Below are 111,990 nucleotides of genomic sequence, written 5' to 3'. Positions count from 1 at the left end.
ACGCCTCGGCGCTGGGTGTGGACATCGCGGTCGTGTCGGCGGGCCTGCACCGGCGGGCCCAGCGCCTGGTGGTCATGGACGTGGACTCCACCCTCATCCAGGACGAGGTGATCGAGCTCTTCGCCGCGCACGCCGGATGCGAGGACGAGGTCGCCGAAGTGACCGCGGCCGCGATGCGCGGGGAGCTGGACTTCGAGCAGTCCCTGCACGCGCGCGTGGCGCTGCTGAAGGGGCTGGACGCCTCCGTCGTACAGAAGGTGCACGGTGAGGTGCGGCTGACTCCGGGCGCGCGGACGCTGATCCGTACGCTCAAGCGGCTCGGCTATCAAGTCGGCGTCGTCTCGGGCGGGTTCACCCAGGTCACGGACGATCTGAAGGAGCGCCTCGGGCTTGACTTCGCCCAGGCCAACACGCTGGAGATCGTCGACGGGAAGCTGACGGGCCGGGTGATCGGCGAGATCGTGGACCGGGCGGGCAAGGCGCGGCTGCTGCGCCGGTTCGCCGCGGAGGCGGGCGTCCCCCTGTCCCAGACGGTGGCGATCGGCGACGGTGCGAACGATCTGGACATGCTGAACGCGGCGGGTCTTGGTGTCGCCTTCAACGCCAAGCCGGTCGTCCGCCAGGCCGCGCACACCGCGGTGAACTTCCCCTTCCTGGACACGGTGCTGTATCTGCTGGGCGTCACCCGTGAAGAGGTCGAGGCGGCGGACACGCACGACGAGGACTGAGCCGTCCCGGACGACTGCCGCCCGTGCCGTCACGGGCGGCAGTGCTGTCACGGGTAGCGGGGATCGCGGTCGTACGAGGGTCGCGGCGCGTCAGTCCGTCGGCTCCCAGTAGTCCACCAGAGTGGCGACGCCCGGTTCCACGGCCTTCCACGAGCCCGTGAAGGTCAGGACGGCGTAGGCCGCGGCAGGGAAGCCGCGGAGGTCCATCCGCTCGCGGCTGTCGTCCTCGTCCGAGCCGGAGAGGATGCCGGCCAGGCCGTGCACCCCCGGGTTGTGGCCGATCAGGACCACGTTCTGCGCGTCGTCGGGGACCTCGTTGAGCATGGCGATCAGCTCCCCGGGCGAGGCCTCGTAGATCCGCTCCTCGTATACCGTTTTCGGCCGGTGCGGGAGTTCATGGACGGCGAGTTTCCAGGTCTCGCGGGTACGGGCCGCGGTGGAGCACAGGGCCAGGTCGAAGGGGATGCCGCTGTCGGCCAGCTTGCGTCCTGCGACGGCGGCGTCCATACGGCCCCGCTCGGCCAGCGGCCGCTCGTGGTCGGTCACCTGTGGCCAGTCGGCTTTCGCATGCCGGAAGAGGATGATCCTGCGGGGTTCTGCGACGCTCATGGGTCCCAGCTTCGCATGAAACAGGCCATGGGGCGCAGGGAGTTGACATGCGGTTTCGCCGGTCGCGAGCGCCTTGGCGCTGGTGTGCGATCAACGTCCGCCCGATGTGCGATTCAGCGTGCGATCAGCTGCTGGAGACGCTCGAAGAGCTGGGTGACGGCCGGGTCGCCGGTGGCCGCCTGGGCGTCGGACGGGTTCAGTATCAGCGCTAGCAGAGCGACGAAGGCGAGCGCGGGCAGGGCGAGGGCCCACCAGGGCAACCGGATGTCGACGCCGCCCCGGGTCGCCGGGTGGGGCTGGGTGTGCGTAGGGGCCGACATGATCGCCTCCGCAGGTCTCCGAGTGGTCCGTGGCCCCCCGTCTCACGGCCACACCTCGAAGTTACGGAATCCGCTGCCGTCAACCCATCCGGTGATCCACCCACTTGACCCTGACACTCGCCCCCTAGGGGATGGTGGGGGTAGCCCCACCGCCGGTCGCCGAGGGCGGTGCGGTCAGGGCGAGGCGATCGTCGCGACGATGGCGATGACCACGAAGATGGCGAAGAACGCGCCGAAGACGAGCAGCATCTTCTTCTGGCTGTGCTGGGGGTTCGGATCGAGCACTGGCATGGGGACAGTCTCGCACCCTTCGCCCACACCGCATCGGCCGGGGGCGGCCGCCGGCCGGTGTCAGCGCCTGGCCCGGTCCGGTGTCAGCGCGCGGCCTCGTGCTCCACCGTCCGGTCACGACCTGCCAGGACGCCCACCGCCATCTGCGGGATCATCAGGGCGGCCATGAGGGCGATCGGCAGGCCCCAGCCGCCGCTGTGCTGGTAGAGCACGCCGACCAGCAGCGGTCCCGGGATGGAGATCAGATAGCCGGTGCTCTGCGCGAAGGCGGAGAGCTGGGCGACACCCGCACTGGTCCTGGCCCGCAGCCCGACCATGGTGAGGGCCAGCGGGAAGGCGCAGTTGGAGATGCCGAGCAGCAGGGCCCAGGCCCAGGCGCCGTCGGCCGGGGCGAGGTACAGGCCCGCGTAGCCGACCAGGCCGCTGGCGCCGAGGGCCAGCACGATCGGCCCCTGGTGCGGCAGCCGGGTGGCGAGGCGTGGGATGACGAAGGCGAGCGGCACGCCCATCACCATGGTGACGGCGAGGAGCACTCCGGCCGTGCTCGCGGGGACGCCAGCGTCGCGGAAGATCTGCGGCATCCAGCCCATCGTGATGTAGGCGGCGGTGGCCTGGAGCCCGAAGAAGACCGCGAGCGCCCACGCCGTGCGGCTCCGGGTGATCCGCAGCGGGGCCGGCTGCCGCTCCCCGGCCGCCCGCACGGGTTCCGGGGCAGGTGCCGTACGCCTGTCCCGTACCAGCGGAAGCCATGGCAGTACGGCCGCTGCGGCCAGGCCCGCCCACACTGCGAGCCCCGTTCGCCAACTGCCGCCCAGTGTCTCAGTCATGGGCACGGTCACCGCGGCGGCGGCCGAGGTACCCAGGGCGAGGGCCATCGAGTACAGGCCGGTCATGGAGCCGACCCGGTCCGGGAACCAGCGCTTGACGATGACCGGCATCAGGACGTTGCTGACCGCGATGCCCATGAGGGCGAGCGCGCTGGCGGCCAGGAATCCGGCAGTCGACCCGGTGTACGGCCGTATGAGCAGGCCGGCGGTGATGGCGACCATGCCCGCGCCCACCACGGCGGCCGGTCCGAAGCGGCGGGCGAGGCGGGGTGCCATGACGCCGAAGACGGCGAAGCACAGCGGGGGCACCGAGGTGAGGAGTCCGGCGACGCTGCCGCTCATGCCGAGTCCGTCGCGGACCTCCTCGAGGAGCGCGCCGAGGCTGGTGACGGCGGGGCGGAGGTTCAGCGCGGAGAGCACGATGCCGACGACGACCAGCCGTGTCGCCCACGCGCGTGTGGGGGCGATCGTGGGCTTCGGGGTGGCCTCGGCGGGGGCTGTACCGCGGTCGGCCGTGGACGTCGTGGTCCTGGGGGTCGTCGTCACGGTGGTCGTCGCCTTGAGGGTCGTCGTCCGGGTTTCCTCGCTCGCCATGCCGACCATCATAGAATCATGGGATGATTGGCGGTCCATCCCCGGGTCGCAGGATTCCGGCCTCCGCGTGCGAAGGTGTGCCATGCCCCTGAGCCACCCCCGTCGTTCGGCGCTGTCCGAGCAGGTCATCGCCGAGCTGCGGACCCAGATCACCTCGGGCGAGTGGCCGGTCGGCTTCCGCATCCCGACGGAGCCCGAGCTGGTCGAGCAGCTCGGCGTCGCCCGCAACACGGTCCGCGAGGCCGTCCGCGCGCTCGCGCACAACGGGCTCCTCGACATCCGCCAGGGCTCCGGCACGTACGTCGCGGCGACCAGCGAACTGGCGGGCGTGATGCACCGTCGTTTCGCCGAGACGGACCCGCAGCACATCGCCGAACTGCGTTCCACGCTGGAGGCGGGCGCGGCGAAGCTGGCCGCCGTGCGGCGCACCGAGAAGGACCTCAAGCAGCTCGACGCGCTCCTGGTCCGGCGCGAGGAGGCGTGGGACTCGGGGGACGCGGAGGCCTTCGTGACCGCGGACGCGACGTTCCACCTGGCGGTGGTGGCTGCCTCCCACAACGACGTCATGACCGCGATGCACGCCGACCTGGGCGAGGTGCTGCGGGACTGGCTGCGCGCGGACGTCGGCGACGTCATGACCCCGGAGACGCACATGGACCACGCCCGGCTCGTCGACGCGATCCGCGCCGGCGACACGGAGGCGGCAGCCGCGGAGGCCGCGAGCTACCCGTTCCTGTGCCGTCCGGGTCGCTTCAGCCCGCCTTCTGGTGGCTGACCCACGTCGAACGGACGTCCTTCCAGCAGCGGCCGGCGAGCCGTACGGTCGCCGCGGGCCCGACGTCGACCGGGTCGTCGTCGGTGTCGAGGTCCCACCAACGGTCGCACTCGACGTGCAGGCTGACGCGATCGGTGTCGACATAGGGATTGTGGCAGTACACCACGACATGGGAGCCGTTCACGGTTGTACGGCACTCCGCTCCGAAGAGGCGTGGAGCCGGCTCGTCGTCCGTCACGCGCGCGTGGGAGTGCGCCTCATGCGACAGTGCCTCGTACGGAAGGGCCAACACGAGGACGACGGCTGCGACGGCGGCGGCGGCGACGACGACGGAGGGCGCTGAGGCCAATCTGTGGGACAGGCGCACAAGGGAACCTCCTCGGCCGGGCTGGGGAGGACATTCGCGAGCTGAACTCGTACGGAAACTCGCACTCCAGAGTGCGCTGTTTTCGCACGTCCGCGCCCGGCCGGTGGGCCGAACGGGTGACCCCGACACGGGGCGAGGCCCGTACCCGGAAAGGGGTGCGGGCCTCGCGCGCCGGTGCTGCGCCGGAGGGCGGTGGTCAGGCGCCGATGGCGTGCAGGCCGCCGTCGACGTGGATGATCTCGCCGGTGGTCTTCGGGAACCAGTCGCTCAGCAGGGCGACGATGCCCTTGCCGGCCGGCTCGGGGTCCTTGAGGTCCCACTCCAGGGGCGAGCGGTGGTCCCAGACCGAGGCCAGCTCGGTGAAGCCCGGGATGGACTTGGCGGCCATGGAGCCGAGCGGGCCCGCGGAGACGAGGTTGCAGCGGATGTTCTGCTTGCCCAGGTCACGTGCGAGGTAGCGGCTGGTGGCCTCCAGGGCGGCCTTGGCCGGGCCCATCCAGTCGTACTGCGGCCACGCGAACTGGGCGTCGAAGGTGAGACCGACGACCGAGCCGCCGTTCTGCATCAGCGGCAGGCAGGCCATGGTCAGCGACTTCAGGGAGTACGCCGAGACGTGCATGGCGGTCGCGACGGACTCGAAGGGCGTGTTGAGGAAGTTGCCGCCGAGCGCGTCCTGGGGGGCGAAGCCGATGGAGTGCACGACACCGTCGAGCCCGCCGAGCTCCTCACCGACGAGGTCGGCCAGCCGCCCGAGGTGCTCGTCGTTGGTGACGTCGAGCTCGATGACCTTGGTCGGCTTGGGGAGCTTCTTGGCGATGCGCTCGGTCAGCGTGGGCCGCGGGAACGCGGTGAGGATGATCTCGGCGCCCTGCTCCTGGGCCAGCTTGGCCGCGTGGAAGGCGATGGAGGACTCCGTCAGCACACCCGTGATCAGGATGCGCTTGCCCTCAAGGATTCCACTCATGGTGATCAGTGACCCATTCCCAGTCCGCCGTCAACGGGGATGACGGCTCCAGTGATGTACGAGGCGTCGTCCGAGGCGAGGAACCGCACCGTCGCGGCCACTTCCTCCGGCCGCGCGTAACGGCCCAGCGGCACCTGCGCCATGATGGCCGCGCGCTGCTCGTCGCTCAGCGCCTTGGTCATGTCGGTGTCGACGAAGCCGGGGGCGACGACGTTGAAGGTGATGTTGCGCGAGCCCAGCTCACGGGCGAGGGAGCGCGCGAAGCCGACCAGGCCGGCCTTGGAGGCGGCGTAGTTGGCCTGGCCGGGACCGCCGTACAGACCGACGACCGAGGAGATCAGGACCACGCGGCCCTTCTTCGCGCGCAGCATGGCGCGGTTGGCGCGCTTGACGACGCGGAAGGTGCCGGTGAGGTTGGTGTCGACGACCGAGGTGAAGTCCTCCTCGGACATACGCATCAGGAGCTGGTCCTTGGTGATGCCGGCGTTGGCGACCAGGATCTCGACCGCGCCGTGCTCGGCCTCGATCTCCTTGTAGGCCTGCTCCACCTGCTCGGCGTCGGTGATGTCGCACTTCACGGCAAGGAAGCCTGCCGGCGGCTCCCCCGAGCGGTATGTGATCGCGACCTTGTCGCCGGCGTCGGCGAAAGCGCGGGCGATGGCGAGGCCGATGCCCCGGTTGCCTCCGGTGACGAGAACCGAGCGGCTCAACGGATCACCCTTTCATTAGCGGTCTGGCACATCCGCCCGGACATCCCGGACACCTGGATGACAGGCGGCTTCACCGAAAACCTATCGGTCGCGGCACGTGGACGGGCATTCGGGCACCGACAGTGGCGTGGGCGGGTCGCTGTCGGGTCCCTACAGAAAGTGCCGATGCCGGACCCAAACCTGTGGTCCGCGGGCACTGTCGCGCGACATGATCGGAGCCGACAGGCCACGACAGCAGGGAGACCTCCGTGCCTCATTCCATCGACGAAGCCTTCACGGCGCTTCCCCTACGGGCCCTGGCCGATGCCGCGCTGGCACGCGCGCGTGCGCTCGGGGCCGATCACGCGGACTTCCGGTTCGAGCGGGTGCGCAGTGCGTCCTGGCGGCTCAGGGACGCCAAGCCCGCCGGATCGTCCGACACCACCGACCTCGGGTACGCGGTGCGGGTCGTGCACGGCGGTACCTGGGGCTTCGCGTCCGGGGTGGACCTGAGCCTCGACGCCGCCGCCAAGGTCGCCTCGCAGGCCGTGGCGATGGCGAAGCTCTCCGCCCAGGTGATCAAGGCCGCCGGGTCGGACGAGCGGGTCGAACTCGCCGGCGAGCCGGTGCATACCGAGAAGACATGGGTGTCGTCGTACGAGATCGATCCGTTCAGCGTGCCCGACGAGGAGAAGGCGGCGCTGCTGGCGGACTGGAGCACGCGGCTGCTGGCGGCCGACGGGGTGAGCCATGTCGACGCCTCGCTGCTCACCGTGCACGAGAACAAGTTCTACGCCGACACGGCCGGGACGGTGACCACGCAGCAACGGGTGCGGCTGCATCCCGTGCTGACGGCCGTGTCGGTGGACGAGTCGAGCGGGGAGTTCGACTCCATGCGCACCATCGCGCCGCCCGTCGGGCGCGGCTGGGAGTACCTGACGGGCACCGGCTGGGACTGGGGCTCCGAGCTGGAGCGGATCCCGGAGCTGCTCGCCGAGAAAATGCGGGCGCCGAGCGTCGAGGCGGGGCTGTACGACCTGGTCGTCGACCCGTCCAACCTGTGGCTGACGATCCACGAGTCGATCGGGCACGCCACCGAGCTGGACCGGGCGCTCGGGTACGAGGCCGCCTACGCCGGTACGTCCTTCGCCACCTTCGACCAGCTGGGCAAGCTGAAGTACGGCTCCGAGCTGATGAACGTCACGGGTGACCGCACCGCCGAGCACGGCCTGGCGACCGTCGGGTACGACGACGAGGGCGTCGAGGGTCAGTCCTGGGACCTGGTGAAGGACGGCACGCTCGTCGGATATCAGCTGGACCGCAGGATCGCGAAGCTGACCGGGTTCGAGCGGTCCAACGGGTGCGCGTTCGCCGACTCCCCCGGGCATGTGCCGGTGCAGCGCATGGCCAATGTGTCGCTCCAGCCGGACCCGGCGGGACTGTCCACCGAGGACCTCATCGGGAGCGTCGACCGCGGCATCTATGTCGTCGGCGACCGGTCCTGGTCCATCGACATGCAGCGCTACAACTTCCAGTTCACCGGACAGCGCTTCTTCAAGATCGAGAACGGGCGGATCACCGGTCAGCTGAGGGACGTCGCCTACCAGGCGACGACCACCGACTTCTGGGGTTCCATGGCGGCCGTCGGCGGTCCGCAGACGTACGTCCTGGGCGGCGCCTTCAACTGCGGCAAGGCCCAGCCGGGACAGGTGGCCGCCGTGTCGCACGGGTGCCCCTCCGCCCTCTTCAAGGGCGTCAACATCCTCAACACCACCCAGGAGGCCGGTCGATGAGTGCCCGTTCCAACAAGCCGCACGAGGTCGTCGAACAGGCCCTCGCGCTGTCCCGGGCCGACGGCTGCGTCGTGATCGCCGACGAGCACTCGACCGCCAATCTGCGCTGGGCGGGCAACGCCCTCACCACCAACGGCGTCACACGCGGGCGCACGCTGACCGTCATCGCGACCGTCGACGGGAAGGAGGGCACGGCCTCCGGAGTGGTGTCCCGCTCGGCCGTGACCGCCGACGAGCTGGAGCCGCTGGTGCGGGCCGCCGAGGCCGCCGCGCGCGGCGCCGGGCCCGCGGAGGACGCCCAGCCGCTGGTCACGGGCGTACCGGAGTCGCCGGACTTCACGGACGCGCCCACCGAGACCTCGTCGGCGGTGTTCACCGACTTCGCCCCGGCGCTCGGCGAGGCCTTCGCACGCGCGCGTGCGGGCGGCCGCGAGTTGTACGGCTTCGCCAATCACGAGCTGGTCTCCACCTACATGGGCACCTCGACGGGGCTGCGCCTGAGGCATGACCAACCGACCGGGACGCTGGAGCTGAACGCCAAGTCCCCGGACCGTACGCGCTCGGCCTGGGCGGGCCGCTCCACGCGGGACTTCAAGGATGTCGACCCGGGAGCCATGGACGCCGAACTCGCCGTACGCCTCGGCTGGGCCGAGCGCCGCGTGGAGCTGCCCGCGGGCCGCTACGAGACGCTGCTGCCACCGACCGCGGTCGCGGACCTGCTGATCTACCAGCTGTGGTCGGCGTCGGGCCGGGACGCGGCCGAGGGCCGGACGGTGTTCTCCAAGCCGGGCGGCGGCACACGCGTGGGCGAGAAGCTGACCGACTTGCCGCTGACGCTGCGCAGCGACCCGAACGAGCCGGGCCTGGAGTCGGCGCCCTTCGTGGTCGCACACTCCTCCGGGGGCGACCAGTCGGTGTTCGACAACGGGCTTCCGGTGGGCTCCACCGAGTGGGTCGACCGCGGTGAGCTGAGGCATCTGACCACCACCCGGCACAGCGCGGGCCTGACCGGGCTGCCCGTCGCCCCGGCGCTCGGGAACCTGATCCTGGACGGCGGCGAGGACCGCTCGCTGGAGGAGATGGTCACGGGCACCGAGCGCGGGCTGTTGCTGACCTGCTTGTGGTACATCCGCGAGGTCGATCCGGCGACGCTGCTGCTCACCGGCCTGACCCGCGACGGCGTGTACCTCGTGGAGAACGGCGAGGTGACCGGGCAGGTCAACAACTTCCGGTTCAACGAGTCGCCCGTGGACCTGCTGGGCCGCGCGACGGAGGCCGGGCGGACGGAAAAGACGCTGCCGAGGGAGTGGAGCGACTGGTTCACCAGGGCCGCGATGCCGGCTCTGCGGGTGCCCGACTTCAATATGAGCTCTGTCAGTCAGGGCGTATAACCTCGTAGGCATTCATAGTCGGCTGTCAGCCGACTGCCCGAAGATCACCAAGGAGACACGAGAACCGTGACGGACATCGTCGACGAGCTGACGTGGCGGGGGCTCATCGCCCTCTCCACGGACGAGGACGCATTGCGCAAGGCGTTCGCGGACGGCCCCGTCACGTTCTATTGCGGCTTCGACCCGACCGCGCCCAGCCTGCACCTCGGCAACCTTGTGCAGATCCTGACGATGCGCCGGATCCAGCAGGCGGGCAACCGCCCGCTGGGCCTGGTCGGGGGTGCCACGGGCCTCATCGGCGACCCGAAGCCGACCGCGGAGCGCACGCTGAACGACCCCGAGGTCGTGGCCGGCTGGGTGGCGCGGCTGCGCGGCCAGATCGAGAAGTTCCTCGACTTCGAGGGTCCGCACGCGGCGACCATGGTCAACAACCTGGACTGGACCCAGGGCCTGTCGGCCATCGACTTCCTGCGGGACATCGGCAAGCACTTCCGGGTCAACAAGATGATCTCGAAGGAGGCGGTCGCCCGGCGGCTGCACTCCGACGCGGGCATCAGCTACACCGAGTTCAGCTACCAGATCCTGCAGGGCATGGACTTCCTGGAGCTGTACCGGAGGTACGGCTGCACGCTGCAGACCGGCGGCAGCGACCAGTGGGGCAACCTGACGGCGGGCGCCGACCTGATCCACAAGGTCGAGCCGCATGTCGCGGTGCACGCACTGGCCACGCCGCTGATCACCAAGGCGGACGGCACCAAGTTCGGCAAGACGGAGTCCGGCACGGTCTGGCTCGACCCGGAGCTGACCACGCCGTACGCCTTCTACCAGTTCTGGCTGAACGCCGACGACCGGGACGTCTCCAAGTTCCTGCGCATCTTCAGCTTCAAGTCCCGTGACGAGATCGAGGAGTTGGAGAAGCAGACCGAGGAGCGTCCGCAGGCGCGCGCCGCTCAGCGGGCGCTGGCCGAGGAGCTGACGACGCTGGTGCACGGCGCCGACCAGACGGCCGCCGTGATCGCCGCGTCCAAGGCGCTGTTCGGCCAGGGCGAGCTGGCGGAGCTGGACGAGAAGACGCTGGCGGCGGCCCTCTCCGAGGTGCCGAACATCCAGGTCGCCGAGCTCGGTCCGGTGGTCGATCTGTTCGCCGAGGTCGGCCTGGTGGCGAGCAAGTCCGCCGCGCGGCGCACCGTCAAGGAGGGCGGTGCCTACGTGAACAACGTGAAGGTCGCCGGCGAGGACGCGGTCCCCGTCAAGGAGGAGCTGCTGCACGGTCGCTGGCTGGTACTGCGCCGGGGCAAGAAGAACCTGGCGGCGGTCGAGGTCACGTCCGCCTGAGACGGATCGAAGGGCGGCTCCCGCGAGGAGCCACCCTTCGCCGTGTCCGCCCGTCAGACGCTTCGCTGCTGTTTCCTCTTCCCCAACGTCGCCATGTACGCCATGTCGACGAAGAAGACGATGATGATCGCGGCGACGAGTTGGAACGCGTGCCGGCTCCAGTCGATGCCGCGGGTCTCCGCGACGCCGAGCGCGGCGGCGATGGCGTTGCCCGCGATCGCGCCGAGGATGCCGCAGATGGTGGTCAGCCAGAGGGGGCTGTGCTGCTTGCCCGGGATGACCGCCTTGGCGATGATGCCCAGCACGAATCCCACGATGATCGCCCACAACCAGCCCATGGCTGCCTCCTCGTCCGGCTCGACGTGAGCATTACGAACAGTCTCGGCCGCTCCGCCGTCCGGCGCATGTCGGGTACGGCCGTACGGCTTACCGCGCTACGCACGCCGACGCAGGACGTTCGCCCAGGCGGCGGGTGCCCCGGTCTCGTAGGCGACGCAGGTGCGGCGTAACGTGGAAACAGTCCTGGCCCGGTACCCCGAGCGGGTACGGACCGTGTACGGGCGGGGCGAGTCCGATGCGGGCGGATGGTGGAATGTGATGCGGAAGCAGCGCGGTGGCGGCAACGTCCAGGTGTTCCGGATCACCGGAGCCCGGACCGGTCTGGCCGAGGATGTGCGCGGGCGGCAGCGCCGGTACGTCATCTCGATGACGATCCGCACCGCCGCCGTGATCCTCGCGGCCACGCTGTGGAACGTCGAACGGCACGTCGCCATCGTGGCGTTGGTGCTCGGAGCGCTCCTTCCCTATGTCGCCGTGGTGATCGCCAACGCCGGTCGGGAGCGACCGCCGTCGCTGCCGTCGACCTTCGGGGTCGCGCCGACGCGGCCGATGATCGCGCCTCCGCGCGCGGAGGACACGCATCCGGAGTCCGCACCGGAAGACGTGGGGGGCGACCCGGCTGCCGGAGTGAGAGGTGAACGTCCCGATCCGGTGTGAGCGTTGCGGATGCGAGGGCCTGGGAGCGGTTCCGTAGGGCTTCGCAGGAACCTCAAGAAAAGCTCAGATCAATCATGCAGTTCCAGTGCCGACCGGCGGGTTGCCCATGGCATACTGCGTACGCGCTCCGCATCCCCCGTCGGAGCGACGGACCGACGCCGGGCAGCTCCCCCCGTGGCTGCTCGGCGTCGCCTTGTTTGCGGGGCTTTTTGTGGGACGAAGCAGTGAGTGACGCGATCTGTTCAGCCAAAGGCTGCCGTGCCGACGCCGTATGGGTGCTGGCGTGGAACAACCCGAAGATCCACACGCCGGATCGCCGCAAGACCTGGCTCGCCTGCGAGGAACACCGGGAGCATCTCTCGCAGTTCCTCGGTGTACGGGGGTTTCTCAAGGACGTTGTCCTGCTGACGGAGTGGGAAGCCGCCGACGGCGCCTAGGCCACGCCTAGGCCGCCAACCTAGCCGCCGATCGCCGACATCGGGCGGTCCGGCTGGAGGAACGAGGGGTCGTCCAGGCCCGAGCCCGCCTTCTTGCCCCACATCGCCTGGCGCCAGATGCGGACGATCTCCTCATCGGGGGCGTCGGAGCGCAGGGCCGAGCGGAGGTCCGTCTCCTCCCGCGCGAAAAGGCAGTTGCGTATCTGGCCGTCGGCCGTGAGGCGGGTGCGGTCGCAGGCCGCGCAGAACGGGCGAGTGACCGAGGCGATGACGCCGACGCGCCGCGGGCCGCCGTCGACCAGCCAGCGCTCCGCCGGGGCCGAGCCGCGTTCGTCCGCGCCCTCGGGTGTGAGGTCGAAGCGGGTGCGCAGGGAGGCGAGGATGTCCTCTGCCGTGACCATGCCCTCGCGCTTCCAGCCGTGCTGGGCGTCCAGCGGCATCTGCTCGATGAAGCGCAGTTCGTACTCGTGCTCCAGCGCCCAGGCGAGCAGGTCCGGGGCCTCGTCCTCGTTCAGACCCGGCATCAGGACCGAGTTGACCTTGACCGGGGTGAGGCCTGCTTCGCGGGCGGCGTCGAGGCCGTCGAGGACGTCCTTGTGGCGGTCCCGGCGGCTGAGGGCCTTGAAGACGTCCGGGCGGAGGGTGTCGAGGGAGACGTTGACCCGGTCCAGGCCCGCCGCCTTCAGTGCGGCCGCCGTGCGCTTGAGGCCGATGCCGTTGGTGGTGAGGGACATCTTGGGGCGCGGTTCCAGAGCGGCCACGCGCTCGACGATGCCGACCAGGCCGGGACGCAGCAGCGGCTCGCCGCCCGTGAAGCGGACCTCGGTGATGCCGAGGGAGGTGACCGCGATGTCGATCAGGCGGACGATCTCGTCGTCCGTGAGCAGGTCGGGCTTGGCCAGCCACTGCAGGCCCTCCTCGGGCATGCAGTACGTACAGCGCAGATTGCACCGGTCGGTCAGCGAGACCCTCAAGTCGGTGGCCACTCGGCCGTAGGTGTCGATGAGCACGTGGGCCCCCTCCCTCGTCCGGACAGTTGTTTTCTGTCTCTTGCGAGCCTACGTGACACCACCGACATCGGCCGAGGGTCGTTCCCCACGAGGCAGGACGCGGCCGCGTCGTAGTTCCCTACGACGCGGCCGTCCGTACGAACCTCTCGGTGGCTGTCAGTGTGCTCCGGTGCCGGTCAGCGACCGTACTTCCAGTTCGGCGTACTTACCGGCGTCCGGCTCCTCCTTAGACAGCAGGGTGCCGAGGACGCCGAGGAGGAAACCGACCGGGATCGAGATGATGCCCGGGTTCTCCAGCGGGAACCAGTGGAAGTCGACGTCGGGGAACATCGACGTCTCCTTGCCGGAGACGACCGGCGAGAACAGCACCAGGCCGACCGCGGTGACCAGGCCGCCGTAGATCGACCACAGGGCACCGTTCGTGGTGAACCGCTTCCAGAACAGGCTGTAGAGGATCGTCGGCAGGTTGGCGGAGGCGGCGACCGCGAAGGCCAGGGCGACCAGGCCGGCGACGTTCAGGTCGCGGGAGAGTGCGCCCAGGACGATCGAGACGGCGCCGATGCCGATCGTGGCGTACCGGGCGGCGTTGATCTCCTCCTTCTCGGTGGCCTGTCCCTTCCTGATGACGTTCGCGTAGATGTCGTGTGCGAAGGAGGACGACGAGGCCAGGGTGAGGCCGGCGACGACCGCGAGGATCGTGGCGAAGGCGACGGCCGAGATGGTGGCGAGCAGGATCGCGCCCCAGCTGGAGTCCACCCCGCCCAGGTGCAGGGCGAGCAGCGGCGCCGCCGTGTTGCCCGCCTTGTTGGAGGCGATGATCTCGTCCGGCTTGATCAGCGCGGCGGCGCCGAAGCCGAGGGCGAGGGTCATCAGGTAGAAGGCGCCGATCAGGCCGATGGCCCAGATCACGGACTTACGAGCGGCCTTCGCGGTGGGCACCGTGTAGAAGCGGATCAGGATGTGCGGCAGGCCTGCGGTGCCCAGGACCAGGGCGATGCCGAGCGAGATGAAGTCCAGCTTGGTGGTACCCGTCGCGCCGTACTTCAGGCCGGGCTCGAGGAAGGCGGAACCCTTCCCGCTGTTGCTGGCCGCCGAGCCGAGCAGGTCGGAGAGGTTGAAGTGGAACTTCAGCAGGACGAGGAAGGTCAGCAGCAGGGCGCCGATGATGAGAAGCACCGCCTTGACCATCTGGACCCAGGTGGTGCCCTTCATGCCGCCGATGGTGACGTACACGATCATGAGGACGCCGACCAGGGCGACGATGCCGATCTTGCCGCCGTCGCTGGTGATGCCGAGCAGCAGGGAGACCAGGACGCCCGCGCCGGCCATCTGGGCCAGCAGGTAGAAGATCGACACCACGATCGTGGAGGTGCCGGCTGCCGTACGGACCGGGCGCTGGCGCATCCGGTAGGCCAGCACGTCGCCCATGGTGTAGCGGCCGGAGTTGCGCAGCGGCTCGGCGACGAGGAGCAGGGCGACCAGCCAGGCGACCAGGAAGCCGATGGAGTACAGGAAGCCGTCGTACCCGAACAGGGCGATGGCGCCCGCGATGCCGAGGAAGGACGCGGCGGACATGTAGTCGCCGGAGACCGCGAGGCCGTTCTGGAAACCGGTGAACTGCCGTCCGCCGGCGTAGAAGTCGGCGGCGTCCTTGGTCTGGCGGCCCGCCCAGACGGTGATGACGAGGGTCGCGGCGACGAAGATTGCGAACAGGGTGATGATCAGCGGCCGGTGGTCACTGGCCTCGCCTGCGGCCAGGGTGATCGCGGGGCTCATGCGCCGCCCTCCATCCGGGACTTGATGGCCTCTGCCTTGGGGTCGAGCTTGGCGGCGGCGTGCCGCGCGTACCACCAGGCGATGAGGAACGTGGTGAGGAACTGGGCGAGGCCCAGGACGAGGGCGACGTTGATGTTGCCGAACAGCTTGGTGCCCATGAATCCGCCCGCGTAGTTCGAGAGCAGGACGTACAGCAGGTACCAGGCGATGAAGGCGACGGTCAGCGGGAAGGCGAAGGAGCGGTAGGAGTGGCGCAGTTCACCGAACTCCGCGCTCTCCTGCACCGCGACGAACTCCTCGGTGGGAGGGAGTTGGGGGTCGGCTTTCGAGGGGGGCGGTGTCTCGGTTGCCACGGAGTCTCCTCGTGTTACGGGTGATTTGCGGGTGTTTGCGGCGGGGGCTCGATCGTGCTCGTGCTCCCTGTCGAAGGTCCACGGCGCCACGCGAGGTCCGGTTCAAGTCCTATGAGTTCTTTCAGAAGTCATCTCGAGAAGTCATTGCTGGCCAGCGAGAGGGGGAGATAGCTTCGCCCTGCACCACCCGTCATGCACCTGCCCGAGCGCCACCTGTGTCTCGGGCGGTTTCGTTTCCGGATGATGTGGAGATCCCATGCCTCATCTGCGCTCCAGACGCAGGCTCGCTCTCGCCGTGCCGGTCGTGCTGTCGCTGACCGCCTCGCTGGGCTTCCTGCCCGCGGCGGCGTCGGCGGTCCCGTTGGCGGCCCCGGCCTCCCGGACGGCGGACGGCCCCAACCTGGCGTACGTCGTCAACACCCGTACGGATCACGGCACGATCGCGTCGGTGCAGCGGGCGATCGCCGCGAACGGCGGCAGCATCGTCGCGACGTACGACACGATCGGCGTGATCGTCGTCCACTCCGCGAACCCCGACTTCGGCAAGCGAATACGCGCCGTGCGCGGCGTGCAGTCGGCGGGTGCCACGCGCACCGCGCCGCTCACCCCGGCGGGGACCACGGACGAGGGCGCCGTGCAGGTCCTGTCGAAGGCCGAGGCGGCGAAGGTCGCGCAGAGTTCAGCGACGGGCGAGGAGCCCCTCGAAGCCGACCAGTGGGACCTGCGGGCGATCGACGCCGACAAGGCCGCGAAGATCGACCCCGGCAGCAGGAAGGTGACCGTCGGCATCATCGACACCGGCGTCGACGACACCCACCCCGACATCGCCCCGAACTTCTCCCCCTCGCAGTCCGCGAACTGCGTGAGCGGCAAGGCGGACACGACGTACGGCGCCTGGCGTCCGGTGGACGCCGACCACTACCACGGCACGCATGTGGCGGGCGAGATAGCCGCGGCCCGCAACGGCATCGGCGTCGCGGGCGTGGCCCCCGGTGTGAAGGTCGCGAGCATCACCGTCGCCCAGCCGGACGCGGGCCAGCTGTTCTACCCGGAGAGCGTCGTCTGCGCCTTCGTGTTCGCCGCCGACCACGGCATCGAGGTCACCAACAACAGCTACTACGTTGATCCCTGGCTGTACAACTGCCTTGACGACCCCGATCAACGTGCCATCGTCGACGCGGTCAACAGGGCCCAGCTGTACGCACAGAGCAAGGGCACGCTCAATGTCGCCTCGGCGGGCAACTCCAACGACGACCTCGACTCGGACGCACTGGTCGACGAATCCAGCCCGGACGACTCGACGGCGGTGACCCGTACGGTCGACCCGCACGAGTGCTTCGACGTGCCGACCCAGCTGCCCGGTGTGGTCACGGTCAGCGCGACCGGCGTCAAGGGCGCCAAGTCGTACTACTCCAGCTATGGCAAGGGCGTCGTCGACGTCGCGGCGCCGGGCGGCGACAAGTTCCAGATCCCGGACACGCCGTCGCAGAACGGCCGCATCCTGTCGACGCTGCCGAACAACCAGTACGGCTTCCTGCAGGGCACGTCGATGGCGTCCCCGCACGTGGCCGCGGTGGCCGCGCTCCTGAAGTCCACCCACCCGCACGCGACCCCGGCCCAGCTCCAGGCGCTGCTCAAGGCCGAGGCGGACAACCCCGGCTGCCCGACCACCCCGTACGACGGGGACGGCGACGGTGTCGTGGACGCGACCTGCGTCGGCGGCAAGCGCGTCAACGGCTTCTACGGGTCAGGCATCGTCAACGCGCTGCGCGCGGTCAAGTAAGGCCCGGTTTCCCGGACTTCCCGATACCCGGACTTCCCGCACGGCCCGCTCGTACCGCGAACGAACTGGAGACACAGACATATGACAGCGCCCCAGCCACGCCTGCGCCGCGCCATGGCGATCCCGGTCGGAATGGCCATGGCGACGGCTCTCGCGTTCCTGCCGAACGCCACGGCGTCCGCCGCGGACGCCCCGGCCACGGCGGCCAGTGACGCGACCTCGCTCAGCTACGTCGTCAACGTCCCTCCGGGACACGGCGTTTCCGCGCACGTGAAGAAGGCCATCGCCGACGCGGGCGGCACGGTCGTGATCGCGTACGACCAGATCGGCGTGATCGTCGTCCACTCGTCGAACCCGGACTTCGCCAAGACCATCCGCACGGTGCACGGGGTGGACTCGGCCGGCAACACGCGCAACGCGCCGCTGCCCGCCCAGTCGACCACCGACGTCGGCACCCCGAAGGTGCTCAGCTCCGAGGAGGTCGCGGACGCGGACGCCCAGGCGGCGGGCGGACAGGACCCGTTGGAGCCGCTGCAGTGGGACCTGCCCGCCATCAAGGCGGACAAGGCGCACGAGAAGACGCTCGGCAGCTCGAAGGTCACCGTCGCCGTCATCGACACCGGCGTCGACGACACCCACCCGGACATCGCGCCCAACTTCGACCGGAACGCCTCGGCCAACTGTGTGACGGGCAAGCCGGACACGACCGAAGGCTCCTGGCGCCCCAGCGCGGCGGAGAGCCCGCACGGCACGCACGTGGCCGGTGAGATCGCGGGTGCCAAGAACGGCGTCGGCATCACCGGTGTCGCGCCCGGGGTGAAGGTCGCCGGCATCAAGGTGGCGACCACCGCGGGCTACTTCTACACGGAGGCCGTGGTCTGCGGCTTCGTGTGGGCGGCCGAGCACGGCGTCGACGTGACCAACAACAGCTATTACACCGACCCGTGGTACTTCAACTGCAAGGACGACCCTGACCAGAAGGCGCTCGTGGACGCCATCACGCGGGCCACGCGGTACGCGGAGAAGAAGGGCACGGTCAACGTCGCGGCGGCGGGCAACGAGAGCTACGACCTGGCGTCCGACTCGATCACCGACCCGGTCTCGCCGAACGACGGCACCCCGTCGGACCGGGTGATCGACCCGTCCAAGTGCTATGACATACCGACCCAGTTGCCGGGTGTCGTCACGGTGGCGGCGACCGGCGCCAAGGGCCTCAAGTCCTCCTTCTCCAACTACGGCCTCGGGGTCATCGACATCGCCGCGCCCGGCGGCGACTCGACGGCCTTCCAGAGGCCGGCGCCCCCGGCGACCAGCGGTCTGATCCTCGGCCCGCTGCCCGGCGGCAGGTGGGGCTACATGGCCGGTACGTCTATGGCGACCCCGCACGTCGTGGGTGTGGCCGCGTTGATCAAGTCAACGCATCCGCACGCCCCCGCCGCCCTGGTGAAGGCGCTCCTGTACGCCGAGGCCGACGCCACGCCGTGCACGGATCCGTACGACATCAACAGCGACGGCAAGATCGACGCGGTGTGCGAGGGCTCGAAGAACTACAACGGCTTCTACGGCTGGGGCACGGCGGACGCGCTGGCTGCTGTGACAAAGTAGGGCGTCGGCCGAGTAGGACGTTGACGAGGTTGAGCGGGCTGGACATCTGTCCGGCCCGCTCACCCCGTCACTGGACGACACGCCCGAAAGGTTGATTGAATCAATACTGCATAGTGCAGTCATGACCGAAATCAAGTTCGCTTGGGAAGCGGTGGGCGGCGATCCCGCTCTCGCGTCGCGGGTGTCCACCGTGGTACGCCGGGGAGCGCTCGACGCGCGGCTTCCCGTGCGCGAGCTCGCGCGCGGGTGTGTGGCCGCGTGTGCGCTGGCCGCGGCCGAGCTGGGGGCGCGGCGGGCCGGGCTCGCCCAGGTGCCGGAGGTGCGGGTCGACGACGGGGCCGTGGCGACCGCGTTCCGCAGTGAGCGGCACCTGCTCGTCGAAGGGCGGGCGCCGGTCTCTTTCGCGCCCTTGTCGCGGTTCTGGCGCACGGCGGACGGCTGGGTGCGCACGCACGCCAACTATCCGCATCACCGGGCACGGCTGCTGGGTGCGTTGGGCCTGCCCGAGGACGCCACGCCGGAGCTCGTCGCCGGGCACCTCGCCGAGCGGCCGGCCCTGGAGGTGGAGGACTCCGTCCACGCCGCCGGTGGTCTCGCGGTGGTGCTGCGCTCCCCAGAGGAGTGGGCAGCGCACGGGCAGTACGCCGCACTGGTCGAGCGGCCCCTGGTGGAGCGCGGCCGCCTGGACACGGCCCACGCGCGCGTGCTCGCGCCGATCGAGGGCACTCCCCTCCTCCCTGCCGCCGGCCTGCGCGTCCTCGACCTGACCCGGGTCCTCGCCGGCCCCGTCGCCACCCGCACGCTCGCGCTGCTCGGCGCGGACGTGCTGCGCCTGGACGCGCCGTGGCTGCCCGAACTGCCCGACCAGCACGCCGACACGGGCGTCGGCAAGCGGTCGGCGACGCTGGACCTCACGACGGACGCGAAGGCCTTCGAGGAACTGCTGTCCGCGGCGGACGTCGTCGTCACCGGCTACCGGCCGGGCGCCCTGGACCAGTTCGGGCTCTCTCCGCAGGCGCTGGCCGAGCGGCGGCCGGGACTGGTCGTGGCGCAGGTGTCGGCGTGGGGCGCGTACGGTCCGTGGAGCGGGCGGCGTGGCTTCGACAGCCTGGTGCAGGCGGCCTGCGGCATCGCGGCCCTCGAGGGCTCGGCCGGGCAGCCGGGCGCGCTGCCCGCGCAGGCCCTGGACCACGGCACCGGCTATCTGCTGGCAGCCGCGGTGCTGCGGGCGCTGACGGAGCGGTCGTACGACGGTGAAGGGCGGTTCGTACGGCTGGCGTTGGCGCGGACGGCGGCCTGGCTGACGGACCGGATCCACAGCGGCCCGGAGGGCGAGGTGCCGTACGAGGGCGCGGACGCGTGGCTCGCCGACCGGGACAGCGCGCTCGGGCGGCTGCGGTACGCGCTGCCGCCGGTGTCCTTCACCGGCGGACCCGCCGACTGGGCGCGGCCTCCGGCACCGTGGGGGACGGACGCGCCGGGGTGGGACTGAGCGGAAGGTCGGCCGGAAACGTATCGGGGGACGGAGTTCCCATCTCCCCATTCCTTTACGGCACTTGCCCCGATTTGCCGTGACTGGTGAAGATCCGGGGGTGACAGTGACCCGACCGACCACTGGCGCCGTCGGCCCGGCCGAGGCGTGCCGGGCCGTCGCCGTCCTCGCTCTGGTGGCTCTGGCCGCGCTGATCCCGCTGCTGGGGCCGTCCGCCGCGCTGCACGGCACCGGGGAGGCCGCCGCCCCGGGTGTGGGTGGCATCGCCCTGCTGCGCACCGTGCTCTTCGCGGCCCTGTGCGTCCCGGTGGGCGAGCTGTTCGTGAACCGGCTGGCCCGTAGGCTGCCCGGCGCCCCGACCGGCACCCCGCGCAGCTGGGCAGCGTACGCCGCCACCGCTGGTTTCCTCGCCGCGCTCGCCCTCGCCTCGGTCGTGGCGACCGGCAACCGGGTACCGCACAGTGTCTCCGAGCTCTCCCGGATCGACATCGGCGGGCTGTACGGCACCCGTGACGGCGTGCTGGCGCTGCTCGAGGTCAACGCGTTCGTGGTGGCGGGGCTGTGCGCCCTCTCCCGAAGGCCCGCCCACCAGGCCTGGCCGCTGGCCGCGGTCGTCGTCGCCGAGGCCCTGCGTGCACATCCCCCCACGGAGCACGGCCCGTTGACCGGCTCGGGCCTCACGCTCGTCCATCTGACGTGCGCGGCGCTGTGGGTGGGCGCCCTGTCGCACACATTGCGGACGCTACGACTCTGGCGCGCGGGCGGCAGCGGCGGCGAGGCGGGCGCCGCGCTGCTGGGGCTCTACGCGCGCGTAGCCGTCGTGCTCCTGGCGGCGATCACCGCCACGGGCGTGTGCAGCACCCTGCGCCGGATGCCGGCGGACACAGTGCTGCACCAGCTCACGGAGACCTCCTACGGGCGAGCCGTACTCGCCAAGGTGATCCTCGCGGCCGCCGTCGCCCTGCTCGCCCTGTGGGCACGCATCCGGCTGAGCCGGGCGCCCGACCCGATGAGCGCGTGCGTGCCCGCGCGCGTGGAGGTGCTCCTCCTCGCGGCGGTGGTCGCCCTGTCGGGGCTGCTGACGGCGCTGCCGCTGCCGATCAGATGGTGAACCTCAGTTGGTCACCAGCACCTTGAGCGCGGTGCGCTCGTCCATCGCCTTGTAGCCGTCCGGCACACCCTCCAGACCGACCGTCATGTCGAAGACGGGCGAGGGGTCGATGCTGCCGTCGAGGACGTCGGGCAGCAGCTCCGGGATGTACGCGCGCACCGGTGCGACGCCGCCGCGCAGCGCGATGTTCCGGTCGAACATGACGCCGAGGTCGAGGCCGGTGCCGCTGCCGTGCGGGACCCCGACGAAGCCGATGGCGCCGCCGTCCCGGGTGATGTTGACGGCCGTACGCATCGACTGCTCGGTGCCGACCGCCTCGACGACGGCGTGCGCGCCCTGCCCGCGGGTGAGTTCCCGGACGGCCTCGACGGCCGCGTCCCCGCGCTCGGCGACGACGTCGGTGGCGCCGAAGCGGCGCGCGATGTCCGTACGGACCTCGTGGCGGCCCAGCGCGATGATCCGCTCGGCGCCGAGGCGCTTGGCGGCGAGTACGGCGCACAGACCGACGGCGCCGTCCCCGACGACGGCGAGGGTGGCGCCGGGGCGGGCGCCCGCGCCGAGGGCCGCGTGGTAGCCGGTGCCGAGGACGTCGGAGAGGGTCAGCAGTGCGGACAGCAGATGGTCGTCGGAGGCCGCCTCCTTGGGGAGTTGGACGAGAGTGCCGTCGGCGAACGGCACCCGCACGGCCTCGCCCTGGCCGCCGTCGTAGCCGACGGAGCCCCAGAAGCCGCCGTGCTCGCAGGAGGTGGTCAGCCCCTCGCGGCAGTAGTCGCAGACGCCGTCGGACCACATGAACGGTGCCACCACGAGGTCGCCGCGGCGGACGGTGTCCACCTCGGAGCCGGTCTCCTCGACGACACCGAGGAACTCGTGCCCGATCCGCTGCCCCGGCTGCCGTGCCGCCTCGCCGCGGTACGCCCACAGGTCGCTGCCGCAGATGCAGGCGCGCAGCACCCGTACGACCGCGTCGGTCGGCAGCTGCACGACGGGCTCGGGCACGTTCTCCACGCGCATGTCGTACGGGGCGTGGATGGTGGTGGCGCGCATGGCGAGGGTCCTTCTCGTGCGGTGTGCGGTGCGATGCGCTCAGGGGGTGGTCGAGCGCACCTCACCGTACGCCGTCACCGGTGCGGGTCGCGCGCCGAGGGCACCCCGGACCAGCAGGAACTGTGCCACGACATAGGTGAGCATGGTCCACAGGTCGGGGCGCGGCAGCTGCGGCCAGCCCGCGAGGCCGGTCGCGAGGAGGCTGTCGGAGAGCAGGAAGAGCGCGCCGCCGAGCCCGGCGGTGCGGCCGAGGCGGGTGGCCGCGCCGTATGCCATGGCGGTGAGCAGGGTGCTGTAGCAGGCGACGGGGACGCGGAGGCCGGCGGGCAGGCCGGGCCACAGGAGGACGACGAGGGTGAGGGCGACGAGGCCGTAGGCCGGGGCGAGGAGAGCGGCACGCGGGCGTGGAGGGCCGTAGGAGCGGAAGAGGACCAGGTAGCAGACGTGTCCGGCCGCGAAGCAGGCCATTCCGGCCAGGAAGGCGAGGTCGGCGCCGGACATGAGCAGGACGTCGCCGCCCCAGCCGCACAGGAGGGCGGCGACGAGGAGCCGTGGGGCGCCGGCGCGGGCGGCGTACGCGGCCAGCAGAAGCATCAGGAGGGGCTTGGCCACCGTGTGCCCGGCGTGCGGACCGACCGCGAGAGAGACGAGGTCGACGGCGGTGGCGAGGGCGAAGGCGGCGAGGAGGGCGCGGGAGGCTCTCACGCGGTCAGGGTCTCCTCGGCCGGTTCCGGCGTGCCTGCCACGGGCTGCCAGCCCGGCCCGCGGAACATGCGTCCCGCGCGCTCGCGCCAACTGCCCGCCGCCTTGACGTCCTTGACGATGGAGACGTACTCGTGCGTGGCGACCTTGATCGGGTTGAACGTGTTGATGTTCTTGGTCAACCCGTACACGGGCCGCTCCACCTCGGGCGTGAACGACCCGAAGAGGCGGTCCCAGACGATCAGGATCCCGCCGAAGTTGCGGTCCAGGTAGCCGCCCTGGGAGGCGTGGTGCACCCGGTGGTGCGACGGGGTGTTGAGGGTGAACTCGAACCAGCGGGGCAGCTTGTCGATGCGCTCGGTGTGGATCCAGAACTGGTAGACGAGGCTGACGGAGGAGCAGAAGGCGAGGGCGGCCGGGTGCACGCCCAGGGCGATCAGCGGGAGGTAGAACGGCCAGGACGTCAGGGACGTCCAGGGCTGGCGCAGCGCGGTCGTGAGGTTGAACTTCCGGCTGGAGTGGTGGACGACGTGGCAGGCCCACAGGATGCGGATGACGTGGTGGCCGCGGTGGGACCAGTAGTAGAAGAAGTCCTGGGCGAGCAGCATCAGCAGTACCGTCCACCACAGCACCGGCACGCGCAGGGGCGTGAGCGTGTAGACGGCGTCGTAGATCAGGACGATCGGGATCTTCCACATCGCGTCGAAGAACAGACTGCCGAGCCCCATGGAGACGCTTGCCGCGGCGTCCTTGGTCTCGTATCCGGCCGCGTCGTCGTCCGGATGGACGCGGACACTGATCATCTCGATGACGGCGAGCAGCACGAAGGCCGGGATCGACCAGACCACGACGTCGGGGAGGTTCGGCATGCGTGCACCGTAGAGCCGCCGGACCGCCGCCGCTAGATGTTGTTACCCACAAGTATGGGCGAAGGTCGCTAGACGCCGGCCGCGCCGAGCAGCGAACCCGCGGCATAGGTGACCCCCATGGCCAGGGCCCCGCCGACGACGTTGCGCAGCACCGCCTGCCGGGGCTCCGCCGCACCCAGCCGAGCGCTGCTCCAGCCGGTGAGGACGAGTGCGGCCAGGACGGACACCACGGTCACCGGCAGGCGCCACTGGGCCGGCGGCAGCACGATCGCGAGCAGCGGCAGCAGGGCGCCCACCGTGAACGCGAAGAAGCTCGCCCATGCCGCGTGCAGGGGGTTGGTGAGCGCGTCCGGGTCGATGCCGAGCTCCACGCGCGCGTGGGTGCGCAGGGCGTCCCGTTCCGTGAACTGGACTGCCGCCTCGTGGGCCACCTCCCGGCTCAGGCCGCGCTGCTCCAACAGCCCGGTCAGCTCCTCCAGTTCGGCCTCGGGCTGCTCCGTCAGCTCCCGCGTCTCGACGGCCAGGGCGGCCTTCTCCGAGTCGCGCTGGGTGGACACCGACACGTACTCCCCCGCCGCCATCGACATCGACCCGGCGAGCAGCCCGGCGAGGCCGGCGGTGAGCAGTGCGGCCCGCTCGCCGGTCGCCCCGGCCACGCCGACGACGAGTCCGGCGGTGGACACGATGCCGTCGTTGGCGCCGAGGACCGCGGCCCGCAGCCAGTTGAGCCGGGATCCGAGCGCGCCGCCGTGGTTCTCGGTGTGGTTGGGTTCCGTCACAGCAGGGAGGATCTCACCCGGGCGGGCCCGCCGCATCAGCGACTCGGCGAGCGGCCGGCGGCGGGGTACGCCCCCGGGAGCCGGAACCGTCCACCAGGGGAAGGAACTTGACGGGGAGCCGGTATGTCACCGGCCTCGTGGACCGGGCTGTCAGTCCTGAGTCGTATCCTCAATGACCATGCTCGAAGACCGTACGACCGCAGTGCCCTCCCCCACCGGATGGCCGACCGCGTATCCGCAGGGGTACGCGGTCGTCGACGTCGAGACCACCGGACTGGCCCGGGACGACCGGATAATCTCCGCTGCTGTCTACCGTCTGGACGCGCGCGGCGAGGTCGAGGATCACTGGTACACGCTGGTCAACCCGGAGCGCGACCCGGGCCCCGTGTGGATCCACGGTCTGACGAGCGAGGTGCTGGAGGGCGCGCCCCTCTTCGAGGAGATCGCCGAGGAGTTCTCGGCGCGGCTGGCGGACCGGGTGCTGGTCGCGCACAACGCGGTGTTCGACTGGCAGATGATCGCCCGTGAGTACGCGCGCGCGGAGCGCGAGGCGCCGGTGCGGCAGCGGCTGTGCACCATCGCGCTGTCCAAGGAGCTCGGCCTGCCTCTGCCCAACCACAAGCTGGGGTCCCTGGCGGCCCACTTCGGCGTCGTCCAGCGGAACGCGCACCACGCGCTGGACGACGCGCGCGTGCTCGCGGAGGCGTTCCGGCCCAGTCTGCGGGCCGCGGCGTCGGGTGGTGTACGGCTGCCGCTGCTGGAGTGCCGGCCGCTGACGGAGTGGACGGACCGGCCGGTGCCACGCCAGCAGTCGGGAGGCTACGGCGGCTACCGGCCCTCCAGCTGGCGCCCGTCCCGCAAGCGGCCGGTGTGTCCCTACCCCAACCCGGGGCGGTACGAAGAGGGCAAACCGCTCAGGCAGGGCATGCGCGTCGCCTTCTCCGGGGACACGTCGGTCGACCGCGAGCTGCTGGAGGACCGGGCGGCCGAGGCCGGGCTGCACGTCGCGACGAGCCTGTCCCGGCTGACCAGCCTGCTGGTCACCAACGACCCCGACTCGGGCACGTCGAAGACGGTCAGGGCGCGGCAGTACGGGACGCCGGTGATCGACGAGGCGGCGTTCGGACAACTTCTCAGGGACGTCGAGCCCGCATCGCAGCAGTGACCGTACGGACGGGTGATTGACGCGCGACTCGCCCGGCGGCCGCTCGCCCGGGCCGCGCTCACCGCTCACCCTGTGGCGCATGGCGAAATGCGAAGTCTGCGGCAATGACTACGGAATGTCCTTCGAGGTGCACGCGCAGGGCGCGGTGCACGTCTTCGACTGCTTCACCTGTGCCATCCACCGCATGGCCCCGGTCTGCGAGCACTGCAAGGTGTCGATCATCGGCCAGGGCGTGGAGGCCGGCGGCCACTTCTACTGCGGCGCCCACTGCGCCCGCGAAGAGGGGAAGGTGGGCATCGTCGACCGCGTGTGAGCAATCCGCGTGACGTTCACGGCCACGCGGTCATTGGAACTCGTGCCGGGTCCGACCCATGGATTCCCCGCAGCCGCGGAGATGGTCCCCGGTAGACGCCACGACCGTACAAGTCGGTGGTGTGCTCCCCGCCTCCGCGGGGTCGGCGGCCCGCCTCGGGACCCTCCCGCAGCGGGCCGCCACGTCCGAGGTACGGTCGTGGGGTGTACCGCTTCCTGTTGACCCGGCAGTGGGTGATCCTCACCCTGATCTGCCTGCTTCTCATCCCCACGATGATCGAGCTTGGCTTCTGGCAGAAGCACCGGTACGAGGAGCGCAGCGCCCGCAACCAGCTCGTCACCGACGCGCTGACCGCCGAGCCGGTCCCCGTCGAGCGGCTGACCTCCCCCGGGCACGCCGTGACCCGCGCCGAGCGGTACCACAGCGTCACCGCGACGGGCACCTTCGACACGTCCCGGGAGGTCGTGGTCCGGCGCCGCATCAACTCCGACGACGAGGTCGGTTTCCACGTCCTCACCCCGTTCCGGCTGACGGACGGCAAGGTGCTCCTGGTCAACCGCGGCTGGATCCCGGCGAACGGGGCGCAGACCGCCTTCCCGAAGATCCCCGCACCGCCTACCGGCCGGACCACCGTCACCGGCCGTCTCATGGCCGACGAGACGACCGCCGCGAGCGGCATCAAGAACATCGCGGGACTGCCCCACCGGCAGGTCATGCTGATCAACAGCGAGCAGGAGGCGCGCCGGCTCGGCGCCCAGGTGCTCGGCGGCTACATCGAGCAGACGGCGCCCGAGCCGAAGGGCGACACCCCGCAGCAGATCTCCGACCCGGGCAAGGAAGACGCCCCGCTGAACTACGCGTACATGATCCAGTGGTGGCTGTTCGCCGCGGCCGTCCCCGTCGGCTGGGTCGTCCTGGTCCGCCGCGAGACCCGGGACCGGGCCGCCGCGGCGCCCGGGGAGCAGGCCGCGGAGGCGGAACCCGCCTCGGTGTGACCCGCCCGCGCGCCATCCGACCGGCGCGCGCGTCACCCGCCTGGGCGCCTCGCTGATTGTCCGCTCCGCCCACCGGGAACCCCGAACTGCGTGCACCCCCGCATCGAGGACTACGCCCTCATCGGCGACGAACAGACGGCGGCTCTGGTCGGCAGGGACGGCTCCATCGACTGGCTGTGCCTGCCCCGCTTCGACTCCGGCGCCTGTTTCGCGAGGCTCCTGGGCGACGAGAACAACGGCAACTGGAGAATCGCGCCGCTCGGCGCGGACACCTGCACACGCCGCGCCTACCGCCCCGACACCCTCGTCCTCGACACCGAGTGGCAGACCCCCGACGGGACGGCCCGGGTCACCGACCTGATGCCGCAGCGCGAGCGCGCGCCCGACGTCGTCCGCATCGTGGAGGGCGTCAGCGGCCGGGTCACCGTGCACAGCACGCTCCGCCTCCGCTTCGACTACGGCACGATCATCCCGTGGATGCGCAAGTCCGGCGGCCACCGCGTCGCCGTCGCCGGACCCGACTCGGTGTGGCTGCGCAGCGAACCCGCCGTGCGGACCTGGGGCCAGGACTTCAGCACGCACTCCGAGTTCACCGTCGAGCAGGGAGAGCGGGTCGCGTTCGTCCTCACCTGGCACCCCTCGCACGAGCCGCGTCCGCCGCTGGTCGACCCGTACGACGCCTTGCGCGTCAGCGTCACGGACTGGCAGCGCTGGGCGGCCCGCTGCCGCTACCAGGGGCCGTACCGGGACGCGGTCGTCCGCTCCCTGATCACCCTCAAGGCCCTCACCTACCGGCCGACCGGCGGCATCGTCGCCGCGGCCACCACCTCGCTGCCCGAGGAACTCGGCGGCGTACGCAACTGGGACTACCGGTACTGCTGGCTGCGCGACGCCACCCTCACCCTCAGCGCCCTGGTCAATGCGGGGTACCACAACGAGGCCGAGGCCTGGCGCGACTGGCTGCTGCGCGCGGTCGCGGGCGACCCGGCCGACCTGCAGATCATGTACGGCGTGGCGGGCGAGCGCCGACTGCCCGAGTTCGAACTGCCCTGGCTGGCCGGCTTCGCCGGATCGGCGCCCGTCCGCATCGGCAACAGCGCCGTGAACCAGCTCCAACTGGACGTGTACGGCGAGGTCATGGACTCCCTGTGGCTGGCCCGGCGCACGGGCCTTTCGCCCAAGCCGCACATGTGGTCGCTGCAGGCCGTTTTACTGGAGTGGCTGCGCGCGCAGTGGCGGCAGCCGGACGAGGGCTTGTGGGAGGTGCGCGGAGGCCGCCGGCACTTTGTGCACTCGAAGGTGATGGTGTGGGTGGCCGCCGACCGGGCGGTGCGCACGCTGGAGGAACACCCCGAGATGCCCGGGGACCTGGAGGGCTGGCGGGCGCTGCGCGACGACGTGCACCAGGACGTGTGTGAGAAGGGCTACGACCCGGAGCGCAACACCTTCACCCAGTCCTACGGCTCGCGCGAACTGGACGCCGCGCTGCTGCTCATCCCCCGCGCCGGTTTCCTGCCGCCCGACGACCCGCGCGTGATCGGCACGGTGGACGCGGTCCGCACGGAACTGGGCCACGACGGTTTCCTGCGCCGGTACGACACCTCGGGCGCGGCGGTCGACGGGCTGCCGGGTGACGAGGGCGCCTTCCTGGCCTGCTCGTTCTGGCTCGCCGACGCACTGCATCTGACGGGCCGTACCGAGGAGGCGAAGGAGCTGTTCGACCGGCTGGTGGGCCTCACCAACGACGTGGGCCTGTTGTCCGAGGAGTACGACCCGGTTGCCGGCCGCCAGCTCGGCAACTTCCCGCAGGCCTTCAGCCACATCGGCCTGGTGAACACCGCCCTCGCCCTGTTCGGGACGGACGCGGCAGGATAGGGGCCATGGATCTTGAATTGAAGGACCGGGTGTACGTCGTCACCGGGGCCACGCGCGGACTCGGCAACGCCGCCGCGCGCGAGCTCGTCGCCGACGGGGCGAAGGTGGTCATCACGGGGCGGGACGCGGAGCGGGTCGCCGCGGCGGCGGCCGATCTGGGCCCCAACGCGGCAGGAGTCGCCGTCGACAACGCCGACCCCGAGACCGCGGCACGGCTGATCGCCACCGCGCGCGAGAAATTCGGCGGCTTCGACGGTGTCCTCATCAGTGTCGGTGGCCCGCCGCCGGGCTTCCTCGCCGACAACACGGACGACCAGTGGGACGCGGCGTTCGAGTCGGTGTTCCTGGGCGCGGTACGGGTCGCTCGTGCGGCGGCGGCCGAGCTGGAGGCGGGCGGTGTCATCGGGTTCGTGCTGTCCGGGTCGGTGTACGAGCCGATCCCCGGGCTGACGATCTCCAACGGGCTGCGACCGGGTCTCGCCGGGTTCGCCAAGTCGATCGCGGACGAGTTGGGGCCGCGGGGGATTCGGGTCGTGGGACTGCTTCCGGCGCGCATCGACACGGATCGCGTGCGCGAGCTGGACGAGATGTCCGCGGATCCGGAGGCTGCTCGGGCGGGGAATGAGGCGCGGATTCCGTTGCGGCGGTATGGGACGCCTTCGGAATTCGGGCGGGTTGCGGCGTTCTTGCTTTCTCCGGCCGCTTCCTATTTGACCGGGATCATGGTGCCGGTTGACGGCGGGTTCCGGCACGGGTTCTGACGCTTGTTCTTTGAGGTCTCTGCCCGATCTCATCGAAGGCTGATCGTTGTCGCCGAGGACAGATGACCAGTACGTTCGTCTCTCCAAAGGTTGGGGCGTTGGGGGCGTCTAGTGCTGGACACGCTGGTGACGACGGCCACTGGGGCTCTTTCGGCCACGGTGGGAGTACTGGTCGGCGGTATCGTCACGCGTCGCGCTCAGGATCGTCAGTGGCTCCGTGACCAGCAGCTTGTCGCCTATCAGGAGCTGTTCAGCCACTACGCCAAGTTCACGATAGAACTCAGGCGGGCGCACGGTGACCAACGTGGCTGGGATTACGACTGGGGCGAGTGGAGCGCGGCATTGATGCGCGTGAGCATGGTCGCCCCTCCGGAAGTGGCGACCGAGATCGATAATTTCGGCCGCGCCATCAACTCCTTCCTGGACCAAGTGGCGCGGGGGCGCGACCCTCTGCGTGACCCGGTGAGTCCGGAGGAGTTCGAGCAGGCCAGGCAGGCACCTGCCGAGGCCCAGGTAAGGCTGGTCAACGCCATACGAAGGTCACTGAGTAATGATCAAAAAGGACTGTCCTTCGGAATCGGTGGATAGGGCGTCGGCGCTCGGACTGCCGATGGGCGTGTTCCGACTTCGACGAGATAGGGCGGCCTGGTCTCGAGCGATGCCCCGAACATGATCGCCCGTACGGGGATTCCCCGGACGTGAACACGGCCTTCGCCTGATCCTGTGCTCCGACCAAAGACGCACCTGATCAGCACGAAGGCCGTGGGGAATGAGTCTGCTGCATCACGATGCCCAGCGGGAGCCGTTCGCTGTGGCGTCACACTTCCGGGACGACTTCTACGAGTGTCTGACCGCCCGGCGTGACGAACTGTTCGAGCTGACGGACGCCTCGCTCTGTGCCGACGGGCCGGTGAGGACGCCGGTGGACCTGACGCTGCTGGCCGAGCACCGCCGCGGGCACGGCGCGCTGTACGACGCCCTCAACCGTGACCGGATCGACGCCGGGCGGCTGCGGCAGACTCTGGCCTCACTGCCGCAACCCAAGGCGGCCTGCCCGGCACGCGCGCACCGAAACCCACACGACCAGGTCCCGGCAGACCCCTCGGCTCCAAGAACCGACGGCCCGCCACCCGCTACGACGTGGGCAAAACCGAGAAGCGTCCCGAGACCATCATCGAACGCGACCAGGCCAGACCTTGAACAACAAGCTGAGGGTGCCGTTGTCGAGTGCCGTTTTGTGGCGGCTGGTCGCGCCCACGCGGCGGAGCCGCATATCGATACAGCCCCGCGCCCCTGAGTCGGCTGCCCTTAGCGAGTTGTCAACTCACCCTTTCTGCCCGATGTTTGACCGCCCTCAGTCGTACTTCCGCCGGAAGGTTCGCCAAGCCCGCTGAATCGCGGGCGTGGGTCAGGGATTCGGCGGTCAGGGTCTGCAGTGCCTCTCCCGGGTCCACTTCCGGCTCCAGTTGGAGCCAAACGTGGGCCCGGGGGGCGTTGCGGCGGCCCGTCAGGGTTGCGTGGGCGTGGGACACGCCGGTCTGGGCCGCCGCGTCCGCCGCCAGGACGGACTCCAGGGCACGGCCCCGCAGGAGTGCGCCCTCGCCGTCACCGGTGTCGACCAGGACCTCGGTGAGGCGGCGTCGGCGGAGGATCGCGGTCAGCCACCAGAGCGCCAGCAGAACGAGGACGGCGAGTCCCGCGATGACCGTGGGCCACCACCAGCCCGCATCCCGCCAGCGTGTTCGCTCGGCTTCGCTGAGCAGGACGTCGTGTCTGCCGTCGTGGATCCACCAGGACGGAGGCCGTACGCCCAGGCCCACGGCGAGCACCGAGCCGCCCAGGGCCACGAGCAGCAGGCCGACGCCCCCGATCAGTACGCGGTTGACGGTCCTCAGCACCGTCCTCACCCCTTCCGTCCCGGCCGGGTCACGTGCACCGCCAGCGCGGGCGGCCGGCACAGGCCGAGGCCCCGGATCGCTTCGGCGAGCGTCGTGTCGAGGTCGGCGCGTACGTCGTCCAGGTCCCGGAAGTGGGAAATGGCGCGCACGTCGGCCTTCTTGCGCCGCAGCCGCACCCGGACCGACCGCACGCCCGAGATCTCCATCGCCCGGTCGCGCAGCACCTGGGCGGCCGCGGCGCGTTGGAGCCCGGCCCGGACGTCGGCATGGGTGCGTCGCATCGGCAGCAGGTCCCGCAGGCCGGGCGTGACAGCGAGCACGATCAGCCACAGGCCGAGGGCCGTGGCGACGCCGGCGCCGACCAGCACCCAGGTGTTGTCGAGGGGGCGCTCGGCGAGCTGCCGGGCCAGAGTGCGGCGCCATTGCATGGCGGGGCGGTGGGCCCGTACGGCGGCGATGTCGTACAGGAACACGCCCGCGCCGAGCAGGAGGAGCAGCGCGACGACGGCCGCGGGGATGCGGCGCGCGGACCAGAAGCGGCCGTCGCCGCCGCTCTCGCCCGCGAGGGCGGGAGGCGGGTCGTAGGCCGCGGCCGACGCGGACTGATCGAGTTCGGGGCCCGCCCGCTTCTCCATGACCGGCCCCGGTCTTGTGGTGGTCTCGGTGCCCTGGGACTCGCTCATCGCGCCCTCCCGTCTGCCGCGCCGTGCACGGATGCCGGATGCAGCCGCTCCACCTCGACGGCGACCTCCCGCACTTCCATGCCCACCAACGCGCTTACCCGCTCGACGACATGACGACGCACGGCGGCGCAACGGGCGCCGATGTCGCTCGGGTAGTCGAGTTCGAGGTGGACCCGGACGCGGGCCGTGTCATGGTGCGTGACGACGGTCGCGTGCGGGGGCGCGGCCTCCTCGGGCAGGGGGCCCAGGACTTCCCGTGCCGCCTGCGCGGCGACCTTCGCGACGACCCGGTCGGCGATCCGCGTGGCGCCGCGCTCGCCGGGCGGGACGACCGTAAGGGGTGTGCGCGCCGCACCGGCCGCGCCGCTCACGGGCGTCACCGCCGCCGGTCGCGCTTGTCGTCGCGGGTACGGAAGAAGTCGCCCAGCTCCAGATCCCCCTCCAGGAAACGGCCCACGAAGAACCCGACGGCGCCCAGCGCCGCCACCAGCAAGAAGGCGCCGAACCCCCCGAAATACCCGGCGAAGCCCAGCGCCATGCCGGCGATCATGCCGACCACGGCCATGCTCATGCCGCCCTCCTCAGCTCCTCAGCCGTGCGTTGTCAGGTCGCCGGGCCTCACTGGATCCGGGGCTCCAGCTCTTCTTCCTCTTCCTCGGGAAGCTTGACATCACTCACTGCGATGTTGACCTCGACGACCTCGAGACCGGTCATCCGCTCCACGGCCGCGACCACGTTCTCCCGCACGGCCCTGGCGACATCGGAGATCGATACGCCGTAGTCGACGACGATCTCCAGGTCGAGCGCGGTCTGCACCTCGCCGACCTCGGCCTTCACACCGCGGCTGGCCGACTTCGAACCGCCCGGCACCCGGTCGCGCACGGCTCCGAAGGTCCGCGCCAGCCCGCTGCCCATGGCGTGCACGCCGACCACGTCCCGCGCGGCCAGGCCGGCGATCTTCTCCACGACGCCGTCCGCGATCGTCGTCCGCCCCCGGGTCGCCGGATCCCCGCCGCCGCGCCGGGTGGCCTTGCGGGTCTGTAGCGGCTCACCGTCGCCCTCGGGGGTCGCCGTCCCCGTCCGCTCCGTCATCTCGCTCATCGCCGTACGTCCCTTTCGGTCGTCGCCCTGTGACCAACGGTATGTGCGGTTGCCCCGTCGTGCGCAGGGGATGCGGCAGGCTGGAGCAATGACGGCGGAAAGTTGGACGCAGGCTGTACGGCAGCACGTGGGGCTGGGCAGGCTGCTTCCGCTCGGCGGACCACGGGACGGTGCGTGGATCACGGAGGCGGCGGCCGGGGCGGTGCTGCGGCGGGCGGCGGCGGAGGTACCGGGGGTGTGGGTGGGCGCGCTGCGGATCGGGCTCGCGGACCCGGAGGACGTGCACGAACCCGCCGTACCGCCGCCTCCGGGCGCGCTGCCGCCGGGGCCGTTGCGGGTGACGGCGGACTTCGCGGCGACGACCGGGGAGCCACTGCCGACAAGGACGGCGCGACTGCGGTCGGCCCTCGCGACGACCGCGACGGAGCGGCTCGGGCTGGAGGTCGCGGAGGTCGACCTGCGGGTGACCGGGCTACTGGACGAGGAACCGGAGGTCGAACCGGTGGCTCCCCCACGACCGCCGCAGTCCCGCGGGACCACCGACCCCGACGAGTCCCGCGTCGTCGCCGCGGCACTCTCCGTCCTGGGCGCGGCGCATCTGACCGGCGGCCTGGGCAGGGCGGTACACATCGAGGAACGCCGGGACGGCACAGCCCTGCCACACCGCCACGCGCGCGTGGAGGTGGCGGTGGACGGCTCCCGCCGCACCCTGGACGTGGCCCGGCAGGTACGCGCGGCGGTAGGGGAGGCCCTGCCGGATCACCCCACGGTGACAGTGCTGGTCACGGCGGTCAGCTGACGGCAACCCTTGCGGGTGCCCACCCGGCGAACGGCTCAATCGCCCACGCCCGCCAGATCCCGCAGCCGCCGCCCCTGCGCGGCCCGTTCCGCGGCACGCTGCTCGTCATACGTACGACCACGCACCCCGCGCAACAACGCCTTGGTCTCGACAACCGCATCTCGCGGCGCAGCCAACAACGCCCCCGCCAAATCCCGCACCGCACCGTCGAGTTCACCGGTCGGCACAGCAAGGTTGGCCAGGCCGGAAGCGACCGCCTCGTCGGCCTGGACGAAGCGGCCGGTCACGCAGATCTCCAGCGCGCGTGCGTAGCCGACCAGCTCGACCAGGGGGTGCGTCCCGGTCAGGTCGGGCACGATTCCGAGGGCGGTCTCGCGCATGGCGAACTGTACGTCGTCCGCGACGACGCGCAGGTCACAGGCGAGCGCCAGCTGGAAACCGGCCCCGATGGCATGCCCCTGGACGGCGGCGATGGACACGATGTCGTTGCGTCGCCACCAGGTGAAGCCCTCCTGGAAGGAGGCGATGGCCGCGTCCAGCCCGGCGTCGTCAAGGCGCGCGAGATCGGTGAAGGTCGGCTCGCCCGGAATGCCCTCCGGGGTGAACATCTGCCGGTCGAGACCGGCGGAGAAGGACTTGCCCTCGCCGCGCAGCACGACGACCCGGACGGAACCGGGCAGTATCCGCCCAGCCTCGGCCAACGCCCGCCACAGCGCAGGGCTCTGGGCGTTGCGCTTGGCCGGGTTGGTGAGCGTCACCGTGGCGAGCGTGTCGTCGACGGTGAGCCGTACCCCGTCCTTGTCGAGTACGGGAGCGAGGTCCTGGTCGGGCGAAGCCATGGGGCGCCTCCGATGAGTGCGGTCATCACACATTGCCATACGGCATGCTAAGTGACTGCACAGTAACCACCCGGCCGATCACCTGACCGACCGGGTGGCCACCATCGAAGCCGAGGGGCCGCCCGGGGTCAGGCCGTTGCGGCCTTCTTGCCCCGGGTCGCTCCGCCACGCCCACGAAGCGTGACGCCCGACTCACTGAGCATCCGGTGTACGAAGCCATACGAGCGGCCGGTTTCCTCGGCCAGTGCCCGGATGCTCGCACCGGAGTCGTACTTCTTTTTCAGGTCTGCCGCGAGCTTGTCGCGCGCGGCGCCGGTCACCCGGCTGCCCTTCTTCAGAGTCTCGGCCACCCGTGCCTCCTCATGGGAAGTGCGCTCTGGTCCCCTCATGATCACCCCTCCGGGGCGCGATGGCCACCCATTCGGCAAGGTCCGTGAGACACGGTTTTGACGACAGGAGCACACCCCCACAAGCGGAATCAAGTCTTCCGGGCGGCGATGTCCATACGGCTGAACGGGTTGTTCCGTGAAATGCCAGGTCAGGGACGCACAACGGCCGACCCCTTGTCGACAAAGGGATCGGCCGTCAGATCGATGTAGGACACACCCCGATACGAGAAGATCTCACACAGATGATGGATCACGAATAAGCCGAATGATCCATACGCTGTGGATCACCCTGGATCACGTATTCGATCAAGCCAGGGCGACGAGATCCGCGTAGTCCGCGCCCCACAGGTCCTCGACGCCGTCGGGCAGCAGGATGATGCGCTCCGGCTGGAGAGCCTCCACCGCGCCCTCGTCGTGGGTGACGAGGACGACCGCGCCCTTGTAGGTGCGCAGCGCGCCGAGGATCTCCTCGCGGCTGGCGGGGTCGAGGTTGTTGGTCGGCTCGTCGAGCAGCAGGACGTTCGCGGAGGAGACCACGAGGGTCGCGAGGGCGAGCCGGGTCTTCTCACCGCCGGAGAGGACTCCGGCCGGCTTGTCGACGTCGTCGCCGGAGAAGAGGAAGGAGCCCAGCACCTTGCGGACCTCGACGAGGTCCATGTCGGGGGCGGCCGAGCGCATGTTCTCCAGGACCGTGCGGTCGGCGTCGAGGGTCTCGTGCTCCTGCGCGTAGTAGCCGAGCTTGAGCCCGTGACCGGGGACGACCTCACCGGTGTCGGGCGTCTCGACTCCGCCGAGGAGGCGCAGCAGGGTCGTCTTGCCGGCGCCGTTGAGGCCGAGGATGACGACCCGGGAGCCCTTGTCGATGGCGAGGTCGACGTCGGTGAAGATCTCCAGCGAGCCGTACGACTTCGACAGTCCCTCGGCCATCAGCGGGGTCCTGCCGCAGGGCGCCGGCTCCGGGAAGCGGAGCTTGGCGACCTTGTCGGACTGGCGGACCGACTCCAGGCCGGACAGCAGCTTGTCCGCGCGGCGGGCCATGTTCTGCGCGGCGACCGTCTTGGTGGCCTTGGCCCGCATCTTGTCGGCCTGCGCGTTGAGCGCGGCGGCCTTCTTCTCCGCGTTGGCGCGCTCCCGCCTGCGGCGCTTCTCGTCGGCCTCGCGCTGCTGCTGGTAGAGCTTCCAGCCCATGTTGTAGATGTCGATCTGGGCGCGGTTGGCGTCCAGGTAGAACACCTTGTTGACGACCGTGTCCACCAGGTCGACGTCGTGGGAGATGACGATGAAGCCGCCGCGGTACGTCTTCAGGTAGTCGCGCAGCCAGATGATCGAGTCGGCGTCGAGGTGGTTGGTCGGCTCGTCGAGCAGCAGCGTGTCCGCGTCGGAGAACAGGATCCGGGCCAGCTCGATACGGCGACGCTGACCGCCGGAGAGCGTGTGGAGCGGCTGGCCGAGGACCCGGTCGGGCAGGTTGAGCGCGGCGGCGATGGTGGCGGCCTCGGCCTCGGCGGCGTACCCGCCCTTGGTGAGGAACTCCGTCTCCTGGCGCTCGTACTGCTTGAGCGCCTTCTCCCGGGTGGCGCCCTGTCCGTTGGCGATGCGCTGCTCGTTCTCGCGCATTTTGCGGATCAGTACGTCGAGGCCGCGCGCGGAGAGGACGCGGTCGCGGGCGAGGACGTCGAGGTCGCCGGTGCGGGGGTCCTGCGGGAGGTAACCGACCTCGCCGGAGCGGGTGACGGTGCCCGCGGCGGGGATGCCCTCGCCGGCCAGGACCTTGGTGAGAGTGGTCTTGCCGGCGCCGTTACGGCCGACGAGACCGATGCGGTCGCCCTTGGCGACACGGAAGGAGGCACTCTCGATGAGGACACGGGCACCGGCGCGCAGCTCGATGCCGGAGGCGGAGATCACGGACAGACTCCAGAGCGGGTTGGGTGGCGGGTGGGCGGCTGAGGACGTTCCCGCCGTCTAATGCGCGAGGAGAATGGCCATAGGCCAAGTCTAACGGGGCGATGCAAGCGCTTTTTCTGCGTCCTGGTGTTCGATCTTCGCGCGCGGGACGCCGTTTCCGAGGGGCGCGCGGTGCGGGACGATCCGGCCCAGGTCGTCGACGGCGACGACCTGCGCGGTCCAGGCGCCGGTGGCACAGGGCTGGGCGACGAGCAGCGCCACGCCGTGATGTACGGCACGTTCGGGGCGGAACGCGCAGCCCTCGCGCGCGGGCAGTACCCAGCGCAGGTCGCCGTCGGCGGTGCGGTACGCGGCGATGCGGCGCGGAGTGACGACGGCGAGGATGCCGCGGGGCAGGGAGCGCAGGACGCCCGTGCCGCCCCGGGCGCCGAGCCAGTCGGCGGCGTCGGGCAGGGCGCGGTGCCAGCGGACGGTGCGGCCGTCGGTGCCCGTGACGAGGCCGTCGTCCCAGAGCGCGATCGCATCCCCGCGCGCGGGGAGCGCGCTGAGGGGGCGGTGACCGTCGCGCGCGTAGCGCCAGCGGGGCTCGCCGCTGGTCCGGTCGTACGCCTCGACGGCCTCGCCGCGGGTGCGGAGGGCCGGTGGGCCGTACCCGTCGATGGTGAGAGCGGTGAGGCGGTCGCCGTAGGGGGCGGGCCTGATGTGGTGGGCCGCCGCGAGGAGCAGGGCCATGAGGACCAGGGCGAGCGCCAGGGTGCGGGGCGCGGTGCCGGTCCTGTCCCGCCCGGCGGCCGCGCGCCTTCGCCTGAACGGTGCTCCGTACCCCGTCAGTACGACCACCACGCTCCCTTCGGCATCGCTTCGGTGCTCGATCCCCACTGACCAGGCGCAGAGCGTAGCCACGCGCGCGTGGGGCGGTGGGACCTCCGGTGCTGACACGACCGGACCGTGGCGGGGGTCCCCCGTTCGGCCCATCGCCCGTGACCATGGGAGAGGTACCGGGCGAGGATGGCGCAAGGAAGACGCACCTGGGAGAGAACGGTGGGCCCATGCAGTTCGACGACGACGCGAACCTGGACACCTCCGAGGTACAGGATGTGCGCGGGAGTCGGATTCCGGGCGGGAAGGCGACCATCGGTGGTGGCATCGGGGCGCTGATCGCGCTGCTGCTCGGGCTGTTCTTCGGCGTGGGTCCGGACGAGCTCGGGCTCTCCTCGGGCGGCGACCAGGCCGCGCCCACCTCCTCGTCGCTGGCACAGGTCCAGCAGACCTGCCGTACCGGGGCGGACGCGAACACCAAGGAGGACTGCCGCATCGTGGCGGTGGTCAACAGCGTGCAGGATTACTGGACTCAGGAGTTCCGGCGGCGCGGCGGGACGTACACGCAGTCTCCGACCGTCTTCTTCGGCGGGCAGGTCGGCACGGCGTGCGGGACGGCGACCTCCGCGGTGGGCCCGTTCTACTGCCGGGGCGACCGGAAGGTCTATCTGGACCTGGGCTTCTTCGACGACCTGCGGTCGAAGTTCGGCGCGAGCGGCGGGCCCTTCGCGCAGGCGTACGTGGTGGCGCACGAGTACGGGCACCACGTCCAGGACCTGATGGGCACGCTGGGGCGCGCGCAGAACGGGCAGGCGGGTGCGAACAGCAATTCCGTGCGGGTGGAGCTGCAGGCCGACTGCTATGCCGGGGTGTGGGCGCACCACGCGACCACGACGAAGGACCCGCAGACCGGCCGGCCGCTGATCACCAGCCTCACCGGCGCCGACATCCGGGACGGCCTGGACGCGGCGGCGGCCGTGGGCGACGACCGGATCCAGGAGCGGTTCCAGGGGAGGGTGACGCCGGAGACCTGGACGCACGGGTCGGCGCAGCAGCGGCAGCAGTGGTTCTACCAGGGGTACCGGACCGGCGACATGGGGCAGTGCAACACGTTCCGCTGAGGCGCGAGTTGGCGTCGCGGGGGCATTGTCAGTGGTGGGTGCGAGACTGAGCAGCAGGCCGGATTCCGGGTGATTCCGGCGGCTTCTCCGGCACTGGTGGGACACCGTTTCACAAGGGAGTGATCGGCATGGCAGGTACGGGCGGCGGGCGGCCGAGCATCTGTCCGACGTTGTTGTACGCGGACGCCAAGGCGGCGATCAAGCAGCTCACGGAGGCCTTCGGGTTCACGGAGCTGTCGGTGTACGAGGGCGAGGACGGTTCGGTGCTGCACGCCGAGCTGGTGCAGGGCAACGGCGCGGTGATGCTGGGTTCCAAGGGCCGTGGTGGTGTCTTCGACGCGGCGATGAAGGGCGCGGGCCCGGCGGGGGTGTACGTGGTCGTGGACGACGTCGACGCGCACCACCAGCGGGCACTGGATCACGGCGCGGAGATCCTGATGCCCCCGACGGACCAGGACTACGGTTCGCGGGACTACATGGCCCGGGACGCCGAGGGCAACATCTGGAGCTTCGGCACGTACGCCCCGGAAATAGGGACCTGAGGCGCCGGTCTCGGGCGGCTATCCGCCGGTGTGCACCTGGAACGCGGCCCGGCGCACGGCCTTGGCCAGGGCGGGGTCCGGGTGCGCGGCGGCGAGCGCGACCAGCACCTGCACGGTGCGGGGGTGGCCCACGGCACGGACCTCGTCGAGCAGTTGGGGGACGGTGGGCTGTACCGCGGACTCGAGGTGTCTGACGAGCAGCGGCGCCTCTCCGTGGTCGGCGACGGCGGCCGCCGTGTCCACCCACAGCCAGGTGGCCTCGTCCCGGGTGAGGACCTCGTGGGCGTCCTCGGCGTCGACCCCGTCGTGCTCGGCCAGCCACAGCAGGGCGTACGGCCGCAGGGTCGGCTCGTCCAGTACGGCGCGGACGTCGGGCTCGGCGGGGGCGCCGACGACACGCAGCGCCTCGAAGGCGAGGCCGCGCAGCAGGGCGTCCTCGCCGCGGGCGGCGCCCACGAGTTCGGTGACGGCGCTGCCGACGGTGCGGGCGGCGAGCCAGGCGCGGTATTCGGCGCGGGCGGCGTTGGGGCGCAGCTGGGCGCAGCCGCGGAGCATGTCCTCGGCCGACTGCTCGATGTTCCCGGCGGGGCTCTGCGCGGCGACGCAGATCTGCTCCAGCTTGACCCACACCGCCCAGCTGCCGAGCGGGGTGAGCGTGGCCTGGCCGTCGCCGCAGGTGAGGGCGCCGACGGAGGCGAGGGCGTGCAGGGCCCAGTCGAGGAGGGGGGCGAGCGGGGTGTCCTCGTCGGCCGGCGGCTGCCGGATGGGTTCGGGCTGGGGGCCGTACGGGATCTCGCAGCGCTCGGTGCGCAGTTCGGTGACCCGCTGCTGGAGCAGGTCGAGGAGCTGCTCGACGGGGACGGGGCCGGCGGAGAGCTGGAGGAAGGAGAGCACCTGGGGCATGGCCGAGACGACCTCGGCGACGGCGGAGGGCTCGTGTTCCGCGGGTTCCGGATGGGCGAGCGACCAGGCGTCGAAGAGGGCGACCCAGCCGCGCAGCACGGCGCTCTCATCGCGGTCCCAGGCGCGCAGCCGCCAGCTGGGGCGGGCGCTGTCGCCGTGCACCTCGACGAGGCCGGCGAGACGGGCGATGTCCCAGTCGGCGCGGACCTGGGCCACGGTCAGACCGAGATCGCCGGCGGCGCGTGCGGCGGTCGCGTCGGAGAGGGTGGCCTTGCCTTCGTCGGTCGCGCCATCGCGGCCGGGGCCGAGGGCGGCGTCGGCCCAGTGGGCGAGGCGGGCGGCGTCCGCGAGGCCGGAGCGCGCCATTCTGGCCAGTTCGGCGGGGGCGGGGGTGCCCTCCGGCGGCCGGGGTGCGGGGCGGTGCGAGCGCTGCTGGTTCATCGCTCGGGGGGCGGCGGCCAGGGGTCGCGGTCGGACGAGTCGGAGCCTTGAGTCGCGCGGGATACGGGACGTCACGGGGGCAGTCTTCCTGTTGACGGTCCGAAAACCCAAACGGAATGTCACGGCGGGCGACGGGGCTGGCCAACGCACACGGTCTTGAGGGGGCCGAAGAGGCGCGATCCAGCCAGTCGTACGGCCTTAAACGGAATGAGTGGAACCGGTTGCTGTCGGGCGCGGGCACGGTGGGCCGGGCGGGCCGGGGGGCGTCACATCAGCGGGGTCAGGAAGCGGCGCAGCCGTTCCTCGTACTCCTCGGGGTCGGCGTTCCACATCGCCCCGTGCGGGGCGTCCGGCACGGTGTGCAGGGCGACCCGGTCGGGGCGGAGGGCGGCGAGACGGCGCGAGAGGCCCCAGGGGGCGACCGTGTCGCCCGGGCCGTGGACGATCAGGGTGGGCACGTCGAGAAGGGAGGGGTCGGCGCTCTCGGCGAGGCGTTCGGCGTGCAGACCGGTGCGGCCCTGGGCGGCCCGCACGGCCAGCGGCAGCACGGGGTCCGGGGTGTGACGGGCCGCGGCGAGGGCGCGCAGCGTGGTCTCCCAGCTGAGCACCGGCGAGTCCAGGACGAGGCCGGACACCCGGTCGCGCACGGGGGAGTGCGTTGCGGCGCGCAGGGCCATGGTGGCGCCGATGGACCAGCCGAGGAGGACGACGCGGCGGGCGCCGTAGCGGACGGCGTAGCGGATCGCCGCGTCCACGTCGCGCCACTCGGTCTCGCCGAGGTGGTTCAGGCCGTCCGGCGGCCGGGGCGCGCCGAGGTCGCCGCGGTAGGCGAGGGCGAGCACGGGGAGGCGCCGGTTGTGGAGGAACCGCATCAGGTTCATGGCGTGCTCGCGGGTGGTGCCCAGGCCGTGCACCGCGATCACCCAGGTGTCCCGGTAGCCGGGCACGAACCAGGCAGGCAGGGAGCCGAGTTCGCCGGGTACGTCGATGTCGGCGTAGTCGAGGCCCAGGGCGGCGCTCGGGTTGCCGACGTACACGTTCGGGGTGAGCCAGACCTTGTCGCCGGGCTCGAGGGTGCCGTGCGTGACGCGTTCCAGACGGCGTACGACCGTGTCGGCGGTGTGCTGGGCGGCCCCCAGGACCGGGCCGACCACGGCGTGGGAGCCGTCACCCGCGAGGCCGTAGATGCCGGGGCGCAGGGAGGCCAGGTCGCGGGTGATCGTGATCTGGCCGGCCGCGGTGCCGTGCACGGTGAGCCGGGGTTCGGTGGGCAGGGGCCGCCCCGCGGGCGCCTTCAGCGCGGCGTCGCTGGCCATCCGCCCGGCGGCCACGCTCGCCGCTCCGGCTGCCAGGACCGCGGTGACGGCAGCGGCCGTCGCAGTGACTGTGCGCACGGGTCCAGTGTCCTGTTGGTCCCGGTCATCGGCCAGCGGGAAGTGGGAAGCGGGGGACGGTTCACGAAAAAAGGCCGTCGCTATTGCCGTTGCCCATAGCCCCGCAGTCGGTCCGTCACCTCTGTCAGTTGGGGTTCCGTCAGGAGGGTAGGGGTTCGGCCCGGTACCGATGTCGCTGTCAGCCATACGTGGCACATCCACTCCAGTTGGGCCGTGCGGTCGTAGGCCTGGTCGAGGGTCGTGCCGTAGGTGATCGTGCCGTGGTTCTGGAGGAGGCAGCCGGAGCGGTCGGTCAGGGCGTGGAGCATGTTCTCGGCCAACTCGGCGGTGCCGTACGTCGCATAGGGGGCGACCCGGACCGGGCCCCCGAGGGCGGCGCACATGTAGTGGATCGTCGGGAGTTCGGAGACGAGCGTCGAGACGGCCGTCGCGTGCACGGCGTGGGTGTGGACGACCGCGCCGGCGTCCGTTGTGCGGTAGATCGCCAGATGCATGGGCAGCTCGCTGGTCGGGACCAGCGTGCCGAGCACCTGACGGCCGTCGAGGTCCACCCCGGTGATGTCCCCGGGTGTCAGGCGGTCGTACGGCACGCCCGACGGCGTGACCAGCACGATGTCCCCGACGCGCACCGACACGTTGCCGGAGGTGCCGACGACCAGCCCGTCCCGCACCGTCCGGCGGGCCGTTTCGACGAGCGACAACCAGGCCCGGACCTCCGCGTCGAGCGCATCCCTCCTCCGCACCTCAGGCACACCCTGTGCGCCCTCCCGGCCATCCCCCGTGTCCCGCCGCTGTTCAGCCATGCCCGCGATCCTGCCAGCCGACGCGCGGCAGCCTGCCGGGTGACCAGAATCTCTTCAGCGGGTCGCCGGGCCGGCTGAAGACGTTCAACCAGGGCCACCGGCCAACGGGCGTCCGGGTCGCCGCGCCCGAGCGGGCAGCAATCCCCGATTTGCGACACCGCCAAGCCTGCTTGAGTTCATCTTCCGTTCATCCAGGTTTCCTACGGTCAACCGGCCGATGACCTCAAAAGATTGCCTGGGTAAATGGAAAGCTTCTCGCTGATCCTCGCGATTGTGGTGGTAACCGCACTCGCGTTTGATTTCACGAACGGTTTCCACGACACCGCCAACGCGATGGCCACGACCATCTCGACCGGTGCGCTCAGACCCAAGGTCGCGGTGGCCATGTCCGCCGCACTCAACCTCGTGGGAGCTTTCCTCTCCGTGGAGGTCGCCAACACGATCTCCAAAGGTCTCGTCGACGAGACCGGCATCCGTCCCGAGGTCATCTTCGCCGCACTGGTCGGCGCGATCCTCTGGAACCTGGTGACCTGGCTGGTGGGCCTGCCCTCCAGCTCCTCGCACGCCCTGATGGGCGGTCTGGTCGGCGCCACCATCGCCTCCGCCGGCCTCGGCGCCGTCCACGGCGACGCGCTCGTCACCAAGGTCCTTCTGCCGGCGCTCGCGGCCCCGCTCGTCGCGGGCCTGGCGGCGATGTTCGCGACCCGGTTCTCGTACGCCATCAGCAAGAACGCCGACGGCGAGGCCACCCGCAAGGGCTACCGCGCCGGCCAGATCGCCTCCGCCGGCCTGGTCTCCCTCGCGCACGGCACGAACGACGCACAGAAGACGATGGGCATCATCACCCTCGCGCTGATCGCCGGCGGTGCCGTCGCCCCCGGCTCGAACCCTCCCACCTGGGTGATCCTCTCCGCCGGTCTCGCGATCGCGCTCGGCACCTACATCGGTGGCTGGCGCATCATCCGCACGATGGGCAAGGGTCTGACCGACCTTCAGCCGCAGCAGGGCTTCGCCGCCCAGACCAGCGCGGCCACGGCCATCCTGGCCTCCTCCCACCTCGGCTTCTCGCTCTCCACCACGCACGTCGTCTCGGGCTCCGTGATGGGCGCCGGCCTCGGCCGCAAGGGCGGCGCGGTCCGCTGGTCCACCGCGACCCGCATGATCGTCGCCTGGGCGCTGACTCTGCCGGCCGCCGCGCTGGTCGGCGCGCTCGCGGAAAGCGTGACGGACCTGGGCGACTGGGCCACCGCCGTCGTCGCCGTCTTCCTGGTCGCCGCGAGCGCCGCGATCTGGAAGCTCTCCCGCCGCGAGGTGGTCGACCACAGCAACGTCAACGACGCCGAGGAGCCGGCCGGTGTGGTGACCACGGCCATCGTCGCAGTGACGCCGCCCCCGGCGGGCACGGTGACCGAGGAACTGACGGCCACGATCCCCTCGCCCGCCCCGGCCCCGGCCACCGCCGACCCGGCCGCCCCGCCGGCCGCCGCCGTCTGAGCCCGCCCACCCGGTAATCGAAGGAAGCATCACCATGAAGATCGACTGGTCGGCCATCGGCTCCGTCTTCGGCGTCAGCCTCGTGGCCACCGTGGGCCTCGTGGCTCTCTTCACCCTCGGCGTGGCGGGTCTGTCGCGCCGCGAACGGGCCGCAGCCCAGGGCAACCCCGCGGCGCTCGCGGTGACCGGTGCGTACGTCTGCTTCGCTGCGTGCGCGGGGGCAGTGGCGTACGGCATCTACTTGATCATGGCCAAGGCCTGACGCCGGTCACGGCCGAGACCTGAACTCGGTCCCGGCGGCGTCCGCCGGGCGTGCACGGCTCCTTCCCGACCTGTTCGGGCAGGAGCCTTTCGCATGCCGTCACCCGGCGTGCGCCGGCGCCGATATGAGCCTCGGCACACTCTCCCCACGCAGGTCAACAGCAAGTTGACGGCCCTTCCGAGGGCGTGGTGGACTTCCTGAGCCATGTACGGCGGCAAGAGAGGAAGCCGGTGCGAATCCGGCGCGGTCCCGCCACTGTCACCGGGGAAGAACTCCCCGGGAGCCAGGAACTCTCACCGCCGGTCTCGTCGAACCAGGGCGTGGACACCCTGAGTGAGGACATATCGCCATGCGCGGCTGCGGATTGAGGTACGGCACCAGGTCGCTTCCCGACCCCTCGGCCGGCTGAGCCGATGCGTGCCGATCGCGTCTTCGCGTACGGCGCCACCGTCGGCCTCCTCGGCGACCTGCTCCTGGGCGATCCGCGCCGCGGGCATCCCGTGGCCGCGTTCGGCCGGGTCGCCGGCGCCGTCGAGCAGGTGCTGTGGCGGGACCACCGGGGACGGGGCGCGCTGCACACCGCCGTGTGCGTCGGGGGTGCCGTCGCGCTCGGGGCGGTGGCCGAGAAGGCCGTACGCACCTCCCCCGCCGCTTCCGTCGCACTGACCGCGGTTGCCACCTGGGCCGTCGTGGGCGGGACTTCACTGGCCCGGGAGGCGCGGACCGTCGGGCGGGCCCTGGAGGCGGGGGCCGTGGCCGCGGCGCGGGCGCGACTTCCGCATCTGTGCGGGCGGGATCCCCAGGCCCTGGATGCCGACGGGATCGCGCGGGCCGTCGTCGAGTCCGTCGCCGAGAACACCTCCGACGCCGTCGTGGGGGCACTGGTGTGGGGAGCCGTGGGCGGTGTGCCCGGGCTGCTCGGATTTCGTGCCGTCAACACCCTGGACGCGATGGTCGGGCACAAGTCGCCCAAGTACCGGCGGTACGGGTGGGCTTCGGCGCGGCTGGACGACGTGGCGGGGTGGCCCGGGGCGCGACTGACTGCCGTCCTGGCCGCGGTCGCCGGGGGTGACCCTCTGGGGGCCGTACGCGTCTGGCGTGCCGATGCCGCGAAGCACCCGAGTCCCAACGCGGGGCCCGTGGAAGCGTCGTTCGCGGGGGCGCTGGGGGTGCGGCTGGGCGGAACGCTGTCGTACGCAGGGCGGGTTGAACATCGGCCGGTACTGAACGAGGAGGGGCGTTCTGTGGAAGTCGGGGACATCGAGCGGGCGGTTCGGCTCTCGAAGCGCGTCGGTCTGCTCGCGCTCGGCGTCAGTGTCGCCGCGGGTCTCGTCATGAAGGGACGTACGCCATGAACGGTGGTCTCCTCGTCGCCGGTACCACCTCCGATGCCGGGAAGAGTGTCGTGACCGCCGGGATCTGTCGGTGGCTTGTGCGGCAGGGGGTCAAGGTGGCGCCGTTCAAGGCGCAGAACATGTCCCTCAACTCGTTCGTGACGCGTGAGGGTGCGGAGATCGGGCGGGCGCAGGCCATGCAGGCACAGGCGTGCCGCGTCGAGCCGACCGCGCTGATGAATCCCGTGCTGCTCAAGCCGGGCGGCGAGCAGAGCAGTCAAGTCGTGCTGCTCGGAAAGCCGGTGGGCGAGCTGAGCGCTCGCGGGTATCACGGCGGGCGGCAACAGGCGCTCCTCGGCACTGTGTTGGAGTCTCTGGAGGAGTTGCGGGGCACGTATGACGCGGTGATCTGTGAGGGGGCCGGTTCGCCCGCCGAGATCAATCTGCGGCGGACCGACATCGTGAACATGGGGATCGCCCGGAACGCGCGGCTGCCCGTGCTCGTCGTCGGCGACATCGACCGCGGGGGTGTCTTCGCCTCCTTCTTCGGGACGGTCGCACTGCTGTCGCCGGAGGACCAGGAGCTGGTCGCCGGGTTCCTCGTCAACAAGTTCCGGGGGGACATCAGCCTCCTCGAGCCGGGGCTCGACATGCTGCACGGACTGACCGGGCGGCGGACGTACGGCGTCCTGCCGTTCCGGCACGGGCTCGGGATCGACGAGGAGGACGGGCTGCGGATCTCCCTGCGGGGTGCCGTACGGGAGTCGGCCGTCGCCGCGCCGGTAGGCGAGGATGTGCTGCGCGTCGCCGTCTGCGCGGTTCCCCTCATGTCGAACTTCACGGACGTGGACGCCCTGGCCGCCGAACCGGGCGTCGTCGTACGGTTCGTGGACCGGCCGGAGGAGCTGGCCGACGCGGATCTCGTCGTCGTTCCGGGGACGCGCGGGACGGTGCGGGCCCTCGAGTGGCTGCGGGAGCGGGGGCTGGCGGAGGCGTTGCGGCGCAGGGCCGCCGACGGCCGACCCGTGCTCGGCATCTGCGGTGGCTTCCAGATGCTCGGCGAGCACATCGAGGACGACGTCGAAAGCCGCCGGGGGGACGTGGCCGGGCTCGGCATCCTGCCCGTGCGGGTGCGGTTCGCGCGGGAGAAGACCTTGGCCCGGCCCGTCGGTGAGGCACTCGGTGAGCGCGTCGAGGGGTACGAGATCCATCACGGGGTCGCCGAAGTGACCGGCGGCGAGGCCTTCTTGGACGGCTGCCGGGTCGGGCGGACCTGGGGCACGCACTGGCACGGCTCCCTGGAGTCGGACGGTTTCCGGCGGGCCTTCCTGCGCGAGGTGGCCGCCGCCGCGGGCCGCCGCTTCGTGCCCGCCCCCGACACCTCCTTCGCCGCGCTGCGCGAGGAGCAGCTGGACCGGCTCGGCGACCTGATCGAACAGCACGCGGACACCGACGCGCTCCGGCGGCTCATCGAGTCGGGCGCGCCGCAAGGACTGCCCTTCATCCCACCGGGAGCGCCCGCATGAGCACAGTGTTGTTGTTGTCGACCGCCGACACCGATCTGCTGGCGGCCCGCGCCTCCGGCGCGCCCTATCTGATCGGCAACCCGACCCGGATCGACGTCGTGGAGGAGTTGCCGTCCCTCGTCGAGGGCGCCGACCTCGCGGTCGTACGACTGCTCGGCGGCAAGCGTGCCTGGGAGGACGGGCTCGCCGCCCTCAAGGCCGCCGGGATACCCACCGTCCTGCTGGGCGGGGAGTCCGTGCCCGACGCCGAGTTGATGGCCGAGTCGTCCGTGCCGGCCGGTGTCGTGGCGGAGGCGCTGCGCTATCTGGTGGAGGGCGGGCCCGCCAACCTCACCGAACTCGCCCGGTTCCTGTCCGACACGGTGCTGCTGACCGGTGAGGGGTTCGACGAGCCGTTGCGGATGCCCGAGTACGGCGTCCACGGCGAGCGGGTGTTCCTGAGCAACCGTCCGACCGTCGGCGTGCTCTTCTACCGCGCCCATGAACTCAGCGGCAACACCGCCTTCGTCGACACATTGTGCGACGCGATCGAGGCACGCGGCGCCAACGCCCTTCCCGTGTACTGCGGTTCGCTACGCGGTGCCGACACCGGGCTGTACGAGACCCTGGCCGGCGCCGACGCCCTCGTGGCCACGGTGCTCGCGGCGGGCGGCACGCATGCCTCGCAGGCCTCGGCCGGGGGTGACGAGGAGGCCTGGGACATCGGGGCGCTCGCCGATCTCAACGTCCCTGTGCTGCAGGGCCTTTGCCTCACCTCCTCGCGAGCCGCCTGGGACGCCTCCGACGCCGCCCTCTCCCCCATGGATGCGGCGATGCAGGTCGCGATCCCGGAGTTCGACGGGCGTCTCATCACCGTGCCGTTCTCCTTCAAGGAGCAGGGCCCGGACGACGTACCGGTGTACGTCGCCGACCCCGAGCGGGCCGGACGCGTGGCCGGGATCGCTGTACGACACGCGGAGTTGAGGCACAAGGCGAACGCCGACAAAAAGGTCGCGCTCGTCTTCACCGCCTACCCGACCAAGCACTCGCGGGTCGGCAACGCGGTGGGCCTCGACACCCCCGCTTCCGCCGTACGGGTGCTGGACGCGCTGCGGAACGCCGACTACTCGCTGACCGAATACCCCGCGGGCGGTGACGAGTTGATCCACCGGCTCATCGCAGCCGGTGGCCATGATGTCGAGTGGCTCACGGAGGAGCAGCTGGCCGCCGCGCCCGCGCGCGTGCCGCTGGCCGATTACCGGGCGTGGTTCGACAAGCTCGACCCGGAGCTGCGGGCCGCGATGCTGGAGGCGTGGGGCGAGCCGCCGGGCGGACTGTACGTGGACGGTGACGACATCGTGCTCGCGTCTCTCCGGTTCGGGAACGTGGTGGTGATGATCCAGCCGCCGCGCGGCTTCGGCGAGAACCCGATCGCGATCTACCACGACCCCGACATGCCGCCGTCGCACCACTACCTGGCGGCGTACCGCTGGCTGGAGAACAGTTTCGGCGCCGACGCGGTCGTCCACATGGGCAAGCACGGCACGATGGAGTGGCTGCCGGGCAAGGGCCTCGGGCTCGGCCGCGGGTGCGCGCCGGACGCCGTGCTCGGCGATCTCCCCCTGATCTACCCGTTCATCGTCAACGACCCGGGCGAGGGCACCCAAGCCAAGCGCCGCGGGCACGCCACGGTCGTCGACCATCTGGTGCCGCCGATGGCCCGTGCCGACACCTACGGCGACCTGGCCAAGCTGGAGCAACTGCTCGACGAGTACGCGCTCGTGTCCGACCTGGACCCGGCGAAGGCACCGGCCGTCCGCGCGCAGATCTGGACGCTGGTGAAGGCGGCCGAGCTGCACCACGACCTGCAGGTGGCCGAGCAGCCGGAGGACGGCGACTTCGACGAGTTCGTCATGCACATCGACGGCTATCTCTGCGAGATCAAGGACGTGCAGATCAGGGACGGTCTGCACATCCTGGGCGGCGGGCCGGTCGGCGAGCCGCGGGTCAATCTGGTCCTGGCCGTGCTGCGCTCCTCGCAGGTGTGGGGCGGGCAGGCGAACGCGCTGCCGGGGCTCAGGGCCTCTCTGGCGGCTTATTTCGGGCTGGTCGAGAAGGAGTTGCTGGCCGAGCCGGGCGCGCCCGTGAAGGTGCCGGTCGAGCTGACGGATCTGGTCGAGGGCCCGTCCCGTACGGCCGCCGACGCGATCGACCTGCTGGAGCAGCTGTGCCGGCGGTTCGCGGAGGGGATGGAGGGGCGCGGCTGGGACGTCACCACCGTCCCGGCCCTCGTCGGTGACGTTCTCGGCTTCGAACTCCCTGATGCTGTCGCGGTGTTGGAGTTCGCCTGCAATGAGGTCGTGCCCCGCCTCGCCCGCACCACGGACGAGATCGGCCACATCCTCAAGGCGCTTGACGGCGGGTACGTTCCCGCCGGCCCGTCCGGCTCCCCCACCCGCGGTCTGGTCAACGTGCTGCCGACCGGCCGGAACTTCTACTCCGTCGACCCCAAGGCCATTCCCTCCCGACTGAGTTGGGAGGTCGGCCAGTCGCTCGCCGACTCCCTCGTACAGCGGTATCTGCAGGACACCGGCGCGTATCCGAAGTCCGTCGGTCTGACGGTGTGGGGCACCTCGGCCATGCGCACCCAGGGCGACGACATCGCCGAGATCCTGGCGCTGCTGGGCTGCCGGCCGGTCTGGGACGACGCCTCGCGCCGGGTAACCGGTTTCGAGATCGTGCCGCTCACCGAACTCGGCCGCCCGCGCATCGACGTCACGGTCCGCATCTCCGGTTTCTTCCGGGACGCGTTCCCGCACGTGGTCGGGCTGATCGACGACGCGGTGCGAGCGGTGGCCGAGCTGGACGAGCCCGCGGAGGCCAACCACGTGCGGGCGCATGTGGAGGACGACACCGCGGAGCACGGGGATCGGCGGCGGGCGACGGCACGTATCTTCGGGTCGAAGCCGGGCGCGTACGGAGCCGGTCTGCTGCCGCTGATCGACGCCCGCAACTGGCGCTCGGACGCCGACCTCGCCGAGGTGTACGCGGTGTGGGGCGGCTACGCCTACGGACGCGGGCTCGACGGGCGGGCGGCGCGCGGGGACATGGAGACGGCGTTCAAGCGGATCGCGGTGGCGGCGAAGAACGTCGACACCCGCGAGCACGACCTCGTCGACGCCGACGACTACTTCCAGTACCACGGCGGCATGGTGGCGATGGTCCGGCATCTCACCGGCGCCTCCCCCGAGGCGTACGTCGGCGACTCCGCCGTACCGGACCAGGTGAAGACCCGCACGCTGGGCGAGGAGACGCACCGGGTCTTCCGCGCCCGCGTGGTCAACCCACGCTGGATGGCGGCGATGCGCCGGCACGGGTACAAGGGCGCCTTCGAGATGGCGGCGACCGTGGACTACCTCTTCGGCTACGACGCGACGGCGGGCGTGGTCGACGACTGGATGTACGAGAAGCTCAGCGCGGAGTACGTCTTCGACGCCGAGAACCGGGACTTCATGAAGAAGTCCAACCCCTGGGCCCTGCGCGGGATCACGGAGCGGCTCATGGAAGCCGCCGACCGCGGGCTGTGGGCCGAGCCGGACGCGGACACCCTGGAGCGGCTGCGGGCCACTTACCTGGAGCTGGAGGGCGACTTGGAGGGTGACGAGAAGTGAGTACCCCGTTTCCGTTCACGGCCGTCGTCGGCCAGGACGATCTGCGGCTCGCGCTGCTGCTGAACGCCGTGTCCCCGGCAGTCGGCGGTGTACTGGTGCGCGGCGAGAAGGGCACCGCCAAGTCGACGGCCGTGCGCGCCCTTTCGGCGTTGTTGCCGGAGGTGGACGTCGTCTCCGGCTGCCGGTTCTCCTGCGACCCCGGAGCGCCCGATCCGGCGTGCCCGGACGGGCCCCACGCCCCGGGCGCCTTCGAGTCCCGTCCCGCGCGGATGGTCGAACTGCCCGTCGGTGCCTCCGAGGACCGGCTGGTCGGCGCCCTCGACATCGAACGGGCGCTCGCGGAGGGCGTGAAGGCCTTCGAACCCGGACTGCTGGCCGACGCGCACCGCGGGATCCTGTACGTCGACGAGGTGAACCTCCTCCACGACCACCTCGTCGACCTGCTCCTGGACGCCGCCGCGATGGGCGCCTCGTACGTCGAGCGCGAGGGTGTGTCGGTACGGCACGCCGCCCGCTTCCTGCTCGTCGGCACCATGAACCCCGAAGAGGGTGAGCTGCGGCCCCAACTCCTCGATCGTTTCGGGCTGACCGTGGAGGTCGCGGCCTCGCGGGAACCGGACCAGCGCGTGGAGGTAGTACGGCGGCGGCTCGCGTACGACGACGATCCCGACGGCTTCGCCACGCGGTGGGCCGACGAGGAGACCGCCGTACGGCAACGGATCTTCGCGGCACGGGAGTTGTTGCCGTCGGTGCGGCTGGGCGACGCGGCGCTCAGGCAGATCGCGGCGACCTGCGCCGCGTTCGAGGTGGACGGCATGCGCGCCGACATCGTGATGGCGCGCACGGCGACCGCGCTGGCGGCCTGGGCCAGTCGGACCGATGTGCTCGCCGAGGACGTACGGCAGGCGGCGCTGCTCGCGCTTCCTCACCGGCGCCGGCGCAACCCGTTCGACGCGCCGGGACTCGACGAGGACAAGCTGGACGAGACCCTGGAGGAGTTCAGCGAAGGACAGGGTGACGAGGATCCGGATCCGGACGGTCCTGGTGGCGGCGGGCAGCCCGCCCCCGATGCCGGGCCGCAGGGTGGTGACTCCGGCGCTCGGCCCGAGGCCGGTGAAAGTGGCGAGCCGCAGGCCTCCGGCGCCGGTGAGCAGTCCGCCGTACGGGCGTCCGAGCCCTTCCGCACCAAGGTGCTGAGCGTGCCCGGCATCGGTGAGGGCGCCGCCGGGCGGCGTTCACGGGCGCGGACCGAGCACGGGCGGACCACCGGGGCGCGTCGGCCCCAGGGGGCCCTGACCAAGCTGCACTTGGCGGCCACCGTTTGGGCGGCCGCGCCGCATCAGCGGGCACGGGGGCGGTCCGGGCCCGGCCTTGTCGTGCGCCGGGACGATCTGCGGCAGGCGACGCGTGAGGGGCGTGAGGGCAACCTCGTGCTGTTCGTCGTCGACGCCTCGGGGTCGATGGCAGCGCGGCAGCGGATGAGTGCCGTGAAAGGGGCCGTGCTGTCCCTGCTGCTCGACGCCTACCAGCGGCGGGACAAGGTGGGGCTGGTGACCTTCCGGGGGTCGGCCGCCGATGTCGCGCTGCCGCCGACCTCGTCGGTGGACGCCGCGGCTGCCCGTCTGGAGTCGCTGCCGACGGGCGGGCGTACGCCGCTCGCGGCCGGGCTACTCAAGGCGCACGACGTGCTGCGGATCGAGCGGCTCCGGGACCCGGCGCGGCGCGCGCTGGTGGTCGTGGTGACCGACGGGAGGGCCACCGGGGGCCCGGAACCGGTCGCGCTGGCCGGACGGGCGGCTCGGCTGTTCGCGGCGGAGGGTGTCGCCTCCGTGGTCGTGGACTGCGAGTCGGGGCCGGTGCGGTTGGGGCTGGCCGGGCAACTCGCGGGTGAACTGGGTGGTGCGGCGGTGACGTTGGACGAGTTGCGGGCCGACTCGATCGCCGGTCTGGTCAGGGACGTTCAGGGCAACAGGAGGGCCGCGTAATGCCGAAGGGGCAGCCGAATGCCGTACCCGACGACGGACTGACGACGCGGCAGCGGCGCAACCGGCCGCTCGTCGTCGTGCACACGGGCATCGGGAAGGGCAAGTCCACCGCCGCGTTCGGGCTCGCGCTGCGCGCCTGGAACCAGGGGTGGGCGATCGGGGTGTTCCAGTTCGTCAAGTCGGCGAAGTGGAAGGTCGGCGAGGAGAACGCGCTGCGGGTGCTCGGGGCGTCCGGTGAGGGCGGCACCGTCGACTGGCACAAGATGGGCGAGGGCTGGAGCTGGGTCCAGCGGGACGCGCAGCTGGACAACGAGGAGAAGGCTCGGGAGGGCTGGGAGCAGGTCAAGCGTGACCTGGCCGCCGAGACGTACAAGCTGTACGTGCTCGACGAGTTCGCGTACCCGATGCACTGGGGCTGGGTCGACACCGACGAGGTCGTGGCCGTGCTGCGCGACCGGCCGGGCACCCAGCACGTGGTGATCACCGGGCGGAACGCGCCGGACGAACTCGTCGACCTCGCGGACCTGGTCACCGACATGTCCAAGGTCAAGCACCCCATGGACGTGGGCCAGAAGGGCCAGAGGGGCATCGAGTGGTGATGTCGTCGTCCGTGCCCCGGCTGGTCATCGCCGCGCCGTCCTCCGGCACCGGCAAGACCACCGTCGCCACCGGGCTGATGGCCGCGCTGGCGGGGCGGGGGCTCGCCGTGTCCCCGCACAAGGTCGGGCCGGACTACATCGATCCCGGGTACCACGCCCTCGCGACCGGGCGGGTGGGGCGCAACCTCGACGCGTACCTGTGCGGGCCGGAGTTGATCGCGCCGCTGTTCCTTCATGGGGCACGCGGGTGCGACATCGCCGTCGTCGAGGGGGTGATGGGGCTGTACGACGGGGCCGCCGGGGAGGGTGAACTGGCATCCACCGCGCAGGTGGCAAAGGTGCTCCGGGCGCCGGTGGTGCTCGTCGTCGACGCGTCGTCGCAGTCGCGGTCGGTGGCGGCACTGGTGCACGGGTTCGTGTCCTGGGATCCCGGGGTGCGGGTCGGGGGCGTGATCCTGAACAAGGTCGCGTCGGATCGGCATGAGGAGTTGCTGCGGGAGGCGTTGGACTCCGTCGGGGTGCCGGTGTTGGGGGTGTTGCGGCGGGCCGCCCCGGTGGAGACGCCGTCGCGGCATCTGGGGTTGGTGCCGGTCGCCGAGCGGCGGACCGAGGCCGTGGAGGCCGTTGCGGCGATGGCCGCGCAGGTCGAGCAAGGGTGTGATCTCGAAGCGCTGTTGCAGTTGGCGCGTGGCACTGGAGCGTTGTCGGGTGCGGCCTGGGACGCGGCTGAGGTCCTGGCTTCTTCGCCCCCTCCGCCCCTCACCGTCCCGACCGTGGGGGCTGCGCCCCCAGACCCCCGCTTCCGGCCTGAACGGCCTCGTCCTCAAACGCCGGTCAGGCTGGTGGTCGCCGTTGCCGGTGGTCCCGCCTTCACCTTCTCCTATGCCGAACACTCCGAGCTGCTCGTCGCCGCCGGTGCGGAGGTCGTGGTCTTCGATCCCCTCCGTGACGAGCAACTCCCCGACAACACAGTCGGCTTGGTCATCGGCGGCGGTTTCCCCGAGGTGTACGCCGCCGAGCTGTCCGCCAACGAACCGCTCCGCAAAGCCGTCGCCGCCCTCGCGGATACCGGTGCTCCCGTCGCCGCCGAATGTGCCGGACTGCTCTATCTGTGCCGGGAGTTGGACGGTCGGCCGATGTGCGGGGTGCTGGATGCCACTGCCCGGATGAATGAGCGGCTGACTCTCGGGTACCGGGACGCCGTGGCCGTCGGGGACAGTTCACTCGCCGTCGCGGGGACCCGGATGCGGGGGCACGAGTTCCACCGGACGGTCGTCGAGCCCGGCTCGGGGGCGGCTCCCGCCTGGGGCGTCCGTGCTCCGGTACGGCGGGTCGAAGGTTTCGTGCAACAGGGCGTGCACGCGAGTTATCTGCACACGCACTGGGCGTCCGAGCCCGGTGTGGCCCGTCGGTTCGTGGAGAGGTGCCGGACGTCATGAGCAGCAGGCTGATCGGAGTCGGGGTCGGGCCGGGTGACCCAGAGCTGGTGACCGTCAAGGGGGTCAACGCCCTGCGTGCCGCCGATGTCGTCGTCGTACCCGTGATGGACACGGGTGAGCGCGGGCGTGCCGAGGCGACCGTGCTGCACTATGTGCCCGGGGAGAAGGTCGTCCGGGTCGTGTTCGCGCTCAACGAGCGGACGGACCGGGCGCGCCGGGAGGCGGCCTGGGACGCGGCCGGGGAGCGCGTCGCCGAGTTGCTCGAACAGCACCGCTCCGTGGCGTTCGCGACCATCGGCGACCCGAACGTGTACTCCACCTTCACCTATCTCGCCCAGACCATCGCGGAGCTGGTGCCGGGGGTCATGGTGGAGACCGTGCCCGGGATCACCGCCATGCAGGACCTGGCGGCGCGCTCGGGAGCCGTGCTGACCGAGGGGACCGAGCCGCTCACGCTGGTGCCGGTGACCGCCGGGGCGGCCGTGCTCAAGGAAGCGCTGAACGGGCCCGGGACGGTCGTGGCGTACAAATTCGGCCGCCAGGCCGGCGAGGTCGCCGAGGCGCTGCGGGAGACCGGGCGGATCGAGGACGCGGTGTGGGGGTCTGCGCTCGGGCTGGCCGGTGAGTCCATCCGGCCGGCGGCCGAGCTCGACGGGGCTCCGCTGCCGTACCTCTCCACCCTCATCGCGCCCGCGCCGCGCGAGGGCGGCCGGGGCGGCAAGCTGTGAGTGCCTCAGCCGGCGCCGGACAGGCCCACCACCAGCCAGATGAACGCCGCTCCGGCGACCGTGCACAGCAGGGTCACCGGAGCGGGGTGTTCGTGGTGGGCCTCGGGCAGGATCTCGGCCGCGGCGAGATAGAGCAGCACGCCGCCGAAGAGGCCGAGATAGCCGCCGAGCACCTGCTCCGGGATGGTGAAGAACGCCGTCGACAGCGCGCCCGCCACCGGGGCGCAGGCGTCGGCGACGAGCATCGCGATGGCCTTGCGGCGGGCGTTGCCGTACAGGCTCGTGATGGTGAACGTGTTGAAGCCGTCCGCGAAGTCGTGGGCGATCACGGCGAGTGCGACCGCGGTGCCCATGCCACCGCCCACCTGGAAGGCCGCGCCGATCGCCACGCCGTCCATGGCACTGTGGCCGACCATCGCGGCTGCCGCCGTGAGCCCCACCTCGGGTGCCCGGTGATTGTGTTCGTCGCCGCCGTGCGCGGCCTGGCGGGCGGCCAGCAGGCGTTCCACCAGGTGCGCCAGCAGGAAACCGGCCACGAACAGCAGCAGGGCCGCCGGTACGCCGAACACCTCGCGGCCCGCCGCCCGAAGGGCCTCCGGGAGCAGGTCGAGGCCGACCACGCCCAGCATCAGGCCGCCGGCCAGGCCCAGGACCAGGTGGCGGCGGTCGGTCACGCGCTGTGCCGTCCAGCCGCCGGCCAACGTCATCAGGAACGCGCCGAGCGCGACGAACACCGCCATGCGCCCTTGCTATCCGATCGGACCCCGTTCGCGCACATCCGGCCATGCCTGAATCCCTACACACCATGATATTTCGTACGAGAGGATCTCTCCCCATGGCCGTTGCCCCCACCGGCAAGGTGACCTTCGTCGGTGCCGGCCCGGGCGCCGCCGACCTGCTGACGTTCCGCGCCGCACGCGCGATCGCGGGGGCCGACGTCGTGATCTGGGCGGCCAGCCTGGTCCAGGAGGAGGTGCTCCAGCACGCGCGCGAGGGCGCAGAGATCCTCGACTCGGCGGCCATGTCGCTCGAAGACGTCGTGGCCGTGTACGAGCGGGCCCGTACCCAGGATCTGAAGGTGGCGCGCATCCACTCCGGCGACCCCGCGCTGTGGGGCGGCACGCAGGAGCAGCTCGACCGGTGTGCGGAGCTCGGCATCGAGACGGAGGTCGTGCCCGGCGTCTCCGCCTTCTCCGCCGTCGCCGCGCTCGCCCGGCGGGAGCTGACCATCCCCGAGGTCGCGCAGTCCGTCGTCCTCACCCGGCTCGGCGGCGGCAAGACGCCGATGCCGCCCGGTGAGGAGGTGCGTGAGTTCGCCCGCCACGGCACGACCATGGCGATCTTCCTGTCGGCGGCCCGCAGCGGCCAGCTGGTGCGGGAGCTGCTGGAGGGCGGCTATCCGACCAGTACGCCGGTCGTCGTCGCCTACCAGGCGACCTGGCCGGAGGAGCTGGTGGTGCGCTGCACCATCGAGACGCTGGAGGAGACCGTCAAGGAGCACAAGCTCTGGAAGCACACGCTCTTCCTGGTCGGCCCGGCGCTCGACGCGCACGGCACCCGCTCGCACCTTTACCACCCCGGCCACTTCCACGGCTTCCGCAAGGCGGACCCGGAGGCGCGCAGGGCGCTGCGTGAGCGGGGGGCGAGCACATGATCACCGTCGTCGGGGCGGGCACAGGGGCGCCGGTCCCACCCGAGGTGCTGGCCGCGGCCGAGCTGGTCGTGGGCGGGCGTCGGCATCTGGACGCCGTACGGCTGCCGGAGACGGCCGAGCGGATCGTCCTCGGGCCGCTGCCGCCCGCCCTCGACGCGATCGAGGAGTACGTCGGCAAGGAGGGGAAGGTCGTCGTGCTGGCCTCCGGGGATCCCGGGTTCTTCGGGATCGTGCGGGCGCTGGCGGAGCGTTTCGGGCCCGCGCTGCTCGACGTACGGCCCGGTGTCTCGTCCGTCGCCACTGCCTTCGCGCGGCTGGGGCTGCCGTGGGACGACGCCGTGGTCGTGAGCGCGCACGGGCGGGATCTGCGGACGGCGGTCAACGCGTGCCGGGCGCATCCCAAGGTCGCCGTGCTGACCGGGCCGGGTGCTGGTCCCGCCGAGCTGGGGGCCGCCGTCCCGGCGAACCGGGTGCTCGTCGTGGCGAGCGCGCTGGGCGATCCCTCGCGCGAGCGCGTCGAACGCGTCACACCCGCCGAGGCCGCGATCCGGGATTGGGGTACAGCGGTGAGCGTGGTGCTGTGTCTCGACGAGACCCGGACGCTGGGCGCCGTAAAGACGCTGGCGGGAGGGCGTGAGCAGCCCGCCGGATGGGCCTTGGACGAGGCCGAGTTCACGCACCGCGACTCGATGATCACCAAGTTCGAGGTGCGGGCGCTGGCCCTCGCCCGGCTCGGGCCCCGGCCCGGCGACCTGGTGTGGGACGTCGGTGCGGGCTCCGGGTCCGTGGCCGTGGAGTGCGCGCGGCTCGGCGCCGCTGTCGTCGCCGTCGAGAAGACGGCCGACGGGGTCGAGCGGATCCGCGCCAACGCCGCCGGGCACGGCATCGACGTGCATGTGGTGCACGGGGCGGCGCCGACCGTGCTGTCCGGCCTCGACGATCCCGACGCGGTGTTCGTCGGCGGCGGGGGGCACGAACTCCCCGCTGTCGTCACCGCGTGCGCGCGGCGCGCCCGGCGCGCGGTCGTGGTCGCCCTGGCCGCCCTCGACCGGGTGCCCGCGGCCCGTGCCGCGCTCATCGGTGCCGGGTTGACCTGCGACGGGGTGCTGCTGCAGTCGTCGCGGCTCGCCCCGCTGCCGGGGGACGTGACCCGGCTCGCGGCCACCAATCCGGTCTTTCTGCTGTGGGGCGTGAGGCCTCAGGTCCGTACCGAAGGAGTAGTTGAGTGATCGGCCTGATTTCCGCCACCGCGGCGGGGGCGGCGGCGCGGGACCGGCTTGCGGCCGCATGGCCGGAGCGGACGCGGGTGTACGAGGGTCCCGTCGGGGACGCCGTACGGCGGGCGTTCGCCGAGTGCGAGCAGCTCGTGTGCTTCCTGGCGACCGGCGCGGTCGTCCGGCTGGTCGCGCCGCTGCTCGGCGACAAGGCGGCCGACCCGGGCGTGGTGTGCGTCGACGAGGGCGGGCGGTTCGCCGTGTCGCTGGTCGGCGGGCACGGCGGCGGGGCCAATGAACTCGCCCGTGAAGTGGGCGGGTTGCTCGGTGCCGAGCCCGTGGTGACGACGGCGACCGACTCCGTGGGGCTGCCGGGACTCGACACGCTCGGGTTCCCCTTCGAGGGTGCCGTCGCGACCGTCTCGCGGGCCCTGCTGGACGGCGAACCCGTCGCTCTGGAGACCGAGTTGCCGTGGCCGCTGCCGCCGCTACCGACGGCGCCGCAGGGGTCGTACACGATCAGGCTGACCGATCGGGACATAGCACCCGGCGACCGCGAGGTGCTGTTGCGTCCGCCGTCCCTGGTCGTCGGCGTCGGCTCGTCCAAGGGTGCGCCGGTGGACGAGGTGCTCGGGCTGGTCGAGGACGCACTGCGGGACGCCGGTCTTTCGGTGCGGTCCGTCGCCGAACTGGCCACCGTGGACGCCAAGTCGGCGGAGCCCGGCATCGTGGGTGCCGCCGAGCGGCTGGGGGTGCCGCTGGTGACGTACTCCGCCGAGGAGTTGGCGGGGGTCGAGGTGCCGAATCCCTCCGTGGCGCCGCTCGCCGCGGTCGGCACGCCGTCCGTGGCCGAGGCCGCGGCGCTGGTGGGCGGAGGTGAACTCCTCGTGCCCAAGCGGAAGTCGGGGGCGCGTCCGGCGATGGCGACCTGTGCCGTCGTACGGCGGTCCGGGCGCGGGCGGCTCGCGGTGGTCGGGCTCGGACCCGGCGCCCGCGATCTGCTCACCCCGCGCGCGCGGGCGGAGCTGCGGCGGGCCTCCGTGCTCGTCGGCCTGGACCAGTACGTCGACCAGATCCGCGATCTGCTGCGGCCCGGCACCCGCATCCTGGAGTCCGGACTGGGCGCCGAGGAGGAGCGGGCCCGGACGGCGGTCGCCGAGGCCCGCGCGGGTCACGCGGTCGCGCTGATCGGCAGCGGGGACGCGGGCGTGTACGCCATGGCCTCGCCGGCGCTCGCCGAGGCGTCCGACGACATCGACGTGGTCGGGGTGCCGGGGGTGACGGCGGCGCTCGCGGCCGGGGCGATCCTGGGCGCGCCGCTCGGGCACGACCATGTGTCGATCAGCCTCTCCGACCTGCACACTCCGTGGGAGATCATCCAGCATCGGGTGCGAGCGGCGGCCGAGGCGGACCTCGTGGTCACGTTCTACAACCCCCGTTCGCGCGGCCGTGACTGGCAGTTGCCGAAGGCCCTGGCGATCCTCGCGGAGCACCGGGAGCCGACGACGCCCGTCGGGGTCGTACGCAACGCCTCGCGGCCGGACGAGTCGAGCCGGCTGACGACCCTGGCCGCGCTCGACCCGGCGACGGTCGACATGATGACGGTCGTGACGGTGGGCAACACGGCGACCCGGAACATCGCGGGGCGCATGGTGACGCCGCGCGGATACCGCTGGCAGGAGGGCGATCGGTGAACCGTGTGGTGCACCCCATCGAGCAGGAGTCCTTCCGGCGGCTGCGCGCCCGCCTGGACACCTCGCACTTCCCGCCGCTGACCCGGGCCGTGGTGGAGCGGGTCATCCACTCCGCCGCCGACCTGGAGTACGCGGGCGACCTCGTCCTGGACGAGAGAGACCTGGTGCGGGCGCACACCGCGCTGCACGCCGGGGCGCCCGTCGTCGTGGACGTCGAGATGGTCGCCGCCGGGATCACCCGTCGCGACACCGTGTGCCGGCTCAAGGACGCCAAGTCGGGGCCGGGGATGACCCGTTCGGCACACGCCGTACGGCTCGCCTACGAGCAGGTCGGCACCGGCGCCCTGTGGGTGATCGGCTGTGCGCCGACCGCCCTGGAGGAGCTGCTGAAGCTGGATGCCGATCCGGCGCTCGTCATCGGACTGCCCGTCGGTTTCGTCGGCGCGGCCGAGTCCAAGGCCGCGTTGCGCGAGAGCGGGCTGCCCGCCGTCAGCAACGTGTCCGAGAAGGGCGGTTCGGCGGTCGCCGCCGCCGCGCTCAACGCCCTGCTGTACCACCCCGTTTCCGCAGAGGAGAAACCGTGACGACCCCGCCGCCCGCCCTGCTCATCGCCGGCCATGGCACCCGGGACGAGGCCGGAGCCGAGGCGTTCCGCGACTTCGTACGGGAGTTGGGGCGCCGCCACCCCGACCTGCCCGTCGCGGGCGGCTTCATCGAGCTGTCCCGGCCGCCGCTCGGCGACGCCGTGACCGAGCTGGTGGAGCAGGGGGTACGGCGGTTCGCGGCCGTACCGCTGATGCTGGTGTCCGCCGGGCACGCCAAGGGCGACATCCCGGCGGCGCTGGCCCGCGAACGGGAACGGCACCCGGGGATCTCGTACACCTACGGCCGTCCGCTGGGCCCGCACCCCGCCCTGCTGAGCGTGCTGGAGCGGCGGCTCGACGAGGCGCTCGGTGGCACCGTGCGGAGTCCGTACGACCGGGGCGACGTGACCGTGCTGCTGGTCGGCCGGGGTTCGACCGACCCCGACGCCAACGCCGAGGTGTTCAAGGCGGCCCGGCTGCTGTGGGAGGGGCGCGGGTACGCGGGCGTGGAGACCGCGTTCGTGTCGCTGGCGGCGCCGGACGTGCCGAGCGGTCTGGACCGGTGCGTGCGGCTGGGCGCCCGGCGGATCGTCGTGCTGCCGTACTTCCTGTTCACCGGCGTCCTCCCGGAGCGGGTGCGGCAGCAGACCGAGGGTTGGGCGGCCGCGCACCCGGAGGTCGAGGTGCGGTCGGCCGACGTGATCGGGCCGGAGCCGGAGCTGCTCGACCTGGTGATGGAGCGGTACGCGGAGGCCGTCGGGGGCGATCTGCGGATGAACTGCGACTCGTGCGTGTACCGCGTCGCGCTGCCGGGCTTCGAGGACAAGGTGGGGCTGCCGCAGCAGCCGCACTTCCACCCGAACGACGACGGCCACCACCACGGGCACGGGCACCAGCACGGCGGACACGCGCATGCACACTGAGGGCGCTGAGGGCGGCCACGACCTGAGACATCACGGTGACGCCGAAGTGCGGGACGACGGAGCGAAGTTGGTCGACCTGGCGGTCAACGTCCGGGCCGGCACGCCTCCGAAGTGGCTGCGGGAACGGATCGCCGAGTCGCTGACCGGCCTCGCGGCCTACCCGGACGGGCGGGACGCGCGAGCGACGGTGGCCGCGCGGCACGGGGTTCCGGTGGAACGGGTGCTGCTGACGGCGGGTGCGGCCGAGGCGTTCGTGCTGCTGGCGCGCGCCCTGAAGGTACGTCGGCCGGTCGTCGTGCACCCGCAGTTCACGGAGCCCGAGGCGGCGCTGCGGGACGCGGGGCACTCGGTGGACCGGGTGCTGCTGCGGGAGGAGGACGGCTTCCGTCTCGACCCGGCGGCCGTTCCCGACGGTGCCGACCTGGTGGTGATCGGAAACCCGACGAACCCCACGTCGGTACTCCACCCGGCCCCGGCCATCGCCCGACTCGCCCGGCCGGGGCGGACGTTGGTGGTCGACGAGGCGTTCATGGACGCGGTGCCGGGTGAGCGGGAGACGCTGGCCGGGCGGACGGACGTACCCGGGCTCGTGGTCCTGCGCAGCCTGACCAAGACGTGGGGGCTGGCCGGGCTGCGGATCGGGTACCTGCTGGCGGCGCCGGAAACGGTCGCGGAGCTGTCTCGGGCGCAGCCGCTGTGGCCGGTGTCCACGCCGGCGCTGACCGCGGCGCGGGAGTGCATGGACCGGGACGCCCTCGCGGAGGCGGCACACGCGGCGCACCGCATCACGGCCGACCGGGATCGTCTGGTCGCGGGACTCGAGGAGTTCGCCCCGCTGGGCGTGCGGGTGGTGGGACCGGCCGCCGGACCCTTCGTGCTGGCCCGGGTACCGGACGGCGCGGCCGTACGACGCCGCCTGCGCGACCTCGGCTACGCCGTCCGGCGCGGGGACACGTTTCCGGGGCTGGACGGGGAGTGGGTCAGGGTGGCAGTACGGGACAGGGCCACGTCGGACGGGTTCCTGCGCGCTCTGCGACGGGTACTGCCACCTGACCGGGTCGGTTGACGGGTCGCCCTCAGTTCTTCCGGCGCGCCACCACCAGCGCTCCCCCGCCCACCACGACCAGCGCCAGCGCGCCGCCCGCGATGTACGGCGTCGTCGAGTTGCCGCCCGTTTCCGCCAGGTCAGCCTTCGCGGGGGCGCCCTGGGGCTTCACGTCCGAACCCGGGGTGGCGGCAGGGGCCGAAGGCTCGGCCGGTGTCGGCGGGGTTTCGCACGTCGACTTCGCCAGTGTCACCGTCCCCTCGACGTCCGCCACGTTGAGCTTCAACGGGTTGACGGAGACCGTGAGTTCGAGGGCCGTGGCTGCTGCCGTGCGGGACGTGGTCTCGGTCCTGGACAGGTCCAGGCGGACCTCGCCGACGCCGGGTACCCGCACGTTCGTGGGACCGCCGGGCGTCAGCGTCACGCGCTTGCCGAGCACCGTCACCGCGCCGAGGACGTTCGCGGCGGCGGTGGGTTGTTTGCCCGCCTCGCACGTCGCCTTCGAGGTGACCGTGTCGAGCTCGACCAGGGAGAGGAGGGGCAGGCCGGGGACGTGGAGTTTGGCGTGGGCCAGGCGGACGGAGCCCTCGGCCCGGTCGGCGGTCACCGTGGCCTTCGCCGAGGCGACGTCCGCGCCGAGGACGGTGAACGGTTTGCCGCCGTCCACCCCGTCGAGCCGGGCGGTCAGCGCGGTCTTCTCGGCGCTCTGCGGTGCCTGGACCTCGTTGAGGGAGACCGCGAGCGGGACGTTCACGGTCTTGTTGAGCAGGGACACGTCGAGTCCGGTGCGCAGGACCACGGCGCTCGCGCGACCGTGGTCAGCGGTCGCGTGCGCGGCGTGCGCGCCGGCCAGGGCCGCGGGACCGGCGGCCAGGGCCGTGGCCGTCGCGATGGTCGCGAGACGGCGTGCGGGCATACGGAAGTTGTTGCTGTTCAAGGTGGTGGGACCCCCAGAAGAAACGTGCTCGGGACCCGAGAAGGATCGCGTGCCGACGGTGATCAGTCAGATCTTCTGAGTTACTTCACTCAATCGTGGACTTTCCGTCCTTTTATTCGAATCACTGGGTACGGGCGTTCCAAACCTGCACGTTCACTCGACGACCTGCCCGTTCAGCACCACCCGTCGCGGCGCCACCAGCACCCGTACGTCCGCCCGCGGATCCTCGTCGTACACCACCAGGTCGGCCGGCGCGCCCTCTTCCAACCCCGGCCGCCCGAGCCACGCCCGCGCGCCCCAACTGCCCGCCGACACCGCGTCGACCGGCGGAATCCCGGCGGCGACCAGTTCGGCGACCTCGGCGCCGACGAGCCCGTGCGCCAGCGAACCGCCGGCGTCGGTGCCGACGTACACCGGGATTCCGGCGTCGTAGGCGCCACGCACGGTGTCGTAGCGCCGCTCGTACAGGCGCCGCATATGGGCGGACCAGCGCGGGAACCTGGTGTCGCCGCCCGCCGCGAGCTGCGGAAAAGTGGCGATGTTGACGAGGGTCGGGACGATCGCGACGCCGCGTTCGGCGAAGAGCGGGATCAGTTCGTCGGTGAGGCCGGTGGCGTGCTCGATGCAGTCGATGCCCGCCTCGACCAGGTCACGGAGCGAGCTTTCGGCGAAGCAGTGCGCGGTAACACGGGCGCCCAGGCGGTGCGCCTCGGCGATGGCCGCGTCGATGGCCTCGCGCGGCCAGCAGGCGGAGAGGTCGCCCAGGTCGCGGTCGATCCAGTCGCCGACCAGCTTGACCCAGCCGTCACCGCGCCGGGCCTCCTGGGCGACGTACGCGACGAGTTCGTCCGGCTCGATCTCATGGGCGAAGTCACGGATGTAGCGGCGGGTGCGCGCGATGTGCCGTCCCGCGCGGATGATCTTCGGCAGGTCCGGGCGGTCGTCGATCCAGCGGGTGTCGGTGGGCGCGCCCGCGTCGCGGATCAGCAGCGTGCCCGCCTCACGGTCGGTCATCGCCTGCTTCTCCGCCACGTCCGCGTCGACCGGACCGTGGGTACCGAGGCCGACGTGACAGTGGGCGTCGACGAGACCGGGCAGCGCCCAGCCCTCCACGGTCCGTACGTCACGGGCGCCGGCCGGACGGTCGTAGGAGACCCGCCCGCCGACGATCCACACCTCGTCGCGCACCTCGTCGGGACCGACGAGGATCCGCCCCTTCACCCGCAGCACCGCGTGATCGCTCATACCGGCACCTTAATGAAGGGGCGTGTCGCCCTTCCAACCCTGCTCCGAAGTCTCCTCCTCCACCTCGGCCATGGCGGGCTCGACGAGGCGCTGGGCGTCTGGCGGCGGGAGATCGCGTGCGGGCAGGAGCTGTGCGCCGGGCGGTCGCTGGACGACACGGGGGTGATCCCCGACGGGCCCATGGCGGGGCTCGAGGTCAGCCTGCGCTGGGTACTGCTGCACATGGTCGAGGAATACGCCCGGCACAACGGACACGCGGACATTCTCCGGGAGCGCATCGACGGGGCAACCGGGGCCTGAATTCTAGGTAATTCGTGAATTCTTTTGGGCGATAGCTTTCCCGAGTTCTTCTGCCCCGTATCCCCCGACCTAAACACAGGGAATTTCGAGCAGGTTACGTCGGTGTGACGCACTGCACAGCGATTCCAATTTGTACCTGTTCGACCTGGTGCAAACCTCGCATATCACCCAGCGAAGGGGGGTGGCTCACCCGCCCCAGCCCGCCCCGCCCTGCATTTTTTAATTTCTCTCGCTAAATTCGGTCCGCATGACTGCCGCACAAGCAGACCTGCTCATCGACCGCCCTGCGGTGACGGACGGGGCCGCGCTCTGGCGCATCGCCAAAAACTCCGGAACCCTCGATCTGAACTCCTCGTACAGCTATCTCCTGTGGTGCCGCGACTTCGCCGGCACGTCGGCGGTGGCGCGCGGGGCGGACGGCGAGCCCGTCGGTTTCGTCACGGGGTACGTGCGGCCCGAGCGGCCGCACACCCTGCTCGTCTGGCAGGTGGCGGTCGACGCGGCGTACCGCGGACGCGGCGTCGCGGCGGCCCTGCTCGACGCACTGACCGCGCGGATCGGCGCCGAACGCGGGATCACCGACGTCGAGACGACCATCACGCCCGACAACACCGCGTCCGAGCGCCTGTTCACCTCGTACGCCACCCGCCACGGCGTATCCGTCAGCCGCGAGACGCTGTTCGACGCGGGCCTGTTCCCGGACGGCCCCCACGAACCCGAAGTCCTGTTCCGGATCGGCCCGTTGACCCCCCACCAGTCGCACTGAGGAGCGATTCACCGTGACCATCACCCAGCCCGACCTCAGCGTCTTCGAAACCCTGGAGTCCGAGGTGCGCAGCTACTGCCGCGGCTGGCCCACCGTCTTCGACACCGCGCGTGGCAGCGTGATGTACGACGAGGACGGGCACCGGTACCTCGACTTCTTCGCCGGCGCCGGCTCACTCAACTACGGCCACAACAACCCCGTCCTGAAACGGGCGTTGGTGGACTATCTGCTGCGCGACGGGGTCACCCACGGCCTCGACATGTCCACCACGGCCAAGCGGTCCTTCCTGCGGGCCTTCCAGGACCTGGTGCTCAGGCCGCGCGACCTGCCGTACAAGGTCATGTTCCCGGGGCCGACCGGCACGAACGCCGTGGAGTCCGCGCTGAAGCTGGCGCGGAAGGTGAAGGGGCGCGAGGCGATCGTGTCGTTCACCAACGCCTTCCACGGGATGTCCCTGGGCTCCCTCGCCGTGACCGGCAACGCCTTCAAGCGCGCCGGTGCGGGGATTCCGCTGGTGCACGGCACGCCGATGCCGTTCGACAACTACTTCGACGGCACGGTCCCCGACTTCCTGTGGTTCGAGCGGCTGTTGGAGGACCAGGGGTCCGGGCTCAACAAGCCGGCCGCCGTGATCGTGGAGAGCGTGCAGGGCGAGGGCGGCATCAACGTCGCGCGTCCGGAGTGGCTGCGGGCACTCGCCGAGCTGTGCGAGCGCCAGGACATGCTGCTGATCGTCGACGACATCCAGATGGGCTGCGGCCGTACCGGCGCGTTCTTCTCCTTCGAGGAGGCCGGGATCGTGCCCGACATCGTCACGGTGTCGAAGTCCATCAGCGGCTACGGACTGCCCATGTCGCTGTGCCTGTTCAAGCCCGAGCTGGACATCTGGGAGCCGGGCGAGCACAACGGCACCTTCCGCGGCAACAACCCCGCGTTCGTGACGGCCACCGCCGCCCTGGAGACGTACTGGGCCGACGGCTCCGCCATGGAGAAGCAGACCCGGGCGCGCGGCGAGCAGGTCGAGCAGGAGCTGATCGCCGTCACCGAGGAGAACCTGGCCGACGTCAAGGAGTACCGGGGGCGGGGGCTCGTGTGGGGCCTGGAGTTCCACGACAAGGCGCGGGCCGGGCGGATCGCGCGGCGCGCCTTCGAACTCGGGCTGCTCATCGAGACGTCGGGCCCGGAGGGCGAGGTCGTCAAGCTGCTGCCCGCCCTCACCATCACCCCGGACGAACTGGACGAGGGGCTGAGCATCGTCGCCCGCGCCGTCCGGGAAACCATCTGATCCATCCAGCCAGGAGGAAGTGCACCACCGTGATCGTCCGTTCGTTCAAGGAGATCGAAGGCACCGACCGGCACATCAAGTCGGCGTCCGGCACCTGGGAGAGCAAGCGCATCGTCCTCGCCAAGGAGCGGGTCGGCTTCTCCCTCCACGAGACCGTCCTGTACGCCGGGACGGAGACGTCGATGTGGTACGCCAACCACATCGAGGCGGTCGTCTGCGTGGAGGGGGCGGCCGAACTCACCGACCACGAGACCGGGAAGACGTACACGATCACTCCCGGGACCATGTACCTCCTCGACGGGCACGAGCGGCACACACTGCGCGTCCAGGAGGACTTCCGCTGCGTCTGCGTGTTCAACCCGCCCGTGACCGGGCGGGAGGACCACGACGAGAACGGCGTCTATCCGCTGCTGACCGAGCCCGAGGGAGTGTGACCACCGTGACTGTCACCGATCTCTACCCCAGCCGCGGCCCCGTCGAGGTGTCCGTCCCGCGCAAGGACCCGGTCGTCTGGGGCTCCCCGGACACCCCCGGCCCGATCCCGACGGCGGACCTCCAGACGTACGAGCGTGACGGCTTCCTCGCCATCGAGCAGCTGATCGCGGACGACGAAGTCGCCGTCTACCGGCAGGAGTTGGAGCGGCTGGTCGGCGATCCGGCGATCCGCGCCGACGCACGCTCCATCGTCGAGCCGAAGTCGAAGGAGATCCGCTCCGTCTTCGAGGTGCACCGGATCAGCGAGGTGTTCGCGAACCTGGTGCGCGACGAGCGGGTCGTCGGGCGGGCCCGGCAGATCCTCGGCTCGGACGTGTATGTCCACCAGTCCCGGATCAACGTCAAGCCGGGTTTCGGGGCGAGCGGCTTCTACTGGCACTCGGACTTCGAGACCTGGCATGCCGAGGACGGGCTGCCGAACATGCGGGCCGTGTCGGTGTCGATCGCGCTGACCGAGAACTTCGACACCAACGGCGGGCTCATGATCATGCCGGGCTCGCACCGCACGTTCCTCGGGTGCGCGGGAGCCACGCCCGAGGACAACTACAAGAAGTCGCTGCAGATGCAGGACGCGGGCACGCCGTCCGACGAGGCGCTCACGACGATGGCGAACGAGTACGGCATCAAGCTGTTCACCGGGAAGGCCGGTTCGGCGACCTGGTTCGACTGCAACTGCATGCACGGCTCCGGCGACAACATCACGCCGTTCCCGCGCAGCAACGTGTTCATCGTGTTCAACAGCGTGGAGAACGCGGCGGTGGAACCGTTCGCGGCGCCGGTGCGGCGGCCGGAGTTCATCGGGGCGCGGGACTTCACGCCTGTCAGGTGAGAACGGCTACAGCCACGCGAGTGACGCCGCGCGCTCCAGTACGTTCCGTACGGCGCCGGCGTCGCCGGATTCGCCCCGCGGCACCTCGCGGGGCGAGTAGCGGCCACCGACGAGCAGGCAGAAGTCGACCGGATCCAGGGCGAGTTCGGCCCGCACCGGTTCGTCCTCGGAGCCCAGGACCCATTCGTCGCCGCCGGTCACCGCGAGGAGGACCGGCGGCTCGGTGGGTCCGAGGGCCGCGCCGAGGATACGGACGGCGAGGCGGACCTGCTGCCAGAGGTGTTCCTCGGGCGGTGGCGACACGGACAGGCCCAGGGCGCGGCCGATGTCGTCGGTGTGGATCCACGTCTCGAAGGCGCGCACGACGAAGTGGTCGGCGACCGGCAGCCGCGCGCCCATCACCGTCTCGGCGCGGGCCGCGAGCACGGGATCGCGGGCCTCGGGCGTGCCGAGCAGCGCATGCGCCTGCGCGGACCACGCGGCGACGGTCTCCCGCGGGCTGCGTCCGTGCTCGTGGGCGATCACATCGGCGGTCCGCAGGTTCCAGGCGGCCACCCAGTCCGCGCCCTCCGTGCGGGACGGCGGCACCCGGCTGTCCAGGCCGAGCAGCAGGGCCAGGTGCTCGTCGGCGGCGAGGAGGTGGGCAACAGTGGCCTGTACGTCCCAGTCGTGCACGACGGGTGTGCCCCACCGCCCCTCGGCCTCGACCAGAAGGGCGGTCAGCCCGGAGACGGCCGCGGCGTAGGGAGCGGCATGCGCGGCGACGTGCGGCACGGCGGGCCGGCGCGCGGTGAGGGCGGCCGACAGCACGGAGGTGCCGGACGTCACGCCACCGTTCGGCTCCGGTGCGTCCGGTGCCGCCCCGTCGAGGAGCCGTACCGTCTCCCGCAGCAGTTCCGCCTCCGCCGCGCAGGTCTCGCAGTCCGCAAGGTGGGGTGGGATCTTCTTGCGTTCGTCGGGCGGGAGCGCACCGAAGGCCCAGGCGGCCAGCAGGTCCCGTACGTCGTCGTGTTCAGCGGTCACCGGACGCCTCCTTCCCATTTCATCATGCGCCCCTTTCCAGTGCCGGGTCCGGCGGGTCGGCCAAAGTCTCGGCCAAGGTGCGCAGCGCCGTGCGCAGCCGGGTCTTGGCGGTGCCCTCCGGAATGCCCAGCTCCACCGCGGCCTGCCGGTAGGTGCGGCCCGCGAAGTAGGCGAGATGGACCACCTCCCGCTGGGGCTCGGGGAGTTCGGCGAGGGCGGTGTGCAGCAGGAGAGAGCGTTCGCGGTCGACGACGGTCTCGTCCGGGCCGGGGCCGGGCTCCGGGATGGCGTGCAGCACGTCGTCGTCGGCGCGGACGTCCTTGCGGTGCCGCGCCTCACGGCGCACCCAGTCCACGGCCCGACGGTGGGCGAGCATGGACAGCCAGGTGCGCAGCGAGCCACGGCGCGCGTCGTAGGCGTACGGCCTGCCCCACAGGTGGGCGAAGACCTCCTGTGCCACGTCCTCGGCGGCGGCCGGGCTGCGGGTGACGCGCAGGGCGACCCGGCGCACCAGCTCGCCGTACTCCGCGTACGCCTCGGCCAGCGCGCGCTCGTCGCCGTACACCAGCCGCCGGTGCAGACCGGCGTCGGCGGACGACGACTTGTCCGTCTCGTGTACGGGTTCCGTCACCGGGAAAACCACCCCCGGTGACTTTCCTAGCGTCCCGGGCGGGCCCGCGCCAGTGGGTTCAGCCGGAAAGCACGTCCAGCAGGCGGTCGACGTCGGCCGGCGTGTTGTAGAGGTGGAAGGAGGCGCGCAGGTTGCCCGCGCGGTTGGACACCTCGATGCCCGCCCGGCCCAACTCGGGCTGCCGGTGGCCGAGCCCGGGCACGGAGACGATCGCGGAGCCGGGTGCGGGCAGGGCCTGGTGGCCGAGCGTGCCGAGTCCGGCGCGGAAGCGGTCGGCGAGGGCCAGATCGTGGGCGTGGACGGCGGCCACGCCGAGTTCCTCGATCAGCGCGAGGGAGCGGCGCAGCCCGGCGTAGGTGAACAGGGCGGGACTGACGTCGAACCGGCGGGCGGAGTGGGCGAGTTCCTGGACGGGGCCGTAACAGCTGTCCCAGGGTTTCTCCGCACCGACCCAGGTCGCGAGCAGCGGCGTCAGCCCGCCGAAGTCCTCCGGTACGACGAGGAAGGCGGCCCCGTGCGGGCCGAGCAGCCACTTGAAGGTGGTGGAGACCGTGAAGTCGTACGCCCCGGCGTCCATCGGGAGCCAGCCCGCGGCCTGGGAGAAGTCGATGTAGGTGCGCGCCCCGTGGGTCTGCGCCGCCTCGCGCAGCGCGGGCAGGTCGGCGATCCGCCCGTCGGCGGACTGGGCGGCGCTCACGGCGACGAGTGCGGTGCCGGGGCGGACGGACTCGGCCAGCCGCTCCAGCGGTACGGCGCGCACCTTGAGGTCGCCGCGGACGTAGAAGGGGTTCACCACGGAGGTGAATTCGTCCTCGGCGGTGAGGACTTCGGCGCCCGGCGGCAGCGCGGCCGCGACCAGTCCGGTCTGGGCTGCGACCGAAGGGCCCGCGGCCACCCGGGCGACGGGGACGCCGGCCAGCCGGGCGAAGGAGGCGCGGGCGAGTTCGACGTCCTCCCACAGCGGGTCCAGCGGCCTGCCCTCAGCCCGGAGCACCACGGCCTCCTGCAGGGCGGCGACGGTGCGGGCCGGGAGCAGTCCGCTGCTCGCGGTGTTCAGAAAGGTGTTCTTCGGGGCGAACTCGGCGCGGACGAGGCTCTCGAAGGTCTCCATGGGACCACTCTGCGGCCCGGGGAAGTCCCCGTCCATTGCGGATTTCTACGTGGATCCGCCAAGGAACGCTTATATGTACGCGCCGATCAGCGCTTTCTCAGTGCTGCGGGACCGCGCACCCGTCCGGGCCACAGGCCTCGGCGTCACCCTGGTCGACGATCTTCAGCGGGGAGTGCTCGCCCCACGCCTGGGTGAGCGCCTGCGTGAAGACCTCGGCGGGCTGGGCGCCGGAGACGCCGTACTTCCGGTCGAGGACGAAGAACGGCACACCGTTCGCGCCGAGTTGGGCGGCCTCGCGCTCGTCGGCGCGGACCTCGTCGGCGTAGGCGGCCGGGTCGGCGAGGACCTTGCGGGCGGCGTCGGCGTCCAGGCCGGCTTCGACGGCGAGCGCCACGAGCCGCTCGTCGCCCTCGCTGAAGACGGACCGTTCCTCGGCGAAGTTCGCCCGGTACAGGATCTGGATCAGCTCGTCCTGCCTGCCCTGCTCCTTGGCGAAGTGCAGCAGGCGGTGCATGTCGAAGGTGTTGCCGTGGTCGCGATCGCGCGTGCGGTAGTCGAGGCCCTCGGCCGCGGCCTGCGCGCCCAGGTTCTCCTCGCCGGCCCGGGCCTGCGCCTCGCTCATGCCGTACTTCTTGGTGAGCATCGTCAGCACGGGCTGGACGTCGCCCTTGGCGCGCCCGGGGTCCAGCTCGAAGGAACGGTGGACCACCTCGACCTGCTCACGGTGCGGGAAGGCCGCGAGCGCCTTCTCGAAGCGGGCCTTGCCCACATAGCACCATGGGCAGGCGATGTCGCTCCAGATCTCGACGCGCATGTCTTCGGCTCTCTCCAGGTCGAACGGGGACGGAGACATTCCCCGTCGACTGAGTGAGCGTTCACATGGCTCGTTTCATTCCCCGGTCACCGTGTACCGCAGATACCGGTGGTGGTCGTCCGGGGCGGGCGGCTGCTCGGGGTCCGGGATCCAGCCCTGGCGGGCGTAGAAGGCCTGGGCGCGCTCGTTGTCCACGTGCACGTCGAGCACGGCGGTCCGCTTGCCGTCGGCCCGCCACTCCTCGACGCAGGCCGTGTGCAGGGCCGTACCGATGCCGGAGCGCCAATGGTCGGGGTCGACGTGGAACTGGTACAGCTTGATCGTTTCCGCGGAGGCGCCCTCCGGGGTGCGGAAGGAGGCGAGCGCGACGATCCGGCCCTGTTCGACCACGCACAGCACATGTCCGTCGGGCCGCTCGATGGCGCCCCGCCAGGCGGCGGACCAGTCGGATCCGTCGTCGGGGAGGCCGTTCGGGTAGTACGTCGACCGGGCTCGCGCATGCAGTGCGGCGACGGTCTCCGCCTCGGCGGACAGGACGGTGCGGATCACGCGGTGTCCGGTGAGTCGGTCACTGATCATGAAACGGAGGACGTGAGAGGCGCCGTTCCGGTTCCCGGCCGGTGGCCCTCTCGCCTCAACTTCCGTCCCGCAGGTCGCTCGGCCAGGCGGGCCTGAACTCGATGTGGTCGTACGTCACGACGCAGCCCGCCCCCATCGGCGACTGCGTCAGAAAACCGACCAGCGCCGCGTCCGTCTCCTTCTCCGTGCCCAGTGTGAACAGCCGTACGAAGGTCCAGCGTGCCCCGTCCCGGGAGGCGTGGAAGGCGAAGGCCCGACCGGTGCGGCTGATCCGCAGCCACACGGAACTGCCGTCCACGGTGAAGGAGTTGGCGTCGTCGGAGTGACCCCGGGTGACCACCGTGCAGACGGTCGGTACGTCCGGGGAGTACTCCAGACAGAGCTTGGCCCAGGCCCGGTCACCGACATGGACGTACAGCACCCCCGCGTCGAAGGCGGCGGCGAACCCGACGGTGACCTGGGCGATCAGCTGAAAGTCACCCTCGGGCGCCCCGAGCAGCCGGGGCGCGTCGGAGGCCGGGTCGAGGGCCTCCCCAGTGGGCGACACGAACCGATCCTGCCGGGCCCCGGCCCACCCGGTGAGCACACCGCCCTCGTAGGACCAGTTGCCGTTGGGGCCGTAGGTACGGAGGGGGAAAGGCAGTTCGGGAAGTTCGAGGTCCATGGACAGATGCTCTCAGGCCGGCATCGACGCGCCCCGAAGGGGCGCGGGGAACTGCGCGATCAACCACAACGAACCCGCACCGCGCGCACCACCGCACCCCCTAGGGTGCTACCGCTCCAGAACCCCATTGAACCGACGAGGAAGCCCCAGCGGGTTGTCGTCCTGCAGTTCCGGCGGAAGAAGAGCGACCGGCGCCCCCTGATACGTCACGGGCCGCAGCCACCGCTCGATCGCCGTACCTCCCACGGACGTCGACGTCGAGGTGGTCGCCGGATACGGCCCACCGTGGTGCTGGGCCGGGGCGACCGCAACCCCCGTCGGCCACCCGTTCACGAGCACACGACCGGCAAGCGGCGTCAGCTCCGCCAGAATCTCACGGCCACGCCCCTCCCCCGCCGCCTCCTCGGCAGAGAGATGCACCGTCGCCGTGAGGTTCCCCGGCAGCCGCGACAGCACAGCCGTCGCCTCGCTCTCGTCCTCGTAACGCACGACGACCGTCACCGGCCCGAAGCACTCCTCGAGAAGCAGGTCGTACGCCCCCGCCTGCGCCAGCCTGCTCGCCGGCACCGTCAGGAATCCCGGGCTCACCGTGTGCTCGCTGCCCGCGCCCGGCGTCACCGGGGACTCCACGCCGTCCAGGCCGACGCGCTCGGCGACCCCGGCGATGAAGTTGTCCCGCATGCGGTGGTCGAGGAGGACCCCGGCGTCGGTGTCGCTGACGGCGTCGGTCAGGGACTTCACCAGCTGGTCACCGGCCGCGCCGGAGGGCGCGAGGACCAGGCCCGGCTTCACGCAGAACTGGCCGACGCCCAGCGTCATCGACCCGGCGAGCCCGGCACCGATGGCCTCCGCGCGCTCGGCCGCGGCCGCCTCGGTCACCACGACGGGGTTCAGCGACCCCAGCTCACCGTGGAACGGGATCGGCACCGGCCGCGCGGCCGCCGCGTCGAAGAGGGCACGCCCGCCCCGCACGGAACCGGTGAACCCGGCCGCCGCGACCAGCGGGTGCTTGATCAGCTCGATGCCTGCCTGGAAGCCGTGGACCAGGCCGACGACGCCCTCGGGGATGCCGTGCTCGGCGGCGGCCCGGCGCATCACCTTGGCGACCAGCTCGGACAGCGCCGGGTGGTCGGGGTGGGCCTTGACGACCACCGGGTTGCCGGCGGCCAGCGCGCTCGCGGTGTCGCCGCCGGCGACCGAGAAGGCGAAGGGGAAGTTGGACGCCGAGTAGACGGCGACGACGCCCAGGGGCACCTTGTAGCGGCGCAGGTCCGGGATCGGCGGGGTCGCGGTGGCGTCGGGGTGGTTGATGATGACGTCGAGGAAGGCGCCCTCGTCGACTATGTCGGCGAAGGCCCGCAACTGGTAGGTCGTGCGGGCGAGTTCTCCCGTCAGCCGGACCGGGCCCAGGGCGGTCTCCGCGTCGGCGGCCTCGACCAGCTGCTCCTTGGCCGCGTCCAGGCCCGCCGCGGCGGAGCGCAGGAAGGCCGAGCGGACCGTGCGGTCGGTGAGGGAGCGACGGGCGGCGTGGGCCGCGCGGACGTTGGCGTCCACCTCCTCGGCCGTGGCCTCCACCGCAACCTGTTCCCGCTGCTTCCCGGTACGCGGGTCGACACTCCAGACTGGTGCTGCTGCCACCGCGAGTCCCTTCACATGTATTGCCGGCTCTTGCCGCAGTATCTGGGTCACTCACCAGGGTCGTTCGATATACTGAACGCTGTCTCTGATGATGAATACGCTCTCGGAGACTATATCTTCAGGTTCTCGTCGAACGAAGGGGTCAAGGGCGATGTCGGCAGGCGAGACAGGCGGCGGAGCGCAGGTCAAGTCCGCGGTGCGGACCGTTGAGTTGCTCGAGTACTTCGCCGGCCGTCCCGGTATGCACTCCCTCGCGGCGGTCCAGGAGGCCGTCGGGTACCCCAAGTCCAGCCTCTACATGCTGCTGCGCACCCTCGTGGAGCTGGGCTGGGTGGAGACGGACGCAACGGGCACGCGGTACGGCATCGGGGTGCGGGCACTGCTCGTGGGCACCTCGTACATCGACGGCGACGAGGTCGTGGCGGCGGCCCGCCCGACCCTGGACCGCCTCTCCGACGACACCACGGAGACCATCCACCTCGCCCGTCTCGACGGCACGAACGTGGTCTACCTCGCCACCCGCCAGTCGCAGCACTACCTGCGCCCCTTCACCCGCGTCGGCCGCCGACTGCCCGCCCACTCCACGTCGCTGGGCAAGGCGCTGCTCGCCACCCACACCGACGAACAGGTCCGCAAACTGCTGCCGGAGACGCTGCCCGCGCTGACCGAGCACACGATCACCGACCGGGAGAAGCTCATCGAGGAGCTGCACCAGGTGCGGGAGCAGGGTTTCGCCGTCGACCGCGAGGAGAACACGCTGGGGCTGCGCTGCTTCGGTGTCGCGATCCCGTATCGCACCCCGGCCCGTGACGCGATCAGCTGCTCGGTGCCGGTGGCCCGGCTGACCCCCGCCCACGAACAGATGATCAAGGACGCGCTGTTCGACGCGCGGGACCGGCTGACGCTGGCCACCCGGAGGCTGTGAGCGGCACGGGTTTTTTGAACGCCGGATGAGAAGACGGGGCGTACGGGAACGATTGCCCCCTGCAGCTCGTCTTCTCGTTCGGGATGAACAAGACGATCAGGCGGGCATCCGTCTTCGCGCTGCTGCTCGTGCTCGCTCTGCTGGTCAGGGCGACTTGGGTGCAGTTCTACGACGGCAAGGCCCTCGCGGACGACACGGACAACCGGCGCAACGCGATCGAGACGTACGCGGGACCGCTCGGGAACATCGTCGTGGCCGGGGATTCGATCACCGGCTCGGCGCGGACGACGGGCGGCGACCTCGCGTACAAGCGCACGTACACCGACGGCAGGCTGTACGCGGCGGTGACGGGCTATGCCTCGCAGAGCTACGCCCCGACCCAGCTCGAAGGCATCTACCAGGACCTGCTCAACGGCACGGACAGCCGGCTGAAGACGGTCATGGACACGGTCACCGGTGAGCGCGCCGACCCGGGTGACGTGGTCACGACGATCGACCCGGCCGTGCAGAAGGCGGCGTACGACGCGCTCGGCGGCAAGAAGGGCGGCGCCGTCGCCATCGACCCGAAGACCGGCAGGATCCTCGCGGCCGTGTCGACCCCGTCGTACGACCCGTCCTCGCTGACCGACGCCAACACGGCCGGGGCGGCCTGGAAGCGGCTCAACGCGGACTCCGACAAACCGCTGACCAACCGTGCGCTGCGACAGCCACTGCCGCCGGGCTCGACGTTCAAGCTGGTCGTGGCGGCGGCCGCCCTGGAGGACGGGCTGTACGGGAACGTGGACGAACACACCGTGAGCCCCGACCCGTACACACTGCCGGGCTCGACCAAGGTCCTGGCGAACGAGAACCGGTCCGCACCCTGCGAGAACGCCACGATCCGCGTCGCCCTTCGGTACTCCTGCAACAACGTCTTCGCGAAGATGGCCGTCGACCTGGGCCAGGACAAGGTGCGGGCGATGGCCGAGAAGTTCGGCTTCGACGACGACAAGCTGGACGTGCCGGTGCGGGCCTACACCAGCGTCTACCCCTCGGACATGGACAAGGCCCAGACCGCCCTGAGCGGCATCGGCCAGTTCGACGTCACCGCGACCCCGCTCCAGATGGCCATGGTGTCGGCCGCCATAGCCAACGGCGGCAAGCTGGTCTCGCCGCACATGGTCGCGCAGATCACCGACAGCGGCGGCGACGTGCTGAAGAACTACGACGACAGCACGGACACCAAGGAGATCGTCAGCTCCTCCACCGCCGAGCAGCTGCGCTCGGCGATGGAGACGGTCGTCAATGACGGCACGGGTACGAATGCCCGGATCGCCGGCGTCACGGTGGGCGGCAAGACGGGCACGGCCCAGCACGGCGAGAACAACAGCAAGACGCCGTACGCCTGGTTCACGTCGTACGGCAAGTCGGACTCGACGGGCAAAGAGGTCGCGGTGGCGGTGATGGTGGAACAGTCGGACGCGGCGAGGTCGGAGGTCAGCGGCAACGGCCTGGCGGCGCCGGTGGCGAGGGCGATGATGAAAGCGGCGCTCACCTAAGCGCCCCGAAAGGGGCGCGGGGCTGTATCGATATGCGGCTCCGCCGCGCGGGCGCGACCAGCCACAACGAACCGGCAGCCGGTCGCGCGGCGCACGTCACTTCACCCCAAGAATCTGCTCCACAGGATCAATGGCGAAGTACACCAGGAACAAGGCAGAAACCACCCACAACAGCCAGCTGACCTGCTTCGCCTTCCCGAGCACCGCCTTGATCACCACGTAGGAAAGAAAACCCGCCCCGATCCCGTCAGTGATCGAGTACGTGAACGGCATCGCGGCGATAGTAAGAAACGCCGGGATCGCGATCTCGAACCGGTCCCAGTCGATGTGCTTGACGTGCGTCATCATCAGGAACCCCACGGCGATCAGAGCGGGCGCCGCCGCCTGCAACGGCACGATGGTCAGCAGCGGCGTCAGGAACAGGGCAAGCCCGAACAGCCCGCCGGTGATCAGATTCGCGAACCCGGTCCGCGCCCCCTCGCCGACCCCCGCCGCCGACTCGATGTACGCGGTGTTGGAGGACGCGGAACCCACACCACCGGCCACCGCCGCCGCGCCGTCGATGAACAGCACACGCCCGATGTTCGGCACCTGGCCCTTGTCGTCGAGCAGCCCCGCCTCCGCACTGATGCCGACGATCGTGCCCATGGCGTCGAAGAAGTCCGACAGGATCAGGGTGAAGACGAGCAGCACGGCGGTGAGCACACCCGCCTCGGCGAAGCCGCCGAACAGGCTGAAGTGACCGAAGAGTCCGAAGTCCGGGGTGTCCACGACCTTGTCGGGCACCTTCGGGGTGGTCAGGCCCCAGCTCTTGATGTCGGCGACGGCGTCGATGACGATGGCGACGACGGTCATCGTGATGATGCTGATGAGGATCGCGCCCTTCACCTTGCGTGCGAGCAGCGCGATGGTCAGCAGCACACCGAGACAGAACACGAGGACGGGCCATCCGGTGAGCCGTCCCACGGCACCGAGTTGCACGGGCACGGTGGTGTTGGCGGCGTCGGGGATACGGCTGACGAACCCTGCGTCGACGAAACCGATGAACGCGATGAACAGGCCGATGCCGACGCCGATCGCCTGCTTCAGCTGCTGTGGGATCGCGTTCATGATCGCTTCGCGGAGCCCGGTGAGGACCAGCACACAGATCACGACGCCCTCGATGACGACGAGACCCATGGCGTCGTCCCAGCTCATCAGCGGCGCCAACTGGAAGGCCACGACGGCGTTGAGGCCGAGGCCGGCGGCGATGGCGAGCGGGAGGTTGCCGCCGACGCCCATGATGACGGTCATCACACAGGCCACCAGGGCGGTGGCGGTGACCAGTTGACCGGTGTCGAGCTGATGGCCGAACTTGTCCTTGGCGCTGCCCAGGATGATCGGATTCAGGACAAGGATGTACGCCATCGTGAAGAACGTGGCGAAGCCGCCGCGTATCTCGCGGCCGAAGGTGGAGCCCCGTTCGGAGATCCTGAAGTACCGGTCGACGCTGTTCGACCCGGGTGGCGGGGCACTTGGCCGGCCGGCCACCGTCTGCGTCTCGGACATGGTCGTACTCCTCGTTGCCTGAGTGATCGGTGCGCGGATGCTGGCTGGATTGTGCCCGCGTCGCACCTGTTTCAGGTTTTCCCCGTGTTACGGAATCGGGCTCAGCCCGCGTACGGGTCCGCGACCTTGCCCGGCCGGGCCAGGAACGCGAAATCGCAGCCGGTGTCGGCCTGGGTGATCTGTTCGGTGTAGAGCGCGCCGTAGCCGCGCTCGTAGCGCTCGGGCGGCGGCGTCCACGCCGCCGTGCGCCGCGCCAACTCCTCGTCGTTCACGTTAAGTTGGAGCAGCCGTGCGGCGACATCGAGGGTGATGGAGTCGCCCGTGCGCACCAGGGCCAGCGGTCCCCCGACGTACGACTCGGGTGCCACGTGCAGGACGCAGGTGCCGTAACTCGTCCCGCTCATGCGGGCGTCGGAGATCCGCACCATGTCCCGCACGCCCTGCTTGAGCAGGTGGTCGGGGATCGGCAGCATGCCGTACTCGGGCATGCCGGGACCGCCCTTGGGTCCGGCGTTGCGCAGCACGAGCACGCTGTCGGCGGTGATCCCGAGGTCGGGGTCGTTGATGGTCCGCTGCATCGCCTTGTAGTCGTCGAAGACGACGGCCGGGCCGGTGTGTTCGAGCAGCTGCGGTTCGGCGGCGATGTGCTTGATGACGGCGCCGTCCGGGCAGAGGTTGCCGCGCAGCACGGCGACCCCGCCCTCGCTCGCGACCGGGTTGCCGCGGGGCCGTATGACGTCGTCGTCGTGCACGCGGGCGCCGGTGAGCTGTTCGCGCAGGGTGTCGTGCGAGACCGTCGGGCGGTCCAGGTGCAACAGGTCCGCGATGCGGGAGAGGAACCCGGGCAGGCCCCCCGCGAAGTGGAAGTGCTCCATGAGGTACGTCTGTCCGCCGGGCCGTACGTTGGCGAGTACCGGGACCGTGCGGGCGATGCGGTCGAAGTCGTCCAGCGTGAGCCGCACGCCGGCCCGGCCCGCCATGGCGATCAGATGGATCACCGCGTTGGTCGAACCGCCGAGGCCGAGCACGGTGGTGACCGCGTCCTCGAACGCCTCGCGGGTGAGGATGTCGGACAACTTCCGGTCCCGGTGCACCAGTTCGACGATGCGCAGACCGGACGCGGCGGCCATCCGGTCGTGCCCCGAGTCCACGGCCGGGATGCTGGACGCGCCCGGCACGGTCACACCGAGGGCCTCGGCTGCTGCGGTGAGCGTGGAGGCCGTGCCCATGGTCATGCAGTGGCCGGGCGAACGGGCCAGACCGCTCTCCAGCTCCGTCATCTCGCAGTCGCCGATGAGTCCGGCGCGCCTGTCGTCCCAGTACTTCCACATGTCGGTGCCGGAGCCCAGGACTTCTGAGCGCCAGTGGCCGGGCAGCATGGGCCCGGCGGGCACGAACACCGTCGGCAGGTCGACGCTCGCGGCACCCATGAGCAGGGCGGGGGTCGACTTGTCGCAGCCGCCGAGCAGCACGGCGCCGTCGACGGGGTAGGACCGCAGCAGTTCCTCGGTCTCCATGGCGAGGAGGTTGCGGTAGAGCATCGGGGTCGGCTTCTGGAAGGTCTCGCTGAGGGTGGAGACCGGGAACTCCAGCGGGAAGCCGCCCGCCTGCCACACCCCGCGCTTCACGGCCTGGGCGCGGTCGCGCAGATGGACGTGGCAGGGGTTGATGTCGGACCAGGTGTTGAGGACGGCGATCACCGGCTTGCCCAGGTGTTCCTCGGGCAGATAGCCGAGCTGGCGGGTGCGGGCCCGGTGGCTGAAGGAGCGCAACCCGTCGGTGCCGTACCACTGATGGCTTCTGAGCTCTTCCGGCGACTTCATATCGGCCATCCGGCGGCGATGGCGGCGACCTCGGCGCGTGCTTCCTGAGGGAGCACGCGGCTCGGCGGGCGGACGTCGCGGCGGCACAGGCCGAGGGAGGCGAGGGCCTCCTTGACGACGGTGACGTTGTCGGCGGAGCCGTTCGCGGCGCGCAGTTCCTCGAAGCGGCGGATCTGCTCCCAGACCTTCATGGCGGCCGGGTAGTCGCCGGATCGAAGCGCTTCGATCATGTTCAGCGAGACGGCGGGGGCGACGTTCACGAGTCCGGAGGTGAAGCCGGTGGCGCCCGCGGAGAAGTACGAGGGGGCGTACGGCTCGGCGAGACCGGCGACCCAGACGAACCGGTCGAGTCCCGCGTCCCGGGAGAACGCCGCGAACCTGGCGGCGTCCGGGACGGCGTACTTGACGCCGATGACGTTCGGGCAGGCGTCGGCGAGTTCGGCGAGGCGGGCGCCGGTCAGCTGGGCGTTGCGGAGGTAGGGGACGACGCCCAGTTCGGGGACTGCCTCGGCGATGGCGCGGTGGTAGTCGACCCAGCCGCTCTGCGAGACGTAGGGGTGGACGGGCTGGTGGATCATCACCATGCCGGCGCCGAGCGTACGGGCGTGGCGGGCGGCGGCGACGGCGGTGGGGATGTCGTGTCCGACGCCGACGAGGACAGCCGCTCGGCCCCCGACCTCGTCGACGGTCAGCTCGGTGACGAGGCGACGCTCCTCGGGGGTGAGGGCGTAGAACTCGCCGGTGTTGCCGTTGGGGGTCAGGGTGGTGATCCCGCCGTCGAGGAGCCGGCGCAGCAGGGCGCGGTGGGCGTCCTGGTCGACGCCGCCGTCCTCGGCGAACGGGGTCACCGGGATAGCCACCACGTCGGCCAGGGCCGCCCGCTGGGTCTCGAACGCCGCACCGCTCATGCCCGGCCCTCCCGCGCCTCGGGGAACGCGCGCTGCACGAAGGACGCGATGTGGGCGTGGAGTGCGCTCGCGGCGCCCTCCGCGTCGCCCTCCAGGGCGAGCCGCAGGATCTCGCGGTGCTCGTCGGCCTCCCGCTGCCAGGAGGGGTCGGCGGACCATGCGACGGTGGAGACGAGCGCGGCCTGGTCACGGACCTCGTCGAGCACCCGGCCGAGCAGCGGGTTGCCGCACGGCAGGTAGAGGGCGCGGTGGAACTCGCGGTTGGCGAGGGAGCGTTCGGCGGTGTCGTCGGCTTGGTCGGCGCGGGTCAGCGCGTCGCGGGCGGCGTCGAGGGAGGCTCCGCGCCGGACGGTGCGCCGCAGCGCCTCGGGTTCGAGGAGCAGGCGTACGTCGTAGACCTCGCGCGCCATGTCCGCGTCCACCATGCGCACGGTGACGCCCTTGTACTGGCTCATCACGACCAGTCCGGTCCCGGCCAGGGTCTTGAGCGCCTCGCGCACCGGGGTCTTGGACACCCCGTACTGCGCGGCGAGTTCGGTCTCGACCAGGGCCTGACCCGACGTCAGCTGCCCGGTGAGGATGCGGTGTTTGATCGCGTCCAGCACGTATTGCGTGCGGGACGGGATCGAGGTGGGCACAGAGGTCATGCGCGCCTCTCGGATATCACGTCTCATATATGACGTACGAAGTACGACGCGATGAAGGTAGGAGGGCGCCAGGGGTTCGTCAATGCTTCTGACAAAGGGAGTTGGTGCACCGGACGCGAGGGTCCGGGCGAGGTCACGGCCTCCAGTCCGGGTCGCGGCCGCTCAGGCCGACCGCGCGGTCCAGGAGTGGTGCTTCGTCCGGGACGGGGACGATCGGGCCGAAGATGCCGCCGCCCCGGCTGGGGTCGTCGGCCGCGGCGCGAAGGAAGGCGTACGACGCCTCCAGGGCGGCCGGGTCGGGCTCGTAGGGCTGGCCGGTGGCGCGGGCCAGGTCCCACCCGTGGATCACCAGTTCGTCGGCGGCGACGGCGGCCGCGACCGCGCCGGGCAGGTTCACGCCACCCGCGCGGGTCATGCCGGTCCAGGCGTCCGGGTCGCGCCACGCCTCGGCGAGTGCGTCGAGGGCCCGGGGCAGCTCCTCGCGCCAGCCGGGGCCGATGTCCGGCGCCGCGGCGTCGGGAGCGCTGTTGGTCGTGACGCCGAGGTCCTTGCGGCCGGCGTCACGGAAGGCCACCGACAGCCCTGTCAGATGCCCCAGCATGTTGCGCACCGCGCAGTCCGGACACGCCGTCGCCACCGCGAGCTGTTCGTCGGTCACGCCCTCGGCGAGCCGCGCGACGACACGGGCCTGCGGGCCGAGGTCGAACATCGTGCCAGTACTCATGACAGCCTCCTCCAGGATTCGGGTCCCCTTCAGGAGGTAGACCGGCAGCTGCCGGGAAACTCATCGGTACGGAAAGGTCCGCACGAACGGTCGTCACGCGAGCTGTCCCAGCGCTCGCGTCCGAGGCACCTGCCCCATGCGGGGCCGTACGCCTTAGCCGCACGATGACCGGGCATGACGACTTCCTGGACGGTGACGCGCGTGCTGCGGGACCGCAACGCGGCGCTGTATCTCACGGGCGTGGTGGTGTCCGGCTTCGGGACCTCCTCGCTGTGGCTGGCGTCGGGCGTGTGGGTCAAGGACCTCACCGGCTCGAACGGCCTGGCCGCGCTGTGCCTGCTCGCGATGTGGGCGCCGACCCTGGCCGGCCCGGCGCTGGGCACGCTCGCGGACCGCGTCCGCCGAAGGCCGCTGCTCATCGCCGTGAACCTGGGCCTGGCCGCCCTCCTGCCGACCCTCTTCGCCGTCGACTCGCCGGACGGTCTGTGGCTGCTGTTCACCGTCCTGTTCGCGTACGGCGCGGCCGGCGTCGTGAGCGAGGCGGCCGAGTCGGCCCTGCTCGCCGCCGCCGTCGGCCCGGACCTCCTCGGTGACCTCAACGGCCTGCGCACGTCCGCCACCGAGGGCATGAAGCTGGTCGCCCCGCTGACGGGGGCGGGCCTCTACGCGGCGTACGGCGGCGCGAGCGTCGCCCTCCTGGACGCCGTCACCTTCGTTCTGGCAGCAGGGCTGTGCGCGCTCCTCCGCATCCACGAGGAGCGGCCCCGGCCGTCCGCGGGCGGCTGGCGGGAGCAGACCCGGGAGGGCGTACGGCACCTGTGGGCGCACCCCGTGCTGCGCCCCTTGGTGCGGGCGGCCGGTACGACGATGTTCTTCGCCGCCCTGAACGGCACGACGACCTACGCCGTCGTGGACGCCCTCGGCCGCTCCCCCGCGTACGCGGGTGTGCTGTACGCCGTCCAGGGCGCCGGCTCGGTAGCGGTCGGACTGGTCTCCGGGCCCGCGCTGCGGCGGCTCGGCGCGCGGCGGTTCGCGGCGTACGGCATCGCCCTCACGGCGCTGGCGGTGGCCGCGCGGGCGGTCCCGTCCGAGCCGGTGGCACTGGCGTGCGGCGCGGCGAGCGGCCTGGGGCTGCCCTGCGCGCTGATCGCCGCGTTCACCGCCGTACAGCGCGAGACACCGGCTGACCTGCTGGGCCGTACGGCCGCCACCGCGAGCACGCTGGTCTTCGCCCCGAACGTGATCGGGCTGACCGCGGGTGCCGGTCTGGTCGAACTGGTCGGCCTCCGGCTGCTGCTGGTCCTGTACGGGCTCGGCCTGCTGACGACGGCCGCCATGCTCGCTCAGAGCCGCGCCAGCGCCTCCCGCACCGCCGCCAGGTCCCCGTCCGATGCCAACCCGGCGTGATACATCCGCAGTTCGGTCGCCCCGATCTCCCGGGCCATGGCCGCTTCCGTCGCCAGGGTGCCGGGGCTGCCGCCCATCCCGGAGACCACCGTGAAGTTGGCGGCCAGCACGGTGTTCTCCCGTGCCTGTTCGGCGAAGGGTGCCAGCAGGGTCGTACCGCCCGTGCAGGGCACGACCACGCCGTCCGCGACGGACAGGATGTGCGCGGGATCGACACCCGCGTTGGCGCCGCAGTGGTACGGCACCGGGTCCGCGTGCAGCAGCACCTGGAAGCCGTCCGGCGCCGCCGCGCGGACCGCGGCGACGGCCGCCTCCTGGAGCGTACGGGCGGTCGTGTCGCGCCATGCGCGCGTGGCGGCGGCCGACGCCTCGCCGAGCAGCTTCTGCACGCCCGGCCAGCCCCCGTCGTCGGGCGCGCCCCGCCACAGCGGCTCCAGGGCGGCGCGCACGGAAGCGGCCAACTCGTCCGGGTCCAGGCCATGTTCCGCGTACCCCGCCCGGCAGTGCGGGCAGAAGCACAGGGACATCAGATACTGCCCGGCGTCCCCGAGGCCGACCCCGCCGGTCTTGTCGTGGGCGTGCAGATGCGCCAGTCCGTACCAGCCGAGGGACTCCAGTTCCGTGCCCCGCGCGCCCGGTCGTACGGCGGCCTCGGCGGCCAGGTCGACCAGGTACGCGCGCGTGGCGGGCTGGGCGATGCAGGGCGCCCAGGGGTAGCGGTCGCCGTAGGCGTTGACGACGGAGGTGCCCGGATGTTCGGCGCCCAGGCGGGAGTTGTGCGCCAGGACGACCCAGGTGTGCACTTCCAGTCCGGCGCGCGCCAGCGCCTCGGCCGCCTCGCCGTACGCGTCGCCGGGCGCCCAGTCCCCCGCCGGGTACGGGCGTATCGCGCGGCCCGTCCAGTGGTCGCCGGCGGGGTAGAGCACGGCCGCGTGCTCGGCGGTGACGATGCGGTGGCGGGGGTGGCGCGGGGTCAACGCGCGCGTGGAGTGGTAGGCGGCGGCGAGGGTCACCTGGGCGGTGCCGAGTTCGGCGATCCGGGCCGGTGCCTGCGGGTCGCCGCACACGTCCCAGGGGTAGACGAACGCCGACGCCTTCACGCGTCCTCCTCGAGCAGCGCGTACCCGCGCTCGATGATCTGGGCGAGCTGCTTGACGTGGTCCTCGCTCGGCTCGTGCAGCGGCGGCCGGACCTCGCCGACGTCCAGACCGCGCAGCCGTACACCCGCCTTGACGAGGGCGACGGCGTAGCCGCGGCCCTGGGCGCGCAGTTCGACGAACGGGCGGTAGAAGCCGTCCAGGAGGCGGTGCGCGGTGGACTCGTCACCCTCGCGCAGGGCCCGGTGGAAGGCGAGGGCGATCTCGGGGGCGAAGCAGAACACGGCGGAGGAGTAGAGGGTGATGCCGAGGGCGCGGTAGGCGAGCTGGGTCTGCTCGGCGGTGGGCAGGCCGTTGAAGTACATGAAGTCGCCCGGGAATTCGGTGCGTACGGCGCTGACGATCCGCTGCATCAGGTCGAGGTCGCCGAGTCCGTCCTTGAAGCCGATGATCCCGTCGGTGCGGGCGAGTTCGACCACCGTCGGCGGGGTGAACGCCGCGTTGTCGCGCTGGTAGACGATCACGGGCAGGTCGGTGGCCGCGGCGATCTCCTGGTAGTGCCGCAGCAGGCCCTCCTGGCCGGCGACCACGAGATAGGGCGGCATGGCGAGCAGGCCGTCGGCGCCAGCCGCCTGCGCGAGGCGCGCGTAGCGGACGGCGAGCGCGGTGCCGTACCCGGCGCCCGCGACGACCGGCACCCGTCCCTCGGTCGCCTCCACGGCCGCGCGGACGCAGGCCTCGAACTCCTCGGGCAGAAGCGCGTGGAACTCCCCGGTGCCGCAGCAGGCGAACACGGCGGCGGCGCCCGCCTCCACCCCGCGGCGCACATGTGCGCGGTGGACGTCGAGGTCCACGGAGCCGTCGGGGCCGTAGGCGGTGACGGGGAAGAACAGCGGCCCGCTGGGGTTGCGGAGTCGAGCGGCGAGAGGGGCTGACGTCACGGGCGCTCCCTGTCGGTGCACGTTCATGATTGGCGTCTATATTTCTGAACGCCGCCACGCTACGTGGCGCACTCGGGACGGGTCAAGCAGACAATGCACCAATCACGCGAGCGGATTCCCCCACTCCACGCGACACTTGACTAGCCGCGCCACCGCTCCTTAGCGTGTCCATGGATGTGAATAGCGTCCGCGTATGCGGCCGCTGACTCAAGGAGACCGAGGATGACCGCTCCCCGCACCGTTCTGCTCACCGGCGCCGCCGGCGGGCTCGGCACCCTGATGCGGTCCCTGCTCCCGGAGTACGGCTACACACTGCGCCTGTTCGACGTGCGCCCCATCGAGGGCGAACCGGACGCGATCACCGCGGACCTCTCGGACCGGGACGCGCTGCGCGAGTCCGTGCGGGGCGTCGACGCGGTCCTCCATCTCGCGGGCATCTCCCTCGAGGCACCCTTCGAGAAGATCCTCAGGGCGAACATCGAGGGCACCTACAACCTCTACGAGGCGGCCCGCGAGGAGGGCGTGCCCCGGATCGTCTTCGCCTCCTCCAACCACGCGGTCGGCTTCACCCCGGCCCCCCGCGGCGACGACCCGCTGATCCCCATCGACGCTCCGCGCCGCCCGGACACCTTCTACGGCCTGTCCAAGTCCTTCGGCGAGGACCTCGCCCAGCTCTACTGGGACAAGCACGGCGTGGAGACCGTCTCTGTGCGCATCGGCTCCTGCTTCGCCGCGCCCACCAGCGTGCGTATGCTCTCGGTGTGGATGAGCCCGGCCGACGGAGCCCGCCTCTTCCACGCGGCCCTGACCGCCGAGCACGTCGGCCACACCGTCGTCTACGGCTCCTCCGCCAACACACGCCTGTGGTGGGACCTGACGACCGCGCGGGCGCTCGGGTACGAGCCGCAGGACGACTCCGAGCCGTACGCCGACAAGCTCATCGCCGAGCAGGGCGAACTGGACCCGGAGAACCCCGCCCACAGCCATCTGGGCGGCCACTTCGTGAACGACCCGCCGATCTGGCCGTACTGAGCGACGCCGCCGTTCGGCGGAAAACGATCGCCCAAGAGGCGGGCGGGCACCGATCGGGCCCGCCCGCCCTCTCATTCGGGCAAGAAGGCTGCCCGCTCCCGCCTCCCGTGGCACAGCCACGCAGGTCCGAGGCGGGCACTCCGCTCGGTGAACGGGCACATACGGGCAGCATCGGGCCCGCAACAGACCTGGTCAGCCCCGCACGCCCGCTGTAGAACTTCCCCCAAGAGTCCCATCGGGCCCGAACGGGCAGTCCTGCGGGGAGGCGGGTGACCGAGATGAACACCAGGACGGCGGAAGAACGCCGGCGGGAGATCGTGCGGGCCGCGCGCGCCACCGGCGCGGTCGACGTCAGCGCGCTCGCCGCCGAGCTGGGCGTGGCCAAGGAGACCATCCGGCGCGATCTGCGCGCCCTGGAGGACCACGGCCTGGTGCGCCGCACCCACGGGGGCGCGCATCCCGTGGAGAGCGCCGGGTTCGAGACGACGCTGGAGTTCCGGGCCACCAGCCATGTGCCGGAGAAGCGCCGGATCGCGGCCGCGGCGGCCGAACTGCTCGGGGACGCCGAGACGGTCTTCGTCGACGAGGGCTTCACCCCCCAGCTCATCGCCGAGTCCCTGCCCGCGGACCGTCCACTGACCGTGCTCACCGCATCCCTGCCGGTCGCGGGCGCCCTCGCCGAGGCCGAGAACGTCTCGGTGCTGCTCCTGGGCGGTCGGGTCCGCCCCGGCACCCTGGCCACCGTCGACCACTGGACGACGAAGATGCTCGCCGGCTTCGTCGTCGACCTCGCCTACATCGGCGCCAACGGCATCTCCCGCGAACACGGCCTGACCACTCCGGATCCCGCGGTCAGCGAGGTCAAGGCGCAGGCCATCCGGGCCGCCCGGCGCACCGTGTTCGCGGGCGTGCACACCAAGTTCGGCGCGGTCAGCTTCTGCCGGTTCGCCGAGATCGGCGCACTGGAGACGATCGTGACGAGCACGCTGCTTCCGGCGACCGAGGCCCACCGCTACTCGCTGCTGGGGCCACAGGTCATCCGGGTTTGAATTCCCGACGCTGCACACCATCCGAACTTCCAACTGAACTGTTCACAGGGGCTTTCCATACGGAAGAACGCCCCTTATCCCCCCATATATCCAGGAGCGATCAATGCGCACCCAGAGCCGACGGAGGCCGCGAGTCACGCTCGCCATGGCCGCCGCAGGGACGCTGCTCGCCCCGTTGCTCTCCGGCTGCTGGGTCGGAGCGGGCGGGTCCGGTTCCGGCGGTGACTCCATCAATGTGCTGATGGTCAACAACCCCCAGATGACCGAGTTGCAGAAGCTGACCGCCGCCCACTTCACCAAGGACACCGGCATCAAGGTCAACTTCACGGTCCTGCCCGAGAACGACGTCCGCGACAAGATCAGCCAGGACTTCGCCAACCAGGCCGGCCAGTACGACGTGGCGACGCTCTCCAACTACGAGATCCCGATCTACGCCCGCAACGGCTGGCTGCACGACATGGACCCCTACGTCGCCCGGGACCCGGCGTACGACGAACAGGACGTCCTGAAGCCGATGCGCCAGTCCCTGACCGGCGACGACGGCAAACTCTACGGCCAGCCCTTCTACGGCGAGTCGTCCTTCCTGATGTACCGCAAGGACGTGCTCGCCAAGAAGGGCCTGACGATGCCCGCCCACCCGACCTGGACCCAGGTCGCCGACATCGCTGCGCAGGCCGACGGCGCCGAGCCGGGCATGAAGGGCATCTGCCTGCGCGGACTGCCCGGCTGGGGCGAGTCGATGGCGCCCCTGACCACGGTCGTGAACACCTTCGGCGGCACCTGGTTCGACAAGGACTGGAAGGCCCAGCTGAACTCCCCCGAGTTCGAGAAGGCGACGAAGTTCTATGTCGACCTGGTGCGTAAGCACGGCGAGTCCGGCGCCGCCCAGTCCGGCTTCGCCGAGTGCCTCAACAACATGACCCAGGGCAAGGTCGCCATGTGGTACGACGCGACGAGCGCCGCCGGCCTGCTGGAGGCCGCCAAGTCCCCGGTCAAGGGCAAGCTCGGCTACGCCCCCGCGCCCGTCGAGAAGACCGACTCCTCGGGCTGGCTCTACACCTGGGCCTGGGGCATCCAGAAGGCCTCCCGCAATCCCGACAAGGCCTGGAAGTTCGTCTCCTGGGCGTCCAGCAAGCAGTACGAGCAGCTGGTCGGCGACACGAGCGGCTGGTCCAACGTCCCGGCGGGCAAGCGCGCGTCGACGTACACGAACGCCGCCTACCGCGCGGAGGCCGCCGCCTTCCAGGACATGACCAAGGAGGCCATCGAGAACGCACGGCCCAACGACCCCGGGGTGCAGCCCCGCCCCGCGCCCGGCATCCAGTTCGTCGGCATCCCGGAGTTCACCGACCTCGGCACCAAGGTCTCCCAGGAGATCAGCGCGGCCATCGCCGGACGCCAGTCCGTCGACTCGGCCCTGAAGAAGTCCCAGCAGCTGGCCGAGAAGATCTCCAAGGAGTACGAGGGACGATGACCGCCACGACGACCGCACCGATAGCCACCACCCCCGTACGCGCCATGCGACAGCCCTCCGGCCGACTGCGCGCCTGGGCCACCCGCGCCCCGCTGCTGCCCGCCCTCGTCTTCATGATCGCCGTGACCCAACTCCCGTTCGTGGCCACGCTGGTGATCTCCTTCTTCGACTGGAACGCCCTCTACCCCAAGGCCCGCCACTTCACCGGCGTCGACAACTACCGGCAGGTCCTGACCGACGCGGACCTGCGGCACTCGGTGTGGACGACCGTGCTCCTCACGGTGGCCGTGGTCCTGGCCAGCCTCGTCCTGGGCCTCGTCCTCGCCCTGCTGCTGGACCGGAAGTTCCGCGGCCGGGGCGTGGTCCGCACCCTCCTGATCGCCCCCTTCCTGGTCGTCCCCGTGGCCGCCGCACTGCTCTGGAAGCATGTGCTCTACAACCCTGAATACGGACTGTTCAACGGGTTGTTGCACTATGTGGGCGGCCCACAGCCGGACTGGATCTCGGGCACCCCGCTGCTCGCGGTCGAGGCCTCCCTGGTCTGGCAGTGGACGCCGTTCATGATGCTGATCCTGCTCGCCGGCCTGCAGAGCCGTGACCAGCAGCAGATCGAGGCCGCGCGGGTGGACGGCGCGAGCGACTGGCAGATCTTCGTCCATCTGACGCTCCCGCACCTGCGCCGCTACCTCGAACTCGGCGCCCTGCTGGGCTCGATCTACATCGTCCAGAACTTCGACGCGGTCTTCACGATCACGTCCGGCGGCCTGGGCACCGCCAACCTCCCCTACACCGTCTACCAGAGCTTCTACCAGGCCCACGAGAACGGCCTCGCCTCGGCCGCGGGCGTCCTGGTGGTCATCGGCTCGATCATCATCGCGACCTTCGCCCTGCGCGTGGTGTCGTCCCTGTTCCGCGAGGAGGTGTCCCGCGCATGAGTGCCACGGCCGTACGCGTCCCCCACAAGACCAACCGCAAGGGCGCCGGTCTGGGCCTGGTGGCCTGGCTGCTCGGCATCCTGTTCTTCCTGCCCATCGCGTGGATGGCGCTGACGTCCTTCCACTCGGAGGCCGACGCGGCGACCAACCCGCCGTCCTTCGCCGCCTCCCTCACCCTCGACGGATACCGCGAGTTCTTCGGCACCGGCGGCGGGGCCAGCCCATGGCCGGCGCTGATCAACTCGGTGGTGGCGTCCGTGGCGTCGACCCTGGTCGTCCTGCTCCTCGCCCTCCCGGCGGCGTACGCCCTGTCGATCCGCCCGGTGAAGAAGTGGACCGACGTCCTGTTCTTCTTCCTGTCCACGAAGATGCTGCCGGCGGTGGCCGGCCTGCTGCCGATCTACCTGTTCGCGAAGAACGCCGGGATGCTCGACAACATCTGGCTCCTGGTCATCCTCTACACCGCCATGAACCTGCCGATCGCGGTGTGGATGATGCAGTCGTTCCTCGCCGAGGTCCCGGTCGCCGTGATCGAGGCGGCGAGGGTGGACGGCGCCCGCCTCCCTACCGTCCTGACCCGCGTCGTCGCCCCCATCGCCCTGCCCGGAATCGCGGCAACGGCCTTGATCTGCTTCATCTTCAGCTGGAACGAACTTCTGTTCGCCCGGGTCCTCACGGGCGTGGTCGCCGAGACCGCCCCCGTCTTCCTGACCGGCTTCATCACCAGCCAGGGCCTGTTCCTGGCCAAGGTGTGCGCCGCGTCGCTCGTCATCTCCCTGCCGGTGCTCGCCGCGGGGTTCGCCGCCCAGGACAAGCTGGTCCAGGGCCTGTCGCTGGGAGCCGTGAAATGAAGGCCGCCGTCATCGAGTCCGTGGGCCGCGCCGTCGTCACCGAGGTCCCCGACCCGACGCCAGGACCCCGCGAGGTCGTCGTCGAGGTCGCGGCGTGCGGGCTGTGCGGCACCGATCTGCACATCCTCCAGGGCGAGTTCGCGCCGAAGCTGCCGATCGTTCCGGGGCACGAGTTCGCGGGCGAGGTGGTCGGCGTGGGAACGCAGGTCACGGAGGTGGCGGTGGGCGACCAGGTGGCGGTGGACCCCTCCCTCTACTGCTACGAGTGCCGTTACTGCCGTACCGGACACAACAACCTCTGCGAGCGGTGGGCCGCGATCGGCGTGACGACGGCGGGCGGGGCCGCACAGTACGCGGTGGCGCCGGTGGCGAACTGCGTGAAGCTCCCGGAGCACGTTCGTACCCAGGACGCAGCGCTGGTGGAGCCCCTGTCCTGCGCGGTCCGCGGCTACGACGTGCTCCAGTCCCGTCTCGGCTCCCATGTGCTGATCTACGGCTCCGGGACGATGGGCCTGATGATGCTGGAGCTGGCCAAGCGCACCGGCGCCGCCAGCGTGGACATGGTGGACGTGAACCCGGCCCGCCTGGAGACCGCCCGCCGGCTGGGCGTCACGGCCTCCGCGGCCAACGCGGACGAACTGGAGCGCCCCCAGGGCTGGGACGTCGTGGTCGACGCGACGGGCAACGCGGCCGCGATCCAGGACGGCCTGGACCGGGTGGCCAAGGCGGGCACGTTCCTGCAGTTCGGCGTCGCCGACTACGCGACCCGCGTGACCATCGACCCGTACCGCATCTACAACCAGGAGATCACCATCACCGGCTCCATGGCGGTGCTCCACAGCTTCGAGCGCGCGGCGGAACTCTTCGCGAACGGCGTCCTCGACCCCGAGGTGTTCATCAGCGACCGCATCCCGCTGGAGCGCTACCCGGAGGCGCTGGAGCAGTTCGCGGCGGGGGTGGGGCGGAAGATCGTGGTGGTGCCCTGAGCCGATCGGGGGTCGTGGCGTCGGTAAGGGAACGGCAAAGTGATGTCGTTCGTTCACCCGGCATGACAGCTATGACCCCCGGCTCGAACATCCCTCTGTCCGCCGCCCGCGTGACGGTGGACGTCGCCGCCCCGGTGCGGCTCGACGTATCGGGCCTGCTGCTCACCGCCGACGGCAAGGTGCGCTCCGACGACGACTTCATCTTCTACAACCAGCCGAGCGGCCCGGGCGTGACGTATCGCTCGGGCGGCGGTGCCGCGCCGGACGCGATCACGGTGGACACCGCCGCCGTCCCGCCGGGCATCGAGAAGATCGTCGTGACGGCGAGCCCGGACGCCGCGGGCCAGACCTTCCAGGGCATCGAACCGACGGCCACGATCCGCAACGGCGACGACCACAGCGTCCTGGCCACGTTCACGCCCCCGCAGCTCGGCGCGGAGACGGCGCTGGTGATCGTGGAGATCTATCTGAGGAACGGCGCATGGAAGGCCCGCGCGGTCGGCCAGGGGTATGCGAACGGGCTGGCGGGCATCGCGACCGACTTCGGCGTGACGGTGGAGGAACCGGCCGCACCGGCCGCTCCCGCCCCGGCCGCCGCCCAGCCGGTGACCCCGCCGCCGCCCGCCCAGCCGCCGGTCACGGCACCCACGCCCGCCGCACCCCCGGCCCCGCCCGCCGCACCCGCGCCCGGCACCGGGAAGATCAACCTGGACAAGGGCCGGGTCAGCCTCCAGAAGAACCAGACCGTGTCCCTCGTCAAGGGCGGCCGCCCGCTGCTGTCCACGGTGCGGATGGGCCTCGGCTGGGAGCCCGCGTACCGCGGCAAGGACATCGACCTGGACGCCTCGGTCATCGCCTACGGCCCGCAGCGCAACCACATCGACAGCTGCTACTTCGGCAAGCTGACCATCCTGAACGGCGCGGTCAAGCACTCCGGCGACAACCTCACCGGCGAGGGCGGGGGCGACGACGAGGTCATCGCGGTCGACCTCGGCCGTATCCCGCAGGACGTCACGGGCCTGGTCTTCACCGTGAACTCCTTCTCCGGCCAGAAGTTCACGGAGGTCGCCAAGGCCTACTGCCGCCTCCTGGACGGCACGACCGGCGAGGAACTGGTCCGCTTCGACCTCACCAGCGCCGAGGCGCAGACGGGCGTGCTGATGGCCAAGCTGATCCGTCAGTTCTCCGGCGAGTGGGAGATGACGGCGCTGGGCGACTTCGTGAAGGCGCGCACCGTACGGAACATGGTGAAGCCGGGCGCCGAGGCGCTGTAGCCAGTCGTACGAGCCTCAGGGCGCCCCCGACGAAGGGGGCGCCCGGCGCGCACCCTGGCGCGGTCTACGGCCTCAACCCCTCCGTCAGCAGCGCCAGATAGCGGTCGATCTGCTCGCCGCGCCCGTTCGCCAGTTCCGAGGCCGTCGCCACGCCGTGGGCCAGGCGCAGGACCTCGATCGGTTCGATGTCCGCGCGCAGCGCGCCCTCCGCCTGTGCCGCCGCCACCAGTCGGGTCGCCGCGCCCTTGACCGAGGTCGCGCACGCCGTCAGCGCGACGGTGCTGCCGTCCGTGACGGCCGAACCCAGCAGCGTCTTCATCCCGCGGACCTGGATCGTGCCGACGCACAGCTCGCGCAGCCACGCCGCCAGTGCCTCGCCCGGCGGCAGTTCCTCGGCCAGCTCGTCGGCGCGAACCGCCATCGCCTCGATCCGGTCCACGTACGCGGCCTCCAACAGCGCCTGGCGCGTGGGGAAATGCCGGTACAGCGTGCCCGATCCGACACCGGCCCGCTTGGCGATGTCGTCGAGCGACGCGTTCTCCCCATGCTCGGCGAAGGCCTCGGCCGCCACCTCGAGCAACCGCTCATAGTTGCGCCGAGCGTCCGCACGCATGGGCCTGACCTGCGTCATCCAGCTACTCCTTGCAAACCGGGGACCCTCTCCGTATCTTATCGAGAACTAAACGGAGACAGTCCCCGCTTACCGTCGCATGCTCCGTGGGCAGCTCCGCCCTGCCCTTTTCACGCCTCGACCGGGGACGCCACAACGGGAGAACCTCATGTCCACCCCGTCCGCACCGTCCACCGCCCACGACGCGCTCTCCGCACCACCGCAGCCCGCCAGGCTCGGCACCGTCCTCCTCGTCATCGTCACCGCCTACCTGATGGTCGGCGTCGACTCCACCGTCGTCAACGTCGCGCTCCCCGGCATCCAGCAGGATCTCGGCTTCTCCCCCACCGGACTGTCCTGGGTGCTCAACGCCTACACCCTCACCTTCGGCGGCCTGCTGCTGCTCGGCGGGCGCATCGGCGACATCGCCGGCCGCCGCCGTACCCTCACCACCGGCGTTCTCGTCTTCGCGCTGTCCTCCCTCCTCGGCGGTCTCGCCACCGACAGTGCCTGGCTGCTGGCCGCCCGCGCGCTCCAGGGCGCGGGCGCCGCCCTCGTCGCACCCAGCACGCTCGCCCTGATCGCCACCAGCTTCCCGGAGGGCCCGCGCCGCCACCACGCGCTCGGCGTCTACGGGTCCATGGTTGGCATCGGCGCCTCCGTCGGCCTGGTCCTCGGCGGCATGCTCACTTCCTGGGCCTCCTGGCGCTGGGCGCTGCTGATCAACGTACCCATCGGCGTGGGTGTGGCCGCCGCGCTGCCCCGCTTCGTCACCGAGACCCCGCGCCACCCGGGCCGGTTCGACGCGGCGGGCGCGCTCACCGGCACGGCCGGCACGACCTCGCTGGTGTACGGGTTCATCCGGGTCTCGGAGGCGGGCTGGAGCGACACCCAGGCGCTGCTCGGCTTCAGTACGGCGGCGGCGCTGCTCGTCGGCTTCGCCCTGATCGAGTCCCGGACGGACCGGCCGATCATGCCGCTGCGCCTGTTCGCCGACCGCGACCGGGCCGGCGGCTACGCGGGGGTCCTGCTGCTGCCCGCGGGCATGTTCGGCGCGTTCTACTTCCTCACCCTGATCACCCAACAGGCCCTGGGCTACGGCCCGTTGCGCGCGGGGGTCGCCTTCCTGCCGATGACCATGGTGATGTTCACGACCGTACGGTTCGCGCCGCGTCTGCTCCAGCGGTTCGGTGCCAAGCCGGTGCTGCTCACCGGTATGACCTTGCTCGTCGCGGCCTCCGCATGGCTGTGGCGGCTGGAGCCCGGGGACGGCTACCCGGACGGGCTGCTCGGCCCGCTGCTGCTGGTGGGTGTGGGCGTGGGCCTGAGCTTCATGCCGCTCAACGCGACGATCCTCGCGGCGGTCGAGCCGCGCGACGCGGGCGCCGCCTCCGGCCTTCTGCAGACCCTGCAGTGGCTCGGCGGCACCCTCGGACTCTCCGTCCTGGTCACGGTGTTCGGGACCGCGACCCGGCACGCGAGCGGCACCCCGGCCGAGATCCTCACCCACGGCGCGTCCCGCGCGTTCGGCGTCGGCGCACTGATCGCACTCGCCGCCCTTCTGGTGTCGGCGTTCGTGATCACGGGCCGGAAGCCGAAGGCCGCCCGGCCCGCCATCCCGTGACGAAGCGCGGCCCGCACCCCCGTGGAGGTGCGGGCCGTGCTTCCTGTCTCACGCCGCCCAGGGCCAGTCCGCGTCCCGCGCCGACTCCAGCAGCGGAACCATCCGGAACGCCGCGTCCGACATGCCCGCGAACGTGTGCCGGTTCCCCTTCCCCGACGGACCGTGGCCGGGGCGGTACCCGGCGAGGTTCCAGGTGTAGACGGGCACCTGCGACGGGACCTGTTCGGTCGGGTCGCCGTGCCGGCTGTACGCGTACTGCTCGTCCGTGACGATCAGCACCCGGTCGTGCTTCCTGTAGTGCGCACGCACCGCACCGGTCGTGTCGGTGCCGCCCAGGTCGCCGAAGCGGTCCAGGATCTTCAGCACCGACTGGCCCTTGCGGTACCGCACCTTGCGGCTGTCGGTGCCGAACTCGACGAGGTCCGCGTCCGCCGCCCGCAGCGCGAGCGCCGCGCCGAAGACCGCCGCCGCGTCGGCCCGGTTGAGCTCCGAGCGGTCCGAGAGGCGGGAGTAGAACATCGAGCCCGAGCGGTCGACGAGCACCAGCGTGCGGCCGGGCAGCGCAGGCACGTTGGCCAGCGAGTGGCCGAGCGCCTGCTCCAGCGGGTACGACCAGCGCAGCGAGGGCGCGTGGCGGTACGCGGCCAGGTAGCGGAACGGGAACTGCCGCGAGCGTGCCACCTCCGCCGGGTCGCTGATCTTCGCCGCGACCCGCCCCGCCACCTCGTCGGAGACTCCCGCCTCGTCGAAGTTCCGCAGATTGCGGACCAGCGCCATCGAACCCATTGACGGGATCACGGCCTCCCAGGCCGCCTTGTCCATCGGCCCCTGGACCCACCCGGCCAGCGCCTCCCAGGTGATCCCGGCCGCGGCCAGCCGCTCGGCACCGTCCGGTGCGGTGACGACCGCCCGGCGCTCCTCGACCGGCAGCGCCATCAGCTCGCGGTGCGCGGTCAGGACACGGTTCGAGGCGGGCGGCACGGCAGTGTCCGGGTTGTGCCGACGGTCGAGCGCGAACTGGAACAGCTCGCCCTGCCACGGCTTGTCCGGGTCCGGCGCCGCGTGCACGAGGTTGAGGATGTCGCCGAAGCGGTAGCCCTTGGACGCGGTGTCGTACTTCAGCAGCGACGTGCCGCTGTAGAGGTGCCGTACGGCGTCGGCGATGCCGCGCTTGACCGGCTTGGGGACGGCACGGCCGTACACCGCGGTCCAGTACGCGAGCAGTTCGCCGGGCTCGTCCGGGCGCCGGAGCACGGAAGCCACGACCTGGCGGTTCGACGGACCGCCGGTGGCTCCCGCGTCGAGGCGCGCCTTCACGTACTCCGCGGCGCCCACGATCGACGCCGTGCGCATGTTGCCCTCGCCGCGCAGCCAGCCGAGCAGGCCGGCGGTCCAGGACGGATCGGCGACGGCGAGTTCCCGTACGAGCTTCGCGAACCGGTCGTCGCGGTCGGCGCCGGACTCGTAGAAGGTCTGCTGGGACACGAAGTTGGACACGGCGAGCAGGAACAGCTCGGAGCGTGCGTCCCGCTCGTGGCCCCGGCCGCCCTCGTACGTGCGCAGTACACGGCCCGTCGAGGTGACCCTCGAGACCGGCTGCGCCTTGGCGGCCCTGGTGTTGAATCGCGCCATGGTGAATTCCCCCGAATTCAGTTCCGTTTCGGTTCCGTCGGAGGAAGGCGCAGCAATAGGTGGGTGCCCGAGTTCAGGAGTCGGCGACGGACTTTGCCAGATGCTCTTCCGATTGAGCTACACCGACCCGAAGTCGATGACGGGACTCGAACCCGCAACCGTCCGATCCAATGAAGTAACCGTTGCCTGCGCACCGGGCACCCACCATGAGCTGCGCCTCCCGAGATCAAGTCGGCCGCGGCATCGGATTCTTTTACGAGAAGAAGTAGCCGCTGCCATCGCACCGGGAGGTGCGTGACGTCATGATCTCACTGTAGGAGGCGCAGCGTTGGCGGTGCGAGTGAATTACCGCGGGCCGAAGGTCAGCCGCGCTTCTGCCGCTTCCACGGACCCGTGATGGCGAGCATGATGCCCGGGGTCTGGATGTTGGCGTACAGGGTCTTTCCGTCGGGCGAGAAGGTGACGCCGGTGAACTCGCTGTACTCCGGCTTCTCGGCGGTGCCGATGTTCAGTTCGTTGCGGGCGATCGGGTAGGTGCGGCCGCTGTCGGTCGCGCCGAACAGGTGCTGGATGCCCTCGCCGTCCTCGGCGATGACGAGGCCGCCGTACGGGGAGACGGTGATGTTGTCCGGGCCGTCGAACGCGCCGTCGACGGACGGGTCCGGGTTGACGCCGATCAGGACCTTCAGCGTCAGGGTGCGGCGCTTGGGGTCGTAGAACCAGACGGCACCGTCGTGCGCCTGGCCGGGGCTCTCCGTACGGGCGTACGAGGAGACGATGTAGACGCCGCCGTCGCCCCACCACATGCCCTCGAGCTTGCGGGCGCGGGTGATCTGGCCGGTGGTGAACTGCTTGCGCGTCGAGGTCGTCTTCGCGTCGCGGTCCGGGACGTCGATCCAGTCGACGCCGTACACCGTGCCGATCTTGGTGGCGCGGGAGAGGTCGTCGACGAACTGGCCGCCGGAGTCGAAGCACTTGAAGGCCTGGAGGACACCCGCGTCGTCGGCGAGCGTGCGCAGCTTGCCGCGGCCGTGGTGGAAGTGCTCGGGCGCGGTCCAGCGGTACAGCAGACCGTTGGGGTTGGACGCGTCCTCGGTCAGGTACAGGTGACCGCGCTTGGGGTCGACGACGACGGCCTCGTGGGCGTAACGGCCCAGCGCCTTGATGGGCTTGGGGTCGCGGTTGGCGCGGCGGTCCTCGGGGTCGACCTCGAAGACGTAGCCGTGGTCCTTGGTGAAGCCGTTCGTGCCGGCCTTCTCCTCGGTCTCCTCGCAGGTGAGCCAGGTGCCCCAAGGAGTGTTGCCGCCCGCGCAGTTGGTGGCGGTGCCGGCGACGCCGACCCACTCGGCGACGTGGTCGCGGCGGACCTCGACCACCGTGCAGCCGCCGGCGGCGGCCGGGTCGTAGACGAGACCCTCGGTGAGCGGCACCGGGTAGGGCCAGTTGGCACGGGGGCCGGCCAGCTCGTGGTTGTTGACGAGGAGGGTGGCGCCGCGGGGGCCCTCGAAGGTGGACGTGCCGTCGTGGTTGGACGGCGTGAACTCGCCGGATTCCAGCTTGGTCTTGCCGCTGTAGGTGATGACGCGGTACTTGAAGCCGGCGGGCAGCGCGAGGAGGCCGTCCGGGTCGGGGAGCAGCGGCCCGTAGCCGACGCCGTGGTGTCCGGCCGCCGACTCCTCGCCGACGCTCTCGGTGTCCGTGGACGCCAGGGCGTTCGGGGCGCTGGCGAGGGCGCCGACGCTACCCGCGAGCGCGACACCGGCACCGGTGATCGCGGATTTTCTGGCGAAGTCCCTGCGGCTGAGCGACATGGTGTCTCCTGTGACGGTGGGAGTGCCGTGGAGGGTGGCGGACGTCGATTCGGCGAAACAGTCCCGCTCGACCCTGAACGGGAGTTGAACACCGGGCGTCTTCATCGGACCCTCTTCCATGAATCCGTATGCACTTTCCCAGGAGACGCAAAAAACACTCTGGTTCGAGTAATGGTCGGACGATGCCGCCGCCCTTGCCGACCGGTCTCACCCCCCGTGCTGCGACCGCGCCTTGAACGCCGCCTTCCTGGCCTCCTTGGCGACTTTCTTGTCCGGATGCAGTCGCCCCATCGCCTCCAGGACGTCCGCGGTGGCCGGGTGCTCCACCCGCCACGCCGCCGTGAAGAACCCGCTGTGCTGGGCCGCCAGCCCCTCCACGAGGGCCTGGAGTTCCTCCGAGTTGCCCTCGGCCGCCAACTGCGCGGCCACCGTGTCGACGGTCAGCCAGAACACCAGGTCCTGGGACGGCGCCGGTACGTCGGACGCGCCCCGTTCGCTCAGCCACACCCGGGCAAGACCGCCCAACTCGGGGTCGTCCAGCACCTCGCGGAGCGCGGGTTCCGCCTCCGCGCCGACCAGGGACAGGGCCTGCTGGCAGCGCAGCCGCCGCAGCGGCCCCCCGGCGTCGCCGCCGCGTGCCGCGGCCAGCAACTCCCGTGCGGCGGCGAGGGTTTCGCGGCGCGTGAGCCACTGTTCGGTCTCGGCCTGGGCCGCCGCCGGCGGGAAGGCGGACGTGCCGTCGAGGAGGGCGTCCGCGCCCTTGTCCACGAGTTCGCCGACCGCGGGCGCCTCGAAGCCGGCCTCCAGCAGCCGCGCCCGCAGCCCGTAGGCGCCGAGCGGGGTGAGCCGGACCATGCCGTAGCGGGTGACGTCGGTGTCGTCGACCGGCGCCGCGGGCTCCTCCTCGGGGTCGGCCATCAGCGCCTCGTCAACGGGTTCGTACTCCACGAGCCCGACCGGTTCGAGCAGCCGGAACTGGTCGTCGAGGCGCATCATCGCGTCGGAGATCTGCTCCAGGACGTCGTTGGTCGGCTCGCCCATGTCGCTGGGCACGATCATCGAGGCGGCGAGGGCGGGCAGCGGGACGGTGCCGTCGCCGGGGGTGTCCTCGTTGACGGTGAGCAGATACAGGTTGCCGAGGACGCCGTCGAGGAACTCGGCCTCCGCCTCCGGGTCCCAGCCGAGTGACGAGAAGTCGACCTCGCCGCCCTCGTCCAGGGCGTCCACAAGTCCGTCCAGATCGGGCACGCTCGCGTCGGCGAGCACGGTGTCCAGGGCGGTCAGCCACACGGCGAGCACATCGTGCGGCGAGCCGCCGGTGAGCAGGGCCAGCTCCTCCCCCGCTGTCACGGTCCCGGCCTCCTCGTCGACGATCTCGACCAGGCCGGTGTCCACGGCGACCCGCCAGGCCTCGCTCGTGTACGCGGCGGCGTCGACCCCGGTCAGGTCGAGCGCCTCGGCCGCGGCCGGGAGCTGCTCCTCGACCAGGCCGCCGCCGGCGTCGACGCGGGTGTCCGGCCCGGCCCAGCGGGCGAGGCGGGCGGCGCGGGAGAGCAGCGGCGTGGACAGTGCGGCGCGGGCCAGCTCCGCTTCGGGATGCAGCCGCACCGGCGGCAGGGGGGAGCTGTCTGACATCGGCTGGTTCTCCTCGGGCCTGGACAGGACTCAGCCGCTCAGCCTAGACGGATTTCCACCCATGCCGCCCGGTTCATCTCCCGGTCGACCCCAGTACATGGCCGAAACCTTGACAACTCCCGTGCACAGGCAGGAGATTGACGCGCGTAGAAATCGAGGCGACAACTGTTCACTCGGTTTCTACGCGCGTTGCCCCGACCAAGCACGCGCCCGACGTTCCGCCCTCGTCACGGCGCTCACGTTCGTCCCCGGAGGGATCCCTTGCCGAGCAGGTCTTCCGCGCGTCTCGCCGCGCTCACCGTCGCCGCCGTCTGCAGCGCGGCGTCGTCCGTCGTGCTCACCTCGCCCGCCCACGCGGACACGGTCCGTATCCACGACATCCAGGGCACGACCCGGATATCCCCGTACGCCGGCCAGAAGGTGACGGACGTGCCCGGCATCGTCACCGGCACGCGCACCTACGGCTCCTCCAGGGGCTTCTGGATCCAGGACGCGACCCCGGACGACAATCCGGCGACCAGCGAGGGCGTCTTCGTCTTCACCAGCTCCACGCCGAAGGTCGCCGTCGGTGACTCCGTCACGGTCACCGGCACGGTCTCCGAGTACGTCCCCGGCGGCGCCTCGACCGGCAACCAGTCGCTGACGGAGATCACCAAGCCGGCGATCACCGCGCTCTCCACGGGCAACGCCGTCCCGGCGCCCACGGTGATCGACGCCAAGTCGGTGCCGGACGAGTACACCCCGGAAGGCGACACCGCCGCGGGCGGCTCGGTCAACGGTCTGGCCCTGGCCCCGTCGACGTACGCCCTGGACTACTACGAGTCCCTGGAGGGCATGAACGTCCAGGTCGCCGACGCCCGTGTGGTCACGGCCACCGACCCGTACACCGAGCTGTGGGTGACGGTGAAGCCGCACGAGCACCGCAACCGCCGCGGCGGCACGGTGTACGGCTCCTACGACGCGCAGAACACCGGCCGCCTGCAGATCCAGACGCTGGGCTCGACCGCCGACTTTCCGACGGCGAACGTCGGCGACACCCTGGAGGGCCCGACCACCGGCCCCCTGGACTTCAACCAGTACGGCGGCTACACGCTGGTCGCGAGCGAGCTCGGCACGCTGAAGAGCGGCGGCCTGGAGCGGGAGACGACGCGGAAGCAGTCGGGCCGCGAGCTGGCGGTGGCGACGTACAACGTCGAGAACCTCGACCCGTCCGACGCCACGTTCGAGGAGCACGCTTCCGCAATCGTGAACAACCTCCAGTCGCCCGACATCGTGTCCCTGGAGGAGATCCAGGACAACAACGGCGCCACGGACGACGGCACGGTCGCGGCCGACGTGACGGTGAACAAGCTGATCGACGCGATCGTCGCGGCCGGTGGCCCGAAGTACGACTGGCGCTCGATCGACCCGGTCAACGACCGGGACGGCGGCGAGCCGGGCGGCAACATCCGCCAGGTGTTCCTGTTCAACCCTGAGCAGGTGTCCTTCACGGACCGCGCGGGCGGCGACTCCACCACCGCGGTCGGAGTCACCAAGGTGCACGGCAAGGCGGCCCTGACGGTCTCGCCGGGCCGTATCGACCCGGCGAACACCGCCTGGACGACCAGCCGCAAGCCGCTGGTGGGCGAGTTCGTCTTCCGCGGCAAGGCCGTGTTCGTGATCGCCAACCACTTCGCCTCGAAGGGCGGCGACCAGGGCCTGACCGCGCAGTACCAGCCGCCGGTGCGCAGCTCGGAGACCCAGCGACACGCGCAGGCGACGGCGGAGCACGCCTTCGTCGAGGACCTCCTCAAGGTCCAGAAGAACGCGGACGTGATCGCGCTCGGCGACCTGAACGACTTCGAGTTCTCCGACACCACCCGGATCCTCGAGGGTGACGGCGAGCTGTGGTCGGCGATCAAGTCGCTGCCCAAGAGCGAGCGTTACACCTACGACTACCAGGGCAACTCGCAGGTCCTCGACCAGATCCTGATCAGCCCGGCGATCCGGCGCGACTGCGGCTTCGAGTACGACAGCGTGCACATCAACTCGGAGTTCAACGACCAGGTCAGCGACCACGACCCGCAGGTGCTGCGGTTCCGCCCGTAACAGCCCTTCCCTGGTTCAGGACTGGCTGAACGCCCCCTTCAGCCAGCCCTGCCAGGCGAGTTCGTCCGCCTTGGCGTCGGCGTCCGGGGCGAAGTCGTGCACGGAGATGCCGACCGGCGCGCCCCAGTGGTTGCGGCCGAAGAACCGGATGAGCGCGTTGTCGGTACGCAGCCCGATGAAGTACGGGTTGCGGAAGTCGACCACGGCGTCGATGAGTTGACCCTCGGGGCCACGTGCATGGACGCGCGTGCCCTGGGCGGTGTCGTCCGCGAGGCCGAGCGCACGGCCCACGGCGGTGAAGGCGTCGGCGGCCATGGACGCCTCGGGGCCGTCGAAGGTCGCGAAGGCGACCGGCCGGGGCGCGAAGTGGACCAGATACTCGCGCAGGGTGTGCATGTAGAAGTCGGTGTGCTTGGCGGCGCCGTCGTACTGGTTGTCCCAGTCGTCGACGAAGATGCCGCTGTGCACGTACCGCACCCAGGCGCGCCGGCCCTCGTCGCGGGGCTCGACCTCGTAATCGAGCTGGTTGAGGGTTTGTTGGGAGATGCCGTCGACGTTCTCGACGCGGTTGGTGTAGCGGTGCGGCGGGTCCCAGGCGGTGATCGTGGACCCGAAGGGCCCCCCGCCGCCGACACGCGGCTCCGGCGGCTCCATCGGCCACAGATATCCGCCGGTGCCGTTCGTGATCGCCTCCCACACCTGCTCCGGCGTGGCGTCGACCTCGAACTCGCGGACGATCTCGAATTCCTTGGACATGGTTCAGGGCTCCTGCTGATTCGGTGCGGGATCGATTGCCGGGGTCTGCTGGTCCTCGACCGTGGTTGAGGGCTGGTCCTTGACCGTGGGATGGACGGCGACGACGATCCGGTGGTCCCGGCCGCCCTCCGTGTCGGGGGCGTCGTACTTGCGGATCAGGGCGCTCACGCCCGCCGTCAGTTCCTGGACGAAGGCGGCCCGGTCGGCGGCCGAGGCGAAGCGGACCTCGCCGTCGAGCGCGTATGTCGCCAGCCGTTTGCGGGCCTTGGTCGCGCCGGTGATCAGGGTGCCGACGTCCCGCACGAGCCGCGCGCCGAGCGCGAGCAGCCAGCGGGCGGACAGCTGGTCCCGGAAGCGGTCCGGGTCGGGCTGCACGGAGGCGAGCGCGAGCGGCGAGATGACGTACGACGCGGCGGTCGCGCGCATCAGCCGCTCGGTGACATTGCCCTTGCGGCGCTCACCAGCCAGCTCGACCAGGCCATGCCGCTCCAGCGCCTTGAGGTGGTAGTTCACCTTCTGCCGGGGCAGCCCTACCCGGCCGGCCAGCATCGCGGCGGACGCGGGCGCGGCGGCCAGCTCGGCGAGCAGCCGGGCCCTTATGGGGTCCAGCGACACGGCGGCGGCCTCGGGGTCCTCGATCACGGTCACGTCCAGCATGCGTCCACAGTCTCACCGAACAGTTTTTTTGTCCAGACGACTCAGATGTTCGGTGAAAGGGCATGGCGAAACGCCACCCGCAGGACGGGACCGCCCTCAGCCCTGACCCTCCCCCTCCCCCAGCCGGGCCAGCTGGGTCTGGAACCAGTCGAGGCGGGCCCGCAACAGGGCGGCCTCCGCCACGAGTTCGGGCACACCGAGCCCTTCGGACCCGGCCACCTCACGCCCATCGCCGGCCACCACCCGCAGCCCGTCGCCGGCGAGCCGGGCGAACCCGGCGAGCGAGAGGGACGTACGACCACGCACACAACCGGCACAAGCAGGCGCCAGGGCACGCCAGCCGGGGCGGCCCCAGCCCGCGTCGGCCAGCGCGGCGGCACCCGCCCCGCAGACGCACGGCCCGACGGTGGCCGTACGCACCCTTTGCCTGGCATAGCGAAAGCCGCGCTCGAAGCGGATGTAGGCGCCGAGGACGGAGATTTCGAGCAGGACCGCCGCCCGGTGCTCGGCGGTGCACAGGAGCGCCTCGGCGGCCGTGCGGTCGTGCACGCAGTGGAAACCGCAGTCGCACAGCCGCGCGGGCGGGCTGTGCCGTCGGCCGTAGACGCAGGACGCGTCGTCGAGGACGCCGTACGGCAGCGCGCCGCCCAGCGACACACCGGTGAACCCGGCCCGGGTGCCGTCCTGGGACAGCACCGGGTGGGCGATCTTGTATCCGGTCGGCGGCTCCGTCGGGCGTTCCACGGGGAGCCGCAGCCTCATCGGGCGACCGGGACCTCTTCGGACGCGGGGACCTCGATCTCCCCGGCCTCTTCGGGTACTTCGAGTGCTTCCTCATGGACGAGCGGCCGCTCCTCCGCGACCCCGGTGGCCAGTGCCTTGCCGAGCTTCATGGCGCCTCCCATGACCTGCAGTCGGTGACCGTCCCGGCCCATAGTGACCCACGAGGGGCCGAGTTGGACACAGGGCCTGTCCTGCGCAACCCCATTACTCCGTAGCAACACTTAGAAATATCTCGTAGAAGATTTAAGTGGAGCTACGCTGTCGGCGTGCCGAGACTACTCCCATGACGACCCCGGACACCACGCCCACGCCCGCCCCTCCCTTCGGCCGCGTCCTCTGCGCGATGGTCACGCCCTTCACCGAGGACGGAGACCTGGACCTCGACGGCGCCCGGGCCCTGGCTGCCCGCCTGGTGACAGAGGGCTGCGACGGCCTGGTCCTCAACGGCACGACCGGCGAGTCCCCGACGACCTCGGACGCCGAGAAGGCCGAGCTGATCCGCGCCGTCCGGGAGGCCGTCGGAGACCGGGTGCCGATCGTCGCGGGCGTCGGCACCTTCGACACCCGGCACACGGTCGAGGGCACCCTGGCCGCCGAAAAGGCGGACGCGGACGGGGTGTTGGTGGTGACGCCGTACTACAGCAAGCCGCCGCAGGATGCTCTTGAGGCGCACTTCCGGGCGGTCGCGGACGCGAGCGGGCTCCCGGTGATGCTGTACGACATCCCGGGCCGCACCGGCACCCGGATCGCCCCGGAGACGCTGATCCGGCTCGCGGACCATCCGCGGATCGTGGCGGTCAAGGACTGCTCCTACGACTTCCTCGGCACCCAGAAGGTGCTGGCCCGCACAGAGTTGGCGTACTACGCGGGCTGCGACGAACACGTCCTCGCCCTCCGCGCGGTGGGCGCCGCGGGCTGTGTCAGCACGGTCGCGAACGTCGTCCCGCGTCAAGTCGCCACCATATTGGCCGCGTTCGAGGCGGGCGACACGGCCGGCGCGGCCCGCCTGCAGCAGCGGGCCACACCGCTCATCGAGGCGATGATGGACGCGGGCCTGCCGGGCACGGTGACCGCGAAGGCCCTGCTGAACCGGCTCGGTCTGCCCGGAGGCCCGGTGCGCGCACCCCTGCTGCCTGCCGGCCGGGAGGCGACCGAGGGGCTGCTGGCGGCGTACGAGGAGTGTGTGGCCGGGGCGTACGTGACGGGCTGATCAACGCTCGGCGAAGACGGGCTGCCAGACGTTCTTCCGCCCGGGGGGGCCGTCCTGCTCACGCGTGCCACTGAGCTGGACGACCTTGTCACTGCCGATCGAGACAAGCACGAGCCGGGGCCGGTACTCGGCCGCGCCCGGCGTCCGCTCCCAGGCGACGAGTCGCCGACCGTCGGCCCAGGCGAGCAGCTCGGCCCCGCGCACCCTGGCGATCTCCTTGCCGGTGGCCGGGTCGACGATCTTGGACCACGACTTGTCCTTGGCCTCGGCCGTCAGACCGACCGCGGCGAGCGTGCCGCTCGGGGAGAGCCGCGCACCGACGTCCGACCGCAGATACCGCTCCTTCGCGGGCGCGGCGACCCCCTTGCCCGCGAGGTCGTAGAACCGCTGCATGCCGTCCCTGCCGCCAATGATCCGCGCGTACACCAGCGCTCCGTCGCGGGTGAAGGAGAAGTCCGCGCGGCCCACGGTGTCGCGGCCTGGCGAGACCTTGCTCCAGGGGCCTTCATGGCCGGTGGCGACGTCGACGACGGAGAAGCCGCTGCGGCTCGACGCGCCGGGCCACGCCAGCCATTCGTCGTGCGGCCTGCCCTTCGCGTCGTGGACCGTCTCCTTCCGGCGCAGATCGGGATGCTCGGCGTAGGTCGTCGCGACGAGCCTGCTCCCGTCCCGCGAGAAGGTCAGTCCCCCGACCCCGTGGGCGAGCTGGATCCACCGCTCGACCTTCCCCGTGGCGAGGTCGAGCAGCCCGATGCGGCGCGCGGGCATGCTCCGCTCCAGGACGGCGGCGGTCCGCATCCCCGGGGCGACGGCGACAAAGCCCCACCGCGAGTCCTTCTCATACCTCCCAGTCCGCGGATCGAGAAGCCAGTAGGTGCGGGCGGTGGCGCCCGCGTCGGCCGACAGCTTCACGAGGCCCTCGGTGTAGTAGGCGGCCAGCGCCACGTTCCCGGCGGCGATCAGCTCGCGCGGCGGCGACTGGTCGGGGTGGGCCGTGGTGCCGGTGCCGTGGAGCACACCGGCGGGCAGCGAGTCGTGCCGCCCGGAGCTCAGCGACGGCACCGCCACCGCGACGGCGACCACGGCGGCCGTGGCGGCGGCGACGCACGCGAGCCGGCGGGTACGGCGGCGCCGGCGGGCGGCCAGCACGCGATCGGCGAACCCGGGGCCGAGCGGCCGCTGCTGCGCGGCCTGCTCGCGCAGGCAGTCCCGTACGAGTTCCTCGACGTTCACGGACGCACCTCCACGGGCGAGAAGTCACGGGACGGCGGCTGGTCGGCGGGGTCGGCACCGAGCGCGGCCAACTCGGGCGCGAGGATGCGCAGCCGGGCCAGGGAGCGATGGGTGGTGGACCGTACGGTGCCGACCGAGCAGCCCAGCAGGCGGGCCACGTCGGCCTCCGGCAGGTCCTCGAAGTAGCGCAGCACCAGGACGGTGCGCTGGCGGGCGGTGAGCCGGGACAGCGCGGCGCGCAGCACGAGGCGCAATTCGGCGGTGGCGGAGGCGTCCGTGGCCGTCGCCGTCTCCGGCGGTTCGGCGACCGTGACCTCGCGCCGGCGCCACTTCAGTCGCCAGCGGCTGATCTGCTGCCGGTACAGGATCTGCCGTACATAGGCCTCGGGCTCGTCGATCCGCTGCCATCGCCCGGCCGCTTTGACCAGTGCGCTCTGCAGCAGGTCCTCGGCCGCGTGCCGGTCCCCTCCGCTGAGCAGCACGGCCGTCCTCAGCAGCGCGGACGACCGGTTCGCCACGAACTCCCGGAAGTTCTCCCGCGCTTCGGCATCCATCGTCACCTTCCGCTTCCCCCGGGCGGACCCGGTGCCCGTCCCCTCTGCCCCATGGGACGCGCGCGGGGACCCGCCACTATGCGTGCCCCACGAGAAAATCCGGCCGCGGAAATTCAACAGGCCCGCGCTGAAGGCTGCCGTACGTTGTCCCCGTGAGCCGCCCCCTGCTGTTCCTCGACGTCGACGGCCCCCTCAACCCGTACGCCGCGCAGCCGGAGCGGCGCCCCGAGGGCTATACGACGATCCGGGTCCCCCTCCATCCCGGCCGCATCCTGCGCGTCTGGCTGAATCCGGCCCACGGTCCGGCGCTGCGTCGCCTCGGCTACGACCTGTGCTGGGCGACCACGTGGATGGCCGAGGCCAACCGCTGGATCGCCCCGGTCGTCGGCCTTCCCGAGCTGCCGTACGTCGACTTCGGCACCGGGCTGTTCGCCGTGCGCCCCGACGGGGTGCACTGGAAGACGGAGGCGATCGTGACGTACGCGACCGGCCGCCCGTTCGCCTGGATCGACGACGAGCAGAGCCCCGCCGACACCCTTTACGTGGCCGCCCGTCACCCCGCCCCGGCCCTGCTCCACCACGTCGACCCCCGCATCGGCCTGCGCGAGCCCGACTTCACGGCCCTGGCGGATTTCGCCACTTCCCTGTGACGAAGCGCCCTCCCGCAGGCGGCGGAAGGGCGCTCGGGGACACGGCTCAGTTGTGGCTGTTCTGAGGTAGGTGCAGGTCACGGGCTCGTTGTGCCCCGTGAGCCGTCTCGGGGCCGTCCTCAGTGCTGCCCGAGTTCTGGAAGACCCGATCCACGGCGGCCCAGGTGCGGGCCTCGCTGTTCGGCATCAGGTGCATGTAGGTGCGCAACGTGAAGCTCGGGTCGTGATGGCCGAGGTACTCGCTCAGGGCCTTGATGCTCTCCCCCGCGTCCAGGAGCACGGACGCGTAGAAGTGGCGGAGGGCGTGCATGCCGTTCTCGCGTCCGAGCGGGATGCCGGCGGAAGTGAGAGCGGGTCGCCACACCGTCGGGTTGAAGCGCAGCCGGTTCAAGGCCTGGTTCCGAGCGCTGACGAACAAGAGCGATGCCGTCACGGGCGGACCGTCCAGGGTCCTCCACGGCAGCTCGGAGTGTTGCCTCATCAAGGGCTTGGGCGTTGAGTTCAGTGCGCGCCCTCCGATGCGGTGTGACCGACGGCGCACCGCGAGATGGCCCAAGGCGCCAGGCGGGGTACTGCTCCGCCCCCGCCACCGGGGCAAGCCATCACTGTCCCCCACCTGCCCGCTGTACGCGCGCGGCGGCCGATTCCGGTGCGGCGGCGGACTCGTGCACACGCTGGACGTCCGCCTTGGTCACCGCCAGGTAGGCGACCATCAGCACGATCAGGGCAAGCAGGACCAGAGCGACCGGCCCGTCGCCGAGGCCGAGACCTCCGACGGAGCGGGGCTTTCCCAGGCCGTCGGCGATCGACGCGCCGAGCGGACGGGTGATCACGTAGGCGGCCCAGAAGCAGAACACCGGATTCCAGCGCAGCCAGCGGTACCCCACCGCCGGAATGAGGATCAGCACCGCGAACACGGCCGCGGAGGTGAAGTAGCCCAGGTGCAGGGTGAAGGCGGTGAAGTCGCCCAGCGCGGTGCCCATGGCGAAGGTGGCGACCACTGTCGCCCAGTAGAACGCCTCACGGCGCGGGGAGTCGATGGTGTGGATCGACAGGGTGCCCTCGGTGCGCCGCCACAGCCAGAACACGGCCAGCAGCAGCACCGCGTACAGCGCGCTGGAGAGGGTGTAGGACACGCCGAGGGCCACATGCATCACGTCGGCGGCCATCGTCCCGAAGATGCCGACCATGGCGACGGCGAACCAGTACGTCCACGCCCAGTAGCGAGCCTGGCGGAACTGGACCACCAGCGCAACGAGAAGGGCGACGAATCCGAGCATCACCGCGAGCTGCGGCACCATGGCCTGGACGAGATAGTCCGAGGCCCCCTCCCCCAGCGCCGTCGACAACCCCTTGACGATCCAGAAGACGGTGATGATTCCGGGAACGCGAACCGCGCCCCGGAAGACGCCTGCGGCAGTTCTGCCCGAACGGGCATGACGAGCTATCGAAGTCACCCGGGCACCCTACGGATCAAGACTGCATTTGTCTACACGCCTGTAGACGGTCTAGCGTTGCGCGGACGGGAGGGCACTCCCTCCGTGCTGCTACCCGTTGTACATGAGGGGCCACATGACGACCACGACGACGCCCGAGAATCTTCGAACACCCGCTCGGCAGATGCTGAACAAGGTTCCCGAGGTCACGATCTGGTTCTGGATCATCAAGATCTTGTGCACCACGGTCGGCGAAAGCTTCGCTGACTGGATCAACATGAACCTCGGCGTCGGCCTGATCAACACCGCATTGAT

Annotated in this window: 109 protein-coding genes, 3 pseudogenes and 1 riboswitch (1 of these 113 only partly in view); of the genes and pseudogenes, 56 read left to right on the top strand and 56 right to left on the bottom strand. The window is 71.1% G+C overall.

Annotated features, from left to right (window positions below; translation table 11 throughout):
- Positions 1-728: the 3' portion of a phosphoserine phosphatase SerB gene (serB, locus tag ACFYXB_RS29605; RefSeq protein WP_389587497.1), read on the top strand. It extends 481 nt beyond the left edge of the window; the window shows 728 of its 1,209 coding nt (coding positions 482-1,209); its start codon lies off the left edge, out of view; the stop codon is at positions 726-728.
- A 90-nt stretch (positions 729-818) separates the two neighbouring features.
- Here serB and ACFYXB_RS29600 read toward each other — a convergent pair whose 3' ends face one another.
- The 4 genes from ACFYXB_RS29600 to ACFYXB_RS29585 form a co-directional block, all read right to left on the bottom strand.
- Positions 819-1,337 (bottom strand): histidine phosphatase family protein, encoded by a 519-nt coding sequence (locus tag ACFYXB_RS29600; RefSeq protein WP_351352795.1) that lies wholly within the window; start codon positions 1,335-1,337, stop codon positions 819-821.
- Positions 1,338-1,450: 113 nt separating this feature from the next.
- On the bottom strand, positions 1,451-1,657 hold the full coding sequence (locus ACFYXB_RS29595) for a hypothetical protein (protein WP_351352798.1): 207 nt from the start codon (positions 1,655-1,657) through the stop codon (positions 1,451-1,453).
- A gap of 174 nt (positions 1,658-1,831) precedes the next feature.
- Complete coding sequence (locus ACFYXB_RS29590; protein WP_351352801.1) at positions 1,832-1,948, bottom strand: SGM_5486 family transporter-associated protein; 117 nt, start codon at positions 1,946-1,948, stop codon at positions 1,832-1,834.
- A gap of 83 nt (positions 1,949-2,031) precedes the next feature.
- The gene (locus ACFYXB_RS29585; protein ID WP_389587529.1) at positions 2,032-3,378 is read right to left on the bottom strand and encodes a CynX/NimT family MFS transporter; all 1,347 of its coding nucleotides are present in this window, start codon (positions 3,376-3,378) and stop codon (positions 2,032-2,034) included.
- 73 nt (positions 3,379-3,451) lie between these two features.
- Here ACFYXB_RS29585 and ACFYXB_RS29580 point away from each other — a divergent pair, with 73 nt between their 5' ends.
- Positions 3,452-4,144, top strand: coding sequence for a FadR/GntR family transcriptional regulator (locus tag ACFYXB_RS29580; RefSeq protein WP_389587494.1), 693 nt, complete (start codon positions 3,452-3,454; stop codon positions 4,142-4,144).
- Here the strand turns inward: ACFYXB_RS29580 and ACFYXB_RS29575 are convergent.
- The 3 genes from ACFYXB_RS29575 to fabG form a co-directional block, all read right to left on the bottom strand.
- Positions 4,122-4,505 (bottom strand): hypothetical protein, encoded by a 384-nt coding sequence (locus tag ACFYXB_RS29575; protein WP_389587527.1) that lies wholly within the window; start codon positions 4,503-4,505, stop codon positions 4,122-4,124. The genes ACFYXB_RS29580 and ACFYXB_RS29575 overlap by 23 nt on opposite strands.
- A gap of 202 nt (positions 4,506-4,707) precedes the next feature.
- Entirely contained in the window at positions 4,708-5,475 is a 768-nt protein-coding gene (gene fabI, locus ACFYXB_RS29570) for an enoyl-ACP reductase FabI (RefSeq protein ID WP_351352813.1), read from the bottom strand.
- A gap of 5 nt (positions 5,476-5,480) precedes the next feature.
- Positions 5,481-6,185, bottom strand: a complete 705-nt coding sequence (gene fabG, locus ACFYXB_RS29565) for a 3-oxoacyl-[acyl-carrier-protein] reductase (RefSeq protein ID WP_351352816.1) — start codon at positions 6,183-6,185, stop codon at positions 5,481-5,483.
- Between the two features lie 248 nt (positions 6,186-6,433).
- Here fabG and ACFYXB_RS29560 point away from each other — a divergent pair, with 248 nt between their 5' ends.
- The 3 genes from ACFYXB_RS29560 to tyrS all read left to right on the top strand — a co-directional run bounded on the left by ACFYXB_RS29560 (position 6,434) and on the right by tyrS (position 10,683).
- A complete protein-coding gene (locus ACFYXB_RS29560; protein WP_389587491.1) occupies positions 6,434-7,957 on the top strand; it encodes a TldD/PmbA family protein in 1,524 nt (507 codons plus the stop codon).
- Positions 7,954-9,348 (top strand): metallopeptidase TldD-related protein, encoded by a 1,395-nt coding sequence (locus ACFYXB_RS29555; protein ID WP_388496469.1) that lies wholly within the window; start codon positions 7,954-7,956, stop codon positions 9,346-9,348. The genes ACFYXB_RS29560 and ACFYXB_RS29555 overlap by 4 nt, the downstream gene beginning before the upstream one ends.
- Before the next feature lie 66 nt (positions 9,349-9,414).
- Complete coding sequence (gene tyrS / locus ACFYXB_RS29550) at positions 9,415-10,683, top strand: tyrosine--tRNA ligase (protein WP_351352825.1); 1,269 nt, start codon at positions 9,415-9,417, stop codon at positions 10,681-10,683.
- 53 nt (positions 10,684-10,736) lie between these two features.
- On the opposite strand, the gene ACFYXB_RS29545 is transcribed toward tyrS, so the two are convergent.
- Positions 10,737-11,021: a GlsB/YeaQ/YmgE family stress response membrane protein gene (locus tag ACFYXB_RS29545; protein ID WP_389587489.1), complete on the bottom strand. Its 285-nt coding sequence runs from the start codon at positions 11,019-11,021 to the stop codon at positions 10,737-10,739.
- Positions 11,022-11,280: 259 nt separating this feature from the next.
- Between ACFYXB_RS29545 and ACFYXB_RS29540 the strand changes: the two genes are divergently transcribed.
- Both ACFYXB_RS29540 and ACFYXB_RS29535 read left to right on the top strand, forming a co-directional pair.
- On the top strand, positions 11,281-11,679 hold the full coding sequence (locus ACFYXB_RS29540; RefSeq protein WP_351352885.1) for a DUF3099 domain-containing protein: 399 nt from the start codon (positions 11,281-11,283) through the stop codon (positions 11,677-11,679).
- Positions 11,680-11,903: 224 nt separating this feature from the next.
- A complete protein-coding gene (locus ACFYXB_RS29535; RefSeq protein ID WP_351352831.1) occupies positions 11,904-12,116 on the top strand; it encodes a hypothetical protein in 213 nt (70 codons plus the stop codon).
- 20 nt (positions 12,117-12,136) lie between these two features.
- Here the strand turns inward: ACFYXB_RS29535 and moaA are convergent, their stop codons facing one another.
- From moaA to ACFYXB_RS29520, 3 genes are all read right to left on the bottom strand, one after another.
- A complete protein-coding gene (gene moaA, locus ACFYXB_RS29530) occupies positions 12,137-13,126 on the bottom strand; it encodes a GTP 3',8-cyclase MoaA (protein WP_389587487.1) in 990 nt (329 codons plus the stop codon).
- A gap of 156 nt (positions 13,127-13,282) precedes the next feature.
- The gene (locus ACFYXB_RS29525; RefSeq protein ID WP_389587485.1) at positions 13,283-14,902 is read right to left on the bottom strand and encodes a cation acetate symporter; all 1,620 of its coding nucleotides are present in this window, start codon (positions 14,900-14,902) and stop codon (positions 13,283-13,285) included.
- On the bottom strand, positions 14,899-15,255 hold the full coding sequence (locus tag ACFYXB_RS29520) for a DUF485 domain-containing protein (RefSeq protein ID WP_351352840.1): 357 nt from the start codon (positions 15,253-15,255) through the stop codon (positions 14,899-14,901). Before ACFYXB_RS29520 ends, ACFYXB_RS29525 begins: the two co-directional genes overlap by 4 nt.
- Positions 15,256-15,511: 256 nt before the next feature.
- On the opposite strand from ACFYXB_RS29520, the gene ACFYXB_RS29515 reads away from it, so the two are divergent.
- The 4 genes from ACFYXB_RS29515 (at position 15,512) to ACFYXB_RS29500 (ending at position 21,246) form a co-directional block, all read left to right on the top strand.
- A complete protein-coding gene (locus tag ACFYXB_RS29515; RefSeq protein WP_389587484.1) occupies positions 15,512-17,038 on the top strand; it encodes a S8 family serine peptidase in 1,527 nt (508 codons plus the stop codon).
- Positions 17,039-17,119: 81 nt separating this feature from the next.
- Positions 17,120-18,643 carry a S8 family serine peptidase gene (locus tag ACFYXB_RS29510; protein WP_351352846.1) on the top strand — a complete coding sequence of 508 codons (1,524 nt, stop codon included), beginning with the start codon at positions 17,120-17,122 and terminating at the stop codon, positions 18,641-18,643.
- A 121-nt stretch (positions 18,644-18,764) separates the two neighbouring features.
- On the top strand, positions 18,765-20,135 hold the full coding sequence (locus ACFYXB_RS29505; protein WP_389587482.1) for a CoA transferase: 1,371 nt from the start codon (positions 18,765-18,767) through the stop codon (positions 20,133-20,135).
- Between the two features lie 100 nt (positions 20,136-20,235).
- Positions 20,236-21,246: a CopD family protein gene (locus ACFYXB_RS29500; RefSeq protein ID WP_389587480.1), complete on the top strand. Its 1,011-nt coding sequence runs from the start codon at positions 20,236-20,238 to the stop codon at positions 21,244-21,246.
- 3 nt (positions 21,247-21,249) lie between these two features.
- Here the strand turns inward: ACFYXB_RS29500 and ACFYXB_RS29495 are convergent, their stop codons facing one another.
- The 4 genes from ACFYXB_RS29495 to ACFYXB_RS29480 form a co-directional block, all read right to left on the bottom strand.
- The gene (locus ACFYXB_RS29495; RefSeq protein ID WP_389587478.1) at positions 21,250-22,293 is read right to left on the bottom strand and encodes a zinc-dependent alcohol dehydrogenase family protein; all 1,044 of its coding nucleotides are present in this window, start codon (positions 22,291-22,293) and stop codon (positions 21,250-21,252) included.
- 39 nt (positions 22,294-22,332) lie between these two features.
- A complete protein-coding gene (locus ACFYXB_RS29490) occupies positions 22,333-22,998 on the bottom strand; it encodes a lysoplasmalogenase (protein WP_389587476.1) in 666 nt (221 codons plus the stop codon).
- Entirely contained in the window at positions 22,995-23,864 is an 870-nt protein-coding gene (locus tag ACFYXB_RS29485) for a sterol desaturase family protein (RefSeq protein ID WP_389587474.1), read from the bottom strand. The genes ACFYXB_RS29490 and ACFYXB_RS29485 overlap by 4 nt, the downstream gene beginning before the upstream one ends.
- A gap of 68 nt (positions 23,865-23,932) precedes the next feature.
- Positions 23,933-24,643, bottom strand: a complete 711-nt coding sequence (locus ACFYXB_RS29480; RefSeq protein ID WP_389587472.1) for a VIT family protein — start codon at positions 24,641-24,643, stop codon at positions 23,933-23,935.
- Positions 24,644-24,821: 178 nt separating this feature from the next.
- Here ACFYXB_RS29480 and ACFYXB_RS29475 point away from each other — a divergent pair, with 178 nt between their 5' ends.
- The 7 genes and pseudogenes from ACFYXB_RS29475 to ACFYXB_RS29445 form a co-directional block, all read left to right on the top strand.
- The gene (locus ACFYXB_RS29475; RefSeq protein WP_389587525.1) at positions 24,822-25,808 is read left to right on the top strand and encodes a DEDDh family exonuclease; all 987 of its coding nucleotides are present in this window, start codon (positions 24,822-24,824) and stop codon (positions 25,806-25,808) included.
- Between the two features lie 79 nt (positions 25,809-25,887).
- On the top strand, positions 25,888-26,121 hold the full coding sequence (locus ACFYXB_RS29470) for a hypothetical protein (protein ID WP_389587470.1): 234 nt from the start codon (positions 25,888-25,890) through the stop codon (positions 26,119-26,121).
- A 203-nt stretch (positions 26,122-26,324) separates the two neighbouring features.
- Positions 26,325-27,116, top strand: a complete 792-nt coding sequence (locus tag ACFYXB_RS29465) for an SURF1 family protein (protein WP_389587468.1) — start codon at positions 26,325-26,327, stop codon at positions 27,114-27,116.
- A gap of 90 nt (positions 27,117-27,206) precedes the next feature.
- A complete protein-coding gene (locus ACFYXB_RS29460) occupies positions 27,207-28,991 on the top strand; it encodes a glycoside hydrolase family 15 protein (protein WP_389587466.1) in 1,785 nt (594 codons plus the stop codon).
- Between the two features lie 5 nt (positions 28,992-28,996).
- Positions 28,997-29,752: an SDR family oxidoreductase gene (locus ACFYXB_RS29455; RefSeq protein ID WP_389587464.1), complete on the top strand. Its 756-nt coding sequence runs from the start codon at positions 28,997-28,999 to the stop codon at positions 29,750-29,752.
- A 111-nt stretch (positions 29,753-29,863) separates the two neighbouring features.
- Positions 29,864-30,340, top strand: coding sequence for a hypothetical protein (locus ACFYXB_RS29450; protein WP_389587462.1), 477 nt, complete (start codon positions 29,864-29,866; stop codon positions 30,338-30,340).
- A gap of 181 nt (positions 30,341-30,521) precedes the next feature.
- Positions 30,522-30,803 (top strand): annotated as a pseudogene (locus ACFYXB_RS29445) (transposase); the annotation flags it as partial.
- 268 nt (positions 30,804-31,071) lie between these two features.
- Here the strand turns inward: ACFYXB_RS29445 and amaP are convergent.
- From amaP to ACFYXB_RS29420, 5 genes are read right to left on the bottom strand one after another with little or no spacing between them, the layout of a single operon-like run.
- Positions 31,072-31,650, bottom strand: a complete 579-nt coding sequence (gene amaP / locus ACFYXB_RS29440) for an alkaline shock response membrane anchor protein AmaP (protein WP_389587460.1) — start codon at positions 31,648-31,650, stop codon at positions 31,072-31,074.
- 5 nt (positions 31,651-31,655) lie between these two features.
- Positions 31,656-32,333, bottom strand: coding sequence for a DUF6286 domain-containing protein (locus ACFYXB_RS29435; RefSeq protein WP_351358303.1), 678 nt, complete (start codon positions 32,331-32,333; stop codon positions 31,656-31,658).
- Positions 32,330-32,713 (bottom strand): hypothetical protein, encoded by a 384-nt coding sequence (locus ACFYXB_RS29430; protein WP_389587458.1) that lies wholly within the window; start codon positions 32,711-32,713, stop codon positions 32,330-32,332. The genes ACFYXB_RS29435 and ACFYXB_RS29430 overlap by 4 nt, the downstream gene beginning before the upstream one ends.
- Positions 32,710-32,904: a hypothetical protein gene (locus tag ACFYXB_RS29425; RefSeq protein ID WP_351358297.1), complete on the bottom strand. Its 195-nt coding sequence runs from the start codon at positions 32,902-32,904 to the stop codon at positions 32,710-32,712. Before ACFYXB_RS29425 ends, ACFYXB_RS29430 begins: the two co-directional genes overlap by 4 nt.
- A 47-nt stretch (positions 32,905-32,951) precedes the next feature.
- Positions 32,952-33,434 (bottom strand): Asp23/Gls24 family envelope stress response protein, encoded by a 483-nt coding sequence (locus ACFYXB_RS29420; RefSeq protein WP_389587456.1) that lies wholly within the window; start codon positions 33,432-33,434, stop codon positions 32,952-32,954.
- An 88-nt stretch (positions 33,435-33,522) separates the two neighbouring features.
- Between ACFYXB_RS29420 and ACFYXB_RS29415 the strand changes: the two genes are divergently transcribed.
- Entirely contained in the window at positions 33,523-34,233 is a 711-nt protein-coding gene (locus tag ACFYXB_RS29415; RefSeq protein WP_389587455.1) for a nucleopolyhedrovirus P10 family protein, read from the top strand.
- A 35-nt stretch (positions 34,234-34,268) separates the two neighbouring features.
- On the opposite strand, the gene ACFYXB_RS29410 is transcribed toward ACFYXB_RS29415, so the two are convergent.
- The 4 genes from ACFYXB_RS29410 to ACFYXB_RS29395 all read right to left on the bottom strand — a co-directional run bounded on the left by ACFYXB_RS29410 (position 34,269) and on the right by ACFYXB_RS29395 (position 38,206).
- Complete coding sequence (locus tag ACFYXB_RS29410; protein WP_389587454.1) at positions 34,269-35,072, bottom strand: enoyl-CoA hydratase/isomerase family protein; 804 nt, start codon at positions 35,070-35,072, stop codon at positions 34,269-34,271.
- Positions 35,073-35,200: 128 nt separating this feature from the next.
- Positions 35,201-35,422: a helix-turn-helix domain-containing protein gene (locus ACFYXB_RS29405; RefSeq protein WP_018518904.1), complete on the bottom strand. Its 222-nt coding sequence runs from the start codon at positions 35,420-35,422 to the stop codon at positions 35,201-35,203.
- A 345-nt stretch (positions 35,423-35,767) separates the two neighbouring features.
- Positions 35,768-37,366: an ABC-F family ATP-binding cassette domain-containing protein gene (locus ACFYXB_RS29400; protein ID WP_351358285.1), complete on the bottom strand. Its 1,599-nt coding sequence runs from the start codon at positions 37,364-37,366 to the stop codon at positions 35,768-35,770.
- Between the two features lie 90 nt (positions 37,367-37,456).
- On the bottom strand, positions 37,457-38,206 hold the full coding sequence (locus ACFYXB_RS29395; RefSeq protein ID WP_389587452.1) for a hypothetical protein: 750 nt from the start codon (positions 38,204-38,206) through the stop codon (positions 37,457-37,459).
- 209 nt (positions 38,207-38,415) lie between these two features.
- Between ACFYXB_RS29395 and ACFYXB_RS29390 the strand changes: the two genes are divergently transcribed.
- A complete protein-coding gene (locus ACFYXB_RS29390) occupies positions 38,416-39,306 on the top strand; it encodes a neutral zinc metallopeptidase (protein ID WP_389587450.1) in 891 nt (296 codons plus the stop codon).
- A gap of 128 nt (positions 39,307-39,434) precedes the next feature.
- A complete protein-coding gene (locus tag ACFYXB_RS29385; RefSeq protein ID WP_351358277.1) occupies positions 39,435-39,848 on the top strand; it encodes a VOC family protein in 414 nt (137 codons plus the stop codon).
- 18 nt (positions 39,849-39,866) lie between these two features.
- Here the strand turns inward: ACFYXB_RS29385 and ACFYXB_RS29380 are convergent, their stop codons facing one another.
- The 3 genes from ACFYXB_RS29380 to ACFYXB_RS29370 all read right to left on the bottom strand — a co-directional run bounded on the left by ACFYXB_RS29380 (position 39,867) and on the right by ACFYXB_RS29370 (position 43,389).
- On the bottom strand, positions 39,867-41,267 hold the full coding sequence (locus ACFYXB_RS29380; RefSeq protein WP_389587448.1) for a hypothetical protein: 1,401 nt from the start codon (positions 41,265-41,267) through the stop codon (positions 39,867-39,869).
- 191 nt (positions 41,268-41,458) lie between these two features.
- Positions 41,459-42,586: an alpha/beta hydrolase gene (locus ACFYXB_RS29375; protein WP_389587447.1), complete on the bottom strand. Its 1,128-nt coding sequence runs from the start codon at positions 42,584-42,586 to the stop codon at positions 41,459-41,461.
- 80 nt (positions 42,587-42,666) lie between these two features.
- Complete coding sequence (locus ACFYXB_RS29370; RefSeq protein WP_389587445.1) at positions 42,667-43,389, bottom strand: class II aldolase/adducin family protein; 723 nt, start codon at positions 43,387-43,389, stop codon at positions 42,667-42,669.
- 243 nt (positions 43,390-43,632) lie between these two features.
- On the opposite strand from ACFYXB_RS29370, the gene ACFYXB_RS29365 reads away from it, so the two are divergent.
- The 9 genes from ACFYXB_RS29365 to cobI all read left to right on the top strand — a co-directional run bounded on the left by ACFYXB_RS29365 (position 43,633) and on the right by cobI (position 56,406).
- The gene (locus ACFYXB_RS29365; protein ID WP_389587443.1) at positions 43,633-44,883 is read left to right on the top strand and encodes an anion permease; all 1,251 of its coding nucleotides are present in this window, start codon (positions 43,633-43,635) and stop codon (positions 44,881-44,883) included.
- Between the two features lie 34 nt (positions 44,884-44,917).
- Positions 44,918-45,145, top strand: coding sequence for a hypothetical protein (locus tag ACFYXB_RS29360; RefSeq protein WP_389587441.1), 228 nt, complete (start codon positions 44,918-44,920; stop codon positions 45,143-45,145).
- A gap of 171 nt (positions 45,146-45,316) precedes the next feature.
- Positions 45,317-45,459, top strand: a riboswitch (cobalamin riboswitch).
- Positions 45,460-45,558: 99 nt separating this feature from the next.
- Positions 45,559-46,500: a cobalamin biosynthesis protein gene (locus tag ACFYXB_RS29355; protein ID WP_389587439.1), complete on the top strand. Its 942-nt coding sequence runs from the start codon at positions 45,559-45,561 to the stop codon at positions 46,498-46,500.
- Positions 46,497-48,005, top strand: coding sequence for a cobyric acid synthase (locus ACFYXB_RS29350; protein ID WP_389587437.1), 1,509 nt, complete (start codon positions 46,497-46,499; stop codon positions 48,003-48,005). The genes ACFYXB_RS29355 and ACFYXB_RS29350 overlap by 4 nt, the downstream gene beginning before the upstream one ends.
- Positions 48,002-51,655, top strand: coding sequence for a cobaltochelatase subunit CobN (gene cobN / locus ACFYXB_RS29345; RefSeq protein ID WP_389587435.1), 3,654 nt, complete (start codon positions 48,002-48,004; stop codon positions 51,653-51,655). Before ACFYXB_RS29350 ends, cobN begins: the two co-directional genes overlap by 4 nt.
- The gene (locus tag ACFYXB_RS29340; protein WP_389587433.1) at positions 51,652-53,640 is read left to right on the top strand and encodes a putative cobaltochelatase; all 1,989 of its coding nucleotides are present in this window, start codon (positions 51,652-51,654) and stop codon (positions 53,638-53,640) included. Before cobN ends, ACFYXB_RS29340 begins: the two co-directional genes overlap by 4 nt.
- A complete protein-coding gene (gene cobO / locus ACFYXB_RS29335; protein ID WP_389587431.1) occupies positions 53,640-54,239 on the top strand; it encodes a cob(I)yrinic acid a,c-diamide adenosyltransferase in 600 nt (199 codons plus the stop codon). Before ACFYXB_RS29340 ends, cobO begins: the two co-directional genes overlap by 1 nt.
- Entirely contained in the window at positions 54,239-55,678 is a 1,440-nt protein-coding gene (locus ACFYXB_RS29330; protein WP_389587429.1) for a cobyrinate a,c-diamide synthase, read from the top strand. The genes cobO and ACFYXB_RS29330 overlap by 1 nt, the downstream gene beginning before the upstream one ends.
- On the top strand, positions 55,675-56,406 hold the full coding sequence (gene cobI / locus ACFYXB_RS29325) for a precorrin-2 C(20)-methyltransferase (protein WP_388496528.1): 732 nt from the start codon (positions 55,675-55,677) through the stop codon (positions 56,404-56,406). The genes ACFYXB_RS29330 and cobI overlap by 4 nt, the downstream gene beginning before the upstream one ends.
- A 5-nt stretch (positions 56,407-56,411) precedes the next feature.
- Here cobI and ACFYXB_RS29320 read toward each other — a convergent pair whose 3' ends face one another.
- A complete protein-coding gene (locus ACFYXB_RS29320) occupies positions 56,412-57,146 on the bottom strand; it encodes a ZIP family metal transporter (RefSeq protein ID WP_351358240.1) in 735 nt (244 codons plus the stop codon).
- A gap of 95 nt (positions 57,147-57,241) precedes the next feature.
- Between ACFYXB_RS29320 and cobM the strand changes: the two genes are divergently transcribed.
- Genes cobM through cobC form a run of 6 tightly spaced genes read left to right on the top strand, consistent with a single transcriptional unit; the run spans position 57,242 to position 63,541 of the window.
- On the top strand, positions 57,242-58,060 hold the full coding sequence (cobM, locus tag ACFYXB_RS29315) for a precorrin-4 C(11)-methyltransferase (protein ID WP_389587426.1): 819 nt from the start codon (positions 57,242-57,244) through the stop codon (positions 58,058-58,060).
- A complete protein-coding gene (cbiE, locus tag ACFYXB_RS29310) occupies positions 58,057-59,289 on the top strand; it encodes a precorrin-6y C5,15-methyltransferase (decarboxylating) subunit CbiE (protein WP_389587424.1) in 1,233 nt (410 codons plus the stop codon). The genes cobM and cbiE overlap by 4 nt, the downstream gene beginning before the upstream one ends.
- A complete protein-coding gene (gene cobJ / locus ACFYXB_RS29305) occupies positions 59,286-60,968 on the top strand; it encodes a precorrin-3B C(17)-methyltransferase (RefSeq protein ID WP_389587422.1) in 1,683 nt (560 codons plus the stop codon). Before cbiE ends, cobJ begins: the two co-directional genes overlap by 4 nt.
- Positions 60,965-61,552 carry a precorrin-8X methylmutase gene (locus ACFYXB_RS29300; RefSeq protein ID WP_389587420.1) on the top strand — a complete coding sequence of 196 codons (588 nt, stop codon included), beginning with the start codon at positions 60,965-60,967 and terminating at the stop codon, positions 61,550-61,552. Before cobJ ends, ACFYXB_RS29300 begins: the two co-directional genes overlap by 4 nt.
- Positions 61,549-62,475, top strand: a complete 927-nt coding sequence (locus ACFYXB_RS29295) for a sirohydrochlorin chelatase (protein ID WP_389587418.1) — start codon at positions 61,549-61,551, stop codon at positions 62,473-62,475. The genes ACFYXB_RS29300 and ACFYXB_RS29295 overlap by 4 nt, the downstream gene beginning before the upstream one ends.
- Complete coding sequence (cobC, locus tag ACFYXB_RS29290; RefSeq protein ID WP_389587416.1) at positions 62,465-63,541, top strand: Rv2231c family pyridoxal phosphate-dependent protein CobC; 1,077 nt, start codon at positions 62,465-62,467, stop codon at positions 63,539-63,541. Before ACFYXB_RS29295 ends, cobC begins: the two co-directional genes overlap by 11 nt.
- 10 nt (positions 63,542-63,551) lie before the next feature.
- Here the strand turns inward: cobC and ACFYXB_RS29285 are convergent, their stop codons facing one another.
- Together ACFYXB_RS29285 and ACFYXB_RS29280 are read right to left on the bottom strand one after the other, a co-directional pair.
- A complete protein-coding gene (locus tag ACFYXB_RS29285; RefSeq protein WP_389587414.1) occupies positions 63,552-64,457 on the bottom strand; it encodes an SCO1860 family LAETG-anchored protein in 906 nt (301 codons plus the stop codon).
- A gap of 153 nt (positions 64,458-64,610) precedes the next feature.
- Positions 64,611-65,702 (bottom strand): amidohydrolase family protein, encoded by a 1,092-nt coding sequence (locus tag ACFYXB_RS29280; RefSeq protein WP_389587412.1) that lies wholly within the window; start codon positions 65,700-65,702, stop codon positions 64,611-64,613.
- 75 nt (positions 65,703-65,777) lie between these two features.
- Between ACFYXB_RS29280 and ACFYXB_RS29275 the strand changes: the two are divergent.
- From ACFYXB_RS29275 to thpD, 5 genes and pseudogenes are all read left to right on the top strand, one after another.
- A pseudogene (locus ACFYXB_RS29275) lies at positions 65,778-66,002 on the top strand (DUF664 domain-containing protein); the annotation flags it as partial.
- 247 nt (positions 66,003-66,249) lie between these two features.
- Positions 66,250-66,768 (top strand): diaminobutyrate acetyltransferase, encoded by a 519-nt coding sequence (gene ectA, locus ACFYXB_RS29270; protein WP_389587410.1) that lies wholly within the window; start codon positions 66,250-66,252, stop codon positions 66,766-66,768.
- Between the two features lie 13 nt (positions 66,769-66,781).
- On the top strand, positions 66,782-68,053 hold the full coding sequence (ectB, locus tag ACFYXB_RS29265) for a diaminobutyrate--2-oxoglutarate transaminase (RefSeq protein WP_389587408.1): 1,272 nt from the start codon (positions 66,782-66,784) through the stop codon (positions 68,051-68,053).
- A 29-nt stretch (positions 68,054-68,082) separates the two neighbouring features.
- Positions 68,083-68,487, top strand: a complete 405-nt coding sequence (locus ACFYXB_RS29260; protein ID WP_389587406.1) for an ectoine synthase — start codon at positions 68,083-68,085, stop codon at positions 68,485-68,487.
- Entirely contained in the window at positions 68,484-69,377 is an 894-nt protein-coding gene (gene thpD, locus ACFYXB_RS29255) for an ectoine hydroxylase (RefSeq protein ID WP_389587405.1), read from the top strand. Before ACFYXB_RS29260 ends, thpD begins: the two co-directional genes overlap by 4 nt.
- Positions 69,378-69,383: 6 nt before the next feature.
- Here the strand turns inward: thpD and ACFYXB_RS29250 are convergent, their stop codons facing one another.
- The 7 genes from ACFYXB_RS29250 to ACFYXB_RS29220 form a co-directional block, all read right to left on the bottom strand.
- Positions 69,384-70,400 (bottom strand): zf-HC2 domain-containing protein, encoded by a 1,017-nt coding sequence (locus tag ACFYXB_RS29250; protein WP_389587403.1) that lies wholly within the window; start codon positions 70,398-70,400, stop codon positions 69,384-69,386.
- Positions 70,401-70,422: 22 nt separating this feature from the next.
- Entirely contained in the window at positions 70,423-71,031 is a 609-nt protein-coding gene (locus ACFYXB_RS29245) for a sigma-70 family RNA polymerase sigma factor (RefSeq protein ID WP_351356399.1), read from the bottom strand.
- A 58-nt stretch (positions 71,032-71,089) separates the two neighbouring features.
- Positions 71,090-72,142 (bottom strand): aminotransferase class V-fold PLP-dependent enzyme, encoded by a 1,053-nt coding sequence (locus tag ACFYXB_RS29240; protein WP_389587402.1) that lies wholly within the window; start codon positions 72,140-72,142, stop codon positions 71,090-71,092.
- Between the two features lie 97 nt (positions 72,143-72,239).
- Positions 72,240-72,956 carry a DsbA family oxidoreductase gene (locus tag ACFYXB_RS29235; RefSeq protein WP_389587400.1) on the bottom strand — a complete coding sequence of 239 codons (717 nt, stop codon included), beginning with the start codon at positions 72,954-72,956 and terminating at the stop codon, positions 72,240-72,242.
- A gap of 75 nt (positions 72,957-73,031) precedes the next feature.
- Entirely contained in the window at positions 73,032-73,535 is a 504-nt protein-coding gene (locus ACFYXB_RS29230) for a GNAT family N-acetyltransferase (protein ID WP_389587398.1), read from the bottom strand.
- 55 nt (positions 73,536-73,590) lie between these two features.
- A complete protein-coding gene (locus tag ACFYXB_RS29225) occupies positions 73,591-74,199 on the bottom strand; it encodes a DUF1349 domain-containing protein (RefSeq protein ID WP_389587396.1) in 609 nt (202 codons plus the stop codon).
- A 108-nt stretch (positions 74,200-74,307) separates the two neighbouring features.
- Positions 74,308-75,837, bottom strand: a complete 1,530-nt coding sequence (locus ACFYXB_RS29220; RefSeq protein ID WP_389587394.1) for an aldehyde dehydrogenase (NADP(+)) — start codon at positions 75,835-75,837, stop codon at positions 74,308-74,310.
- 151 nt (positions 75,838-75,988) lie between these two features.
- On the opposite strand from ACFYXB_RS29220, the gene ACFYXB_RS29215 reads away from it, so the two are divergent.
- A complete protein-coding gene (locus ACFYXB_RS29215) occupies positions 75,989-76,762 on the top strand; it encodes an IclR family transcriptional regulator (protein WP_316762132.1) in 774 nt (257 codons plus the stop codon).
- Between the two features lie 83 nt (positions 76,763-76,845).
- Positions 76,846-78,300, top strand: a complete 1,455-nt coding sequence (locus ACFYXB_RS29210; RefSeq protein ID WP_389587392.1) for a peptidoglycan D,D-transpeptidase FtsI family protein — start codon at positions 76,846-76,848, stop codon at positions 78,298-78,300.
- Positions 78,301-78,396: 96 nt separating this feature from the next.
- Here the strand turns inward: ACFYXB_RS29210 and ACFYXB_RS29205 are convergent, their stop codons facing one another.
- The 5 genes from ACFYXB_RS29205 to ACFYXB_RS29185 all read right to left on the bottom strand — a co-directional run bounded on the left by ACFYXB_RS29205 (position 78,397) and on the right by ACFYXB_RS29185 (position 83,950).
- Complete coding sequence (locus ACFYXB_RS29205) at positions 78,397-79,848, bottom strand: NCS2 family permease (protein ID WP_389587390.1); 1,452 nt, start codon at positions 79,846-79,848, stop codon at positions 78,397-78,399.
- A gap of 101 nt (positions 79,849-79,949) precedes the next feature.
- Positions 79,950-81,680 (bottom strand): L-arabinonate dehydratase, encoded by a 1,731-nt coding sequence (gene araD, locus ACFYXB_RS29200; protein WP_389587388.1) that lies wholly within the window; start codon positions 81,678-81,680, stop codon positions 79,950-79,952.
- The gene (locus ACFYXB_RS29195) at positions 81,668-82,579 is read right to left on the bottom strand and encodes a dihydrodipicolinate synthase family protein (protein WP_389587386.1); all 912 of its coding nucleotides are present in this window, start codon (positions 82,577-82,579) and stop codon (positions 81,668-81,670) included. Before ACFYXB_RS29195 ends, araD begins: the two co-directional genes overlap by 13 nt.
- The gene (locus tag ACFYXB_RS29190; protein ID WP_389587384.1) at positions 82,576-83,226 is read right to left on the bottom strand and encodes a GntR family transcriptional regulator; all 651 of its coding nucleotides are present in this window, start codon (positions 83,224-83,226) and stop codon (positions 82,576-82,578) included. The genes ACFYXB_RS29195 and ACFYXB_RS29190 overlap by 4 nt, the downstream gene beginning before the upstream one ends.
- Before the next feature lie 133 nt (positions 83,227-83,359).
- Positions 83,360-83,950 carry a TIGR03086 family metal-binding protein gene (locus ACFYXB_RS29185; protein WP_389587382.1) on the bottom strand — a complete coding sequence of 197 codons (591 nt, stop codon included), beginning with the start codon at positions 83,948-83,950 and terminating at the stop codon, positions 83,360-83,362.
- Positions 83,951-84,124: 174 nt separating this feature from the next.
- On the opposite strand from ACFYXB_RS29185, the gene ACFYXB_RS29180 reads away from it, so the two are divergent.
- Positions 84,125-85,357, top strand: coding sequence for an MFS transporter (locus ACFYXB_RS29180; protein ID WP_389587380.1), 1,233 nt, complete (start codon positions 84,125-84,127; stop codon positions 85,355-85,357).
- Here ACFYXB_RS29180 and ACFYXB_RS29175 read toward each other — a convergent pair.
- Positions 85,294-86,457: a hypothetical protein gene (locus tag ACFYXB_RS29175; protein ID WP_389587378.1), complete on the bottom strand. Its 1,164-nt coding sequence runs from the start codon at positions 86,455-86,457 to the stop codon at positions 85,294-85,296. The genes ACFYXB_RS29180 and ACFYXB_RS29175 overlap by 64 nt on opposite strands.
- Positions 86,454-87,395 (bottom strand): 5-dehydro-4-deoxyglucarate dehydratase, encoded by a 942-nt coding sequence (locus ACFYXB_RS29170; RefSeq protein WP_389587376.1) that lies wholly within the window; start codon positions 87,393-87,395, stop codon positions 86,454-86,456. Before ACFYXB_RS29170 ends, ACFYXB_RS29175 begins: the two co-directional genes overlap by 4 nt.
- 222 nt (positions 87,396-87,617) lie before the next feature.
- Between ACFYXB_RS29170 and ACFYXB_RS29165 the strand changes: the two genes are divergently transcribed.
- From ACFYXB_RS29165 to ACFYXB_RS29135, 7 genes are all read left to right on the top strand, one after another.
- Positions 87,618-88,427, top strand: coding sequence for an NAD-dependent epimerase/dehydratase family protein (locus tag ACFYXB_RS29165; protein WP_389587374.1), 810 nt, complete (start codon positions 87,618-87,620; stop codon positions 88,425-88,427).
- A gap of 278 nt (positions 88,428-88,705) precedes the next feature.
- Positions 88,706-89,476, top strand: coding sequence for a DeoR/GlpR family DNA-binding transcription regulator (locus ACFYXB_RS29160; protein WP_389587523.1), 771 nt, complete (start codon positions 88,706-88,708; stop codon positions 89,474-89,476).
- A gap of 103 nt (positions 89,477-89,579) precedes the next feature.
- Positions 89,580-90,950 (top strand): ABC transporter substrate-binding protein, encoded by a 1,371-nt coding sequence (locus tag ACFYXB_RS29155; RefSeq protein WP_389587372.1) that lies wholly within the window; start codon positions 89,580-89,582, stop codon positions 90,948-90,950.
- Entirely contained in the window at positions 90,947-91,885 is a 939-nt protein-coding gene (locus tag ACFYXB_RS29150) for a sugar ABC transporter permease (RefSeq protein ID WP_351356347.1), read from the top strand. Before ACFYXB_RS29155 ends, ACFYXB_RS29150 begins: the two co-directional genes overlap by 4 nt.
- Entirely contained in the window at positions 91,882-92,736 is an 855-nt protein-coding gene (locus ACFYXB_RS29145) for a carbohydrate ABC transporter permease (protein WP_351356344.1), read from the top strand. The genes ACFYXB_RS29150 and ACFYXB_RS29145 overlap by 4 nt, the downstream gene beginning before the upstream one ends.
- Positions 92,733-93,722, top strand: a complete 990-nt coding sequence (locus tag ACFYXB_RS29140) for a zinc-dependent alcohol dehydrogenase family protein (RefSeq protein WP_389587369.1) — start codon at positions 92,733-92,735, stop codon at positions 93,720-93,722. Before ACFYXB_RS29145 ends, ACFYXB_RS29140 begins: the two co-directional genes overlap by 4 nt.
- A 71-nt stretch (positions 93,723-93,793) precedes the next feature.
- The gene (locus ACFYXB_RS29135; RefSeq protein ID WP_389587521.1) at positions 93,794-94,996 is read left to right on the top strand and encodes a TerD family protein; all 1,203 of its coding nucleotides are present in this window, start codon (positions 93,794-93,796) and stop codon (positions 94,994-94,996) included.
- A 64-nt stretch (positions 94,997-95,060) separates the two neighbouring features.
- On the opposite strand, the gene ACFYXB_RS29130 is transcribed toward ACFYXB_RS29135, so the two are convergent.
- Entirely contained in the window at positions 95,061-95,627 is a 567-nt protein-coding gene (locus ACFYXB_RS29130) for a TetR/AcrR family transcriptional regulator (RefSeq protein WP_389587367.1), read from the bottom strand.
- Positions 95,628-95,775: 148 nt separating this feature from the next.
- Between ACFYXB_RS29130 and ACFYXB_RS29125 the strand changes: the two genes are divergently transcribed.
- Positions 95,776-97,230 carry an MFS transporter gene (locus tag ACFYXB_RS29125; protein ID WP_389587365.1) on the top strand — a complete coding sequence of 485 codons (1,455 nt, stop codon included), beginning with the start codon at positions 95,776-95,778 and terminating at the stop codon, positions 97,228-97,230.
- Positions 97,231-97,278: 48 nt separating this feature from the next.
- Here the strand turns inward: ACFYXB_RS29125 and ACFYXB_RS29120 are convergent, their stop codons facing one another.
- The 3 genes from ACFYXB_RS29120 to ACFYXB_RS29110 all read right to left on the bottom strand — a co-directional run bounded on the left by ACFYXB_RS29120 (position 97,279) and on the right by ACFYXB_RS29110 (position 102,308).
- Positions 97,279-98,862, bottom strand: coding sequence for a TROVE domain-containing protein (locus ACFYXB_RS29120; protein ID WP_389587363.1), 1,584 nt, complete (start codon positions 98,860-98,862; stop codon positions 97,279-97,281).
- 362 nt (positions 98,863-99,224) lie between these two features.
- Positions 99,225-100,673 (bottom strand): alkaline phosphatase PhoX, encoded by a 1,449-nt coding sequence (locus tag ACFYXB_RS29115; protein ID WP_389587519.1) that lies wholly within the window; start codon positions 100,671-100,673, stop codon positions 99,225-99,227.
- A gap of 207 nt (positions 100,674-100,880) precedes the next feature.
- Positions 100,881-102,308 (bottom strand): hypothetical protein, encoded by a 1,428-nt coding sequence (locus ACFYXB_RS29110; RefSeq protein WP_389587361.1) that lies wholly within the window; start codon positions 102,306-102,308, stop codon positions 100,881-100,883.
- Between the two features lie 261 nt (positions 102,309-102,569).
- On the opposite strand from ACFYXB_RS29110, the gene ACFYXB_RS29105 reads away from it, so the two are divergent.
- Positions 102,570-104,396, top strand: coding sequence for an endonuclease/exonuclease/phosphatase family protein (locus tag ACFYXB_RS29105; RefSeq protein WP_389587359.1), 1,827 nt, complete (start codon positions 102,570-102,572; stop codon positions 104,394-104,396).
- Between the two features lie 15 nt (positions 104,397-104,411).
- Here ACFYXB_RS29105 and ACFYXB_RS29100 read toward each other — a convergent pair whose 3' ends face one another.
- The 4 genes from ACFYXB_RS29100 to ACFYXB_RS29085 form a co-directional block, all read right to left on the bottom strand.
- A complete protein-coding gene (locus ACFYXB_RS29100) occupies positions 104,412-105,152 on the bottom strand; it encodes an SRPBCC domain-containing protein (RefSeq protein ID WP_389587357.1) in 741 nt (246 codons plus the stop codon).
- A 3-nt stretch (positions 105,153-105,155) separates the two neighbouring features.
- A complete protein-coding gene (locus ACFYXB_RS29095; protein WP_389587355.1) occupies positions 105,156-105,809 on the bottom strand; it encodes a helix-turn-helix domain-containing protein in 654 nt (217 codons plus the stop codon).
- A 96-nt stretch (positions 105,810-105,905) separates the two neighbouring features.
- Positions 105,906-106,571, bottom strand: a complete 666-nt coding sequence (locus ACFYXB_RS29090; RefSeq protein WP_389587353.1) for a hypothetical protein — start codon at positions 106,569-106,571, stop codon at positions 105,906-105,908.
- Positions 106,568-106,702: a hypothetical protein gene (locus ACFYXB_RS29085; RefSeq protein ID WP_389587351.1), complete on the bottom strand. Its 135-nt coding sequence runs from the start codon at positions 106,700-106,702 to the stop codon at positions 106,568-106,570. The genes ACFYXB_RS29090 and ACFYXB_RS29085 overlap by 4 nt, the downstream gene beginning before the upstream one ends.
- A gap of 173 nt (positions 106,703-106,875) precedes the next feature.
- On the opposite strand from ACFYXB_RS29085, the gene dapA reads away from it, so the two are divergent.
- Positions 106,876-107,802 (top strand): 4-hydroxy-tetrahydrodipicolinate synthase, encoded by a 927-nt coding sequence (dapA, locus tag ACFYXB_RS29080; RefSeq protein ID WP_389587349.1) that lies wholly within the window; start codon positions 106,876-106,878, stop codon positions 107,800-107,802.
- Here the strand turns inward: dapA and ACFYXB_RS29075 are convergent, their stop codons facing one another.
- Positions 107,803-109,035, bottom strand: a complete 1,233-nt coding sequence (locus ACFYXB_RS29075) for a WD40 repeat domain-containing protein (RefSeq protein ID WP_389587347.1) — start codon at positions 109,033-109,035, stop codon at positions 107,803-107,805.
- The gene (locus ACFYXB_RS29070) at positions 109,032-109,589 is read right to left on the bottom strand and encodes a SigE family RNA polymerase sigma factor (RefSeq protein WP_389587345.1); all 558 of its coding nucleotides are present in this window, start codon (positions 109,587-109,589) and stop codon (positions 109,032-109,034) included. The genes ACFYXB_RS29075 and ACFYXB_RS29070 overlap by 4 nt, the downstream gene beginning before the upstream one ends.
- A 152-nt stretch (positions 109,590-109,741) precedes the next feature.
- Here ACFYXB_RS29070 and ACFYXB_RS29065 point away from each other — a divergent pair, with 152 nt between their 5' ends.
- Positions 109,742-110,239, top strand: a complete 498-nt coding sequence (locus ACFYXB_RS29065; protein ID WP_389587343.1) for a hypothetical protein — start codon at positions 109,742-109,744, stop codon at positions 110,237-110,239.
- A gap of 46 nt (positions 110,240-110,285) precedes the next feature.
- On the opposite strand, the gene ACFYXB_RS29060 is transcribed toward ACFYXB_RS29065, so the two are convergent.
- On the bottom strand, positions 110,286-110,672 hold the full coding sequence (locus tag ACFYXB_RS29060) for a tyrosine-type recombinase/integrase (protein ID WP_389587341.1): 387 nt from the start codon (positions 110,670-110,672) through the stop codon (positions 110,286-110,288).
- A 169-nt stretch (positions 110,673-110,841) separates the two neighbouring features.
- Positions 110,842-111,696 (bottom strand): hypothetical protein, encoded by an 855-nt coding sequence (locus ACFYXB_RS29055; RefSeq protein WP_389587339.1) that lies wholly within the window; start codon positions 111,694-111,696, stop codon positions 110,842-110,844.
- A gap of 103 nt (positions 111,697-111,799) precedes the next feature.
- Between ACFYXB_RS29055 and ACFYXB_RS29050 the strand changes: the two are divergent.
- Positions 111,800-111,990 (top strand): annotated as a pseudogene (locus ACFYXB_RS29050) (hypothetical protein); the annotation flags it as partial.

The organism is Streptomyces sp. NPDC002619 (genome assembly GCF_042889305.1).
GTDB lineage: Bacteria > Actinomycetota > Actinomycetes > Streptomycetales > Streptomycetaceae > Streptomyces.
The sequence above is the reverse complement of the archived record's forward strand: the minus strand, read 5'-3'. Positions and strand labels throughout refer to the sequence as shown.

Bases quoted from the DNA above. Each gene is read 5' to 3' on its own strand.
- ACFYXB_RS29370 (WP_389587445.1), bottom strand. From the start codon at position 43,389: ATGGCTGAACAGCGGCGGGACACGGGGGATGGCCGGGAGGGCGCACAG.
- ACFYXB_RS29180 (WP_389587380.1), top strand. From the start codon at position 84,125: ATGACGACTTCCTGGACGGTGACGCGCGTGCTGCGGGACCGCAACGCG.
- dapA (WP_389587349.1), top strand. From the start codon at position 106,876: ATGACGACCCCGGACACCACGCCCACGCCCGCCCCTCCCTTCGGCCGC.
- ACFYXB_RS29470 (WP_389587470.1), top strand. From the start codon at position 25,888: ATGGCGAAATGCGAAGTCTGCGGCAATGACTACGGAATGTCCTTCGAG.
- ACFYXB_RS29095 (WP_389587355.1), bottom strand. From the start codon at position 105,809: ATGCTGGACGTGACCGTGATCGAGGACCCCGAGGCCGCCGCCGTGTCG.
- ectA (WP_389587410.1), top strand. From the start codon at position 66,250: ATGACTGCCGCACAAGCAGACCTGCTCATCGACCGCCCTGCGGTGACG.
- ACFYXB_RS29120 (WP_389587363.1), bottom strand. From the start codon at position 98,862: ATGGCGCGATTCAACACCAGGGCCGCCAAGGCGCAGCCGGTCTCGAGG.
- ACFYXB_RS29495 (WP_389587478.1), bottom strand. From the start codon at position 22,293: ATGCGCGCCACCACCATCCACGCCCCGTACGACATGCGCGTGGAGAAC.
- ACFYXB_RS29140 (WP_389587369.1), top strand. From the start codon at position 92,733: ATGAAGGCCGCCGTCATCGAGTCCGTGGGCCGCGCCGTCGTCACCGAG.
- ACFYXB_RS29210 (WP_389587392.1), top strand. From the start codon at position 76,846: ATGAACAAGACGATCAGGCGGGCATCCGTCTTCGCGCTGCTGCTCGTG.
- ACFYXB_RS29385 (WP_351358277.1), top strand. From the start codon at position 39,435: ATGGCAGGTACGGGCGGCGGGCGGCCGAGCATCTGTCCGACGTTGTTG.
- ACFYXB_RS29365 (WP_389587443.1), top strand. From the start codon at position 43,633: ATGGAAAGCTTCTCGCTGATCCTCGCGATTGTGGTGGTAACCGCACTC.
- ACFYXB_RS29545 (WP_389587489.1), bottom strand. From the start codon at position 11,021: ATGGGCTGGTTGTGGGCGATCATCGTGGGATTCGTGCTGGGCATCATC.
- cobM (WP_389587426.1), top strand. From the start codon at position 57,242: ATGGCCGTTGCCCCCACCGGCAAGGTGACCTTCGTCGGTGCCGGCCCG.
- araD (WP_389587388.1), bottom strand. From the start codon at position 81,680: ATGGCCGATATGAAGTCGCCGGAAGAGCTCAGAAGCCATCAGTGGTAC.
- ACFYXB_RS29510 (WP_351352846.1), top strand. From the start codon at position 17,120: ATGACAGCGCCCCAGCCACGCCTGCGCCGCGCCATGGCGATCCCGGTC.
- ACFYXB_RS29355 (WP_389587439.1), top strand. From the start codon at position 45,559: ATGCGTGCCGATCGCGTCTTCGCGTACGGCGCCACCGTCGGCCTCCTC.
- ACFYXB_RS29420 (WP_389587456.1), bottom strand. From the start codon at position 33,434: ATGAGCGAGATGACGGAGCGGACGGGGACGGCGACCCCCGAGGGCGAC.
- ACFYXB_RS29070 (WP_389587345.1), bottom strand. From the start codon at position 109,589: ATGGATGCCGAAGCGCGGGAGAACTTCCGGGAGTTCGTGGCGAACCGG.
- ACFYXB_RS29360 (WP_389587441.1), top strand. From the start codon at position 44,918: ATGAAGATCGACTGGTCGGCCATCGGCTCCGTCTTCGGCGTCAGCCTC.
- cbiE (WP_389587424.1), top strand. From the start codon at position 58,057: ATGATCACCGTCGTCGGGGCGGGCACAGGGGCGCCGGTCCCACCCGAG.
- ACFYXB_RS29410 (WP_389587454.1), bottom strand. From the start codon at position 35,072: ATGGCTTCGCCCGACCAGGACCTCGCTCCCGTACTCGACAAGGACGGG.
- cobN (WP_389587435.1), top strand. From the start codon at position 48,002: ATGAGCACAGTGTTGTTGTTGTCGACCGCCGACACCGATCTGCTGGCG.
- ACFYXB_RS29110 (WP_389587361.1), bottom strand. From the start codon at position 102,308: ATGTCAGACAGCTCCCCCCTGCCGCCGGTGCGGCTGCATCCCGAAGCG.
- ACFYXB_RS29600 (WP_351352795.1), bottom strand. From the start codon at position 1,337: ATGAGCGTCGCAGAACCCCGCAGGATCATCCTCTTCCGGCATGCGAAA.
- ACFYXB_RS29235 (WP_389587400.1), bottom strand. From the start codon at position 72,956: ATGCGCGTCGAGATCTGGAGCGACATCGCCTGCCCATGGTGCTATGTG.
- ACFYXB_RS29455 (WP_389587464.1), top strand. From the start codon at position 28,997: ATGGATCTTGAATTGAAGGACCGGGTGTACGTCGTCACCGGGGCCACG.
- ACFYXB_RS29475 (WP_389587525.1), top strand. From the start codon at position 24,822: ATGCTCGAAGACCGTACGACCGCAGTGCCCTCCCCCACCGGATGGCCG.
- ACFYXB_RS29115 (WP_389587519.1), bottom strand. From the start codon at position 100,673: ATGTCGCTCAGCCGCAGGGACTTCGCCAGAAAATCCGCGATCACCGGT.
- ACFYXB_RS29135 (WP_389587521.1), top strand. From the start codon at position 93,794: ATGACCCCCGGCTCGAACATCCCTCTGTCCGCCGCCCGCGTGACGGTG.
- fabI (WP_351352813.1), bottom strand. From the start codon at position 5,475: ATGAGTGGAATCCTTGAGGGCAAGCGCATCCTGATCACGGGTGTGCTG.
- cobI (WP_388496528.1), top strand. From the start codon at position 55,675: ATGAGCAGCAGGCTGATCGGAGTCGGGGTCGGGCCGGGTGACCCAGAG.
- ACFYXB_RS29580 (WP_389587494.1), top strand. From the start codon at position 3,452: ATGCCCCTGAGCCACCCCCGTCGTTCGGCGCTGTCCGAGCAGGTCATC.
- ACFYXB_RS29085 (WP_389587351.1), bottom strand. From the start codon at position 106,702: ATGAAGCTCGGCAAGGCACTGGCCACCGGGGTCGCGGAGGAGCGGCCG.
- ACFYXB_RS29205 (WP_389587390.1), bottom strand. From the start codon at position 79,848: ATGTCCGAGACGCAGACGGTGGCCGGCCGGCCAAGTGCCCCGCCACCC.
- ACFYXB_RS29125 (WP_389587365.1), top strand. From the start codon at position 95,776: ATGTCCACCCCGTCCGCACCGTCCACCGCCCACGACGCGCTCTCCGCA.
- ACFYXB_RS29225 (WP_389587396.1), bottom strand. From the start codon at position 74,199: ATGGACCTCGAACTTCCCGAACTGCCTTTCCCCCTCCGTACCTACGGC.
- ACFYXB_RS29505 (WP_389587482.1), top strand. From the start codon at position 18,765: ATGACCGAAATCAAGTTCGCTTGGGAAGCGGTGGGCGGCGATCCCGCT.
- ACFYXB_RS29150 (WP_351356347.1), top strand. From the start codon at position 90,947: ATGACCGCCACGACGACCGCACCGATAGCCACCACCCCCGTACGCGCC.
- ACFYXB_RS29165 (WP_389587374.1), top strand. From the start codon at position 87,618: ATGACCGCTCCCCGCACCGTTCTGCTCACCGGCGCCGCCGGCGGGCTC.
- ACFYXB_RS29435 (WP_351358303.1), bottom strand. From the start codon at position 32,333: ATGAGCGAGTCCCAGGGCACCGAGACCACCACAAGACCGGGGCCGGTC.
- cobC (WP_389587416.1), top strand. From the start codon at position 62,465: ATGCACACTGAGGGCGCTGAGGGCGGCCACGACCTGAGACATCACGGT.
- ACFYXB_RS29190 (WP_389587384.1), bottom strand. From the start codon at position 83,226: ATGACCTCTGTGCCCACCTCGATCCCGTCCCGCACGCAATACGTGCTG.
- ACFYXB_RS29515 (WP_389587484.1), top strand. From the start codon at position 15,512: ATGCCTCATCTGCGCTCCAGACGCAGGCTCGCTCTCGCCGTGCCGGTC.
- ACFYXB_RS29160 (WP_389587523.1), top strand. From the start codon at position 88,706: ATGAACACCAGGACGGCGGAAGAACGCCGGCGGGAGATCGTGCGGGCC.
- ACFYXB_RS29215 (WP_316762132.1), top strand. From the start codon at position 75,989: ATGTCGGCAGGCGAGACAGGCGGCGGAGCGCAGGTCAAGTCCGCGGTG.
- ACFYXB_RS29090 (WP_389587353.1), bottom strand. From the start codon at position 106,571: ATGAGGCTGCGGCTCCCCGTGGAACGCCCGACGGAGCCGCCGACCGGA.
- ACFYXB_RS29280 (WP_389587412.1), bottom strand. From the start codon at position 65,702: ATGAGCGATCACGCGGTGCTGCGGGTGAAGGGGCGGATCCTCGTCGGT.
- ACFYXB_RS29320 (WP_351358240.1), bottom strand. From the start codon at position 57,146: ATGGCGGTGTTCGTCGCGCTCGGCGCGTTCCTGATGACGTTGGCCGGC.
- ACFYXB_RS29525 (WP_389587485.1), bottom strand. From the start codon at position 14,902: ATGAGCCCCGCGATCACCCTGGCCGCAGGCGAGGCCAGTGACCACCGG.
- ACFYXB_RS29330 (WP_389587429.1), top strand. From the start codon at position 54,239: ATGTCGTCGTCCGTGCCCCGGCTGGTCATCGCCGCGCCGTCCTCCGGC.
- ACFYXB_RS29350 (WP_389587437.1), top strand. From the start codon at position 46,497: ATGAACGGTGGTCTCCTCGTCGCCGGTACCACCTCCGATGCCGGGAAG.
- ACFYXB_RS29195 (WP_389587386.1), bottom strand. From the start codon at position 82,579: ATGAGCGGTGCGGCGTTCGAGACCCAGCGGGCGGCCCTGGCCGACGTG.
- ACFYXB_RS29415 (WP_389587455.1), top strand. From the start codon at position 33,523: ATGACGGCGGAAAGTTGGACGCAGGCTGTACGGCAGCACGTGGGGCTG.
- ACFYXB_RS29145 (WP_351356344.1), top strand. From the start codon at position 91,882: ATGAGTGCCACGGCCGTACGCGTCCCCCACAAGACCAACCGCAAGGGC.
- ACFYXB_RS29585 (WP_389587529.1), bottom strand. From the start codon at position 3,378: ATGGTCGGCATGGCGAGCGAGGAAACCCGGACGACGACCCTCAAGGCG.
- ACFYXB_RS29540 (WP_351352885.1), top strand. From the start codon at position 11,281: ATGCGGAAGCAGCGCGGTGGCGGCAACGTCCAGGTGTTCCGGATCACC.
- ACFYXB_RS29240 (WP_389587402.1), bottom strand. From the start codon at position 72,142: ATGGAGACCTTCGAGAGCCTCGTCCGCGCCGAGTTCGCCCCGAAGAAC.
- ACFYXB_RS29425 (WP_351358297.1), bottom strand. From the start codon at position 32,904: ATGAGCATGGCCGTGGTCGGCATGATCGCCGGCATGGCGCTGGGCTTC.
- ACFYXB_RS29230 (WP_389587398.1), bottom strand. From the start codon at position 73,535: ATGATCAGTGACCGACTCACCGGACACCGCGTGATCCGCACCGTCCTG.
- ACFYXB_RS29555 (WP_388496469.1), top strand. From the start codon at position 7,954: ATGAGTGCCCGTTCCAACAAGCCGCACGAGGTCGTCGAACAGGCCCTC.
- ACFYXB_RS29185 (WP_389587382.1), bottom strand. From the start codon at position 83,950: ATGAGTACTGGCACGATGTTCGACCTCGGCCCGCAGGCCCGTGTCGTC.
- ACFYXB_RS29485 (WP_389587474.1), bottom strand. From the start codon at position 23,864: ATGCCGAACCTCCCCGACGTCGTGGTCTGGTCGATCCCGGCCTTCGTG.
- ACFYXB_RS29595 (WP_351352798.1), bottom strand. From the start codon at position 1,657: ATGTCGGCCCCTACGCACACCCAGCCCCACCCGGCGACCCGGGGCGGC.
- ACFYXB_RS29390 (WP_389587450.1), top strand. From the start codon at position 38,416: ATGCAGTTCGACGACGACGCGAACCTGGACACCTCCGAGGTACAGGAT.
- cobO (WP_389587431.1), top strand. From the start codon at position 53,640: ATGCCGAAGGGGCAGCCGAATGCCGTACCCGACGACGGACTGACGACG.
- ACFYXB_RS29590 (WP_351352801.1), bottom strand. From the start codon at position 1,948: ATGCCAGTGCTCGATCCGAACCCCCAGCACAGCCAGAAGAAGATGCTG.
- ACFYXB_RS29155 (WP_389587372.1), top strand. From the start codon at position 89,580: ATGCGCACCCAGAGCCGACGGAGGCCGCGAGTCACGCTCGCCATGGCC.
- ACFYXB_RS29130 (WP_389587367.1), bottom strand. From the start codon at position 95,627: ATGACGCAGGTCAGGCCCATGCGTGCGGACGCTCGGCGCAACTATGAG.
- ACFYXB_RS29100 (WP_389587357.1), bottom strand. From the start codon at position 105,152: ATGTCCAAGGAATTCGAGATCGTCCGCGAGTTCGAGGTCGACGCCACG.